This is a genomic window from Hymenobacter sp. HD11105, from assembly GCF_054051685.1.
Genome location: NZ_JBSWBR010000001.1, coordinates 1,087,535 through 1,202,877 on the forward strand (window position 1 = coordinate 1,087,535; position 115,343 = coordinate 1,202,877).

Genomic DNA, 115,343 nt, shown 5'->3' on the forward strand with positions numbered 1-115,343 from the left:
CAGACTAAGGGATACGGTTCTTCGCAGCCCATCGCCGACAACACCACAGAAGCTGGCAAGCAAGCCAACCGTCGCGTAGAAATTGCTATCTATGCCAACGAAAAGATGAAGAAAGCTGCTGAAGAAGGTCGCTTGTAAGTGCTACTTCACCGGTTTATCTCCGTTGAAAAGAGGGCCGTCCAATAGGGCGGCCTTTTTTTGTGCTTTGCAAAAAGCCAGATAGTCAGTTTGCAGTGTGGCAGCGCTTGTGGTAGGATTTTGCAATCAGTTTGGCTAACCTAGAAGTTGTGCTTGCCGTTTAAATCGCTGATTACACCGTTCTCATTCCCATCACTTAACGGAAAAGAATATGAAGAATCTGCGCTTATACTTTGCCATGGTTGCGGCCATGTTGTTTTTAGGAAGTAATGCTGCCTTTGCTCAGTCGGACACCGGAACAGAGAAAAAAGGCTGGAGCCGGAAAGGTAAAGGCGCTGCTATTGGCGCCGGCACAGGCGCGGCAGCTGGTGCCATCATTGCCGGCAAAGGCGACCGTGGCAAAGGGGCCGTCATCGGTGCTGGCGCCGGCGCCGTGAGCGGCGCCTTGATTGGTCGTAAACGGGATAAGAAAAAAGACCCCCAGCGCCACCGCGAGTATACCCGCAAAGATTAAATGTTAGCTCGGTAATTCGCTTACTAATAGAGGCCATCCCACTTAGGGGTGGCCTTTTTGCGTTTAGTAGGACAATGAGCAAAATCTTTACGGTTGAGTATAAAGCTGGTAAAAAATCACTTAGAGCTTCGTAAAGCTGTTTTTGCTTGAATACGCTGCCATGCGCAAGAGTTTGGCAAGGTGGTTGCCTTTCGGCATGGTACGGCAGCCATTCTGAATCAACACAGCCAACAAGCTGCCGCTAACAACTACCAAAACAAACCCCTCATTATGAAACTCTCTCGTTCGTACATCGCCTGCCTGCTGGCTCTACTGCTACTAGGTGGCAACTTCGCTCAGGCCCAAACGACTACCAAAAAGCCAATGACTAAAACCGCTAAAGGCGGCTTGATCGGTGCTGGTGCTGGTGCCGTAGCTGGTGGCGTATTAGGCCGCGTGCTTGGCGGCAAAAACAGCACCGCAGGTGGTGCCATCATTGGTGCTGCGGTAGGTGGTGGTGCTGGTGCCCTGATTGGCCGTCGTATGGATAAGCAAGCGGCCGAATTGCAGCGTGAAATGGCCGGCGCCAAAGTAGAGCGCGTAGGCGAAGGCATTAAAATCACCTTCGACTCAGGTATTCTCTTCGCAAAGAACTCTTCTAACTTGACTTCAGAAGCTCAAAGTAACATTGCTGAGCTGGCTGCGACCCTGAAAAAGTACGGCGACACGAACGTACTAGTAGAAGGCCACACCGATAACACGGGCAGTGATGCTATCAACGACCCATTGTCGCAGCGCCGGGCTCAGGCCGTAGCTAACTACGCCCAAGGCCAAGGAGTAGAAGCTTCCCGCTTCCAGACTCAGGGTTACGGTTCGCGTCAGCCCATTGCTGATAACGCAACGGAAGCTGGTCGTACTGCCAACCGTCGCGTAGAGGTGGCAATCTATGCTAACGAAAAGCTGAAGAAGGCTGCCGAGCGCGGCACCATCTAAGCTTGCGCACTTAGTTTAAAAAAGCCCCCCAGAAAAGTTCTGGGGGGCTTTTTTGTGCTCAGTCTTAGCTGCTCGGTGGCGAGCGTGCAACCTCGAGTAGGGCTGGTCGGTACAACTGGCTATGCCAACCACCTACGACTCGCCGGCTGCGGAAAAGACCCGCGAGAACCATCGGATTCTGAATGAGTTTTTCCCGCCGCTGACGCTGGAAACTTCCCGCCGCTCGCCCATGCGTGAGCTGATTTCCACCATTCTTTCACACCGTACTACTCACGCCGACGAGGAACTGGCTTATGATCGGATGCTGGAGGCATTTGGTGATTGGGAAGGCGTGATAGCTGCCCCAACCACGGAGCTGGCCCACGCCATCCGTACCACGCGCTGGCCCGATACTCAAGCCCCACGCATTCAGGAGGTGCTGCGCCGCATCAAGGCCGAGCACGGCACTATTACCTTGGATTTTCTCATGGACTGGCCCACCGAAAAGGGCTTGGCCTGGCTGATGGATATGCCCGGTATTGGCCTGAAAACGGCTTCGTTGGTGCTGCTTTTTAATTTTAAGAAGCCCGTACTGCCCGTCGATACGCACGTGCACCGCATTGCCCAGCGCGTAGGCATGATTCCGCCCAAAGCCTCCGCCGACAAAGCGCATCAATTGCTGCTCACTCAACTGCCGGCCGATGCGCTGGTACTGCTTAACTTCCATAAGCACAACTACTGGCACGGGCAAAAAATCTGTTTGTTTCTGAAGCCCGATTGCCCAAAATGCCCCCTAAAGGGCTTTTGCAACTACTATCTCGAGCATTATGGTCCGGCTACGCCCGAGGCGCTGGCCGCCACGCCCAAGCGTTGGGATGAAGCGTGGGGCAAGCTGCCGCATTAGTCGTCGGTCATAATGGGCTACCTTTGCCGCTATGCGCCTCGTTCGTCATCCGGTACTGTGTAATTACTACGTCACTTACCGGTGCAATGCGCGTTGTTCGTTCTGCGACATCTGGGAGAAACCTTCGCCCTACATTCAACTGGATGATGTAATCCAAAACCTGCACGATTTGCAGCGTTTGGGCGTGAATGTGGTGGATTTTACGGGCGGCGAGCCCCTGCTGCACCGCCAGATTCATGAGTTTGTAGGCGTAGCCCACGACATGGGTTTTATCACCACGCTCACCACCAATTGCCTGCTTTACCCCAAGTACGCCGAGCGTTTGCGGGGCAAAGTTGATATGTTGCACTTCTCCCTTGACTCATCAGAGAAGGAGGTACACGATAAAGGCCGCGGCGTGGCCTGCTACGATTTTGTGCTGGAGAGCATTCGCGTGGCCAAAGACTTAGGCGAGCGGCCAGATATTCTATTCACGGTGTTTCGCGAAAACCTAGCGCAACTAGAGGCCGTGTACCGCGATATTACCCAGCCCAACGGCTTGATATTGATCATCAATCCGGCTTTCGAATACAACAGCGTGGCTACGGGCGAGCAGCTTAGCAACGACGAACTAGATTATCTGTCAGCTTTCGGCCGCCGCAAGGGAGTGTATCTGAATGAGGCCTTTATTCAGCTGCGCAAAGATGGCGGCAATCACGTAGCCGCGCCGGTGTGCCGGGCGGCTAGTACCACGCTGGTCATATCGCCCAGCAATGAGCTGGTGCTGCCTTGCTATCATTTAGGTGAGAAAAGCTTTCCTATCAATGGTCAGCTCTATGAGCTGTACCGTTCAGCAGAGGTACAGCAACTGGCGGCGCTGGAAGGGCGTTTGCCGGCTTGCGAAGGCTGCACCATAAATTGCTATATGCAGCCCAGCTTTGCCGTCGAGACGAGCAAGTATTTCTGGCAGGCCTTGCCAAGTACCCTCAAGTACAACCTAGCGAAAGGCACTTGGCGGCGGATGTTGTAGCGCTGCTTGGCGTGAACTTCTGATTGCAAGTCAAATCTTTTCTTTCCATAAAGCAACGCATTATGCCTGCTCTGATTCTTCCCGTGAAGGGAATTGCCCCCCAGCTTGGCCCCGACTGCTTCGTGGCCGACAACGCTACCATTGTGGGTGATGTGGTGCTGGGAAACAACTGTACTGTATGGTTTAACGCGGTCATCCGTGGCGATGTGAACAGCATTCGCATCGGGGAACGAACCAACATTCAGGATGGCGCCGTCATTCATTGCACTTATCAGCGAGCCGCTACGACGATTGGGGCCCGGGTTAGCATTGGGCACCGGGCTATTGTGCACGGCTGCACCATAGAGGATGATGTGCTCATCGGTATGGGCGCCATCGTGATGGACCACGCCGTGGTAGGAGCGGGCTGCATAATAGCGGCCGGAGCGGTAGTGTTAGAAAACACGCAGTGTGAGTCGGGCTTTCTGTACGCTGGCATTCCCGCCCGCAAGATCAAGCCTGTAACAGAGGAGCAACGCGCTAACCTGGCACGCACGGCGGATAATTATGTGTTGTACGCCAGCTGGTTTGAATAACAGTGTAATTATTGCTTTAATAGATTGTAATATATGAATAATTGAGTTTTAATTACGTAAATACTTATTTACTTTGGGCACATCTTCTTCATTCATTTTTTCCTAATCTAGTAGTTATCTCAACATGAGAAAAATTTATTCCTACATCACACTAGCCTTATTGACTAGTGCTTCCCTGTCGTCGTGTAGCCGTACCGATTACGCTTTTAAACCCAATACCTCACCTTATCATGGGATACAGCAGAGTGTAAGCGTTGCACCGGCTCGCACTGCTGAAAATGCTGCTACAGAAGTTACTTCTAGCTCAACAGCAATTGCTGAGACTGCAGTAACACCTGTTAGCCCAGCAGCTATTGTAGCCCCGGTACGCAAAGCGAAATTGCACGCAAAGCCAACTGCAGCAGCTCCTAAGCTTACTTTAACTACAGTACCTAAGAAAGTCGTTGATAAATTGGTGCGCACTGTAGATAAGCAGTTAGATAAGCACCAGGATGCAGCAGCCGTAAATCAACCTGCTTCAAAAGCCGGTCGTGCTGCTATTGTAGGAGGTGTTGGTCTGCTATTGCTATTATTAGGAGGAGCTGCTGAAATAGGTATTATTGCTCTAATAGGCCTTATTGCATTCCTAGTAGGCGCCATCATGCTCGTTATAGCACTTATCAACGGTGATTAACTTGCTTCCCTAATTAGCTACCTTATAGCTAAAAAAAGCCCCCCAGACGAGTTCTAGGGGGCTTTTTCTATAGGCAAAAACTATACAGTCTACAGATTCAGTGCCTCGCCGGCCTCGGCTTCTCGCTCCTCGGGCGTAATCACGCGAAGCTGGACTAGCTCTACGGCACGGCGGGAGCGTTGGAGAACCCGGAACTCATAGTTATCGACAACAGCCACGTCGTTTACTTCCGGGATATTGCCGTAAATCATGTTGAGCAAACCGCCTACTGTTTCGTAGTCGTCGCCTTCGGGCAGGGGATAAGGAAGGTACTCGTTAGCGTCGGAAATGGCGGTAGAGGTATTCACCCGATACTCATCGGCCGATACTTTTTCTACCACGGGCACCTCGTTATCATACTCGTCCTGAATCTCACCTACTAGCTCCTCGATTATATCTTCGATGGTGACGATGCCCGATACGCCGCCAAACTCATCCGACACAATAGCAATGTGCATGTGCTTGCGTTGAAACTGACGCAGCAAGCGGTTGATTTTCTTGGTTTCGGGCACGAAGTAGGCGGGCCGCATGATCTTGGCTAGCTCCACCGACTCACTGCGCCGAATAAGCTGAAGCAAGTCTTTCACGTACAGCACCCCCACGATATTATCGATGGAGCCTTCGTACACCGGAATGCGAGAGTAGCCCTCGCTGTACACCGTTTCTAATACTTGATCCTGGGGGGCATTTACATCGATGGCAGCAATCTTAGTGCGAGGCACCATGATCTGCTTTACCATCCGGTCGTTGAACTGAAAGACGTTTTCAATCAGCTCGTGCTCCGAGTCCTGAATCTCACCGCTTTGCTTGCTTTGGTCGAGCAGCATGCGTAGCTCCTCGGCTGTATGCACCTCCGAGCCGTGAATGGGCGTAACCCCAATGAGTTTTAGGAAAAAATTGGAAAGCCCATTGAGCACCCAGATAAAGGGGCGGAAAATAAAGTAGAAGAACTGCATAGGCAGCGCCACAAACAAGCTAACCGACTCGGGGCGCTGTATCGCCAGCGACTTAGGCGCCAGCTCGCCGAAGACGATGTGCAGGACAGTAATGACGGCGAATGAGGTTGGCAGCGCGATGCGGTGTGCCAGCGCCGGATCGGCCTGGAAGCCGACAAGCTCCATGAGCGCAATGATAATCTGCGAAACGACGCCCTCGCCAATCCAGCCCAAGCCCAGTGAAGCCAAGGTGATACCTAGCTGAGTAGCAGACAAATACGCGTCCAGGTGGGCCAGAATGCCTTGCGTTACCTTCGCAAAGCGGTTGCCCTCTTGCGCCTTCAAGTCTATCTGAGAGGCACGCACCTTGACGATAGCAAATTCGGCAGCTACGAAAAACCCATTTGCTAACACCAGCAAAATGGTAAGAAGAATATTTAAAGCCATAATGTCGGAAACTTCGGCTCACGCGGCCAAGTCGCCTTTATAACTACAAAAGTACGAGATTCCGTCCAAGCGGTTCTAGCTAAGATAACAATGCGGGGCTAGGGGGGTAAATTGGCAGTAATACAAGCCCCGAGCAACCCTGGTCACGCAAGTGTGACACTTCCTGACGAACTTTGTTTGCCTTGGAACTGATTATCACCTTATGCTGCCCTCTCGAATTTTATTTTCCCTGCTGTTGCTGTTGCTCGCCGGCGCGAGTGCCTGGGCGCAGGTGCTCACCCCTACCAAGCTCTCCACCACTATCAGCCAGCCAACGGCTAAGGTAGGCGACGAAATTGAGCTGATCGTGAACGCCCGTATGAGCGACACTTGGCATCTTTACGCCACCGATTTCGACCCCGATCTTGGTCCAACAGTTTTTGCGTTCACATTTCCAAAAAGCGACGCCTACGCAGTAGTGGGCAAGCCGAAGTCGATAGGAGCCAAAAAGAAGTATGACGACGTATTTGGAGGCGACATAACTTATTTCGACAAGACCGGCCAGATTCGCCAGCGTATTAAGCTATTGCAGCCCGGCGCACTCACCATCAAAGCCGACGTAGAATACCAGACTTGCACGGATGTTGACGGTCGCTGTATTCCTGGTGAGGAAACGCTCACCTTCGGCCCTATCGAAGTAGCGGCTGGCCCAGCTGGAACTGGTGCCGTAGCGCCACCAGCTACTACACAAGCCAATACAGCTACAACTGCAACTCCCACTCCCGGTAAAGCTGCGTCGTCTTCTCTAACCGCCGAAACAGCACCTTCAGAACCGACTGCCACTACAGCAGCTACGACAACCCAAGCGGCAGCCGCCGCGCCCGCCGTTACGGTGGCGCCCGCTACAGCTGCAACAGCCGGCGGCTCTGGCACGGGAAGCCTGTGGGGGTTTGGCGTGCTGGCCTTCTTCTCTGGTTTGGCCGCCCTGATCACGCCCTGCGTGTTTCCTATGGTGCCCATGACGGTTTCTTTCTTCACCGGCGGCACCGACAGCCGGGCGCGGGGCATCTTGAAGGCCCTAGTCTACGGACTGTCGATTATCCTGATTTACACGATCATCGGTGTCATCGTAGCGCGCCTGCTGGGGGAAGATGGGCCTAATTTTATGGCAACTCATTGGCTGCCCAACCTGATATTCTTCGCCGTGTTCGTAGTGTTTGGCCTGTCGTTCTTGGGGCTATTTGAAATCACGCTGCCTAATTCGCTGGTGAATAAAGCCGATGCGCAGGCCGATAAGGGCGGTTGGCTGGGCGTGTTTTTCATGGCTTTCACGCTGGTTTTGGTGTCATTTTCCTGCACTGGTCCTATCGTGGCTACGGTGCTGGGGCTGGCCGCTCGCGGCGAAACGATTATGCCGGTAGTAGGCATGTTTGGATTTTCATTGGCTTTCGCCTTGCCGTTTACACTGTTTGCTGTCTTTCCTTCCTGGCTCAAAAGCCTGCCTCGCTCTGGTGGCTGGCTGAACACCGTGAAAGTGGTGCTAGGCTTTGTGGAGCTGATGCTGGCTCTGAAATTCCTGAGCATGGCCGATTTGGCCTACCACTGGGGCTTGCTCAACCGCGACGTGTACTTAGTGCTCTGGATTGTGCTGTCGGCTTTGCTAGGGCTATATCTGCTGGGCAAATTCAAGCTTTCCCACGATAGCGAACTCACACACCTAAGTGTGCCGCGTCTGTTGCTGGCGGTGCTGGCCTTCAGCTTTATGACTTATCTGGTGCCCGGCTTGTTTGGTGCGCCCTTGCCGCTGCTAGCTGGGTATTTGCCTCCCCAATCCAACCGCGACTTCACGTTGGCCGCACCGGGGGGCGTTTCAGGGGTGCCAGCTACTACAGTCGCTAATCAATTATGTGAGCCGCCACGTCATGCGGGGTTTTTGGAGTTGCCGCACGGCCTACAAGGCTATTTCGATCTGGAGCAAGCGAAGCGGTGCGCCATTGCCCAGAAAAAGCCCATTTTCATCGACTTCACTGGCCATGCCTGCGTGAATTGTCGCAAAATGGAAGCTACGGTGTGGAGCGATCCGCAGGTGCTTAAGCGCCTGCGCGAAGATTATATCGTAGTAGCGCTGTACGTAGACGACAAGCAGGAACTGCCCCAAAGCGAATGGTACACCTCCAAACGTGACAACAAACAAAAAACCACGTTAGGTAAGCAAAACGCCGATTTTCAAATAGTAGAATATGGCGTAAATGCCCAGCCCTACTACGTATTGCTCAATGCCGAAGTCGGCAACCAGCCGCTGGTACCGCCTATTGCCTACGAGCCGGATGTCACGAGCTTCGTTCAGTTTTTGGATGCTGGCCTAGCCCAGTATCGTCGGCAGGCGCAGCCCATGGCCGCTCGATAAAGATGAGCGTAGGCCGAACTTGTGTGTCGTAAAGAATTTGCGCACTAAAAAAGCCCCCCAGGTAATTCCTGGGGGGCTTTTTTAGTATTTAGGTTTTAGAAAAGTTGGCTGGACGAAAAATAAAGAAGGCTGCACCCACCCAGATGCAGCCTCTCAATTAAGAACGTACCCACCCAGATACGTTCCGGTACTTCCCTTCCCACTTATATTCCCCAATCAGCTGTAGAAGGAGGGCTCGAACCTCCACAGAGTAGTTAGCCGGCCGCCGGACCAGTTTTTCCCGAATCTCTACCCCCGAGAGAGGAGGGCATGTCTACCAATTCCATCATCCTACAAGATGCTCAACCACCTTTCGTGTTTGATTATGACAAATGTAGTAGAAGCTTCCGAAAAGTAAAAATATGGTAAGCTTTTGCAATAAAATTTACACTATTTTTAATAAATAAGTATTTTTGTTGCAATGTACTAAATGAAAGACCCCAAAAATGGCTCGTGATTACGAACTTGACGATGTAGACCGCAAGATTCTCGCTCTACTCATCGCTGACGCGAAAATGCCCTACACCGAAATTGCCCGCAAGGTGCATGTGTCTGGCGGTACGGTGCACGTACGCATGGCCCGCATGGAGGAGCTGGGTATTGTGCTAGGCTCTACCTTACGCGTTGACTATCAGAAGTTAGGCTATGGAGTCAGCGCCTTCCTAGGAATCTATTTGACCAAAAGCTCGGTCTCGGATAGCGTAGCTAAGCTGCTCAGTAAGATTCCTGAGGTCATCAGCATTCACTACACTACCGGCAACTACGGCTTCTTCGCCCGCATTGTGTGCCGCGATACCCAGCACCTGCGCGACGTGCTCCACGATCAAATTCAGCTTATCGAAGGCATCGAGCGCACCGAAACGCTTATCTCGTTGGAGGAAAACCTGAACCGGTCTATCCAGTTACTTTAGGCTTGATAAGGAGCCAGCTACACAACGTATAGGAGACTTGAGAATTGGATTGATCCTTGCGCAATGACACGTAGTAGCTATATTTAGCAGGTACGTTTTTCACTTCGCCGTTCTCCGTGCGTATGAAAGCATTTTTATTTACTGTGTTGTTAGCCGGGTGCCTTTCGCTACCCGAAAGTGGCTGGGCACAAACACTGCCAGCCGTTTATTTGAATGCCCAAGACGAGGAAACGGTGCCCGACAGCGCCACGCATTATCGGGTCGTTGACCTGATCAGCGACACCGAATTCGGCGTCCGTGAATATTCTTTGGTAGGCACTCTGTTGCTGCGCGGCACGCTCACTGCCATTGAGCCGCCAGTGCGCAATGGCTTATTTACCTGGCTGTACCCCACAGGCGCTAAAGCCAGCCAAGTGCATTTTCGCGACAATAAGGCGCAGGGGCTTTTTGTGGCCTGGTACGAAGATGGGCGCGTACGCAGCCGCGGTGAGTACGAGCTGGGCCGGCGTGTGGGGCCTTGGCTGACTGTGCACCGCAACGGGCAAAAGCGCTCCGAAGGGCGCTACCAAAAAGGCCAGCCCCACGGCGAGTGGCGCTACTACTACGATACGGGCCAGCTTAGCGCCATCGAGCGCCTGTACGCGGGCCGCACACTTAGCCTCACGTACTACCTCCCTGATGGAGCCGCGCTAACCGGTACATCGCGAAAACGGCAACCGCCGGAGTTTCCGGGTGGCGACGCAGCATTATTGCGCCACCTCGACCAAACGACGGTATACCCGAAGGAAGCACGTCGCCGCAATCTGACCGGACAGGTGTTTGTGAATTACACTGTGGGTGAAGATGGGCGGGTAAGCGACGTACGCGTGGTGCGAGGCCTGTCACCCGAGCTCGACAATGAAGCTCGGCGTGTAGTAACCAATCTGCCTGCTTTCCGGCCGGGCCGAGAGTATAACTTACCCACCGCCATGACCTTCACGGTGGCTATCAACTTCACGCCTAGCTTTACGCTCTTTGGCAACTCACTCCCGCCCCAGGCTCCGCCCACGGAAGCGCGAGCCAGCAACCCCGACGCAAACTTCTAGCTGCTTTACCAGAAAGAATTTCAATAAAAAAGCCCCCCAGACCTAGTCTGGGGGGCTTTTTTATATAAAAATATGCTTAAGCTACAGTTACTTGAGCGTCTAGCTTTTGGGCCAACACATGCTTCGGCACGGCACCTACTTGCTTATCCACGATCTGGCCATTTTTAAACACGAGCAGCGTCGGGATGCTGCGAATGCCAAACTTGGCGGATGTTTGCGGGTTAGAATCAACGTCAACTTTGCCGATAATAACACGGCCTTCGTACTCGCCGGCCAGTTCCTCCACTACGGGGCCTACCATGCGGCACGGACCACACCACTCGGCCCAGAAATCCACGAGCACGGGCTTATCGGAGTTGATTATTTCTTCAAAATTAGAATCGGTGATTTCAATTGCTTTGTGTCCCATGATAGTAGGGGTTGAATGGTGTAGTTATCTGAGTGCTTACGAGCAAACGGGCCGCAAGGTAGCAGATTGGAGTTCAACAAGCCGCACGCCGGAAAGTTCAGTTTAGGCGATGGGCTATATTCTAGAATCTGCTTCGAGCATTTTTGAGGCTATTAAATCAGCTGACAAGCTTCAATCTCCATTTCCCGCATCTTCCGAATAAATTCCTTGGGCTCGATGCGGTAGCGGCGGGAATACGTATCAACCACCAGATGCTCGTGGGGCTCCGCGAATTTGATTTCGAGCTTTTTGGAGCCTGCGCAGCCTTCCACTGCCTCCATAAAGCGGTCCATAAAGGGTTCGGTGATGGTGCGCAGGTCGAGCTGCACGCGCACGCCGTTAGAGAGCTTCTCGGCCACGTTGAACAGGGGCTCCATGGTCAGAACCTTGAATTCGAACTGGTCGGAGTCGCGGAAACGTTGCTGGTACTTGCCCCGGATATACATGGGCGGCACCTGCTCTTTGTCGTAGTTGCGGGGGTTAATTAGGCCCGAGAACTTGCTGTAGTCGTCGCGGAACAGAGCCAAATTGAGCGTCGATTCGTAGTCTTCTATGTTGAAGCTGACGAAGGGCTGCCCGGTTTTGGTGGTCTTGAACAACACGTTAGAAATCAGACCAGCTACGGTGATGTCGCGGTTTTTGTAGCTCTCAATCTTATCCAGTCCGCAGGTGCAATAAGAATCGATTTCGAGCTTGAAGTCGTCGAGCGGGTGGCCGGAGAGGTAGAAGCCTACCACTTCCTTTTCGCGGCGCAGCTTCTCGGTGGGGCTCCAGGGCTCCAGGTCCTGAATCTTGGGCATGGGAATAGACATCATGTCACCGCCCCCGCCAAACAGGCTCTGCTGGGCCGATTCCTTAGCGGCTTGATGCTGCTGGCCCACTTTCATTGCCTTCTCGATTAGATTTTGGTCACCAGAAGGCGCTTCAATGAACTGGCGACGGTGGTAGCGCTCAAACGAGTCGAAAGCGCCGGCCTGGGCCATGCTTTCGAAAGTTTTCTTGTTCACGGCCCGCAGATTTACCCGGCGCGAGAAGTCGAAAATGTCTTGGTAAGGTCCCGCTTTTTCGCGCTCCCGCACGATTTCCTCTACGGCTGCTTCACCCGCGCCTTTCACGGCCGCCATGCCAAAGCGAATCTGACCCTTGTTGTTCACGTTGAACTTCAAGATGGATTCATTTACGTCGGGGCCCAGTACGGCTACGCCTTGCTTGCGGGCTTCTTCGATAAAGAAGGTTACTTTCTTGATGTCACCCATGTTGTTGGTGAGCACGGCAGCCATGTACTCGGCTGGGTAATGGGCCTTGAGGTAGCCGGTCTGGTAGGCCACCACCGAGTAGGCGGCGGAGTGGGAGCGGTTGAAGCCGTAGGCCGCAAATTTCTCCATCACGTCGAACACCTCGTTGGCTTTTTTTGCCACGATGCCATGCAGCTTTTTGGCGCCTTCGCAGAATTTCTCCCGCTCCATGGCCATCTTCTTCATGTCCTTCTTACCCATGGCCCGGCGCAGCAAGTCGGCGCCGCCTAGGGAGTATCCGGCCAGAATCTGGGCCGTCTGCATGATCTGCTCCTGGTACACCATGATGCCCTGGGAGTAGTTCAGAATGGGCTCCAGCAACTCGTGGGGGTAGTCAACCGTTTCGCGCCCGTGCTTACGGTTGATGAAGTTCGGGATGAACTGCATCGGGCCCGGCCGATAGAGGGCGTTCATGGCAATCAGGTCCTCAATGTTGGTGGGCTTGAGGTCCTTGAGGTACATGCGCATACCTTCCGACTCGAACTGGAACGTGCCGATGGTGTCGCCGCGCTGGTAGAGCTCGTAGGTTTTCTGATCGTCGATCGGAATCTCGTCGATGTCGATCTTGACGCCGTGGTTGCGCTCAATTAGGTTGATGGCGTCCACGATAATCGTGAGCGTTTTCAGGCCCAAGAAGTCCATCTTGAGCATACCGGCACTCTCAATCACCTTGCCGTCGAACTGCGTTACGAGCAGGTCGGAGTCTTTGGAGGTAGAGACCGGAATGTACTTGGTGATGTCGTCTGGGGCGATGATGACGCCGGCGGCGTGAATGCCAGTATTGCGCACGGAGCCTTCCAGACGCTCGGCTAGGCGCAGGATCTGTCCGCGCAGGTTGTCGGGCGCCTCGTCGCGGCGGATCATGTCCAGCTCCTGGTTTTCGGCAAAGGCCTTGGCCAGGGTGGTACCGACTTGCTCGGGGACCATTTTTGCCAGATCGTTGGTCTGGGGCAGGGGCAGTTCCATGGCTCGGGCCACGTCCTTGATACTGGACTTGGCGGCCATGGTACCGAAGGTGATAATCTGGGCCACCTGGTTCTTGCCGTACTTATCTACCACATAGTCAATGACTTTCTGACGGTTCACGTCGTCGAAGTCAATGTCAATATCGGGCATCGACACACGCTCTGGGTTCAGGAAGCGCTCGAACAGCAGAGAATACTTAATCGGGTCGATGTTGGTGATGCCGATGCAGTACGCCACGGCCGAGCCCGCTGCCGAGCCCCGGCCCGGACCTACGGCTACGCCAATGTTGCGGCCGTGGTTGATAAAGTCCTGGGTAATAAGGAAGTAACCCGCAAAGCCCATGGTTTCAATCACGCGCAGCTCATAATCAAGGCGTTCCTCGATTTCGGCTGTCCGTACGGAGTAGCGCGGCTTAGGACCCTCAAAAGCGCCTTTAAACGTGAGGAAGCGCAGGAAGGCGTCGGCGGTAGGGTGCTCGGGGGGGAGCGGAAAGTTGGGCAGCAGAATGTCGCGTTGGAGCTTTGGCGGCGTGATCTTGTCAACGATTTCGTTCGTGTTATCCAAGGACTCCGGCACGTCGTGAAACAGCGCGGCCATTTCGGCCTGGGTCTTGAAGTAGAAATTATCGTTGGGGAAGCCGAAGCGGGAGCGGGGCTTGGGCAGCTGCATCTCTTCGTCGATACGCATAAGCTGGCGGCGCACATGGTCGTCGCTGCTGGCTAGCGGTCTAAGCTGATCGAGGTGGTTGTAATGCACCTTATTGTCCTGCGAGATCAGCCGGAAGTACTTGGTCTGGAAATCGCCAACCGGAATGCTGTGCTCCTCGCCGGTGTTCACGCATAGCAGCAGGTCGTGGGGGGCAAAATCTTGCTGATCTACGTAGTGGGAATCGTTGGTGCAGATAACCTTGACGTTATACTTCAGCGCCCAGCGCAGCAAGATCTGGTTTAGGTCTTCCTGACTTTTGCCCGTGTTATCAATGTTCTCAATGCCGTGGCGCTGAATCTCGATGTAGTAGTCGTCGCCGAACACATCGAGCCACCATTTCAGCTTTTCTTCGGCCTCCGACTCGGTTTTCCAGAGCAGGGTTTGGGGAATTTCGGCGCCAATGCAGCAGCTCGTCGCAATCAGGCCCTCGTGGTATTGCAGCAGCAGCTCCTTATCGATGCGGGGGTACTTGGAATACACGCCCTCAATAAAGCTCATGGAGCAGAGCTTGGCTAGGTTGTGGTAGCCGGCCTGGTCCTTGGCCAGCAGCAGCTGGTGGTGGCGCACGTCGCGCTCGCCTTTTTCCCGGCTGAAGCTCTTTTTGTGGCGGTCTTCTACTAAGTAAAATTCGCAGCCTACGATGGGCTTCACGTTGTATTTATTGGCCTCGGCCACGAAGTTGAAGGCGCCGAACATATTGCCGTGGTCGGTGAGGGCGACGGCGGGCATGCCGTCTTCCTGCGCCTTTTTCATGAGCTTCGCAATGCTGGCCTGCCCGTCGAGCAGAGAGTATTGGGTGTGGCAGTGAAGGTGGGAAAACGTAGGCATGGCAAGTATTTTAAGCGAACAAGAATCTAGTAAAGATACCCAAGCCCGCCCGGAGTTGGAAGATAAAAGAGCCCTTCGGCTGATAATCAGCTAGATAAAAATGCCCCCCAGCCAACCCCACCATGACCCCCTAGCGTATAGATTCTAACTAAAGAGACGTTAAGCATGTTGGCATAGCTAACTTGCCCCCTCGGGACCTTACAACCCGGACTTCCTTTGGACGCCTGACACCTACTAAAGTATATGAAAGCTTTACCCGCCGTCCTTACCGACCCGGTTTATCAAAAACCTGCTGCCTACTCCTGGCTGGAAACTCAGCTCCTGAAGGTGTGCCAGGATGAGCGCGATTTGCCCTTCGCCCGCCTTCTGTTCAACATCACGCTTACGCTCATCCCACTGGCTATTCTGCTTTACATCCCTGGCCTGCCCAACGGGCTGTGGTGGGCGGCAGCCGTGCTGTATCATTTTCTAAACAACGTCACTTTCAAAGGTCCTTTTGGTCTGATGCTGCATTGCGTATGCCACCGGCCCCTGTTCAAGAAACAGCACGACTGGCTGAATATGTGCATTCCGTGGGTGATTGGGCCGTTCTTCGGGCAGACACCAGAGACGTATTATACCCACCACATGGGTATGCACCACGCCGAAAACAACATGCCCGAAGACACTAGCTCCACCATGAGCTACCAGCGTGATTCGTTTTTTGGGTTTTTGCAGTACCTGGGTGACTTCGTCACCGTTGGTATTTTCCGTTTGCTTTCTTACTTCGACCGCAAAAAGAAAAAGAAGTTTTATTTCAAATCGATTCGGGGCGAGGTGGCGTTTTTTGCCTGGTGCATTGGCATGAGCTTCGTGAATTTCCCTGCTACGTTCGCGGTGTTTATTCTGCCCTTCATCATCTCGCGGGTGGTAATGATGCTCGGCAACTGGACTCAGCATGCCTTTGTGAACCCCATCGACCCGGCCAATGCCTATCATAACAGCGTAACGTGCCTGAACACCAAGTACAACCACAAGTGCTGGAACGACGGCTACCACACTAGCCACCATGTACGGCCTGCCCTGCACTGGACCGAGCACCCCAACCATTTCCTGAAAACGTTGCCCAAATACGTGCAAAACGACGCTATCGTGTTTGAGGGCATCCATTGGCTCCACCTCTTTGCTTGGCTCATGACCAAGCGCTACGACCTGATGGCTAAGCACTTCGTGAACGTAGGCGACCGGTATAAGAATGATGATGAGATTGTTGAAATGCTGAAATCGCGGACGGCTCGCTTTTCTGAAGAAGCTACATTAGCGTACAACTAAGCACAGCTTTGCTCTTATTTAAAAACCAAAAAGGACGGCGCTAAGCCGTCCTTTTTGGTTAAAATCGTTTCTGCGAAAAGCTACTTCGCGGCCCGAATTGTCAGGACTTCGCCGGGCCGTACGTTGAAATCAGGCTTATTATTCCATTCCATAATCTGCTTGATGGTAACGCCGTACTTGCGCGAAATAGCGTACATCGACTCGCCCGCCGCGACGATGTGCTGCACTGGGCTGTTCACTGCGGGCGTGGTAGCTGCAGGTTTGGCAGCGGCCGGCGCCGGCTTTGGCGTCGTTGGAAGCGTGGCTGGAGCGGTTGGCTTTGGACTTGCAGCCGCTGCTGCGGTCGGTGGGGTCACGCGGAGTACCTGGCCCAGATCAAGCGCAGCGCTGGGGGACAAATTATTCCAGGCTGCTAAGTCGGCGGGGCGTACGCCGTAGCGCCGGGCTACGCTGTACAGCGACTCACTTTTTTGCACTACGTGCTGACCACTGGCAGGCACGGATTCTACGGCAGTAGAAGCAGGGACCGGTGTAGGGGCGGGAGTGACGCGCACCGGCGCAGGCGTGGCAGCTGTCGGGGCCGAAGCTGGCTGGGCCGGTGCCGTTTTGGCGGGGGCTACTTTAGACGAAGCAGGCAAATCACGCAATACAACCTGACCAGGATTTTTCACCACCAGGTCAGCGTTATCAGTTTCAGGGGTGTCAGTGGCAGCCCGGCGAGAGGTGTCCTGCGGTTCAGCTGCCGTCGTAGATTGAGTGTCTTGTGGGGATGATTGATCTATAGTTGAGACAGCCGGCTTGGTAAGCGCTGGTTTCGATGCCTGCGCTTTCTTAACTGTATCAGGGGCAGCCGTGGGGGGCAAATCTTCCTCAGCTGGTTGAGCAGCCGGCGCTGGAGTAGGCGTGGCTGCCACTATAGCTGGAGTATCCTCTATCGTTTCTTCCTCTTCCTCCGTTACGGGGCTTGGCACCGGCTGGCTGCTAGCGGGCTCGGCAGGTGCTTTCTTACCCGGCAAAAGGATGCGGCGCTGAGTAGGAGCAGGCTGTGAAGTAGACGTTGATGCCGTTGGAGCCGTACCACCGCTGCTCACTGGGCGCTCGAAAGCGGCCATAGCCCGGCTGTCCTGGCTGTCCACGTATTCCACGGCCACTTCGCGCGGGCGGGTAAATTGTAGCCAAAGCATGCGTCCGGGTCGAAGCTCTTCGTTGCGGCGCATACGGTTTTTGGCCAGAATAGCCTGAGTGCGTACGCCGTATTTCTGCCCTACCGTGGTTACTGTTTCGCCCGGCTGAGCTATGTGGTACTGCACCGAGGACTTATCACGCTTTTTCTGCACGAAATAAGGCTGGCCGACCACAATGTTGTCGAAGGCATACAAATCATTGTACTGCATGAAGCGGCGCATCTTCAAATTAGCGCGGCGTGCCAGACTTTCCTTGGTATCGCCGGGCAGGGCTACAATGGCGCGCAAGCCGTTGATACGCACGAAATCAGCGTTTTCGGGGTCGATTTCGGGCTGGGTGAGGAGCTGGCCAGCCGTGGCCGTGCGCTGCTGAGCGAGCAAAGCGGTGCGCTGTAGCTCATCAGTAATGGGCACCAGCACCGTGTAGGCTTTGCCCGCCGGCACGGTGCTGCCAGGCAGCAGCCAGTGGTTGTGGCGAGCCAGTTCGGCGGGGTCCGTTTGCAGCGTTTCAGCTAGCGAAGCTAACTGCTGACCGGGCTGCACTGGAAACTCCTGCAGCAGCATGGGCGGCTGCGGATTTTGGCCCACGGCGGGCTCGTAGGCTACTTTGTGCGCCAGAAAGGTGAGAATATATGGGTGGGTTTTTTCGGAAATCTCCATTTCCGTCGCGTCCACATCGGTGGGCAGCGTGTAGGGCTTGGTGCCCGTCAGGCCGAGGTTGTAGCTGAGCAGGGTATTTACCCAATTGCGAAACGTGGCATTGTTGCGCTTGAAATAAGCCGCCGCCCCGCGCGAGGAAGCCACAATGTGCTTGCGCTCGTCCACAATTCCGTCTACCTGCACGCCCAGTTCCGTCGCCGACTCGCGCTTAAACTGCCAATAGCCCACCGCGTCGTGAATAGATTGAGCTTCGCCCTGCAAACCACTTTCCTGCAACGCCAGGTATCGAAAATCGAGCGGAATTCCCTCGGCCTGAAACGTGCGGTCAATCAGTGGAAAATACGCGTCAGCTAAGTCGACGCGGGCCTGAAATGAAGGCTGGTAGCGACGCAGGGCATCCACTTTTTGCTGCACTGCCTGTCGGCCACCATTTGTCAGGCGAAGGCGCATGCCTCCAAAAGCAAGCTCGGAAGGCACCGTTACGCTTTGAGCACCCGCCAGCAGGGGCAGGACCCATAAGAGTAGCAGAAGTATTCTTTTGTTCATCAGATAAGTAGATAACACGATCAGTAACGCTCGGCTACGGAGTTTATCTTACAAAGAAGGCAAATCTGTGGCGAAAATATGTCGTTGCCTTCTCTCAGTAGCCCTTCGCAACCCGGCTGGAAGACACGAAAAAGCCCCCAACAGCCATCGGCCAATGGGGGTTTTTCGTTGTTGACTAAGGTTTAGCGTGGAGAACCTGCATCGCCGGCCGGACCGCGGCGTTCCGGCCGCTCGCCGGCGCCACCAGTGTTGCCAGTGCCGCTCCGTAGGTTGTAGGTAAACATCACCATGAAGTAGCGCCGCAGAATATCCGTGCGGGTGTCCTCGATGAAGGCTTCCGTCACGTTGCGCTGAATGCTGCGGTTCTGACCTAGTATATCGAAGGCATACAGGCGAATCTCACCGCGCTGCTTTTCAAATATTTTCTTGCCTATGCTGGCATTCCAGAGAGCGTATTGCTGGTTGAAACCCTGCGCTAGGCCGCCATTATAGCGGTGGGTGAGGTCGGTTTGCAGCGTAAAGCCATTTCCCACAATCCAGTTGAAGCGCAGTTGGCTATTCTGGGTAAAGTAGTTGGTATTCAGTTGGGTGCGGGCGGTGTTGCGGGCTCGGCTAAAGTTAGAGTTGGACGACACCGTAAAGTCCAGCCGCTCGCTGATGTTGCTGCTCACTACCGCGCCCAAGCCCAAAGTAGGTGTCTGCGAGTAGTTGACTACATCGTTGATCAGGCCGGGTGTGCGGCTGTAGCCGGCCGTGGCGTTTAGGTTTATATTGGATTTGATAAAGCCCACCGGCAAGCCATAGCTGAGCACACCACGAAAATTGTACTGCTGCCCCAGGTTGATGGGGCGCGTTAATTGCCCCCCAGCGGGTAAGCGCACCACGCCACCATTCAGCTCCAACTCTCTGTCTTCGGTGGCAATAAGGGTGCTGTTGGTGATGTAGTTATCGGTGAAGTTACCGAGCAGGAGCGCAAAAAACGTAGTCGATTTTTCGGGCTTGGCCGCTGAGTAGCGGATAGTAGCCGAGTGCTGGGTTTGCTGTTCCAAGGCCGGGTTGCCGGTGGTGAGCTGTAAGGGGTTGGCGTTGTTCACGACTTCCTGCAACTGCCCGATGGAGGGCGGCGGCGTGCTGGAACGGTAGAAAAAGCGCAGATTCTTCTCCTTGGAGAAGTTGTAGCGCACCATGGCGTTGGGCAGGAAGTTGTAAAACGAGCGGTTTAGGCTGGTAGTCAGCGGAAACTCCTGGTCGCTACTCAAATCAGCTTTTTGACCCGTCGCACCGACCATTACCTGCAAGTCTTTCGTTTGGTGGCGAAAGCTCACGCCCAAGCCTTGGGTCAGGTAGGTATTGGTGAATACGTTGCTCAGCGCAGGGTTTAGCTCGGCATACTCCCCGATGTCATCCACGAAATCGAAGGTGCGCTTGTCGGAGTCGTTGGGGGCGTAGGCCAGCGTGTAGTTGAACTGCAACAAGTCTTGCTTGCTCAGCGGCTCGGTGTATTCTAGGCGCGTGCCCAGGTTCCAGCCACTCTGATCCAGGGCCGAGAACTGATTAAGCGAATCGGATTCGGATAGAGTGCGCAGGTTGTGATCGCCCTCGCGCTGATTGTAGTTGACGTTTGCATTGACAGACATTGTGCGGCCGCGCTTGCTGAAACGGTGGCGGTAGAGCAGGTCGTTGCTGGAGTTGAGGCCCGTGAGGCCGGAGCGGTAGGCGCTGAGCACATTGCTGCTCCCCAGGCCATCGGCGGCGGTAAAGCCGTTCAGATTGTTGTTGCCTCTGTTTTGCTGCAAAGACAGGCGCGGCCGAAATAAGATCGAATTAGCCGAATCGATTTGGTGCTCCAGACGCAGATTGAAGCGGTGGTTGATATTGCGGCTGGTCGTTCGGGCATTTTCGGTATAAGTTTGATTTGCCGCCCCATCCGAAAGCGCAAACTGCCGAAATAGGTTGGTATTGGCCTGATTCTCTGACAAATTGAAGAAATAGCTGCCCGTCACCTGGGTTTTTTTCTTCCACACATCCGAGTAGTTAAGGCCGATGGCGTGGGTAGTCGAGATGCCACCGCTGGGGCTCACCAGGAAGTCGCCGGTGTTGTTGCCGCCTCCGCCGGGGCCACCGCCACCAGGACGACCCCCGCCGCCGGGCCGGCCACCACCTCCGCGGTTGCCGCCGCCACCCCCGCCGCCCGAGCTACTAGTTACGCCCAGCAGGTCGTCGGTGGCAAAGTTTTGCTCGTTTATGTTGTTAGACTGGGCGACTACCGAAAAGCGCCGGTCGCCTTCGAAGGAGTTGTAGTTACCGCTCACGCGGTAGCGCTCGTCGCCCGCGCCGGCCACAAAGCGCCCAAATTGCCCCGTCCGAAAGGCGGGCTTGGTCACGATGTTGATGGTTTTTTCGGTGTTGCCGTCGTTGAAGCCCGAGAACTGCGATTGCTCGCTCTGCCGGTCCAGCACCTGAATCTTGTCAATCATCTCAGCCGGAATGTTCTTCAGCACTGCATCCGGGTCGTCGCCGAAGAAGGGCTTACCGTCGACGAGTACGCGCTGCACATTTTCGCCTTGGGCCTGCACCCGACCATCCTGCACCGTTACGCCGGGCATTTTGGTGATGAGGTCCTGGGCATTGGCGTCGGGGTTAGTTTTGTAAGCGCGGGCATTGAACTCGGCCGTGTCGCCCTTCTGTACAGCGGCGGCAGCGCGGCCGGTTACCTCCACTTCTCGCAGTTTTATCTGGCTAGAGCCTAGTAAAATGGCCCCCAGCGCTACTGGCGCCGATGCTACCGTAAAGGGTCGGCGCTGGGTTTGGTAGCTGACAAAGGAAACGGTGAGCAGGTAGCGGCCAGGTGCCACTTCAGCAAACGCGAAATTGCCCCCCGCATCGGTAGCTACGCCTTGCTTCACGGAGTCGGGGAGACGGATGAGCAGCACGTTGGCGCCCGGCAGCCCAGACTGGTCGGTGGCGTCCAGCACGCGGCCGCTTACAGGTTGGTTTTGGGCGAAGGCCGAAGTGGCAGCAAAGGTCAGGCAGAAGCCAAACAGCAGGCGTAGCGCCTTTTTCATACACGAAAGATCAGGGTACTGTGGGCGTAGACGCCTGGTTTTCGGCAGGGTTTAATCTGGCGTGCCAAGGAAAGTGAATCTTTTTGGCTTTGTTGCGGTTTACTGTCGCCTATTATGGATCAAAAAAGCCCCCCAGCGTAAGGTTGGGGGGCTTTTTTGATGCCTTATAAAATATTGTCAAATCTTGCGTAGCAGCAGCAAACCATCGCGCAGGGGCAAAAAAACGTTTTCTACCCGCGAGTCAGCCTGAATCTTGGCGTTAAAGGCCCGGACGGCTTGCGTGTCTTTATCGGCGGACTTTATGGGGTAGGAGGGCAGAGCTTTATCACCCCAAAGCACATTGTCGATCAATAAAAAGCCTCCTGGCCGCACCTGATTAATGACAAGCTCGAAGTACACGTCGTTATTAATCTTATCGGCGTCAATAAACACCAAGTCCCAAGTTTCGGTGAGGGAGGGGAGCACCTGGCGGGCATCACCAATATGCAGGTGAATTCGGTCAGTAAGGCCGGCGGCGGCCACGTAGCGCCGGATTCGGCTTTCCAACTCGGGGTTAAATTCAATGGTGTGTAGCTCGCCGTCGGGCAGTAATCCTTCGGCTAGGGATAAGGCCGAGTAGCCCGTGAAAGTGCCGATTTCGAGCACGCGCCGGGGCCGCACCATGTGGCTGATCATGCTCAGCAGGCGCCCCTGCAAATGGCCAGACAGCATACGCGGCGCCAGCACCTGCACGTGGGTTTCGCGATTCAACTGCCGCAATAGTTCCGGCTCGGGCGTGGTGTGGGCCTCGGCGTAGGCGTGGCGTTCGTTGTCGGGGGTCACAGCTGAGGCTACTTGTGGGCGAGGTTGTGAGCAATTTCGCGCTTAAGGGCGCGGGCGGCTTTGGCTTGCTCGGAGGGTTGAAAATAGCGCCGCATGATAAGCGCCGTAATTAATTGTGCTAAGCAGAATGCGCTAATGCCCGTCACGATGAGGGTAATAATAACTCCCCGCCAAAATGTTTCCTGTATGAGTACGAAAGCTAGCCAGAGCACGAACGTGAGGATACCATTCATAGTCCAGAATAGGCGCCGGATCTTGCCGGTGGCTTTCACTAAGCGGGGCTGCGCGGGCAGCTTCCACACAAACCAGGCAATGGCTGCTAAGCCAATAACGGAGGAAATATATTGCAGCCAGCGGTAAAGAGTTAACGGGCCCACGCGCAATTTTAACAGCTCAAGGTCTACTGTAATGAGGCTGTCGTTGTGCGTAAACGCATCCCAGAAGATATGCGATAAGCTGCCCACCAAAATGCCCAGCACAAGCCGGGAGCTCCAGAGGTTACGCATAGGCCAAGATTCCTCGGCTAGCCGGCCCAGCCGGGCGCGTAAAAATAACGGCAGACAGCGCACTAAAGGTCGTTTTACTACCCCATGAAACAGGCCTGCAATGAGCAGACAAATAGGCAGATCGAACCAGAATAGTCCCGCCCACGTGTGCCCGTAGTGGCCATAAGCCCGTAAGCGCAGAAAATACTCAATATCGGGGGCCATGCTGCCAAGCACTAAACCCGTCATAGATAGCCACCGACGGGTTCGAAATAGAAAAGGCAGCACGATAGCTGGATGCGAAAGAGTAAAGGGCATAAAGAAGATACGCTAATAATAAGTCGCTAGTATAGAAGTACCTACTTAGTTAGGTGCGATGAAGTTGGGCTTCGAGGTAGCTTCTCCAGCCGAAATCGCCAGACTTGGTGGCCCGATTTGCCCGTTTCCTGCCAATAGCTTGTAATGCGATAAAGGCCATCGTAACGAAAAAAATGCCCCCCAGCCTCCGCAACGCGGCGCGTTACACGCACAGGCAACTGCTCGGTATAGCTGCGGACCAACTCTAGGTTGGCGCCCGTCAGGGTTTGATCCGCTACCTGCTCGCCCGAGGCACCGCTGCGCCCACCTTGGCCCGTGTAGACAATAACGTGGCCGTGGTCTTCGTCGTCCTCATACATCCCAGACAGCACGATGGACTCGGCGCCTACGCCACTCCGGGCTCCTATGCCCGCCCGCGTCGGCCGGTGAACCCCAGCAGCACTTAGCTCTAACCGATTTAAAAACTCGTGACCTTCCCGAATACCAGGAAGGTCACCAAATACGCTAGTCTGCTTTGCCATTCTTGCTGCTATTCCGGCACGTATTGCAGCACGCTTAGGTTGTCGTCGTGCAGCACATCATTCGCCAGCTCGCACAATTCGGTAGCAGTAATGCGGCGAATACGGTCGAAAATCTCGGTGAGGGGCTCTACGCGGCCTAGGTCGAGGGTGCTTTTGCCCAATAGCTGCATCAGGCCGCTGTTGCTTTCTTCCGACATGGCTAGCTGGCCCATAAGCTGCTCTTTGGCCGTGTGTAGCTGCAAGGAGCCCAGCGGCTTTTCGCGCAGGGTCTTTAGCTCTTTCTGCACCAACGCCACCGTGCGTTTCACTTGCTTTTTCTCGGTGCCGAAATAAATGCCGAACAAGCCCGTGTCGGTATAGGGAGAATACGTGGCATCGATGGTGTACACGAGGCCATATTTCTCCCGCACACCTAGGTTGAGGCGCGAGTTCATGCCGGGGCCGCCAAGTATATTGGTCAACATGAAAAACGGGATGCGGCGCGGATCCTCGATAGGGTAGGCCGGCCCGCCGATAAGGCAGTGAGCCTGGGTTATCGGCTTGCGCTCCAGTTGATCGACGCGCTGATAAGAGGAAAACGGCGTGCGGGGCCGCGGGCCTAAACGAGCGGGTAGCGGGGCCAAGTACTTCTCGGCCAAGCGCTTAACTTCCGTAAACGGCAGATTGCTCACCGAGCTAAACACCAGCCGGTCGGTGCGGATGTTGTCGGCCAGAAACTGCCGAAAATCCTGCTGCTGAAAGCTCGATACGCTCTGGCGGGTACCCAGAATATTGTGGCCCAAGGCATGATTGCCGAAGATAACGGCGTCGAAATCATCGATGATAGCATCTTCGGGCGCATCGTGGTACATGGCCATTTCTTCCAGAATCACGCCGCGCTCCTTCTCAATTTCACGCTCCGGGAATACAGAATGAAAGGTCAGATCGGTGAGCAGCTCGAAGGCACGCTCAAAGTGCGTGCTGAGCAGGGAAGCGTAGAAGCAGATTTTCTCCTTGGTGGTATAGGCATTCAATTCGCCCCCCACGGTTTCGAGGCGGTTGAGAATATGGAAGGAACGGCGTTTTTCCGTGCCTTTAAAAGCCATGTGCTCCCAGAAGTGAGCCAGGCCTAGTTGATGTTGGTCTTCATCGCGCGAGCCAATGTCGAGCAGAAAGCCACAATGCGCGATTTTGGTGTGTAGTACTTGTTTATGTAACACGCGAATGCCGTTGGGCAGCTCGTGCAAATCGTAATCGGCCATGTAGAAGGACTTGGAGTCGTAAGAACGGACGGGAAACAGGTGGCTGCGGCAGGCAGTCATCGGGTTTCCCTGCGGTTAATAACCAGCTTTTGTCCTGACTGGTTTCCGGCTTTGGTGCTGGTGGTGGAAAGAGCGCAAAGGTACAAAAAAAGCCCCCCACAACCGGCCGCCGTTCCGGCGCTAGTGTTGTGCGGCCGCCCAATCTTCAGCCTCCGTCAAGGCGTCGATCAATTGCTGAGTACGAATACCGTGGGCACAGTAAAAATGGCCTAGGGGGCATTTTCGGTAACCATGCAGGCCACAAGGCTGGCACGGCAGCTCTTCCTCTATCTGCACTACCCGTGAAAAAGGGCTCAGCGGCCCAAACCCAAAGAATGGCACTGTAGAGCAGAAAATGGCGCAGGTAGGCGCGCCCACCGACGAGCACAAGTGCATGGGCGCCGAGTCGTTGACGTAGTTAAGCACCGCTCCGCGCATAAGGGCCGCCGAAGCCAACAACGACAGCTCCCCAGCCAGATTCACGACGCCAGCCCGGCCACTAGTCTGGCGTAGCCGCTCACAGGTGGCGCGGTCAGGGGGCGCACCGAGCAGGTATACCTGGTAATGAGCAGGCAGAGCGTTTAACAGCTTTATCCATTGCTCCTCTGGAAACTGCTTGGTGAACCACACCGACGTAGGTGCGATGCACAAATAAGGCCCCTGCGCTGTGTATTGAGCCACCGCAGCTTCGTCGGCGGGGGTAGGAAAGAGGCGGGGCGGCGTGAGGGGCGCCTCGGCCCTAGGATTGAGCAGGTGCAGGTTGCGAGTTACCTCATGAACACCCTGACCCATGACGTGGGGCGTAACTTGGGTAAACGCAAAGGAAAAGGGGTTTTTATCAAAGCCAATCCGCTCCGGCGCCCCCGAAAAGGCAGTCAGCAGGCCCGTAGAAGCAAAACGCTGCAAGGTGATGACCCGGGCATAGTCGCCAGCCCGGATGATGCCCAGCAGGCGCCATAAGTCGCGGTACTTGTGACCTTTTTTGTCCCACACCAGCACGTCGCGCACATGAGGATGCTGCTCTATTAAGGCCTCGTTGCCCTTGCGCACCAAAAAATCGACGGGTGTATTAGGCTCAGTTTGCCGCAGGCGCTCCAGCAAAGCGGTGGCCAGGATGACATCGCCAATAAAAGCGGTTTGGATCAGCAGAACGGCGCGGCGCGGCAGCGGCTGGGGCGGCATCAGAAGCGTTAGAGGCGAAAAGAGCGGGGGGCGAAAATAGCCAACCTGCCTTTGGATACAAGATAAACAAGCCCAGCGGGGGGCATATTTTTGGTTTTAGAGTAATAACACTAAGCAGCCTGCATAAAGTGCAGTCAAAACAGACAGCATCTATTACACAAAGCTGCTACTCAGAAATCGGTAAAACGAAGCAGTGCAAAAGGCTTGGCTCACGTGCTGCTCTGCCTCAATTTGGTGGCTGCACCTAGTGAAAGCTAGGTGAATTACGTTACCACGGGCAGCACATTTTAGCGTCGGTCTTATCCTCATTCTCCTAACTTGCAACCGCGCCCTTCCGCGTCATTCTTTCCTCCCCACCTAGTCCATTCCATGCGTTACGGCCCTATCGACCCCCAGCTTTTCATTCAAAATCGCCGCAATTTCGTCCAGCACTTGCTGCCGGCATCCATGGCTATCTTTCACGCCAACGATATCATGCCTACCAATGCGGATGGCACCATGGCGTTTCGGCAAAACAGCGACCTGTTTTACCTGTCTGGGGTAGATCAGGAAGAATCTATTCTGCTTCTATTCCCCGACGCTACGCTCCCTCAGCACCGCGAAATCCTCTTTTTGAAGGAAACAAGCGAGCTTATTTTGATTTGGGAAGGCTATAAACTCACTAAAGACGAGGCCCGCGCCAACTCCGGCACCCCCACTATTCTGTGGCTCAATAGCTTCCCACAGGTACTGCACGCCCTCATGAACGAGGCTGAGAATATCTACCTCAATACCAATGAGCACATTCGGGCGGTGGTGGAAGTGGAAACTCGCGACGCCCGCTTCATCAAAGACATAAAAGCGAAGTACCCCCTGCACCAGTACCGCCGGGCTGCGCCCATTATGCACCAGCTGCGGGCCATCAAGGGCAAGGAAGAAATCCGGCTGATGCGCGAGGCCGCGACAATCACGGAAAAGGCTTTCCGACGTTTGCTGGGCTTCGTGCGGCCGGGTGTGTGGGAGTACGAGATTGAAGCTGAGATTCTGCACGAGTTTGTGCGCAATCGCTCGCGCGGGCCGGCTTACGGCAGCATCATCGCCTCGGGCGCTAGTGCTTGCATTCTGCACTACGTGAGCAACGACCGTCAGTGCCAGGATGGGGAGGTATTGCTGCTTGACTTTGGGGCCGAGTTCGGTAACTACGCCGCCGACCTTTCGCGCAGCCTGCCAGTGAATGGTACCTTCACCAAGCGGCAGCGCAACGTGTATGAGGCCGTGCTGGCCGTCATGAAGTTTGCTACTTCTCACCTAGTAGCGGGCAATAATATTGAAGAATACCACGCAGCTGTGGGTCGGCAGATGGAGCAGGAGCTGATAAAGCTGGACTTGCTCAACGAAGCCGACGTGCGCAATCAGGATCCGGCCGCGCCGCTTTACAAGAAATACTTCATGCACGGCACCTCCCATTATCTGGGCCTCGACGTGCACGATGTGGGGGCCAAATACCGCACGTTTGAGCCCGGTATGGTGTACACGTGTGAGCCCGGAATCTACATTCCGGAGGAAGGGCTGGGTATCCGGCTCGAAAACGATATTCTCATCACGCGCAGCCAGCCCGAAGATTTGATGGAGTCTATTCCGCTGGAAGTGGAAGACATTGAACGTCTCATGCGCGGCTAAGCTCGCGGGTGGCGTAACAGCAAGCTGCTAGTAATTCAGAAAAAGGGGCGTTCCATCTGGGAGCGTCCCTTTTTTGGGGTTTAAAAGATATGTAAACAGTTTTTTTGAAAATTAAAAAAGATAAATATTCCTTTGCAGCCCCAAACGCAACCCTGAAAATCAGGCGCAAACGCTGTTTCGGGAGAAAAAAGTTCAGGAAAATGCGGTCTAATTGAACCTTAGGCAACAACCTTATTCGTAATGGAAAGTATAGGCAGTCAGTTATGGCTCTTATTCAATCCAGATTAAGCCGCTAAAACCAAAGAAAATGTTTTCACCAAACCTGTATGCTATGAGACACCTTCTAGCAAAATCTGCGGTCTTAGGCCTAGCGCTACTAGCAGCGGCTCCCGAGGGGCACGCGCAGAGCGCGGACCGCAAGACCGGCATTAGCCTTTACGGCAGCACCCTGCAATACCACGGCGACTTAGGCTCGGAGTGGTTCAAGTCCAACAAGATCGAGTACGGCGGGGGCATCACCCTGGCTCGCTACCTGACGCCGGGCATCGACATCGGCTTGTCGGCCAACTACGGGGACATGAAGTTCTCGACCAAGACGCTCAAAGCCATTGATAACCTGCCCGCCGCTATCCGCCGCTTCGACGCGAACGTGACCACGATCGGGGTGCCGGTCAAGTTCAAGCTCAACAACGGCTGGGCCCTGAAAGAGGACGCCGTGTTTGCTCCTTACTTGAGCCTGACGCCAGGTTTGATGATTGCTTCTTCTGACAAGTTCAGCAACGTAGGCGCAGGTGAGCAGTTTCTGGGCAACAAAGACCACTACGCCGCTTACCTGCAAGGCGCGGCCGGTATTGCCCTGAACTTTTCGCCCTCTTTCGGCATCTTCGTGCAGACAGGCCAGATCTATGCCCTGACTAACACGATTGACAACGTCGACGCTGGCGATCTGAATGACCGCTACTTGCAGCACTCGGCCGGTATCACCTACAACTTTGGCAAGCCCAAGGATGAGGACATGGACGGTGTGCCTGACCGCAAAGACAAGTGCCCTGGCACCCCGGCTGGTGTAGCCGTAGATGAAGCTGGTTGCCCACTCGACGGTGACGGTGACGGTGTTCCGGATTACCAAGATAAGTGCCCCACCGAGAAAGGCTTGGCTAACTTAGAAGGCTGCCCCGACCGTGACGGTGATGGTGTACGTGACTCAGAAGATGAGTGCCCAGACCAAGCTGGTACTGCTGCCCTGCGTGGCTGCCCAGATGCTGACGGCGACGGTGTAGCTGACAAGAACGATACTTGCCCAGATACTCCTGCTGGTACTCAAGTTGATGCTACGGGCTGCCCTGTAGTTCTCGATGCCGACGGTGACGGTGTAAATGACGACGTAGACAAGTGCCCCGGCACTCCAGCTGGCGCCACTGTTGACGCTAACGGTTGCCGCGTGATTGACCCTGCCTTGATGGACAAAGTTCGTCCTGTACAGTTCGAAACTAACAGCACGGTTATCCGTCGTCAATCGTATGGTACGCTCGACAACATGATCAAAATCCTTGATCAGTATCCTGAGTACAGCTTGCGCATCGCTGGTCACGCTGATAGCCGTGGTACCAACGAGTACAACCAAGCTCTGTCGGAGCGTCGTGCGGCTTCTGCCAAGCGTTACTTCACCGGCAAGAAAGTTGATCCAAACCGTGTAACTACGGTAGGCTTCGGCGAAGATCAGCCTGCTGCTCCGAACACTTCGGCTGCTGGTATGGCTAAGAACCGCCGCGTAGAATTCACCTTCGAGTTCTACATCCCAAGCCAGCCTCAGCCTTAATTGCTGATTGGCTTTAGCCCCAAAAAGCGGCGGACCTACCCGGTCCGCCGCTTTTTTTGTAGCTGGGTTTTACAGTTAATTCTAAGTTGGGTTTAAAGTCAAATCCAAAAAGCCCCCCAGAACAAGCAAGTCTGTTCTGAGGGGCTTTTCTCTATAGGTAAGAAATCTACTGATAGCCAAGGTGACTGATATGCTAGCCGCAATGCCACTACTGATTATATACAGTAAGTGGCAAATAGCACACTGAACGAGAAGTATCAGAACTGGTAATAACCTAGCCGACCGGCATTAAGAAACGAAAACGGGCGATACCGCAATCCTTGCTACTATTGACTAAGCATGATGGCGCTTGTTAGCAAAGCCTAGCAAGCCAAGTGGATTTGCAAACCTGTGTCAGATAACCAAGTAAGGGTTAAGCCGATATAGAGGTAGCAGAGCAGTAGCTAGTGGGTTCGGTAGTATCTTATTGCGCAAACAAAGAAAAGGCCTCTCAACTGCTGAGAGGCCTTTTCTTTAAACGTTTGATGGAAGTCTTATTGCGATAATTGCGACAACTCGCCAATTGCGCCAGGTAAAAACTTAACAAGTTGATCGACCTGAGCATGGGTAAAATTGCCAGAGATAGCTACCAAGGCAAAGGACTCGGGAACGGCCTCTACATTGCCAGTAGCTACCAACTCCTGCACCTTGTCGCCTTGCTGGCGGACAGCGTAGCGGTTAATAGTAGTGCTAGCCGAATCGGTGGATACGGGCAAAGGCGTGTACCGCTCACTGGCCAGCAGCCCATCGACTTCACGGTTGAGGCCCGCCGCCACGAGGCGCTGAGCACGGTCGGTGGTAGGCGTGAAGGTGAGCATACGAATCTCCCGCACTGAAGTAAGCGCCTGCGCCAAGTCATTGTTGCCGCCCATCTTGCCCAAGCGCGCCAGTAGCAAGCGGGTAGTGAAGCCCGCCGATAATGTGGTGGCCTTGAAACCAGAGCGGTTCTCGTATTTGCGAAAAAACTCCGCAACAGTGCGCGCTGGGCTTTCGGGGCCACTGGTACGGCAGCTGACGGTAAAGGTGAGGGCTAGCACGGCCAGCAGGGAGAGCAAACGGAGCTTAATAGGCATAGGGAAGAGCAGTAAGTTGGCTCCGCATACGTAGCTAAGCGTTGGCCCGTTCGGGTGGGGGTGCTAGGTTATTGGTCAAAAGAAACAACGTTGATAAAAAAGACGTCGCGGTCAGGGCCGTGTTGGCTGCGCACGTGCTGATAGCCATAAGCCAAAAAGCGGCTTCCATACCAAGCAAGCAAGCCGCTCTGATCCGTGCTGCTCAGTTTTTCCTTCGCATCAGCACGAGCAGGCTGCAGCGGAACCTCTAAATCGTTGGGGGAGGCTACCGCCCGATCAATAATTTTATAGCGAATAGTTTCTTCGTTCAGATAAGTCATTACGAGGCGCTGCCCGTCAGGGAGGGGACGGAGCCGCACTGTTTCTGCTAGCTCATACGACTCCACATTTTTCAGCACAAAGGTGTTATCCCAGAGCAAGTTTCCCCGCCGGTCGAAGCCGCACACGATGGCGTGCGTGGAATGGTAGCCATCAAACTGGCGGCGGTACTGGCTGCCTATCCAGGCAAAACCATAGCTATCGTTGCGGTAGCGAGGGTAGTAGATTTCTGCTACTAACACATAGCCCCCCTGAAAAGGTACAAGGTCGTGTACCAGTAGGCGGTAGCGCAAGGGTAGCTCCCGGTTGGAGGCGCGGCGCAGCTCGCTGCGCTGACGAATGCGGGCGGCCCTGGCGGGCTTCAGGTAATCGAAAAAGTGCTTAAGCCGCGTGAAATCGTAGAATCGCAGCGACTGTCGCACGCCAGTAGGGGTGGTGCCGGCTGTAAGGTCAGCAGAAAAAATGCCCTGCGAGTAGCGCGTATCGCGCAGCGTGTAGGTGCCTGCCAGCATACGGTCGGCGCTGTCGCCCAGACTGACTTGGGCCGTAATAAGACTGCGGGCGCTTTCTGTTTGAACAAACTCAGAGTTTAGCAATGTGCCTTCCGCCGAGAGCTGCTTAAGCTGCAAGCGCGATTTAAATCCGTTCGACTGGCGCATAATTACCTCTGCTCGCTTGGTGGCCGAGTCGGTAAGGAAAGTGAGCTCCGTGGTAAGTGGCTCGTACACCGAGGGCAGAATCTGATGTTTGCCTGTAGCCAGGTCCAGCAGTACCACGGTCATGTGCTGCTGGACGAGCACCGTCACGAACAGATTGCCGGCCAGGGCTTTCAGGTCCAGCACATCGCGGGTAACCCGGGTGTCAAACTTAACGAGGCGGATATCGCCGGAGCGGCCATCTAGGGCTGCTACCATCAGGCGTTCGGGCGCGTAGCGCGACTGGAAAAGCGCATAAACAGCCGTCGCCTCCGCGCTCATTCGCTCAAACTCATACTCAATTGGTATATCCAGCTTGCGCGAACCGAGCGATTGTAGCCGGTGGTCAAGTTTCTGAAACTTATAGCTGGTGCGCGACGAGCCAAAGTTGTCTTCTTCCACCAGCATCACTACACTGCTGTCTTCGGGAATAGCCAGTAGATGCACGTCGCTGTTGTACTGCGAAAAAGGGAACTCCAGGCGGTAAGGCTGGGCCGGCACGATAGGCGTTGGTTCGGGCGCCTGGGCATGTGTTGTATGGCCTGCCAGTAGCAGCAGCACCAGACCCAACCATCCGAATAAAGCTTGTTTCATAGCTCAATGCAGCCACCGTGTGTAGTGGCCTTTAGTAAGATACGGCGAAGCCCGCGTAAAGTCACGCGTTGAGCTAGCCCTGGGGGGCATTTTGTAAAGATTCTGCTTACGAATGTACTTATAGCCCCCCAAAAAGCCCCCCAGATTGCCAAAAACAGAGAAGGCCCGCTAAGCCGTAGCCAGCAGGCCTTGCAAAACCTGGCTGCGCGCGAATACTCAACTGCCGAGCTCCAGCACGGCGTCGAACTCTTCGCTGCGCAGCGGCATCACCGACAAGCGCGACTGGCGTAGCAGGCCTATCTGGCTCAGGCGCACATCCTGCTTGATTTGAGACAGGGAAACGGGCTGGGGCAAGGGCTGCTGAGGTCGTAAAGCCACGGCTACCCAGCCGCTATCGGGTGGGGCGGTAGTATCGGGAGCCGCGTGGGCAGCTACTTCGGCTATGCCCACTACGGTTTTGTCGGTTACGCTGTGGTAGAAAAGCACCAAGTCGCCGGGCTGCATTTGCTGCAAATAGTTGCGCGCCTGAAAGTTGCGGACACCCGTCCAGGCTGTGCTGCCGTCGCGCACAAAATCAGTCCAGGAATAAGCCGCAGGTTCGGATTTGACGAGCCAATATTTCAAGTAGAGAAGCGTAAAAGTGAAAAGGTAAAAGCAAAAGCGGCTGCGAATGTTATCGCTGCGAAGCCTCAAACTTCTACACTTTTTCTCGCTTCCCCTACCGCTTCCCTCTGTGCGCTACCAACACGTACGCTTCCACGGCCACAATATGGGTTTGCACATCCTATAATAAGGAAGTTAAGGCAGGCGCACCACCAGCAGCTTATCGTTCTCGACGCTTAGCACGCGCAGACGAAAGGGCGGCTGACGCTCGGTGTTATCGAGCGTAATCAACAGCGTGTTTTTATCATTCGTCACGGCTTGCCAATGTCCGAGGAAGGTTTCGGGCGCATCGGCTGGTCCGAAGGTGTAGAGCATAAACTGCCCATCCTCATCGAAGCGAAATCCGTCCAGAAATATAGGGCCATAACGGGGCGTAGATGGCGGTACCAAGTATCCCTGGGGACGAAAAATGACCGTGTCGCCGGAGTGTGACTCTTGGGAGTTATACCAAGACCGCCCGTAAAGCGGACCGGCTGGCCCCAGAGGCTGTAGCGTAAATAAGTCACCCACATTTTCGGTACAAGCACCAAGCAACGCCGTCACGACTATGACCACGAGCATAAGGGTAGCAATGCGCATATTTATAGCAAAGTAATTTTAATAGCATGAGCCCGTGGGTCACCCAAAGGTTGCACGACTGCTAAGGTATGCGAAGATTTTGTCCTATTATTTATTGTTTAATAAAAATAATATAGAGCAATGAATATCTACGGTTTCATTAAGCCAAAACACGCTTTCTAAAAGCTTAAATGCCCTTAGAAAGCGTGTTTTGCCAATATGGATATGCTTGTATAGCAACAATTTGTTGTTGCCTTTGGCGGAAGCTAATTACTCAGTCCGTAAATTTTTGATGGGGTTAGCGGTGGCGGCTTTTACGGCTTGATAGCTTACGGTAAGAAAAGCAACGGTGGCGGCGAGCAGGCCGGCAGCTAAAAAGGCCCACAGTGGAATATCAATGCGGTAAGCGAAGTCCTGCAGCCAGCGGTTCATTGCCAGCCAAGCGGCCGGAAAAGCAATAACAGCCGCCACTACTACCAGCAGCATAAACTCTTTCGAAAGCAAGCCCACGATAGTCGATACATCGGCTCCTAGCACCTTCCGAATACCAATTTCCTTTTTGCGGCGCTCGGCAGCGTAGGCAGCTAGCCCGTACAGCCCTAAGCAGGCCACAAAAATGGCCACGCCGGTAAATGCCCACAGCAGCGTCTGAAGTTTGTCTTCGGACTTGTACATCTGGTCGAAGTTTTCGTCCAGGAAGCGGTACTCAATGGGGCTGTCAGGGCTGAACTTGGACCATACCTGTTTCACTCCATCCACCGAGCTGCCGATGCTCTCTCCCTTCATCTTCACGGCTACCTTCCAGTAAGCACTGGGGAAGATTTGCAGCACAGCGGGCTCCAGCTGGTCATACAAGCTCTTAAAGTGAAAGTCTTTTACCACGCCGATAATTTTGCCCACTTTCAACGAGTCAGGGTTGCTGTCATTCCATATGGGCCATTTCACGGTTTGTCCAAGGGCCTGCTGAGGCGTGCCAAAGCCGAAGTCCTTCACAGCCGTTTCGTTGATGATGAAGGCCTGGTCCTTATCAGTGCCTAGCTCTTTCGAAAAGTCGCGCCCCGCAACCAGTTGCAGCCCCAAGGTTTTAATGTAATCATAGTCTACCATTAGCTGCGTGGCCGAATGCTCTTTCATTTCGCCGTTCTTGGGCACAATAAGGCCATCACCGGCCACTTGGTCGCCGGGGAAGCCGTAGCCGATGCTAGTCGACACCACGCCGGGCACTTGCTGCAATTCGTTTTTGAAGGTTTCGTACTGCTTGGTCATGTTTTCGCCGCGCATGGGAAAGAACATGATTTGGTCGCGGTTGAAGCCCAAGTCCTTGTTGTGCAGGTACGACACCTGCTTGAATACCACAAAGGCGCAGACAATCAGGAATACCGACAAGGCAAACTGTATCACAATCAGCCCGTGACGCAGCCACTGCACCCGGCCAAAGATGCCCTCAGTGACCACCGTGCTTTTCAGCACCTTCACCGGCTGAAAGCTGGACAACACCAGCGCCGGATAGAAACCTGCCACGAGGCCTATCACCACGGTCAGTAACGCCAGCAGGCCCAGCAGGGCGGGGTTGCGGAGCAAGTCAAACGTCATGCTTTTATCTGTAAAAGCATTCAGTGAAGGCAGTAATAACGCCGTGATTATGGTAGCCAGCACCACGCTCACCAGCGTGAGAAGCACCGTTTCGCTCAGAAACTGCAGCATTAGCTGCTGCTGACTGGCACCAATTGTTTTGCGGATGCCCACTTCCTTGGCTCGTTGCATAGACTTGGCCGTGGCCAGGTTTACAAAGTTGAAACCGGCAATCAGGAGAATGAACGCAGCGATGAAGCCCAAGGCCTTTACGTAGGTGATATTGCCTTTCACCCCCGGGTCGTACTTAAAGCTGGAAGAATATAAGTGAGTCTCGAATAAAGGCTGCAAAAATGGCACGAACGTAAGCTTGTCATTTTCGCTGAGCGTGGGCTGCACCTTCTGCACGAGGTAGTCCTGAAGCTTAGCTTGCGTTTGGTTGGCATCAGCACCGGGCCGCAGCTTCACGTAGGTATAAAACTGCTGCCAGCCCCATTTTTCCATGCGCTGCTTGGGCAGCTGATACGCGGCCAGCGGGATGATGTAATTCACTTTTAAGTGAAACTTGGATAGGTTGTTTTGCAGCACGCCCGTTACCATAAAGGTCGATTTGCTAATCTTCAGCTCTTTGCCGACCGGGTTGGCATTGCCAAAAAACCTTCTGGCCACGTCCTCGGCTAATATCACCGATTGAGGCTTGTCTAGCGCGCCCGCCGCCGAGCCGTATTTGAAGGGCAATTGGAAAACTCCAAAGAAGGTAGAGTCTGCTACGAGCCCGTTTTCTACGTAAATTTTCTTCTCTCCAACTTCTAGCAAGCTGAGGCTAGTACCAGTCATCAGTATGCGCATACTTTGCTCTACCTCAGGAAACTCCTGCTTTAGGGTAGTAGCAAACATGGGTGACACAGAGCTATGCCTATCGGGCGCGTTGCTTCCCGTTTGCTGGGTGTAGACGCGGTAAATCCGGTTGCCGTCGGGCACGAACTTGTCGAATTGCAGTTCATCGTACACGAAGAGGCTGATTAGCAGGCAAGCTGTGATGCCCAAGGCCAGGCCAGCAATATTGAGAAACGAAAAGCCCTTGTGCCGGATGAGGTTGCGGTAGGCAACTTTCAAGTAATTGGTAAACATACAGGGGGGCAATTTGAGAGTGCAGAAATGCGTGACTGAAAACGTGGGGGGCTATTTTGCTGGCTAAATGCTGTGCTAGCAAGGGCTAACGCGTGAACTGCTGCTGCACATTCTCCAGCACCACCTGCCCATCGAGCAAGCGAATGACGCGGTGGGCGTAGCGGGCATCGTGCTCGGAGTGAGTCACCATCACGATGGTAGTGCCGGCCTCGTTGAGGTCCGTGAGCAGCTCCATTACCTCGTTGCCGTTGCTGGAATCGAGATTACCAGTAGGTTCATCGGCCAGGATCAGGCGGGGGGCATTTACGACGGCACGGGCCACGGCTACGCGCTGCTGCTGGCCCCCAGAGAGCTGCTGGGGAAAATGGTTGCGGCGGTGCATGATCTGCATTTTCTCCAGCACCCGATCCACTTTTTCCTTACGCTCCGCCGCACTCACTCCCAGATAAATCAGCGGCAGCTCCACGTTTTCGGCCACGGTCAGCTCATCAATCAGGTTAAAGCTCTGAAACACGAACCCGATGTGCTTCTTGCGCAGGGCGGCGCGCTGCCGCTCGCTGATGTTGCTGGCTTCAGTGCCCGCAAACTGGAAGCTGCCGCCGTCGGGCTCATCAAGCAGGCCGATGATGTTGAGCAGCGTGGACTTGCCACACCCCGACGGGCCCATGATGGCCACAAACTCGCCTTCGTTGACCGCCAGCGACACATCATTGAGCGCCTTGGTTTGCACTTCTTCGGTGCGGTAAATCTTGTCGAGGTGTTCGATCTTAAGCATCGTAGTAGGGGTTGTTTTGCGGGTTGAGAATAAGTTGGGGAAACGTGGTAGGCGCTGGGGGGCAAATAGTTGGCTTAAGAAAAAGACCGTCACACGGAGCGAAGCTGAAGGCCCGAGGCAGTGGAGTTGCAGCTCTATTGCCTCGCTGAATGCCTCCTCATCTCTTGTTGCTTCAGACGTGCCAGCCGCCAGGCAGCTCGCCCATTGCCCCAGCTTGGAAGCCCCGCGTGACGGCTTTTTCGGATTATCTAACTCGTGACTGGCCGTGGAGAGAAGTTATTCTTGCTTGTCCTGGAGCAGCAGCTCGCCCATGGTGTCGTAGCCCTCGTAGCTGGAAGTCACCACTTTATCGCCGGGCTTGAGGCCTTCCAGCACTTCGAAATACTCCGGGTTCTGGCGGCCCAGGCGGATATCGGTGCGGTAGGCTTTAGTGCCGCTTTCGTTCACTTTAAAAATCCAGTTGCCGCCGGTTTTCTGGTTGAAGCCACCCCGGGGCACGCGCACGGCCTCGGTTTGGTCGCTCAGCGCCAGGCGTACAGGTAGGGTTTGGCCGCGCCGAATATCGGGCGGGGTGGCGCCGGTGAACTCTAAGTCTACTTGCAGGCCGCTGGTTACTTGGGGGAAGATTTTGGTTACTTTCAGCTCGTAGCGCTTGTCGTTCAGCGTTACTTCGGCCTTCTGACCAGGAAAAATCCGCGAGATATAGTACTGATCCAGGGTAGCGCGCACTTTCAAGCCCGTGAGCATATCGAGCTGCCCGATGCGCTGCCCGCGGGTTTTTAGCTCACCGATTTCGGCATTCAGAGAAGTCAGACGACCAGCGGCTGGGGCCTTAATGGTCAGATCATCCAGCTTGTGGCGCATCAGGGCCAGGTTGCTTTGCATCCGATTCACCGATTGCTGCATCTGGCCGATCTGCTGGCCCATCGTCAGCGAATCTTGGCGCAACGACTGGCGCGTGAGCTGCTGCCGCCGCTGCTGGTAGCGGTAGTTGTTCTGGCTTTGAATAAACTCCTGCTGGGCAATTACTTTCTGCTCGTAAAGCGAGCGGTTCAACTCGTAGAGGCGCTTGGCTTCCCGCAGCTGAAACTCGATGTCGGCCAGCTGATTGAGCTGCTGAATCCGGTTTTGCTGAAGCAGGTTGCGCGTGTTTTGCAGGTTGTTCATCAGATCGAACACGGCCGTTTCGCGGTTCACCATTTCCAGCTGTAAATCGGTGTTGGCCAGCTGAATAATAGGTTGACCAGGCGTGAGCGTGGCGCCATCTTCTACCAGAATGCGCTGCACGCTGCCTCCTTCTGGGGCGTCGAGGTAGATGGTTTTGACGGGCATCACGGCCCCATCCACTGGTACAAATTCCTGAAAAGCCCCCCGAGTCACCTGGCTGATGGTGAGGCGCTCTGGGTCTACGTTCAGCTTGGCTGGCCCCGCCGTCGACATTAGGCTGGCCACCACCCAACCTATCACTAGCACCGCAATACCGAGGAGTAGTAAGCGGGCGCGGGTCCAGGTCTTCTTTTGAATAGGTACGTCCATGGTTTTGTTACCGCTTCTACTACGTTTAGAAAGACGGTCGATAAAAGCATAGGAAGAAAGATGCCACTTTTATAAAACGCTTATTGTCAATTATTTAGAAACCAAAGTATGCTACAAAGCCGTCAAACTGTTCGATTTTGATACACTTCAGCGTCCGCTTGTGATACACTACTGCGTTGAAGCACCGGCAAAAGCTGCTTTTTACCGGCCCGAAGCGGCTTTTGAGAAATTAGTATAATTTATGGTGGGTAATTCGGTGCTTTGCCTCCGGGTGCAAAGCCCGCTCCTCCTTGATTACTTCCCTTAGATCATGATTCTGAAAAAAGCGCGCGTTTTGGTGGTTGACGATGACACGGACGTGTTGTTCGCCATGCGCATGCTGCTCAAAACGGAGGTCCAGGAAGTAGTAACGGAGAAAAATCCAGAGCTGCTACTGTCCCTGCTTAGCCGGCAGCGCTTCGACGTTATTTTCCTGGACATGAACTACAAAAGCACCCTGGGCAGCGGCAACGAAGGCCTGTTCTGGCTAGGGCGCATCCGGGAAAAAGACCCCACGGCCACCGTAATTATGATTACGGCTCACGGGGAAATCAGCACGGCCGTGCGCTCTTTGAAAGCGGGCGCTACTGATTTTCTGGTGAAGCCCTGGCGCAACGACCAGCTACTGGAAACCCTGGAAGCGGCGCTACAACATCGCGCCAACCCCGAAAAAAGCTCTCCAGCCAGTGCCGCGCCGCGCCGCGCCGCTTCCTTCGCCGAGTTCGATTTGCTGGGCCAGTCAGAGGCTATGCAGGAGGTGTTTCACCGCATTGAGAAGGTAGCGCCGACGGAGGCTAATATTCTGCTGCTCGGGGAGAACGGGACGGGCAAAGAGCTGGTCGCCAAAGCCTTGCACCAACGGTCATTTCGGGTGGCCAAGCCATTTATCACGGCCGATCTGGCGGCCATGAGTGAGGGCATTTTTGAAAGCGAATTGTTTGGCCACAAGAAAGGCTCCTTCACCGATGCCCGCGAGGATCGAATGGGACGGTTTGAGGCAGCGGCGGGTGGCACATTGTTTTTGGATGAAATCGGTAACATCTCGCTGCCCCAGCAGGCCAAGCTGCTCACCGCTCTGCAAAACCGCCAGGTGATTCCCCTGGGCAGCAATGTGCCAATCCCCGTTGATATTCGACTCATTTCGGCTACCAACGCCCCCCTCTACGAGCTGGCCACTCGCAATGAGTTTCGCAAGGACCTAATATACCGACTCAATACTGTAGAGATAACGCTGCCCCCACTGCGGGAGCGCGGCGATGATGTGCTGCTGCTGGCCCGCCACTTCGCGGGCTTGTACGCTACCCGCAACCGTAAGCCCACGCCCACCTTCGAAGCGGCCACCTTGCAAAAACTCAAGCAGCACAGCTGGCCCGGCAACGTGCGCGAGCTGCAGCACGCCGTGGAGCGAGCCATTATTCTGGCCGAAGGCGATGAGCTCCGCCCCCAGGATTTCCGGTTTTCTGCTATGGAAATGCCCCCCAAAGCCGCACAGCTCTCACTACCCGACGGCCCTTTGCAGCTCAATGAGATTGAAAAGACCACCATCCTACGCGTGATTGAGCGCCACAACGGCAACATCACCAAAGCGGCCAAAGAACTGGGCCTGACCCGTACCGCCCTCTACCGCCGCCTCGAAAAACATGACCTCTAAGCGGCTGGAACTGGGTATTGGGTTGCGGCTGCTGGGGCTGCTTGGCTTGCTAGGCGCCGGCTTGTATGCCCAGCAACATCGGCGCTACGCGCTGGTGCTCGGGGCTGGCGTGTTCCTACTATTCGGGGTGTGGGAGCTGGCCCGGTACGTGACGCGCAACAATCGGGCACTCGCCGATTTTCTGCTGGCTGTGAAATACCGTGACTTTACCCAACATTACAACGAAGCGCACTCCGACGGCTCGCTGCGGCCGTTGTACGCGGCTTTCAATCAAATCAATACCACGTTCCGGCAGCTCAGCGCCGAGCGCCAAGCCCAATTTACCTACCTGCAAACTGTACTTCACCTCATCGAGACCGGCATTATTTCCTACGACTCAACGGGCCAGGTGGAATGGGTGAATGAGGCCTTCAAGGAGACGCTGGAGCTGCCGTATTTGAAGAGCATTCAAGCTTTGCAGAAGCGCCTGCCGGTGCTTCACGAGGCAATAAATCAGCTGCAGCCTGGTACGCCCACGGTGGTAAAGCTTACGGTGGGCCAAAAGACTATGCAGCTACTGCTGTCGGCCACCACATTCAAGTTGCAGGATCGGCAGTTTACCCTAGTGGCGTTCAAAAATATCAGCCACGCCCTCGACGAGTCCGAAACGGCGGCCTGGCAAAAGCTGCTGCGTGTAATGACCCACGAAATCATGAACTCGGTGGCGCCAATTGCGTCGCTGGCCGATTCGTTGCGTCGCCCCCTGCGTCGAGCTCTGGAGCAGGTAACGGTAGAATCTGCTTCGGAACGGGCGCTGCTCGACGATGTTGTAGAGGGCATAGGTATTATTCAGCACCGTAGCGAAGGCCTGCTCCGCTTTGCCCAAGTGTACCGCGACTTAAGCAACATCAGCACGCCAGTACTGGCCACGGTGTACTTGCGGGAGCTTTTTGGTAGCATTCAAGGACTGATGAACCCGCAGCTGAAAGAGGAAGGAATAGAGTTGCTGACGGCCGTGGAGCCCCCCGACTTACGCATGCAAGCCGACAGCCAGCTCATGGAGCAAGTGCTGATCAACCTTGTACTCAATGCCGCCTATGCCGTGCGCGAAGCGGCGCAGCCGCGCATTCAGTTGCGTGCCTCCCAGGCTGACTCGGGCCGCGTACTAATTGAAGTAATCGACAATGGCCGGGGCATACCAGCCGAAGTGCTCGATAACATCTTCATTCCCTTCTTCACAACCCGGAAAAACGGCACCGGCATCGGGCTGAGCCTAGCCAAGCAGATTATGCACCTGCATCACGGCAGCATCAAAGTGCAGTCCGTGCCGGGGCAGGGTACTGTTTTTCGCTTGGAGATTTAGTTTCTAGAGTCCTGCTGCTGTTGGCTTGATTGGATACTTGTGCTCTCGAAAAATGCCCCCCATAAGAGGCTATTCACTAACCACTACTGCCAGTTTATTATTGGCCGGATTGACTGCTAGGCGACTAGCTTTTTTGAGTGTGGGCGCTACGTCCGCCATTTGTACAGGCTGCCAGCCTTGCCCACTGCCGGGCCGGCAGGCATAAATTTGGTTTCCGTTGCTCATCAGCATCAGCCCGTTGCTGGTCCAGGCTACGTCTTCGGAGTTTTCCAGCGCCGGCGCTATGGTGGTAATAGCCATAGTGCGCGTATCGAAGCGCTTAATCAGCCAGGTGCCCTGCGGCGTTTTTTCCATAAAACTGAGGGCTGCCTGCTTGGGTATTTGCTTGAGGGAGCGGCCGATATTGCGGGCAATGATGGTGTCGCGGTGCGTGGCCAAGTTGTGGTAGTGCAGCTCGTTGGCGGGCGTGGCCAGCACGTACACCAGTAAGCGCGTGCGGTCAATCCAGGCGTGGTAGCCTACTTTGAGTGTGTCGAGCAGGATGGTGGGCGGGCCGCCAGCCAGTGGGTATTTGCCTAAGTCCTGCTGCCCGTTGGCCCGCTGAATAATGCAGGAAAGAAACTGCTGATCCACGGTGAGGGTCGGCGAGTATTCCCGCTCGGGCGTAGTGGTAAGCTGCTGGGTTTGGGCGGTTTGGTAGTTATAAGACTTCAGGTCGGTGCGGCCACTGTCCGCGGCCGAGGCGAAGTAGAGCAGGGGCTGGCTTGGGTGAAAATAGGGCTGATTATCATAGCCTCGGTGCGGCGTAATGTTGCGCGGCTTGCTAAGCACGACGGTGTTCTTCTTCACTACCATATCTAGGAGCATGATATCTGTATCCACCTGCGCCCAAGTAAGACCAGGAAAAAGACAGCACAAGAGAATCGCTATTCGCTTTATCACGATATTCATTAGGCTAGGTAAGAGGGATGGTGGGGCAGAATAATGGCCTCCAGATCTATTCGGAAGCTTTGCTGGGCTCCTGAAAGTGATACAAAAACGTAATGATGCCCGTGTAAGCCGGCTTTTTCACGTCTTCGATTTCCAAGGTTACTTGCAGGCGAGCCTTAGCAATGCCGCGCAGATTGGCCACAGAAAGCAGATTAGCGCGCAGCCGCACCCGGCTATTTACTGTCACGGCTTGGTTGAAGCGCAACTGCTCAATCTCATAGTTGACCTGCATTTTCAGGTTCTCGATGGCGGCAATCTGCTGCCAGAGATACGGCAGTAGGGACACGGTGAGGTAGCCGTGGGCAATGGTAGCTTTAAACGGCGACTCCGCCTGGGCCCGCTCGGCATCCACATGAATCCACTGGTGGTCGAGGGTGGCGGCGGCAAATTGATTGATTTGCTCCTGAGTGACGGTGTGGTAGGCCGAAACGCCCATTTCTTGGCCCACAAGGCTTTCCAGCTCAGCTAGGCTGCTAATTGTTCGAATAGTAGGTATCATGGGTTTAGAAAGGGGCGGTGAGAGGAGGCGCAAACATACACCGCAGTTTACTTTTAGCTGCGGAGGCTGGCAAAACCCCATCCAGGGCCCAGGCCGTTGACTAACGCACTTGCTGGGGACATTTTAAGCAGTACAACTTGTACTTCGCTTCACCTAAGCCAACACCGCATCGGTAACCCGGCTGATATCTCCGCTCACTTTTTGAATAAATTCCAGCTGCTCGAGCAGCTGACGGTCGTCGTCGGTCATGGGGGGCTTTTTGGCAAGATTGGGCTCCGGCGCAGGTGGGAGCGTGGGCAAAGGGTTAGCGGACTCCGCAGCCGGATTGAGCTTTTTCAGGCTAGTTGAAAGGGCCGAAAGCGCGCGTTTTACGGCCCGTAGCCCATCGGGAGAAGGTGAGGGCCGGGTTTGGGCTTGCAGGGTGGCGCTGAGGGTGGCGATGTTGGAAGACAAAATATGATTGAGAACCACAAACTGATGCACGTCTTCGCTGTGCTGCTGTTTGCTTTTCGGCTCCGAGAGCATGCGCTGGAAAGCCGCTGCCAGGTTAGCGGAGCTAACGTACACGTCCTTTCGGGCAACGCGGTAGAGAATGAAGTCGAGGGGCCGGCCGGCCAGGCTTTCCGCTAGTTGTTGCAGATAGCTTCGGTTGGCTTTCAGCACCTGACTCATAAAGTCGCGGAGCTGCTCGGATTCCCAGCGGGGAAAAAGCAGATAGCCCGCCGAAACGGCAATTACGCAACCAATAATAGTGTCCAGAACACGCTCTTTGGCTACAGCCAAGTAACTGCCCCCCAAAAAGCTCAGCATGATGACCACAAAGGGCGTCATGAAAATGACGTAGCTCAGGTAATGGCGGCGCTGAAAACTAAAGGCCAGGATCATGAACGCCAGCAGAAAAACGAAGCGAAGCGGCTGGTTGGTGACACTGATCAGTAGAAGTACGCCCAAAATGCCCCCCAGCAGCGTGCCGATAATGCGCTCATAATTGCGCTGCTTAGTAAGGCTGAACGCGGGCTTGAGCATGTAGACCGTCGTCATGACAATCCAATAGCTGTGGCTGCCGGCAAAGACCAGCTTCGCAACCACAAAGGCCACGCCGCTGGCCAACAGCATACGCACGGAGTGCCGAAAAATGGCGGAACTGAACGTCAGATTATTGCGCAAAACGCTCAGGCTGAAGTCCTGATGAGAAACGAACCGACCATACTCTGCTTCGGTTGAGCGACGGGGCAGCACTGGTGCTTTGGTATCGAAATACCCGATTATATCTTCGAGCCGCTGGGACAGGTTGCGCAGATTGATCAGGAGCTTTTTGAGCACGAGCGTGCGCACTTCCGGGTTCTGCTCCCCTACGGCCTCAATGCGGGCCTGCAACCGCTCGAGCTGCTGACTGTAGTTGGTGTGGGCGTGGAAAGCGCGGTTGGCCTGCATCGCCAGACTGATAGCGTCAAGCTCATCGGCCAATTGCTCAATCATTTGACCTACCTCTTCCAGTACGCCCGTGTTGCCAAACTGCGCCCGCAGCGCCTCATAGTTGTAGTACGTGGTAGTAATGTGCTCGTACAAATCCACCACATCCACGAAGGTGAGCAACAGTCGGCGGCTGTCTGGGGTAGATTCGCGTACGATTTGCCGGGTTTTGAACAGTAGCTCCCGCACGGCTTCCTGCTTTTCGCTTACTACCACCTGTTGAGCTACTAGCTGGCGGTAACTTTTGGTAAGGTCGGTGTGGGCGTGGTAGAAGCTGGCTTTAATCTTTAGAAATTCGGCAATGGCGTGCATGCATTCGCCAATAGCCTGCTGAGCCGGTCGGTAGGGCCATACCCGAGAAACTAATAGGGCTAGCGCCATATACCATATGCCCCCCAGCAGCGTCAGGAAGCTGTGCGTGAGCACCTGCGGGGGAGTAAGCGGCCGGTCCATGCTCAGAATCATAATCAGCAGCGCGGCCGAACCCAGCGACGCGGCCCGGTTGCCGTACACGTTGAGCATGGTGAAGCCAAAGCTGAGCACCAGCACTTCCAGCCCCAGAGTCCAGTCATTGAGCCGGGCAAAGCCGGTGAGCAGCGACACCAAAAAAATAGCCAGGGTGCCATACAGCATGCCATTGCGCTTGTGCGTCACCGGCCCCGGCGAATCGATGATGCTAATACACAAAGCGCCAATGGAGAGCGAAATACCCGTTTCGAGGAGGCCAAACTGTCCAAAGAGCAAGGCCGGCGCCAGAGCCGCTAGGGTGATGCGCAGCCCGTCGGAGAAATCCTGACTGAAAAAGAAGTACTGAACTTGGCGAGTCGCGTTATTCATCGGGCTAGGGCGCGGCCGGGGGGCATTTTAGAACGATTGCAAGTCGAATAACGGGCTATTTAGCTAGTCGAGCGCTTGTACGCAGGAGACGGGGAATAAATTACGCAGCTCAGGCTCGGGGTGGGCTTCGGTAGGCCGTTGCTGAACAGGAAAACCGCTTCGTCAATCTCACTGCTTGCTCTAACTTCGGCATCTGCTCATCTTTCCTGCAAATGGTGGCGTAAAAGCTCCGCGCTAACTGTTGATTTAAGACCTGGTTGCGTAAATGAAGCCGCGTAAATCGCTGGGGGGCAAAAACAAAGTTCAGCCCGTCCGTTTGTCGGCTGCTTGCCCCGGCCGTTGCGCTTAGCTTATATTTTCCTTTCTGCTGCCCTTCTTATTTATGGATACCCTAGCCAAGATCGAAGACTTAGAACACCCGCGCGTCGTGATTGTGGGGGGCGGTTTTGCGGGCTTGGAGTTAGCCCGCGCCCTGCGCGATGCCCCGGTGCAGGTCGTGCTGATCGACAAGCAAAACTACCACGCCTTTCAACCTCTGCTCTATCAGGTAGCTACGTCGGGTCTGGCAGCCGATTCTATTATCTCGCCTTTTCGAAAAATTCTGGAGGGGCAGGAAAACTTTTACTTCCGGATGGCCGAGGTGCAGGCCGTGAATACCGAGAAGCAGCTGCTCGAAACGACCATTGGCTTGCTGCGCTACGATTATCTGGTGCTGGCTACCGGCGCTACTTCCAACTTCTTCGGTGATGAGCAGATGCAGAAGCACGCCATCACGCTCAAGAGCGTAACCGATGCCATTGAGCTGCGCAATACGGTGCTTTCCAACTTCGAGCAGGCCCTCCAGCTTGGCGACATGGAGCAAGTAAATAGCCTGCTGGACTTCGTCATTGTTGGCGGCGGTCCTACTGGGGTGGAGATTGCCGGCGCCCTGAGCGAGCTGCGCGCCCATGTCTTTCCAGGCGATTATAAGGAGTTAGACTTCAAGGAGATGGATATTCACCTAATTCAAAGCGGACCTGCCCTGCTCAAAGGCATGTCGGAAGAAGCGTCCCAAAAGTCGTTGGAGTATCTAAAAAGCTTCGGGGTACAAGTGTGGCTTGACCGGCGCGTGAAATCTTACGACGGCTACACCGTTACGCTCAACACCGGCGAGCAGCTCATTACCCGCACCCTGATTTGGGCAGCGGGAGTTACGGGCTGCCCCATCCGCGGCTTACGCCCCGAGTGCCTCTTGTCCGGCAACCGCTACGACGTCAACGCCTACAACCAGATAAGTGGCTACGACAACATCTTTGCCCTGGGCGATATTGCCGCCATGCGCAGCGAAGAGTACCCTCAGGGGCATCCGATGGTGGCTCAGCCGGCTCTGCAGCAAGGCCGCCTCCTGGGGCAAAATCTGCAGCGCTTGCTCGCGGGCCAAGCCCTGCAGCCCTTTCACTACGACGACAAAGGCAGCATGGCCACTATCGGCCGCAACCATGCCGTGGCCGATATTAACTTTTTTGGCCGCAATCTGCGTCTGGGGGGCTTTTTGGCTTGGTTGGCTTGGAGCTTCGTGCACGTTATCTCGCTTGTGAGCTTCCGCAACCGTCTGATTGTGCTACTGAACTGGAGTTACAGCTATTTCAGCTACGACAAAGGCCTGCGCTACATTATCGGCCCCAGAAAGGCGCCGTTGCTGGAGCAAGAGCCCCAGGAAAAAGCCACCACTATGTAGCCGACTGCTCGCCTGGGGCTAAGAAGACGGCTGCCGTTTGTCTTTAAAATAAAAGTAAAAAGGCAGCCCGGTCAGCATCAGGCCCAGCCCCGTCAGTGACTGCTGGGGCTGCATAACGATGGTATTGACTACTAGGGACAAGGCAAAAATCAGGATGATAAGTTGAATGATCGGGTAGCCCGTGACTGGGATAGTGATGCGGCCTTGGTATTTCATTTTCAGCACCGCGGCGGCCATTAGGCCATAGAAGAGAAAGTTGGCGAAAATGACCATATCGGTCAGCCGCTCAAAAGTGCCCGATATGACCAGCAGGCAGCTCCAGGTAAAGGTATACAGTAGTGCGCAGTGGGGCGTGCGGTAGCGCGGGTGCACCACCCCAGCTTGGCGAAAGAAAAAACGCTCTTGGGCCATGCGGAAATAAATGCGGCTGTGGGAAAGCAGCACCGTATTCAACGACCCAAACACGCTCACCATGATCAACACCAATACGCCCGTTTCGCCCAGCTTTCCTAGTAGAGTTTCGGCCACCACGGCGGCCCCAATTGCATTTGGGCTCACCGCTGCCAGCGCGGACAGGGGCAGCACTTGCAGGTAGGCATAATTCACGAGCACATACAATCCCATAGCAATAGACACCCCAAACAGAATGGCCAAGGGCACATTGCGCGCCGGGTTTTTTACTTCGCCCGTCACAAATGAGAGGTCGAGCCAGCCATCGTAGGCCCAAAAAACGCTGAGCAGAGCAGCAAAAAAAGCATTTACAAACGGGGTGGTTGAGGATATAGTGGCACCCGAACTAGGCTGGACAACCAGCGGCTGATCAGGGGCAGTTAAAAACAGGCCTAGCACAATCAGCAGCAGAATACCCAAGATTTTGGCTACCGTAAATACATTGCTCAGGTAGCCGCTGGTGACTACTCCGCGGTAGTTTACCCAGGTAAGCGTGGCAATGGTGCCGATAGCCAGGATTTTGATACCTGAATCGGCAAAGGGATAAATAAGCGAGCCGATTGACACGTGCGCCAGGGCCTGCAGCGGGTTGGGCAGCGGTACTAGCGTGTTAATCGTTTGGGCAAAAATGAAGGAAAGGGCGGCAACGGAAGCCGTACCGATGATGGTGAAGTCGGTCCACCCAAATAGGAAGGAGGCGAAATTGCCGAACGAGAGGCGCAAATATTCATACACTCCCCCCGATTCTTCCGTGAGCGAGGCCAAACCAGCCAGATTCAGGGCCCCGCACATAGTAATAAGGCCGGCCACCACCCACGCAGCTAGAATCCACGTTTCGCTCAAGCCCGACTGAGCCAAGGGCACAATCTTCTTGAATACACCGGAGCCAATCACAACGCCGGCAACTAGAAAAGTGCCCGTAAATAGTCCCACTGCGCGGACCAAGGTCACTGGAGGGGTGGCCGTGGGCCTAGCTGGGTTCTTCATGTGCTTAAGATAAGCACTCCCGCGAGACGGGCAGCAGGCTCAACACTTAGCTGCAACTTCCGGCTAGCAAAGCCCGCATTTCTGAGCAGCTCAAATAGTAAGTTATGCAAGGAATCAACGGACTGCTTATAGCTGCTTACTGTTGCAATGTGCTCTGTTTTGCCCCCCAAAGCAGTAGCGGGCTCGGCCCGACGACTGCGTTATCCAGCAAGGCGGCGGCGCATGATGTAGTACGACACGCTCTCGTTGTCCTCAACCAGCACGTAGGCGTTGACAAACTCCCAGCCTTGCTCATTAAGCCAGTTCAGCGCGTCAATCACAGAGTTGAACTCAACTGCCTGGCCCGTGGCGTCGCGGAATATGTTGCGTGAAACCAGCTTGCGTTGCTGCCCATAATCGATGGAAACCACGTAGCGCCCATTAAGCTTGGGCATGGCCCGCAGCTGACAGTATTCTTCCGTCCGCTTCACCGTGGCCGGAGCAGCCGATCGTGCTTGAGCCTGGGCCATGGATACAAAAGCAGCCAAAAACACCAAAACGAGGAGCAGAAGTCGCTTCATGAGTGAAAGTGCAAATGGTGGAGAGGAGGGGAGAGGCAGATAACGAATAGCAAAGGCCAACAAGCTTGTGCTCAATGTGCACAGCCCACTGGCTTTCTACACTAATATACTTCTCCTTTTCGCCGCCCCAACTTTGCCTTGGCTATTTTCAGCAACGCCGCTAACAATGCTCATTCAATGATATTTAAATGGCTGGGGGGCAAATCTTTCTTCTCCTTTATCGTGTCGGCCGGCCAGCTTATGCTCCTCGGCTCGGTTGAGAAATTTGAGTAGGAAGGCCAACAAAAAAGCCCACTCGGCTAACCGAGCGGGCTTTCATAACTGATTAGCGTAAAGCTTACAAGCTTAGTTTAGCTTTCAGGTTCGTGTCTAGCGCTTCCAGGAATTCCTCGGTGTAGAGGTAGTCGCGGCCGTGCTCTACTTTGTTGCCATGAATACAAACGGCTAAGTCTTTAGTCATCTTGCCGCTTTCTACTGTTTCGATGCAGACGGTTTCCAGCGCTTTGCAGAAGTCGATCAGCTCTTGGTTGCCGTCGAGGATACCGCGGAATTCCAAGCCACGAGTCCAGGCGAAAATAGAGGCGATAGGGTTCGTAGACGTTGGCTTGCCTTTCTGATGATCGCGGTAGTGGCGAGTTACAGTGCCGTGGGCTGCCTCGGCCTCCATGGTTTTGCCGTCGGGCGTTACCAGCGTAGAGGTCATTAGGCCCAGCGAGCCGAAGCCCTGTGCTACCGTGTCGCTCTGTACGTCACCATCGTAATTTTTGCATGCCCACACAAAGTTGCCGTTCCACTTCAGCGCCGAAGCCACCATGTCATCGATCAGGCGATGCTCGTAGGTAATGCCTGCCTCCTGGAATTTGGCAGTGTAGTCCTGCTCATATATCTCCTGGAAGATGTCCTTAAAGCGGCCATCGTATTTTTTCAGGATGGTATTTTTGGTGGAGAGGTAAAGTGGCCAGCCTTTCATCAACGCCTGGTTAAAACAAGCGTGAGCGAATCCACGGATAGATTCGTCGGTATTGTACATGGCCAGCGCTACGCCGTCGCTTTTGAAGTTATACACTTCAAACGATTGTGTTTCGCCGCCGTCTTCAGGCGTGAAGGTGATGGTAAGCTTGCCCTTGCCCTTGGTCACAAAATCGGTAGCCCGGTACTGGTCGCCGAAGGCGTGGCGGCCGATGCAAATAGGCGCAGTCCAGTTGGGCACGAGGCGGGGCACATTGCTCATCACGATAGGCTCGCGGAAAACGGTGCCGTCCAGGATGTTGCGGATGGTGCCGTTGGGCGACTTCCACATCTGCTGCAAGTTGAACTCCTTCACCCGCTCCTCGTCGGGTGTGATGGTGGCGCACTTGATACCTACGCCGTATTGCTTGATGGCATTAGCGGCATCGATAGTTACCTGGTCGCCGGTTTCGTCGCGGTACTCAATCCCTAAATCGTAGTACTTAATATCTAATTCCAGGTACGGCAGAATTAGTTTGTCTTTGATAAACTTCCAGATGATGCGCGTCATTTCGTCGCCATCGAGCTCCACGACGGGATTCGCTACCTTGATTTTTGTCATTTGTGCTAGGGGTATGTGGTTGCTGTTGTATTTCGCCACTTGCGTGGTCCAATGATACGGGTTTTAGCTATTGTTGACTAGCGTGCGTGGGTTTGAGTTGCGCACAATTCTGTCGGGAGCAAGCGCTAATTACTGTCCAAAAGAGCGTTAGCGCCTAAGAATCAGGCGTAGCAGCGTTGTTAACCTTTAGCGGCTAAAGCTACTGTGGCAAACGACGAACTTTCAGCATGTCTTTGTTCAGCGACACTATTTCGAGCTTGTAAGGTGGCTCGTCTGTCTCGTCGAGGGTGATACGCAGTACGGTTTCGCTTTCGGCCTTCCACTGGCCTTTTCGATCTTCTAGGCCGTCGGTGGGGGCAATATCGTATTGCGTAAACAGACCGTTGTGCTCGAAGGTAAAGCCGGTGCGCCCGCGCGAAGGGCCAAAAGAATACGTATTGGGCCGATACACTTCAATATCATCCTGGTCTTCCTCGTGGGCGTGCAGCCAGGTGCCTTCCAAGTAGCGTAGCTGGGGCGACTCACGCAAATCGGTTTTACAGGTTACGGCCAACAGCAACACGCTCAGACAGCAAAGCAAAGTGAAAAGGCGCATGGCGTACAAGGTTAGGGTTGCTGAGGAATGGTAAATTAAGGACTTCCCGTTTACATTTAATAAGTAAAGGTTAAACGTAATCCGTTTACGTAAGGCATAACACGTAGAACTTGTCAGTGCCAAGCGCTGTACCTTTACTTTTCTTCTCCACTGCCCCTGGGGGCAAATTTTGCTTCTGTTTTGGACAATCGCGCCCTGATTCGCGCCTTCCGCCTCGCGGCTTCGCTGCTGGAATTGCACGACGAAAATCCATTTAAAATCCGCGCTTACGAAGGCTCTGCCGCCGCCCTAGAGCGCCTAGAGTTTCCGGTAGAGGAGGTAGAGCGCACCGGACTGCCCGACCGCACTGGCCTGAGCAAAACCGCCGCCGCCCGCGTGGCCGAAATGCTCGACACCGGCACCTTCGAAGAGCTGACCCGCCTGCTCAGCATCACGCCCCCCGGCGTGGTGGAGATGCTGAAAATCAAAGGTATTGGCCCCAAAAAGATTAGGGCGCTGTGGCGGGAGCTAGGCGTGGAAAGCTCCGATGCTCTGCGCGCCGCCGCCGAGCGCGATGAAGTAAGTAAGCTGAAAGGATTCGGCAAAAAGACCCAAGATGCCATTCTGCAAGCCCTCGAATTTAGTGACCAAAGCCGGGGCAAGCTACTCTACCCGCAAGCCGAGGAGCTGGCCAATGACTTGGTAGCGCGCTTGCAGGAAGCCTTGTTTACCGAATCCGTGGCGGTAGCAGGGGAAGTGCGGCGGCGCCTGGAAATTGTAGAAACTATAGTACTAGTAGCAGCTACGGCCCAGCCGGAAAAGGCACACAAGCTGCTAAATTCGCTGGAGGGGCTTACCGCTGAGCCCATGCGTTCCGGGCCGTTTGCCTGGCGCGGCACCGCTACTGCGTCGGGAGTGAAGGTGGAAGTAGTATTAGTGGCAAAAGATGACTTCACCAATCAACTCTTTCTGCGGACGGGAACTGAGGCTCATGTAAGCGAAATATTTGCCCCCCAGGCCATGCCCGGCCAGCCCGCTACCTTGCGCCAGTTGCTGAAAAAGGAGCGCTTCTACCAAGAAACGGCCATTTACGAAAAAGCCGGTCTGCAATACGTGGAGCCAGAGCTGCGCGAAGGCCTAGGTGAGTTGGCACTGGCCAAAGAGCATAAGTTGCCTAAGCTGCTGGAGGATGCCGACCTGCGTGGCAGCGTGCATAACCACAGCACTTACTCCGACGGCGCCCACTCCCTGCGCCAAATGGCCGAGTTCCTGCGCGATGGCGGTTACGAATACCTTGGCATCTGCGACCACTCCCAGGCCGCGCATTATGCAAACGGCCTAAGCCCGGAGCGCGTGCGCCAGCAGCACCGCGAGATAGACGAGCTGAATAAAGAGTTGGCACCCTTCCGCATCTTCAAAGGCATTGAAAGCGACATTCTTGGCGACGGCGCCCTAGATTATCAGCCCACGGTGCTGGCCTCATTTGACTTTGTGGTCGCCTCGGTGCACAGCAACCTCAAAATGGACGAAGCCCGCGCGACCACCCGCTTGCTCCGGGCCATCGAAAACCCGTATTGCACCATGTTGGGCCATCCCACGGGCCGCCTCTTGCTGCGCCGCGAAGGATATCCCATCGATTACAAGGCTGTTATCGATGCCTGCGCCCAGCATCAGGTGATTATTGAGATAAACGCTAACCCCTGGCGCCTAGACCTCGATTGGCGCTGGGTGCGCTATGCCCTCGACCAGGGCGTGAAGCTCAGCATCAACCCCGATGCCCACCACACCAACGGCTACGCCGATATGCGCTACGGCGTGTTTATGGGCCGTAAAGGAGGCTTGACTAAGGAAATGACGTTCAATGCCTTATCCCGCGACGAAGTGGCCGCGTATTTTGCTGAGCGCAAAACCAAGATCAAGCCCGCCGAAGAATTCAAAACAACCTTGTTCTAGCAACGGAAGCCTGCTGAGTATCTCACGCAATTAATTAGGTAGTGAGGCGCTTATCGAATGACTTATGAAGATTCTTATTCTGCGCTTTTCCTCTATCGGCGACATTGTGCTGACTACGCCTGTGGTACGGGCTTTGAAGCAGCAGGTGGCGGGTGCGCGGGTGCATTTTTGTACGAAGCCAGCCTACCGCAGCATCATCGAGCCCAACCCCTACGTGGACAAGGCGCACTATCTGACCGGCTCGCTCACGGAGTTGGTGGCAGAATTACAGGCCGAGCGGTTCGATTACATCGTCGATCTGCATAATAACCTGCGTACCCGCATCCTCAAGCTGCGCCTGGGCGTGCCGGCTTCCAGCTTCGATAAGCTGAATCTGCGCAAGTGGCTGCTGGTAAACCTGAAGGTGAACACTATGCCCCAGCAGCACATCGTGGACCGCTACCTTGCGGCGGCGGCGGCCTTGGGCGTCCGCAACGACGGGCAGGGTCTCGATTATTTTATTCCGGCTCAGGATGAAGTAAACCTAAATTCGCTGCCCGCCGGCTTTCAGCGCGGGTACGTGGCCTTCGCTATCGGAGCCCAGCACGCGACCAAACGATTGCCCGTGGAGCGCATTATTGAACTATGTGGCTTGCTACGGCGGCCCGTGGTGTTGCTGGGCGGCCCCGAAGACGAAACCACAGGCCACGTGGTGGAACTGGCTTTCGAGAAGCAAGCCGCCAACTCGCCGCCCGCCCCAGCCAAGGTACCCGATAGCCCATATTACTTCCCGTCGGAGCCCCCAAATTCCGCCGCGCAACAGACTATCATCTATAACGCCTGTGGCCATTTTTCGCTGAACCAATCGGCCTCTTTAGTTAAGCAGGCGCAACTAGTGGTAAGTCACGACACCGGCTTGATGCACATCGCGGCCGCGTTTAAAAAAGAGATTTTCAGCGTGTGGGGCAATACGGTGCCGGAGTTCGGGATGTACCCGTACCGCACGGAATTTCGCATTCTGGAAAGGCCGGGCTTATCGTGCCGGCCTTGCTCGAAGATTGGCTACGAAAAGTGCCCCCAGGGTCACTTCAAATGTATGCGTGAAATTCAATTCGACTTGGATTTGCCGCCCACACGCGATGGACGTTAGATAAACAGTTGGCTAGCAAGTAGGGGTAGTTAATACAATTGCATATTGCTCAAAAGCAGTGTTTAAAGTCTCTGGCAAAGAAGGGTAGATAAAAAGAGTTAGATATTAGAATATTTTGGTTTAAAAGTTGCGCATGAGTCATTACTTTGCCGATAAAACTATATTCTAATCTTCCCCTTTCCCCCTCCTTTTATGCGTCTTTTCACTCTTGGGGCTTGGGCCCTGAACCTAGCTATGGTGCTACTGCTCACGGCATGTGGCCCCAACATTTATTTGGCTAACGACTTTCGCTCTTATGCTCCTAAGCACAAGACTGTCGCTATTCTGCCAGCTTCCGTAACCATGCAGTTACGCCCCAACCAAGCACGCAACACGACTGTTGAGCAGATGCGTGATATGGAGTACAGGAGTGGCATTGATTTTCAAGAAAAAATTTATGCGTGGCTGCTGCGCCGCAGTCAGCAGCGGGGCTATACGGTGCAGTTTCAGGACGTAACCCAAACCAACGCGAAGCTGCGCGAATTGCAGATTCCCTACGGAGAACTGCGTACCCACTCCGCGCAGGAGTTGGCCAAAGCATTGGGCGTAGATGCAGTATTGACCACCAGCGTACGTACCTCCAAGCCAATGTCGGAAGGTGCTGCTCTAGCCGTGGGCGCAGCCTCCGTGCTGCTAGGTGGCGGCTATTTCGGCTCTACCAACGAGGCCAACATAACCGTCAATATACACGAGTCGGATGCCGGTAAGCTGCTCTGGAAGTACGATTACGTAGCGGCTGGCTCGGTGGGCAGCTCAACGGAAGGCATGGTAAACGTGCTGATGCGCAATGCTTCCAAGAAGTTTCCTTATACACCTAAGTCCTAATACATTATCCAATCTGACTTACAGATTATAGTAAAGCGGGCTGCTTCTGCCATAAGGCTGGGGCAGCCCGCTTTTATGACGTGTAGTGACCTTTAACAGGGATTAGAAAACTCGAAAAGAAATTGAGTACATTATTGCTCTGCTAAACTATATCCTTCTGACATGGATAATGCTGCCGACAAAGTAGTGCTCGTGAAAGTGGGTGCTGATACCTTGCTGGCCGACGTGCGGGCCGGCCGCCACACCTTCATGCTCGATGAGCCGCTGGATGCTGGTGGTCAAGACCGCGGCCCCACGCCCTACGACCTGCTGCTCGCGGCCCTGGGTGCCTGCACCGCTATCACCTTGCGCCTTTACGCCGATCAGAAAAAATGGCCGCTACAGGCCATCGAAGTGCGCCTACGCCACCAGCGCGTACACCGCTCCGACTGCGAGCAGTGTGAGCAATCGGGTCAGATGCTGGAAGAAATCGAAAAAGAACTGATGCTCCTGGGCCCGCTTACGCCCGAGCAACGGCAGCGCCTAGAGCTGATTTCGCAAAAATGTCCTGTGCAGAAAACGCTAGCGGCTGGCTTGCGCATCAACACGCACCTAGTGGCTGCCGACGAACAATCTGTCGCTTAATCGTAACTAATATGGCGTCTCCATCTCTTTGCTCTCACCTCAGTAGCCTGGGTCAACTGCTACAAGATGAACAATACATCTGCCCCGAGTGCGTCGCCCAAGGCGACCAGTGGGTACACCTTCGCGTGTGTCAGACCTGCGGCCACGTAGGCTGCTGCGACAACTCTAAGAACAAGCATGCTACTCGTCACTTTCACGCTACCAGTCATCCGGTTATCACCTCCGCCGAGCCCGGCGAGCGATGGGCTTGGTGTTACGTGGACAGCGCGTTTGCTGAGTATTAACCTTTTATTCTGCTTATTAGAATTTCCACTTGACACAAAAAAGCCCCCCAGACTATCTCTGGGGGGCTTTTTCATGACAGGTCGCCGATCTATCCTAACTGAGCTTATTTCAGAAGCCAGCTAGGATAGAGACTTAGTGAATTGTATCAAATCCGCAGTAGCTGTGCAGTGCTTCGGGGAGACGAATGCCATCCTCGGTTTGGTTGTTTTCCAGTAGCGCCGCCACAATGCGGGGCAAGGCCAGCGCTGAGCCGTTGAGCGTATGTAATAGCTGTGTTTTGCCGCCCTCGGCGCGGTAGCGCAGCTTCAGCCGGTTGGCTTGATAGGCTTCGAAGTTACTGGCCGAGCTTACTTCCAGCCAGCGGCCCTGGGCCGCGCTCCAAACCTCCAGGTCGTAGGTGAGAGCCGAAGTGAAGCTCATGTCGCCGCCGCAGAGGCGCAATACGCGGTAGGGCAGCTCCAGCTTTTGCAGTAAGCCTTCGATGTGGGCCCGCATTTCTTCCAGGATACCGTAGCTCTGCTCGGGCAAGGCAATCTGCACGACTTCTACTTTGTCGAACTGGTGCAGGCGATTGAGGCCGCGTACATCGGCGCCCCAAGAGCCAGCCTCTCGCCGGAAGCAGGGCGTGTAGCCCGCATTGCGGATCGGCAGCTTATCAGTGGCAATAATCTCGTCGCGGTAGAGGTTAGTAATAGGCACTTCGGCCGTCGGAATCAGATAGAGGTTGTCTTGGGCATCGTGGTACATCTGGCCATCCTTGTCAGGGAGCTGGCCGGTACCGTAGCCCGAGGCTTCGTTCACTAGAATGGGGGGCTGTATTTCTAGGTAGCCAGCGGCACGGGCTTCATCGAGGAAAAAGTTGATGAGCGCACGTTGGAGGCGCGCACCTTGACCCTTGTACACCGGGAAGCCGGCGCCACTGATCTTATTGCCCAGTTCAAAGTCGATGATGTCGTACTTCTTAATTAATTCCCAGTGGGGGAGGGCGGTGGGGGGCAAATCTGGCTTAGCACCATGTTCTAGTACCACCTCGTTATCCTGAGCCGTGCGACCTTCGGGTACGCTGCTGTGTGGCAGGTTGGGCAGCTTCAGTAATACCTGCTGTAAGGCTATCTCAACCTGACCTAGCTCGTCGGCGTGGGTTTTTATTTCTGATTTGAGCGTGGCGGTACGCGTCTTCAGTTCTTCAGCTCCAGCTTTGTCGCCGCTTTTCATGAGGCCGCCAATTTGCCGGGCCAGCTCGTTGGCTTCAGCCTGGGCCGAGTCGTGGGTCGTTTGCAGCTGGCGGCGGCGCTGATCGAGGTTGAGAATAGCCGTTACGTCGGTTTCGGCGGTGGCGTAGTGCTTTTTGGCTAAGCCGGCCAGCACCAGGTCGGTTTGTTCTTTTAGGACGGAAACTTGCAGCATGGGGCAAAAGTAGGGAAGTAGTAGAGCTTTTGTACGGCAGACCAGCGTAATTATAAAGTCTTTCCAGAAGTCAATTAGAAGCGGAATAGGGTAGCGCGAACGAATACTTGTGCAAAAATGTCCATAGTATCAGAGCAAATAGCTTAAAAAAAGCGTATCTGATTTGGCAGTTTAGCCGTATTAGTCTAACATTGCGCCTACAAGCCGGCGGCTGATGCCGGGTCCGCAGTTCTTCTTTACTTGCGTACGGCCCGCTTTTATTTCCAGCGCCTCCCCCGAGTACCCCCAATTTCGCTACGTATCCTGTGCTTCGCGCCGCGCTGCGGTTGCCCATTATCGCCCAGTTTGGCCTGTGTTGCTCCCTATCCTGTTTGGCACTCCACCCCCTGCCCGTTTTTCCCCTAGTTTAGTTTATGTACAATATTGAAGAGTTGAAGGACCGCTTGCTTTCCGAGCTAAAAGAAATTGCGGAACAGCTGAAGGTCGGTAACTTCAAAAAGCTTAGCAAGCAGGATCTTATCTATAAGATTCTAGATCAACAGGCCATAACGCCCGCCGATCAGCTTCCACCCAAGACCAAGACTGCCGCCAGTCCTAAAAATGGCACCGAGCAGCCCTTCTCCGATGTAGCCGTAGCGGAAAGCGTGCCTGCTGAAGCCATTGCGCCTGCTGCACCTGCAGCCCGCCCGGCCCCCAGCCGAGCACGTGCTACCCGTGGTGCCGCAGCCCCCGTCCGGGCCGCTGCTGCCCCCGAAGTAGTGGCACCCGTAGCAGTTGCGCCGGAGCCAGCTATTGTAGAGGCTCCGGTTGCAGAGGTTGCCCCGGCTGTAATTGCTACACCTGCACCTGTAGAAGTAGAAGCTGAGGCACCGACCGAGGCGGAACCCGTTCGACCCATAAAATTATATCAACGCCCGGAGCGCCGTCAGCGCAATGGCGTTGACCGCCCCCGCAACGCTGACGTAGCAGCCGATGGAATTGGTACCGTAACTGCTGACGCACCCGTTTCCCTCACTCCAGAGGGTGCAGTGGAGGCAGCAGCTGAAGCGCACTCCGAAACGGTTGCTACCCCCACATCTTTTGCCCCGAGCGTAGCCCCCCGCGAGCCACGTACCGACCAGCCCGTCGCGCCAACGCGTGAACCCCGCGAGCGGGAATACCGAGATGGCCGCGAACCGCGAACCGATTCTCCCCGCGAGCCTCGCGAATATCGTAATGATGCCCCACGCGAACCTCGTGAATTGCGGGAAAACCGCGAACCACGTGAGAACCGTGATAACCGCGAGCCCCGCCCTCTGCGCGATGCACCCCGCGAGAATCGGGAACCCCGTGAATTGCGCGAGCCGCGTGAAAACCGGGAGCCTCGGGAAATGCGCGAACCCCGCGAGAATCGGGATAACCGGGAGCCCCGCGAAGGCCGCGACCAGCAGCGTCGCGAAGACCGCTTCGCCGCTCGCGACCAGCAGCGTGCGCCCCGCCCAGTAGCCGATGGACAACAGCCCGTCGGCCAGCAGCAGCGTCCCCGCAACGATTTTGATATAGTAGTAGACGGCGAAGGCACCCTGGAGCTAATGCCTGACGGTGGCTACGGCTTCCTCCGCTCGCCTTTTTATAACTACCTCGCCTCGCCCGACGACATTTATGTGGCGCCGCAGCAGGTAAAGCAGTTTGGCTTGAAAGCCGGCGACACCGTAAAATGCACGATTCGTCCGCCCCGTGAAGGTGAAAAGTACTTCGCGCTGGTAGGAGTAGAAGGCATCAATGGCCGCACGGTAGAAGAAGCCCGCGACCGGATTCCCTTCAACAATCTCACTCCGTTGTTTGCCGAGGAGCGCCTGAAGCTGACCACCAAGTCTAGCCTGCTCAGCACCCGTATTCTAGATCTGTTTGCCCCCATTGGTAAAGGCCAGCGGGGTCTGATTGTGGCCCAGCCCAAAACCGGTAAGACGGTGTTGTTGCAGGAAATCGCCAACGCTATTTCCGAGAATCACCCCGAGGTTTATCTCATTATCCTGCTCATTGATGAGCGCCCGGAAGAAGTGACTGACATGGCCCGCTCGGTGAAAGCCGAAGTACTAAGCTCAACCTTCGACGAAACCGCCGACCGTCACGTGAAGATTGCCAGCATTGCTCTCGACAAAGCCAAGCGCTTGGTAGAATGCGGCCACGATGTGGTGATTCTGCTCGACTCTATCACCCGTTTGGCTCGCGCTTACAACACGGTGCAGCCGGCTTCGGGCAAAATCTTGTCGGGTGGTGTGGATGCCAACGCCCTACACAAGCCTAAGCGCTTCTTCGGTGCGGCCCGTAACGTGGAAAATGGCGGCTCACTAACTATCATCGCTACCGCCTTGATTGAAACCGGCTCCAAGATGGACGAGGTTATCTTCGAGGAATTCAAAGGTACCGGCAACATGGAATTGCAGCTGGACCGCAAGCTGGCCAACAAACGCATCTTCCCCGCCATTGATGTACCGGCCTCCGGCACCCGCCGCGAAGACCTGCTCATGGGCAAGGAAGAACTCAGCCGCATCTGGGTGCTGCGCAAGTTCATGTCCGACATGACGGCCGTAGAAGCCATGGAGTTCCTGAAAGACCGCATCAAAGACACCAAGAACAACAACGAGTTCTTGATGTCGATGAACGGCTAACAGTTATCGTATTAAAAGCAAAAAAGCCCCCCAGAAAATTTCTGGGGGGCTTTTTTGTGGGTTGCATTCGCCTGGAGCTACGGGGCGAGCTTGGCAGGCTGAGACTAAGTTGGATAGCGCAGGGGCTACAACTCCCATTTTGCCCGGCTGAGAAGTGAGACCGATAGCGACTGTAGTAGCTCCGGAAGCTGCTGACGTTGCCATTCGCGTAGCTGCGCGGCCATATCCTTTTTGGCGGAAGAGAGTTGCACAGCTTCAGCCGCGGCTTTTACAGCATAGGTCGCGGCGTGCCGGGCATGGCCAGGAACATGGGCCGTGCCCGCAGCTTGTCCGGCCGCCCGCGCAGCAGCACGGGCCGCCGGGATTTGGGCTTCGCAAGCCGCCGCGTGCGCCCCGAAGGCGAATATGCGCACTTGGGTCATAGGCAATTCTCCGCGCGCCCAGGCCCGGCAGGCTTCCAGCGCTTGGCGGGGTCGCTCATCCTGGGGGCGCTCGGTTTCAAAATGGTGCAACACGTGCTCAGCGCAGGCGGTTGCCCATTGGGCTAAGGCCTGATGAGACGCCAGGTCGAGCTTCGTAATGGTCTCTGCTTTCATAGTATGAGCGTCTTGCTGCTACGAAGAAATACTATAAGCGTAGATATTCCTCGGCCGTACAGGCGGGAAAATTCGCCGAGTGGGGCCTATACGTTGGCAAACTTGCGTCAGCAAGGCAGTATCACCAAGAGACAACTTAGAGTGCATTTTGCCTACGCACCCTGCGGTAAGTACTTGCGCCTTGCCTGCGCAAGCCGGACCTTTGGACCATGGAAAACACGCCCGACCTCCCCGAACTGCTCTATATTTTCGATCCGCTTTGTGGCTGGTGCTACGGCATGACGCCCGTGGTGCAGCGCGTGCGCACCGACATGGTGGGTCAACTGCAAGTATCCGTGCTCAGTGGTGGCATGGTGACCGGCGAGCGGGTGGCCCCGCTGGGCGCTAAGTGGAACTACATTAAAAATGCTTTCCAGGACGTGGAAAGAGCTGCGGGCGTGCAGTTTGGCGACGCCTACCTGCAACTTGGCGAGGAAGGCACCAACATTCAGAATTCGGAGCCGCCGTGCCGCGCGCTTACCGTTTTTCGTCAACTGAATACCGACCCCAGCCGCACCATCGACTTCGCCCACGACATTCAGCAGGCACACTATTTCCACGGTCAAGACCTGAATGATCTAACTATCTACACTAAGCTTATTGCCCCTTATGGCTTAGACGATACTGAGTTTCAGCGCCGCCTGGCTTTGCCCGAAACGGTTACGGCTACCCGCCAGGAATTTGCTGCCGTGGAGCGCATCGGCGTGCAGGGTTTTCCCACTACCATATTGCGCGTAGGCCAACAGGGCTACGTACTAGCCCGAGGTTTTCAACCTTACGAGGCATTTAGCAAAGCAGTACGGCAGGCGTTGCAGCAGGCCACGGAAGAGCAGTAGCTGAAAGCTTAATCAGCCGCCGAAGCTACCCACGCGCACTACTTCCTTCTTGAGCGGCGCCCACACAATGCGGCGGCCGTCTTCTTTGCCCACGGTGTACTGAAAGCTGATGGCATCGGGGCGGCGGCGCAGGTCTTCCCAGGTAGCGCGGTCGAGGAGGTCGGGCTGGTGGGTGTCTTTGTCTGTAATGGCGGGCGTGCGGAAGTTTTTATCGGCAAAAAACTCGTCCATGCGGCGGCGCACGAAGGCTTCGCGCTCGGCTTGGGTGGCTGTTTTATTTTTCATCTCATACACCATCGTGGCCTCCAGGTCGGCGGCCGATAGTACTTCGCGAAAAATCGTTTCGCCCCTCGAGTCGGTGATGGTGAAGGTGACCTCGCCGGCCAGCATGGAAGGGCCGCGTAGCACCAACTTAAACTCGTCCTCGGTGGAAGGCGAAGAGAAGCGGTGCTGCTTCCGCACCACTTTCAGCGTGTCCGACTGAACATTGACGGCCGGCGCGCGAGTGGTGTCCATGGGCTCTGCTGTTACGGTAGTCGCGCCCGTTTCGGTGGCCTCGGTGCGGGTGGAGTCGGAGCCAGAGCAGGCGCCAAGGGCGAGGGGAAGCAGCAATACGGAAACGAAGGCGTAGCGCATAAGTAAGCGGGCAAGTAGAAAACCTGATGTTGCAATACGCAGCTAGCCGGCTGACTGTTCTGGGGGGCTTTTTGGCTTAACTTGCCTTATAAGCCGTTAAGCGCTAAACCAATGCCGTAGCACCAGCATGAGCACAAATGCGGCGCTTAAGCACAAGGAAGATACCTGATTCATGCGCATAGTCCGCTCGAAGCTAGCGGCCGACGCATCGGACCAGGCTAGAAAAGCCCAGCGCCCAAACAAGGCTACCACGGGTCCGGTAGCCACCAGAAAGATAACGAGGTTGGAAAGCTCATTGCGCAGCCAATACGCGACTCCCAGCAGCACCGCCCCAAACAGCAGGCCCACCGCCGCAAACACAAACGTACCCCGAATACCGAGCACGAGGCTTAGGGTTTGGTCGCCGCGCTGCCGGTCTTCCTGGTGCTGGTACACCTGCGTGAGCGGGTAAGAGCCGCACAAAAACAGCGTGCTCACTAATGCCAGCAGCAAGTTGTCGGGCACTAAAATCTCCTCAGAATTGCCCCCCACGCCCACCTGCGTCATCAGGAAAGTAAACGCGCCCTGAAACACGACGACCACCAGCGTGCTAAGAAAAGGATACTTTTTGAGCCGAATCCCCTCGTAGCTGTAGGCTTTAGAAATAAGGAGATACACAGCCACCAACCCCGCAAACACGGGACTAAGCAGCCAGGCGCCCACTACGGCCAACGCATCGAAGAGCCACACCAGATGCAGCAGCTCCTCCGATACCTTGGGGGGCTTTTTGAGGCCACCGATGCTGCCCTCGTCGCGGTCGTAGTAGGAGTTGTAGCCGTTGGAGGCCGGATACGCCAGCACGTGCAGCACCACAAACACGCCCACTGCCCGCCACGGGCTAAACGGCTCGCGCAAAGCACTCAGCCCAAACCAGAATACCGGCATCAGGTACACGGAGAAGGGAATGCGCAGCAGTGGCACAGCCCGGCGATAGGCGAGGAGCATGAAAAGCAGAAATGGTAGAAGCGTGCAAGGTAATAGTAGTAGGGCGGAGTTGTCCTACGACTTTGGAGTGGTAGGATCACGCCTGGTAAAGCTAGTTCACGCCTGCTTCGGCCAACCCACCAGATACGTAACCTGCGAGCCGGACCAGTGCTTCACCTTGCCGGCCCCCCACTCAAATTTGCCCCCCGGATCGGCTTTACGGGCCAAGTCAAGCAATCGATCCGTCGGGTACATGCGTATGATGGATACGGTCCCGTCCCAAATGGTGCACAGCGGAATTAGGGGAATGATAAATGTGAAAAACAGGCGGCTCAGACGAAATGGCGGCATAAATGGGGTTGCCAACACTTGCATGACGGGCAAAATCGTCCAGGCCAGCAGGATTTCGTGCCAGTGCTTACCGGCGCCCTCAAACACACCGATACCCGCGCCCTGCCGCACAGCATCGGCCAGGATGGCCTCGGCCGCAGCGGGCGTAAAATGATGAAACGCGGAGAAGATGGTGCGAAACCCGGTGAGGTGAGCGGGCACAGCCGTAGCATCAACAGGCGCTGTTTCGTAGCCAATTTGCCCCCCAGAGCTTTCCTTAATGCCCTGCCAGGCGTCCGGCTGCGGATATAGATCGGTGAGAGTAACACGTAAGTCAGTCAAGCCCGGTAGCTGGTGCAAGGCCCGCGCCACACCGTCGGTGCCGCCGCCCGCGCCGGCTCCGAGTTCAAGCAAGTGAAGCTGTCCGGTTTTCATCAGCGCCTCTTGTAGCACCGGCACCAGTGGCTGATAAATGCCTAGGTTCGTGGTCATGAAGCGCAAATAGTCCATCATCCCGGCCCGGATAATATCCGGGAACCAAGGCTGGTCTTCAAACTCGAATAGGTGGAGGCGAAGTTTCAAGGGTTGATAGAGTTAAATGGCTTCGCTAGCAGGTGGCTACAGACAAAGTTGTTATACTTTATGTCTGTACGAAGTCAATGTAAATGGTTGCCCAAACTCGATATATCTGCTGTAGAGGCGCGTATTCGCATCTAATCATCGTAGCTTATGTACCAGTCGCAGCCTATGTACCAGTTGATAGCTTAGGTAGTATTGATCAGAGGCAGTACCTATTCAGGGTCAACTTGAGCCATAGCGCGTTTTATACATATGAACTTGATTCGTCACAAAGTGTAATTATTAGAGGGGAGGGTTGCGAATCAGGTTTCTAATCGCCAGCTTTGCAAAACAAAGTGCTTTTCACTACTATGAATCCAGCCGTCGATCCGCTCGCCCAGCTTACTGAGATTCGCGCCATCATGGAGCGCTCGTCGCGTTACTTGTCACTGAGCGGCCTGTCGGGCATTGCGGCGGGTGTGGTGGCACTAGCGGGCGTGAGCGTCGGCTACTGGTATTTGGGCCAGGAGTACGGCAGCACCCAGGAGTTTGTGCGCGTAATGCAGAACTCCGAACAGGAGCGGCTACGTGCGCTGCCGTTTCTGCTGGGGCTTGCGGGGGGCATTATTCTGTTGGCGTTGCTGGTGGCCTTCTATTTTACTCGCCGCCGAGCCCAGCAAGATAAGGTGCAACTGTGGAGCGCCCTCGGGCGGCGGCTCGCGCTCAGCCTAGCCATTCCGCTGGTGGCTGGGGGGCTTTTTTGCTTGGCAATTTACCTGCAAGGCGCCGCCGGACTGGTGGTACCGGGTATGTTGCTGTTTTATGGCCTAGCTTTGCTCAATGCCAGCAAGTACACATTGGAAGAAATTCGGTGGCTGGGCCTCACCGAAATCGGACTGGGACTGGTGGCGGTGTTGTTCCCTGGCTATGGCCTAGTATTTTTCGCCTTAGGCTTTGGCCTGAGTCACATTATCTACGGTCTGCTCATGTACAACCGTTACGAACGGACCCCGCGCGCCCTGTGAAGCACAACATCCACATTCTCAATAAAGCCTTCGACCACCGCGTGCGCCTGGGCGTGATGGCCGTGCTTCTGGGCCAGAGCGACCCAGTAAGCTTCAACGACCTAAAAGAAGCCCTCGACCTCACCGATGGCAACTTAGCCAGTCACGTAGCCGCCCTCGAAAAGGCGGGCTACGTGGAAGTGAGCAAGCAGTTTATTGGCAAAAAACCCAATACAACGTACACGCCCTCCAAAGAAGGCAAACTGGCGTTTCAGGAGCATCTGAACGCGTTGGAAAAATTGCTGCGGGGGTAAGCGCTCTTTTTTTTGTCTGTATACTTTGTAATACAAAGTTCTTTTGAATTACTAATCCAAGTTTAATTAATTGCTGAATTATGGAAATATCCACTCATCTCCCAGGCTCGCGTTTTGGCGCAACGGCGGCGGCGGCTCCGCGTCTTGCCCTCACCACCTTGCAGAAGGTGGCAATCCCAGTCGGGGCAATCTGGTTCTACCTCCTGTTCTGGGAAGAGCGCGCGGCTCTGAACGTGTTTCTCTACACGCTATTCGTGCTAGGAGCGGGGCTGGCTGGCCTTCCGCGCCACGCTGCGCAATGGCGTTCCAACGGGTTTCGGCTGACGCTGGCCGGCACAATACTGAGTGCCGCAATGGTAGCCTGGTACGGTTCAGGAGCCGCACTCCTGGCTTGGCTGGCCTCGGCAGCTATGTGGCTCGGCTACCTCAATCAGCCCCACCTGAAGCTAGTGGCGTACGCGCTCCTGACGGCCATGAGCAGCGCCATCCAAACAGTGCCAAGGCTGGCGCAACTGCTGCTTTTGCCGCCTAAGCTAGACGGCCGCGTAGAGCGGGCCTGGTTCTACGGGCGACTGTTGGTGCTGCCGTTTGTAGCCCTGCTGGTGTTTCACATTCTGTTTGCTATCGCCAACCCCGTTTATAGTGAGCTAGTGGGTCGATTACTGGATGTGATTGGAACGTGGGTAGAGACCTTTTTCGAAGTGCTGTCCGTCCCGAGTATTCTATTTTTCTTGTTTGGTCTGGCCCTTACTGGGGTTGCGCTTGTGTTCGTGCCGGTCCATTACTTTGCCGATAAAGAGTCCCGCTTCGGCGAATTCATTCTGCGCGAGCGCGACCGGGTAGCTTCCTTCGCCGTGCGCCGCCCCGACTTCCGCGCCAAAAGCTTTCGAGCCCTCGACCTGCGCAAAGAATACCTCGTGGCGCTCAGCATGCTGGTTTTGGTGAATGTGTTGCTGCTCGTTGTCAATAGCATCGACATCAACTGGATCTGGTTTGGCTTTACTCCCGAGCCTGGTTTCGACCTCACCCAGTTTGTGCATGAAGGCACCTACGTGCTCATTCTGAGCATCCTGGTGGCAATGGGCATTGTGCTGTGGTTTTTTCGCCGCAACCTAAATTTCTATGAGCGAGGCTTGCCGGCGCTGCGCTGGCTGGCGACGGTGTGGGTACTGCAAAACGCGGTATTGGCCGTGTCGGTGGGGCTGCGCAACTACTATTACATTCTCTACACGGGCCTCGCTTACAAGCGAATTGGGGTGTACTTCTTTCTACTGCTTACCTTCTTTGGCTTGGCTACCATCTTGCTTAAAATCTGGCAGCGGCGCTCGACTTATTCATTGGTGCGCATGAATGGGTTGGCAGCCTATGTGCTGATGGTAGGGCTGGCCTGCGGCAACTGGGAAATTTGGATAGCGCGCTACAACCTGCGCCCCGAACTGCCCACGCTCGACTACGGCTTCCTGCTCGACATGCCCGACCGTGTGCTGCCCGTGTTGGCGGCTCACCCCGAAGTGCTCACCCAGCGCCAGCTCGTGCACAAATCTTACCGTAGCTGGACCACGCTCAGTCCGGAGGCAGCTAATCAGCGCCTCCAGCACCGCCTTGCCAGATTTAGGTCAGCTCAGGAAGCCCGCAACTGGCCCAGCTACACCTTCGCCGACTGGCAGGCCTACCAGCAACTAGCCAGCGCCGACCGACACGCCAAAATCGGAATCAGCAAATAGGAATTTACCCCAACTAGCAAGACCATGACTTTCCACGATTGGGCCGCCTATTTTCGCGCCAACCAAGACCACCTCGACAATCTGAGCTGGGACGATACCTACCGCCTCACCGCCCGCGAGCTGCGCGTTATTCGTCATTCTCTGCCCCAGTTTCAGCAAGGCGAGCATTCCGAGGGCAAGCACCTTTACCAGAAAGCCAAAGCCCTCGGCGACCCTGATTATGTGGCGGCTATTCGGCTGTTCATTAAGGAGGAGCAAGGCCACGCCATGGTGTTGGGGCAGTACATGGCCCTCCACCAGATTCCGCGCCTGACCAAGTCCAGTATGCTGGAAAAAGTGTTTCGTTGGCTGCGGCAGTGGGCGTCGCTGGAGCACACGCTGCGGGTGCTGCTCACGGCCGAAATTATTGCTGCCGTATATTATCAGGCGCTTTATCAGGCTACCTTTTCGGGCTTACTCCAGCAAATCTGCCGGCGTATTCTTCGTGATGAGGAAATGCACCTGAATTTTCAGTGCTTTACTCTGCATCAAATTACGCGCACCCACGGCGGACTACGTCGTTGGGCTACGCGCCAGGTATATCGTGGGCTGATGGTGGGCACTACATTGGTAGTATGGTTTACGTATCATCGCACGCTGCGAGCTGGGGGCTTTGGGCTGCTGGCTTTTGCCGAAGCCGTGAGCGTTGAGTTTGGAAGGGTAGAGGAGATGCTGACCACGCCGGGGGGCATTTCTATTCGTGGGCAGCAGGCGGCACCCGTTGTTAAACCAGCCGTCAGTGTGCCTTGTGCGCCTGTAAGGCTGGCGTTTCGGGCGCTGTGGGCAGGGGAGTAAGGTGCAAGTAAATTGAACCCGAGCACCTATCGCTGCGGTTTGGTTGGGAAATCTGGCTACGGGGCCGCGCCTAGTTGGTATATTTGCGTATCCGTCGTCGGTGCCTCCTGCTATGAGTGGCCCCTCGGCCGCCACGTGTTCTGTTCTACATGTCCGCTCCCGAATCGCCAAAGTCAGTAAAAAAGCCCCGTCGGCGCTGGCCCAATATCCTGTCGCGCATGGCGTGGGGGGCATTTATCGTAGGGTTGGGCGTGTTCCTGCTCTATCCGATTTTGGTCAGCACCAACTTCATGTTCCTCTTCGGTAAGTCGCCGGGACTAGAGGAACTGGAGAACCCCAAGGTGGAAAAAGCCTCCGAACTCTACACCTCCGATGGCGTCCTGATCGGCACGTATTTCCGCGAAAATCGCTCACCCATACCGTTCAAAAAGATTTCGCCCTTATTGGTGAAGGCTCTTATTGCCACTGAGGATGCCCGTTTTTACGAACATGCTGGTATCGATCCGCAAGCTATGGCCGGAGCCGTGTGGGCTGTGGTCCGGGGTGAAAAGCGTGGTGGCAGCACCATTACACAGCAGTTGGCCAAAAACCTATATAAAACCCGCCGCGGCGAAACCGGCGGCGCTTTTGGCCATATTCCAGTCGTCAATACGCTCGTTAGCAAAACTAAAGAATGGCTGACGGCCGTGGAGCTGGAGCGGCGCTATACCAAGGAAGAAATTCTGCGCATGTACTTCAATACGGTGGAGTACGGTTCGCAAGCCTTCGGTATTAAAGTGGCGGCCAAAACCTTCTTCAGCACCTCGCCTGACAGCCTCAAGCCCGAAGAAGCCGCCATGCTAGTCGGCGTGCTCAACAACCCCACCGCTTACAACCCTAAGTTTCACCCCGAAGCCGCCCTCAAGCGCCGCAACCTAGTACTGACGCGCATGGGGCAAGCGGGCCACCTAAGCGCCCGCGCCGTTGATTCTTTGCAAAAAAGTCCCCTGGCGTTGCGCTATCAGGTAGATAAGCACTTCGACGGCCCTGAAGCTTATTTCCGCGGAGCGGTAAGTCAGACCGTGAATCAGTGGTGCGAGAAGAACGGCTACGACATGTACCGCGACGGCCTCAAAATTTATACTACCATCGACTCGCGCATGCAGGCTCATGCTGAAGTATCGGTGCTTGAGCGCATGAAAGTATTGCAGCGGCAGTTCGATAGTTTCTGGCGCAACAGAGGGGGCAACCCGTGGGTGGATGATAAGGGCAAGGAAATTCCCGGTTTCATTGAAACCCAGATGAAGCGCACCGAGCAGTACAAAATGCTGGCCGAGCGCTACAAAGGCCAACCCGCTCGTCTAGACTCGGCTCTGAATGCTAAGCGCCCGATGAAAGTGTTCACTTGGAAAGGCGACGGCGACACGACGCTTGTTATGTCACCATTGGATTCGCTGGCGTACTACAAAAAATTCCTGCACGCGGGCATGATGACTATGGATCCCTACACGGGCCACATCAAAGCCTGGGTGGGTGGCCTGAATTACCGCTTTTTCCAGTACGACCACGTGAAGCAGGGCCGCCGTCAGCCTGGCTCTACGTTCAAGCCCTTCGTGTACCTCACTGCCCTCGACAATGGCTACACGCCTTGCGACCGTATTCGCGACCAGCGTGTGACCATTCGCTACGTGGAAAACGGCAAGGACATGGAGTGGAAGCCCAACAACGTAACCCGCGAATACTCCGGCTCCAACATGACTCTGCGCCACGCCATGGCGCGCTCCATAAACTCCGTGACGGCCCAGCTCACGGAGCTAGTAGGCTGGGAAAACGTAGCCAAATACGCCCATAAAGTCGGTATTCGGAGCAAGCTGCTTGGCGTGCCCAGCATCGGCCTAGGCTCGGGAGGCGACGTGAGTGTGTACGAGATGGTGAATGCTTACAGCACATTTGTCAACAACGGCTTTCGCACTGAGCCCTTGCTCGTAACCCGTATTGAAGACCGCAATGGCAATGTCATCAAGCAGTTTGACCCCAAGCAAACGCGCGCTATTTCGGCCGAAACGGCTTGGCTCATGCTCCATATGCTGAAAGGCGGTATGGAGGAGCCCGGCGGCACTTCCCAGGCTTTGTGGGAATACGATCTTTGGAAGAAAGGCAACGAGATAGGCGGCAAAACTGGCACCACCTCCAATTACTCCGACGGCTGGTATATGGGCGTCACCAAAGATTTAGTCTCTGGCGTGTGGGTAGGCGGCGAAGACCGCAGCATTCACTTCTTCCGCTCCCAGCAGGGCGAAGGTAGCCGCATGGCCTTACCTGTGTACGGCACCTACATGGAAAAGCTCTACCGGGATAAAAACCTGGGCATCGAGTATGGTCCCTTCCCCAAGCCTACGGTTAAGATTACGAAGAAGTATAACTGCCTAACACCTGCCCCGCGTCGTATTGTGGAGCCAATGGACTCCCTCGTAGCCGATAATCTGTTGGAAAGGTTGAACTCAGTGGGCGGAGCACGGCTGGGCGTGCCAGATAGTTTGTAAAAGCAAACCACAGGCTTTTACATAGAGCCAGTATTACCCCTTATCAAAATATTGTTTCGGTCATAAACCAAAACCTCAATCCAGCCAAGTGGGCGGGCTGTAGCTTCAATAGAATCGATGCTGCTGCTTGGAACAGATGATACACAATTTAGCTGCAGATAGTCGGGATAGCAGGGTACCTGCTCAGCATATAGCTGCCTTATATAAGCCATATTAATATCGGCTACGTACTGTCGGCGCTCACCAGTAAGTTCACCGCAGGCATACCTTATAGCCGATTCGCAAGAGCTTATTATTGTTAAGAAAAACAACAAGCTAATAGCAGTAACAAGTCTTGGTGGCGTAGATGCAGTTCTACTCCTCAGCCGCATAAAACGACTCCAGCGCTGCCTTCAGGTTGGGGTATTCAAACGTAAAGCCCTGGTTCAAAATCTTATCGGCGCTTACCCGCTGCGAAGCCAGCACTATTTCGCTCATTTCCCCCATCATAAGAGTGAGAGCAAATGCCGGAACTTTGGGTAATACTAGTGGCCGATGCATGACGTCGGCTAGTGCTTGCGTAAAGGCTTGATTGGTAACCGGATTGGGCGACACGGCATTATAGGTGCCTTGCCACTGCGGCTCATCCAGCATCTGAATCAGCAAACGACACAGGTCATCGAGGTGAATCCAGGACATGAACTGCTTACCTGTGCCTAGCGGGGCGCCGGCCATCAGTTTCACGGGGCGTGCCATTTGTGGCAGCGCACCGCCGTGGGTGCTGAGCACAATACCAATGCGTACGATAACAGTACGAATCCCAAGTGCCTGTACTTGTTGGGCAGCTTGTTCCCACTTGCGCGATACCTCGGCCAGAAAATCGTCCTGGGGAGCTCCGGGGGGCGTTTCTTCATTTACCAGTTTGTCGCCACTGTCGCCGTAAATCCCGATAGCCGAGGCTGATATGAAAGCGCGCACGTGGTGTTCACCTTTAGCTAGCTCCTTGGCAAGCAATGTGGTACCATCCAGGCGGCTCTCCATAATCTCGCGCTTGCGCTCTTCAGTCCACTTGCCATCCGATACACTCGATCCCGCCAGATTGATAATGTAATCGGCGTAGCGAATGGCAGCAGGGTCCAGCGTGCCATGGTGCGGATCCCAGCGAAAAGTTTGATAATGGCTGGAGCCAGCTTGGCGGCTGAGCAGGGCCACTTCATAGCCCGCATCAATGAGCAGCTCGGCGAGGCGGGTGCCTATCATGCCTGTGCCACCGGTGATTAGAACTTTCTGGGACATACGGTTGGAGTGTTGCCTATTTGCAGTTTGGCACTTACGTGTTTAGCTGACAAATGGTGTTGAACAGGTGAGGCTAGATCGAAAGGGTATGCAAGCTAGCAGGCAGCCGACAACTCACAACAAGAAATTTATTTCCCGATTAAACGCAGAAACTCAGTTCGCAGGGCTATGTCGCGGTCGAAGGCGCCGCCGTACTCGGCCGTGAGCGTGCTACTACTCGTATCGTTCACGCCGCGGCTCATCACGCATAAGTGGTCAGCTTCAATTAACACCGCGACATCGTTGGTGTGCAGGGTGCTTTTCAGCTCTTCCGCAATTTGCCGGGTCAGGCGCTCCTGTACTTGGGGGCGGCGGGCATAATATTGTACCACCCGGTTTAGCTTAGACAAGCCAACCACATGCTCACCAGGCAGGTAAGCCACGTGCGCCTTGCCGATAATGGGCACAAAGTGGTGCTCGCAGCAGGAAAAAAGCGTGATGTCGCGCTCTACCAGCATCTGATGATATTGGTAGCGGTTATCAAAAAGCTTTACATCGGGCTGATAAACGGGGTTGAGGCCACGAAACCACTCCTGCACGTACATTTTAGCTACGCGTTGGGGCGTACCGTTCAAGCTATCATCGTCTAGATCAAGGCCCAGCAGGGTCATGATTTCGCGAAAATGCTCAGCGATGCCCGCTATCTTTTGCTCTTCGCTGAGGGCAAAGGCATCAGGACGGAGCGGCGTGCGTAGATCAGCCGGCAAATGCGCGTCGGTGGGGACGGGTTGGTCCGTGGCGGCAGCCGCGGGCACGGAATTATCCATGGTATTCAACAAAGTTGCGTTCGGTCTCATACAGCGTGACCGATAAAAGTAAATGGGACTCCAGATGAGCCCGTAGCTTTTGCCAGATCACCACAGCGATATTCTCGGCCGTAGGGTTGAGATGGCGAAACTCCTCCGTATCCAAGTTGAGGTTACGATGATCAAAGGTATCCAGAATCTCGCGCTTAATCAGGTCGCTTAAGCGCTTAAGATCATACACGTATCCAGTTTCGGGGTCGATGGGGCCCGTGAGGCGCACAATCAACTCGTAATTGTGACCATGATAGTTCGGGTTATTACACTTATCAAACACCTGCTGATTGCGCGCCGCATCCCAAGCGGGGTTGAAGAGGCGATGAGCAGCGTTAAAGTGTTCCTTTCGGCAGACGGTGACTTGCATAGTCCTTGCTGAACCACCCCCACAGCATTTTGTTCACTTTGCTTCGAGTAAGTCTATTTATTGGCTAGTATATAGAAGTTTGCCAATGATATAAGTAACTCAATAGGGTTTTGTGAATCAGCTTGAAGCGGCGTGGTGGTAGTTAAATTATATAGGTTATGACTTATTAAACAAAAGTATGGTTTCTTGAAAAAAAACAACTCGTGGGGTAGGCAGCAAAGGACAGTCTGGTATAGATTTGGCGTAGTGAGATTCTAGATAACAACCAGCTTTTACTCTGACAATAACTTTTCCTTCAACCCTTTTCATTCACATATGAAACAAGGTGTACTCCTTTCCCTGCTCCTGAGCTTCATGCTGACGGTATCTGCCTATGCTCAGAAGGCACCCGTTGATGAAACGGACATGTCCATCAAAGGTATTCCTCGCAAGGGACAACGAATTTCCCTGCAGCTGGAAAGCAAGCGAGTGGAAGATTCTTGGGCCAAAAACTTGACTACTAAATACGGTAACAAGTTGAAAAACGATAAAGGTATCTATTCGATGGAAGGCGTTACCATCGACGAAATATCCAAAACTCCGATTCGCGTTATCAGCAAAGTTGATGCTACTCCTACGGGCACTACTATCTGGTGGTCTATTGACTTGGGCAATGCTTACTTGGACAAAGCTGCTACTCCTGTACAGTGGAGCGCTGCGGAGAAATATTTAAAAGAGTTCGCCCGTCTGCTTTACCGCGAAGACTTGGCCGTACAGGTTGCAGAAGCCGAAAAGTCACTGGTAATATCGCAAAACAACCACATGGCCGTTATTGCCAAGGCTGATTTGGTTAGAAAAGACATTGAGAAGAATAAAGCCCGCAAGGCAGAAATTCAGCAGGAATTGGCTAAGAATGCCGCCGAACTGCTGCAGTTTAACAACGTGGTGGACATGAACCTGAAAGAGCAGGAAGCCGCCCGTGCCGACATTGTGAACATGCGTGTGGCTTTGGAAGCCGTAAAAGAGCGCATGAACAAGATTGAATAGCTTTCTTACCGCTAATAAAAAAGCCCCCCAGAAGTTCTCTGGGGGGCTTTTTTATTCTATACGAATGACGCTTGGTTCTTAGCGCATCACGTCGCGCACGTGCTGAATAGCCGTCTGCTCGTCTTTCCAGCCCATGATGCGTACCGCACCTGGGTTGTCGCTATGCTGAAACCACAGCCGTAGTATTTGCTGGGCAGCCGGATAACCCTGCGTAAAATCGTCCCAAGTAGTAACGTGAGGCAGAATACGTTGGCTCGGACGGGCGGGCACCGCTAGTACCACCCGCTCCAGCACGCCCGCTTTATCGAGCACTACTAAGCCAATAGGTAGCACTTCCAGCACCGTACCCGCAGGCTGACTTTCAGCTAGCACTAGTATGGCCAATGCATTGCCCGAAGCTGTACTGGTGCTGGGTACAAAACCATAGTTGCCGGGATAAGGCAGAAACTCTAGCATCCGATCCTTACCCGCGCGTTGCTGAGGGGCAAATTTGTTGTTGGCCGGGTCGTAGCGCTGCTCATAATTGGTGCCCGCTGATACCTCAATTACGGCTTGCATCAGCTTGCGCTCCGGGGAAAACGTGGGTAGCTCGGCGTAGTCGGTTTGGCAACCGGCTACGCCGAGGCTAAGCAGAAGGCTCACTAAAAATCCGGTGGCACCACGCATCAACAAGATGGGTTATTTGGCTAATTGAGCATCGAGCAGGCGGAAAGGGCTAAGTTGGTCAAGCCGCAGCACAAAGCGAATTCGGTCGGTGAAATCTTTGCGGCTGCTAGGCAAACCATTCTCATATTGCGAACCAGCTACGGGCAAGTAGAATTGGAAAACGTTTTTAATAATGGGCACCACCAAGCCCGCATCGTAGAAGAAATTTTGCCCCCCACGGCTGCTGGAAAGCACAGTTTCTTCTTTCATCACGCCAAAATCAGTAAATACGCCTAGCCCTGTAACAGGTAAATCGGCCTGTAGATTAAGGGTGCTAAGCCACCGCTGGCTGAATACGGGCACATAGCCTTTAAAGGCGCCATCACGGTCATCCGTTTGATGTATCTGTGCGGTATAAACATCCGAGATCTGCTGACGATCTAAGAAGGCAGTTTGACGACGGTAGTCAGGACTGCCGCTTAAGCCAATAACGAAGGGTGCTTCATTAGCTTTTTGCAAAAAACGCCCCCCAAACAAACGTGCCTGCACTTGCTTCTTCGGAGAATAGAACCGACTGTAGGTAGCGGAAGCGCGAAGCAAGGTGGCTTGCACTGAGGAATTCTCCACCGATAAGTCAGGAGTGAGGCGGTTCAGCTCCACATTGGCCGACCAGCTTTGCAGGGCGTCGCCACCGCGCACTTGGTACGATAAGGTTTGAATGCTGGTAGTCGCGTCCAGGTCTTGGTCGCGCACGGAGGTATTCGCAAGTTGTATCGTATGCTGAGGGCCACTGAAGGCCGACTTGGGCAAAGTCAAGGTCAAGCTAGGCTCCACTTTGAGGTAACGCTCGAAGCGCTGCACCGTGATGCTGGTGACAAGCTGACGGACGGTTTCTTTGGGTAGAATGTTTACGTTAAGCGTGCCAATGCCATTCAGCTCATTGCGGTTGAAGCTATACATAGGCATGGCCAAGTAGCTCAGACGCTTAATAACTAACGGGCTGCTGTAGAAAGCGGCCCCCAGCATCAGCTTGTCCGAAGTGTTAGCGCCAATGACCGGCAGCCAGTTGATGGCGGCCCGATCCCAGCGCTCAACCGATGCCAGCGCCTTGAAACGAATTGGCTCCAAGCGAGGAAAGGTGCCTGTGAGCTTTACATGATCGTCGCGGCGGTTAAGCTGAGGCGTGAGGTAAGCAGGATCAATGGCGACGGCAGCCACACCTTCGCGGCGGAAGTCGAGTTGGGTTTCTTCATTTTCGCCGGCGCCAAATACGGGCGTCCACTGCGTTTCCAGTACTTTGCCCTGGGCATCGAGCGTAGCTACCGGCACGGCAAACGGCGAGGGTGAATCATTACGAATAAGCACTTTCACTTGATCGTTGGTTACCTGCAAGTCGCCCACGGCCGCGTTGTAGCGGGTAGTCGATTGGAGCATGTCCTGAAAAAACCAGCTCAAGGACTCGCCTGTGCTTTCTTCAAACGAAGCCTGCATATCCGCCGGGTCGGGGTGCTTGAACTGCCAACGCTGATAGTAGGCGTGCATAGCGGCATCAAACTTCTCCTGCCCCAAATAGCCTGCTAGGTATTTCAGCAAGGAAGCCGTCTTAGTATATACGATGATACCATAGTTAAGCTTGCCATATTCAGCCGAACTAGGCCCACTCACGGCCTGGTCGAGGCCACGGCTGGCTGCGGCTTGGTATGGCACCTGGTTTAGCGCTGTAGCATCTAAGCCCTCAATTCCAAGCGCCTGCGATACCTTTCCCGATTTCAGCACCGACTCGAACATACCCGCATTGGGGTTGTCGCGCTCGGCTACCCGGTTTTCTATATAAGAGTTTACGCCCTCATCTAGCCACGGATAAACCCGCTCATTGGAGCCCAGAATACCATAAAACCAGTTGTGGCCTACCTCATGCACGATGGCCTCGGGCATCGTAACCGTTACCATCGGGTATTCCATACCCGAACCGGCGCTGAGCGCTCCATCGACGGCCGTAGCAGCCGAGTAGGGATACTCGCCTACCCACTGCGAGTAGTAAGTAACAGCGTCGTTAACGTCCTGTAGCCCTTTGATCCACTTGTCTACGTCTTTGTTAACAAACATTACCCACGTGTCTACCTGCCGGCCCGAGTGTAGCGTTACAGCGCTCTTCAGCACATTAAAGCGCTTATCAGCAAACCAAGCGAAGTCGTGCACGCGGTCTTGCACATAGCGTAGGGTTTTAGTTTCTGAGGCGGATGCCGGGAAGGTTAAGTCTTTGCCGTAGTCTTCAGCTTTCTTGGCAGCAGCGGCCGTAGCTAGCTGCGCCAGTCGGGCTTGCTCTGTGGGGTTTTGCAGTACGCCCGTCGCACCCACGGTGTAATTGGCTGGTAAGGTAATGCGTACATCGAACGAGCCGAACTCAGAATAGAACTCGCCTTGGTCAAGGTAGGGCATAGGGTGCCAGCCCCGGCTGTCGTACACGGCTGGCTTCGGGTACCACTGCGTTATCTGATACGACTGCTCCACGTGGCCAAAGCGTGAAAACGAGTTCGGTATTTTCACCCGGAATGGGGTCGTAATCGTAATTTTGCCCCCCGCGGCCAAGGGTTGAGGTAGCATGAGCTTGGCCATATCTGGGTGCTCGGCGTCGAAGGTGAGCGTGGCAGCTTGGCCATTTACCTTGAAATCCAGCTGGTCGATGAAGCCACGCTGGTCTTGGGGGGCAAATTGAAACTTGCGGCTTCCGTTGCGCAGCTGCTGTTTGGCGAAAGCCGTGGTGTTGTCGCGGTAGGCGTTGGGCCAGAGATGAAACCAGATGAAGGTCAGCTGGTCGGGGGAGTTATTTGTGTATTGGATTTCCTCTTGAGCCGTAAGCATGTGCTGGCGGTCATCCAGAGCTACATCAATGGAGTAGTTGACTTCCTGCTGCCAATAGGCGCCAGATAGAGTGGCCTGCGCGAACACAGCCAAAGGAAGAAAAGCAAGCCAGAAACTGGCCAGTAACTTTTTCATGCGGAGAAATAATAGAACGAGCGACTAAATGCGAGGCGAAAGTACGTTCTACGCCCCAAAAGGCCGTCTCACAACCTTTCTTCCTGTCGACCCGTTTTCCCCAACAGAGTATTCACCATCTGCCCCTGCGGATTAACACCTCCCCACTATGTCTTTCAACAAAATTCCTAAAGACGATACCCAGCACCAAAATCACTTGGATGGGGCCATCAATAACTTAAATAACGATTTACAGGAAGAGGCTTCCCGTGCCGGCTTCGATAACGTGCTTCAGCGCTGGATTGAGGACGTGAAGGATGTAAACAATCCAGAGCTACATCAAATAGTAGTTGATTTGCAGGCGCTAAAGGCCCATTTCAACGGCGGCACTATCGATCATAAGCTAGTTGGGCAATTGTTGGGCCGCCTAGGAGAAAACACGATCAAGTCGGCTGTTTTCGCTGTTAACCCCAATACGGCGCAGCGTGTCACGAGCTTAGGAGAAGCGCTACTGAAGGCTGCCAAGCAAGTTCAAGGCAAGAATGATAATACCAGTCCTGAGCAGGATTTGAAGAACAATAACAACTCGTAGCAGCAGCCTAAACCGTCCCCGCTAGGACAAAACAAAAAAAGCCGGCCCCTGAGAAGGGGCCGGCTTTTTTGTGTTCAAAAGAGCAAAGCTTAGTTGCGCTTCTCCTTGATTTTGGCTGCTTTGCCCGATAGGCCACGCAGATAAAACAAACGGGCACGACGCACTTTACCACGACGAATCAGCTCAATCTTGTCGATATTAGGCGACAGCAGTGGGAAGATACGCTCGGTACCGATCTGGTTGGAAATCTTACGAACGGTGAAAGTCTCGCCGTTTGAGTTTGGGTTCTTACGCTGAATCACAACGCCTTGGAACTGCTGGATGCGCTCCTTATTGCCTTCACGAATCTTTACGTGAACATTGACGGTATCGCCGGCGGCGAAAGCGGGGAAGCTGGCGCGGCGCTCCTGGGATTCCTGCTGGATAAAATCGAGTAGTACGCTCATGGCTGGGAAAAACTAAAAATAGGACGGCGCCGCCGTCCGAGTGGTTTCGGGTAAAAGAGGCGCAAATATAGCGTTCTGTTTTGACGAAGGCAAACTTATTACAAGGTTAAATGTCTAAATAGCTAAAGGTTGGCCTCAGGCGCATTAGTTGAGCCAGCAACTATTAAATAATTAGGTCATCTACTCTTACTCATCGAGCAAATCGGGGCGGCGCAGTCGTGTGCGCTCCAAGGCCTGCTCATGCCGCCAAATGTCAACTTGGGGGGTGTTGCCCGAAAGTAGAATGTCTGGAACCGTCTGGCCACGCCACTCTGCAGGGCGTGTATAAACCGGCGGAGCTAACAGGTTATCCTGAAATGAGTCGCTCAAAGCCGACTCTTCATTACCAAGCACGCCGGGCAACAAGCGCACAACAGCATCGGTAAGAATGGCTGCGCCTAATTCGCCACCGCTGAGCACATAGTCACCTACACTAATTTCATGAGTAATATAAGCCTGGCGAATACGCTCGTCGATGCCTTTGTAATGCCCACACAAAATGATGAGGTTATCCATCAAAGACAGACGGTTCACCAGCGGCTGCCGCAGGGTCTCACCGTCCGGCGTCATATAAATGACGGCGTCATAGGGGCGCTCAGCTAACAGGCCGTCTATACAGGCCGCAATGGGCTCCACGCGTAGCACCATACCCGCACCCCCGCCAAATACATAGTCGTCTATCTGCCCGTGCTTGTTGATAGCAAAGCGGCGCAAATCATGAACGTGTATTTCAGCTAGGCCTTTCTCCTGTGCCCGTTTCACAATGGAATGGGCAAAGGGGCTGACCAATAAATCGGGCTGACAGGTGATAATATCGAGACGCATAGGAGCATCGCTCAGCAGGCAGCGGAGCTAGTTTCTGAATGTAAGCTTGTTAAAGTGAGGTTGGGGGCTTTTTACTCGCTCGCCAGCCCACTATGGCTCAAGGAATTCGTCGGGCTCGTCGCGCTCCCGGGAAGCGGGCTTGAGGTACACGTCTAGTAACCCTTCGGGCAAACGTACGTGCAGCTTACGCTCAGCCTCATCGGCGTGCAGTACCAACTCGTCTACTACTGGTATCAGCACTTCTTTGCCTTGGTAGCTCATGCCCATCAAATCTTGCTGAGGCATTTCGTAGAACGTCTCCACTGTGCCCAGCTCACCCAGTTCTTCATCCACTACTGTGTAGCCGATAACGTCATGAAAGTAGAACTGGTCGTCCTCAAGCTCTGGCAACTCTTCGAGCGCCTTGTATAGCTTGGCATTTCGCAACGGCTCGGCTGCTTCCACTGTGTCAATGCCTTGTAGCTTTAACAAGACCCGATCAGAAGTTTGAGGCTGTACCCGCTCCACTGTGAAAGCGGTAAGCTTACCGGGCGTGGGGGGCAATTCCAGCCAAACCGACTTCATTTTGCGGTAGGCCTCAACGTCGTCCACGTCCAGGAAAGCCACAACGAAGCCCTTGAGGCCATGTGTCTTTCCAATGCCGCCAAGTTGATAGCATTCGTCAATAGTCATAGGACAAAGATTCTAATGAGTGAAAAGAAAGGCGCAACAAAGACAGCTTTTTTGTAAAAAAGTTGAGAGTTTAGAAGAAGCTGCTCCGGCATAAGCCGCAAGACAACAACTTCTAAACTCTCAATCCTTTAAACTCTTAAGCGATGCTTAAGCGCCGGCTTCGTCCGTAGTTTCGGCTGGAGCAGCAGCTTCAGTCGTTTCGCCTTCGGCTTCAGCAGCAGGCTCAGCAACTGGAGTTTGCTTCTTGCGGATTGCCTCAGCACGAGCTTCTTTTACTTTGGTCTCAGCAGCCAGCTGCTGCTTACGAGTTTCCTCTTTGGCAGTGCCCAAGCTAGTACGCTTACCTTCGATCTTCGCATCTTTCTGCTCTTTCCAAGCAGTGAAGCGCTCGTCAGCTACGTCCTGAGCGATAGCACCTTTGAGAACACCTAATTGCAGGTGCTTGCGGTACAATACGCCACGGTAAGAAAGCATAGCACGAACCGTATCGGTTGGCTCAGCACCCTTCATGATCCAATCGAAAGCTTTGTCGCCGTCGAAGTTGATAGTAGCAGGGTTGGTGTTAGGGTTGTAGGTACCGATCTTCTCGATGAAACGACCATCGCGGGGGGCGCGGGCGTCGGCTACTACGATGTCAAATTGCGCGGCTTTCTTGCGGCCGCGGCGGGCGAGGCGGATTTTAACTGCCATAAACCTTGGTTGGTTAAGCGACGGAACCCGTCCGTCTGGTTGAAAGTGAGGCGCAAAGGTACGCACATAGTTGCTGGATTGAAAGCAATTATATTATTCAATCTATTCACTAGCGCTCTAGCCTATCCAATCATAAAAAGAAAGGCTGTCTCGGAAACGAGACAGCCTTTCTTTTTAGGTTAGTTAAACTATGCTGCAACGCGCACAGGAGCGTTTTGCTTGCGCTTAATTTTAATGACTCCCATTTTGTCCATGCCCCATATAAACATATAAGTAGGGTCAAATTCCCACCACTTCACACCGAAGTTGACGCGCAAAGGAAGCTTATGGTGGTTGTTCTGAAACAATTCACCAAAGGCCAAAAAATCAAGAGCCAAGGTATTTTTAGACTTATCGTGGTTATCAAAGTTCTGATAACCATACTTATGGCCGCCCCAGTTCACGATAGCTCCGTGCAATGGTCCCATCAAGAAGTGAACCGGCAACAGCAAGTACATCCACCATGCGGTAGCAAAGTTGATATAGAACAGTACATAAGCAGTGCCCCAACCTAAGCGAGAGTACCACTGGCTACCAAAGTTCTCAACTGCTTCCCACACTGGATAATCGCCTTCGAAGCGCTCAGGGGCTTCTACATTATGCTTAAGCAAGTCAGTGTAAATGACCTTAGTCTTCCACATCATCGCAAAAGGGTTAGATGAGAAGTGAGGAGAGTGCGGGTCCATCTCTGTGTCAGAGTAAGCGTGGTGCATCCGGTGCAGGATAGCATAGGCCCGCGGCGATAGGAAAGAGGAGCCCTGACAAGCGTAAGTGAAGAGATAAAAGAATTTCTCCCAAAACTTGTTCATCGTGAACATCTTATGCGCCGCATAGCGATGCAAATAAAACGTTTGGGTAAACAGCGACAAGTAGTAATGCGCTACGAAGAAGATAAGTATGGGCATGAGACAAGGGTATTGGAAAGCAGAGGTAGAGAAGCAAGCGTAGTCTGCAAAAGACTACGCAGTCGAGTTTAGTTCAGATTTTGAGTGCAAACCTACGGCCAGACCAACGTAGGGTCAATAAAATAGCTGAAAAGGCCAAAATATTATTCAGTTGCTATTTCAAGCCAATATGCAACAAGAGTGATGGCCAAAGATGCCACTTCCTTAATATTTGCGCGAGTAACAGCTACTTCAACTATAACCTGAAAGTAGACAAAAGGTTGAGAAAGTGAAACGCCTGACACTTAGTAGTATGCGCGGGCTGCTTCCCAGTGGGCAATAGAGGGCAGCGGTGCCTCAAATGTCATGAGCTCTTTGCTGACGGGGTGCGCCAACTCGAGGCGTCGGGCATGTAAGGCGATGCTTACATCGGGTAGGGGCGCCAGAAAACCATATTTCACGTCGCCGACGATAGGAGTGCCTAAGCCGGTAGCCAACTGTACCCGAATTTGATGTGGCCGGCCAGTGATAGGGTTCACCTGAATCAGGTAGCGGGAGCCAGCTTGGCCGAGCACTTCATAGTTAAGTTCGGAGCGTTGGCCTTGAGGGTGAGCCGTGGTGTAGGCTTTGGTAACGTTGCGAATCGGGTCTTTGACGAGCCAGTGCACCAAGTTGCCGCTGTCTGATTCCGGCCGTTTGCCAACCAGCGCCCAATAAGTTTTGTGCACGGTATTATCGCGGAACATTTCATTGAGCCGGCTTAGCGCCTTAGAAGTTTTGGCTAAGGCCACCACACCGCTCACGGGTCGGTCCAAGCGGTGGGCTACACCTATAAAGGCGGCACCAGGCTTTTTGTATTTGAACCGTAGATACTCAGCCGCCTTCACTGATAAGGGTTCGTCGCCAGTAGCGTCACCCTGCACAAGCAGCCCAGCAGGTTTGTTAATGATGAGCAGATGATTGTCTTCAAACAGAATCTCTTTCTGTTCCGACCATAAATTCGGACGAGTCACGCGGTAATACTTAATAAAGTAATAAGAAAATATTAAAAAAGCCCCCCATAGTTAGCTGGAAGCGTGTAAAGTCTATATGGCAATAGCGGGAGACTTAATGAAAATTAGTAAGCTTCCTCAGTTGAAGGGAAGTCGCGCGTTTTTACATCCTGAATGTAGCGTTGCACAGCGTCGTGCATTAAGTCGCCAAGCTCAGCGTAGCGGCGCAGAAAACGGGGTTTAAACTCTTTAGTGATACCTAACATATCATGTACTACCAGCACCTGTCCATCTACATCGGGGCCAGCCCCGATACCAATAACCGGAATAGTGAGGGTGTCAGCTACTTGCTTTGCCAGGGCAGAGGGGATTTTCTCCAGCACCAGCGCAAAGCAACCGAGCTCTTGTAGTAGTTGCGCGTCCTCCAGCAATTTTTGGGCCTCAGATTCTTCCTTGGCTCGCACCGTGTAGGTGCCGAATTTATAAATACTTTGGGGAGTCAGCCCTAAGTGGCCCATGACAGGGATGCCGGCCGTGAGAATGCGCGTAATTGACTCCCGGATTTCGGCGCCACCTTCCAGCTTCACGCCATGCCCACCCGATTCTTTCATGATGCGAATGGCGGAGCGTAGTGCCTCGGAGGAGTTGCCTTGGTACGAGCCAAAGGGCATATCTACGACTACAAATGCACGCTTCACGGCTCGCACCACGCTAGAAGCGTGATAAATCATTTGGTCGAGGGTGATGGGCAGGGTGGTTTCGTGGCCGGCCATTACGTTGGAAGCCGAGTCGCCCACGAGTAGCACGTCGATGCCGGCGCCGTCGAGCAGAGTAGCCATAGAAAAGTCGTAGGCCGTGAGCATGGAAATTTTTTCACCCCTCCGCTTCATTGCGAGCAGTTGGTGAGTGGTCACAAGCTTAACTTCTTTGTGCTGGGACATAAGAGCGGAGGAAATGGGGAATAAAAGGTGGTCCGAAATTGCGAGTTTTTCGGTTAACTCCACAGATTTGCCCCCCAGCGCTATCGATTCTGGAAGGTGCGGTTGCGGTTCAGCTTGAGGTCTTGCAGTAAGCTCGACTTTGCGGCAATAGTCACGTTGTAGCCTTGGCGGATGCCGAAAGGAAACCAACTGCCACTAATTTGCCAGCAGTGCAAATCACGATAAAAATCCAGGGAAGTGAATGTAACCTGCTCATTCACAAAGTCATATCCACTTTTATAGCCAAGGCGTAGGTTCTTAGTAAGCTTGACAGAGCCACTTACGTCGAGAGAGGCTGCCGTGAGGGAGTTGGGTCGCGGGCGGCCTGGACGGCTCGGTAATGCCCCGGGATCGGTATAGTTGGCGCCGAAAGAAGTGCTTAATTCCCATGGAATATCAAAGTCCACATAGTCTTCGTAGGGATCAATCCGCTGGGGGTTACCAAGCACGGGGTCATTGGTGGGCGCAACTTCGCGTTGCACCGTCGACTTTTTAGTGCCAGCTGCTGGGTTAAACTGGTAGCTGAGATTTAAAGTAGCTTGAGAAAGTTGAGCCAGTCGACGCTTAGGCTGGTCGAAAAGAAATTTGTTGATGAGGCGACCAGTAGAATCGCGCTGATAAAAGACAAAACCAGCGTTCATTATAATGTTTAATTTCTTCGCTACCTGTGTCCGAAATGATGCTGATAATGGAAGCAGATGTAGCGAATCGCCAGGAGCAGCAAAATTGTAGCCGGTGTTAAAATCAAGGCCGTCGATGAGGCTTACCTTTTGGAACGGAGTAGTACCCGTCGTATCGTTTTTGGAGCGAACTTTCATCTCCACCTGGTTCTGCAGGCTGAAGGTAATAGCGCTGGAAAGCTGTCCACCCGGCACGCCCGACGCAATACCATTGAATCGGTTGAAGGAGATTGGGTTGTCTATCGTGCGCGTACCTTGATTGAATTGGTTGTACAACCGACCCTGCGCATCACGCAGGCTACCTAAGTTGAGGTCTGGTTCATAGAAATTTCGGTTACGCGAGAAGTCGGGTACAAAGTTGTAACCAACGGACGGGGTAATTTTGTGGCGAATTGCCTCAATCTTAGCGCCTTTTATCGGCAAGATGCCATAGATGTTCGTCGAGAGACTGGCGCCGCCTGAGTAATTATATACCCGATTGAATCCGGCCACCGTGTCAACGCGTAAAGCTTGAGCCGCGGGCTCAAACGTATAATCCAAGCGCTTGAAATACCACGACTCTCCGTAGCTGATCGTTGGGTTGAAGTTGATATGCTTCAGGATGGGGTAGCTGCCGAGCGTAATGCCGAACTGATGCTGAATGCTGGTGCGAGCGTTGTTGAGCAGAGGCGAAAGGTTGGAGAAATCGAAGGGAATGGTACGCCCTTCGCGGGTACCGCCAATGACGGGAATAACGCCGCCATTCACGAGTCGTGGCTCTTCCAAGTTGCTAATCTCATTGCGCCCCACCAAGGTATAAGTCAGGGCGAACTGCTCGTAGACCTTTCCTAATGCGCCCCCAGCACCCGGCTCGATGCCCAGCCACTGGTATGGGTATTGCCGGGCCACACCCACCGTAACATCGGGCAGCACAAAGTTCATGGAGCCCGTCCGGGTATTCTGGTTCTGGCTGAGCTGAAGAGAATAGTTAATGGGCGAATTACGGATCTGCTTCTGGTAGCTGATGGTCGAGTTGAACGAAGGCGTGAGGTAGCGCCGCGTATCAAAGGAGTTCTGCTGGTTGTAGTCGTTGCTGCCAGCCTGCACGCTAGCCGAAAAACGCCCCCCACCGGGCCGGGGAGTAGGCGTGTGGCTCCAGTTTATCCAGACGGTCTTGGGGCTGCGTGGGCGCCGGAACTCGGGGTTGGTGTTTACTGCGTCGGAGGGCAGAATCAGATTAGCTGGACGCTGGGTGTAGTCAATGCTAAGCAGACCGTTATAGTTATAGCGCTTGATGTACTGCATTTCGCCCCGGAGGGCAAAGCCACCAAAAGCTTCGGCGTTGCCACCGTATACATCGCCGGTCAGGCGCAGACCGATATACTCGTTGGGCGCAAAATAGTAGCCTCCATTGCGCAGGAAAAAGCCCCGGTCGGCCGACTGCCCGAAGGTGGGGAAGATCAAGCCCGATGCCCGGTTTTTGCCCGGCGTCGGGAAGTAGCCGAACAGAAAGCCCAGCGGCGTCGGAATATCGTTAAGCACCAGATTAAAAGGTCCGGTCACGACTTTCTCGCCCGGAATCACCTTCATTTTGGTGGCATTAATATGAAAGTGCGGATGCTCCAGGTTACAGGTCGTGTACTGACCGTTGCGCCCAAAAATCTCGTTCAGCTCATTCTTTTTCACCACGCCGGCGTGCACGTAGCCTTCACCCTGCTGGGTGATGGCATCAGCAATTTTGCCCTTGCGGGTTTTAAAATTGTAGTTGATGGCTCCGGCTTGATACAGGCCGCCCGCGTCTTTAAATACGGGCTTGCCTTGCACTTTGCCGGTTGAGTCGGGGGCTCCAATAGCGTTCAGCAAGTTTTTGCCGTAGTCAACGGTGATTACGGCTGCTTTCAACGACAAATCCCCGTAGTCGACGTTGGCCTTATCGTAGAGGTAAGCTACTTTTTGCTGAACGTCGAAGCGGATAGAATCCTGCGCCGAATACTTTACTGTCGTCTTGATGTCGCCCTTTACCTCGGCGCCCACGCGAAGGGAGTCGCCAATGGCGCTGGTATCAACTGCGGTTACCAAACGCCCCCCACGGGCCGTGCGGCTCGTATCAGGTAATACATTGGTTGTCTGGCGGCCATCGGAGTTGACGCGCGGCACTATGGCGGGGGCGGGCGTAGCCGGACGGCGCTGCTGAGCCCAGACACTGCTGTTACTCAGCGCCAGCAGCATAACCACGAGCAGCGGCAACAGCCGTGTCGGAGAGAAAAGGATGCAAGAATAAATCAAGCGAAACGGCGAGGGCACTGCCACGTAGTTTTTATCGTTTATTTTGTGGCGATTTGCAAAGGTAGCGGGTAGCTACTCCAACTAACGAACTCTGTGCGGAATATTGTAGCTGTTTGTCTGGCGAGTCTCTTGTTTCTTTCCGGCTCGTCGGTAGCGGTGGCTCCTGGGTCGGCAGTTTTGCCCCCCAAGAAGTACCAATTGCGCACCGTGGTGCTTGATGCTGGCCACGGAGGAAAGGACAGAGGCTGCGCTGGCGTGGAGGCCCGCGAAGCGGCGGTTTCCTTAAAAATAATTCTCGAGTTGGGGCGGCTTATCGAGGCCAACCAACCCGACGTGAAGGTAGTTTACACCCGCAAGACTGACGTGTTTGTGGAGTTGGCCGACCGTGCCGGCATTGCTAATAAGCATAACGCGGATTTATTTATCAGTGTACACTGCAATGCCGGGCCTTCTGCTGCCTATGGCACGGAGGTTTGGACGATGGGTACGGCCAAAACCGAGGCAAACCTAGCCGTAGCAAAGCGTGAAAACTCCGTTATTCTGCAAGAAGATAACTATAAAGCGCGTTACGGCGGCTTTGATCCAAATTCGCCCCAAAGCCATATCCTATTTTCCTTATTTCAGAGCGCCCACGTTGACAACAGCCTGCGCTTTGCGCAAAAGGTTGATTATCAATTTAGAACTCAGGTAGGGCGGAAGTCGCGGGGCGTGAAGCAGGCCGGTTTTCTAGTGCTTTGGAAATCAACTATGCCCTCTTCCCTGATTGAAGTAGGGTTTCTGACCAACCGCAACGAGGAACGCTACCTGAACGATAAATCGGGGCAGTCGTATATGGCCTCGGGTATATACCGGGCGTTCCGGGACTATAAGAACGAGTTAGAAGAAATGAACGGAGATTAAAGCCCTTCAGCTATCGTTGACTCGTCATCTACCTGCCTCTCACTCTTTTCAACTGCTGACCCAACGTGTCAAAAGAAATCAAAGTAGCCCTGCTCGCTATCGTAGCTCTCGTGGCTCTGTACTTTGGCTTTACCTTTCTAAAGGGAAGCAATCTGTTCACTTCTAGTCGGACGTTTCATGCCAAGTATGATAACGTAGACGGACTTGCCCTGGGCAACCCAGTTATTCTGAACGGGGTGAAGGTGGGCCAGGTGCGCGAGATGCATCTGGTACCGGAAGAAGGCAACCGGGTCCGGGTGCAATTTGAGCTGGAAAAAGGCATTGTGGTGGGTGACTCCACTGTGGCTAGTCTGTCGGGCACGCTGCTGGGTAGCAAGACTATCACCCTGTTTATGGGCCGCAACTCGAAAATATATGATGGTGGAGAGGAGCTAAAATCCTATACCGTAGCCAGCATCACGGATGCATTTCAGGCCAAAGCGCTACCAGTACTGGGCACCGTCGATTCGACGCTAATCAAGGTGAACAGCTTCTTAACCAAAGAAGCGCGTATCAGCCTGCAAGCCACACTGCTGAATGCCCAAGGCTCGACGGAGGCGTTGAAGAATATATTGATTATGAATCAACGCAATATCAATCAGATTACGGCCAATATGGCCGAGCTGACCCGCGCCCTCAACGTGACCGAACGTAAATTTGACCGCTTGGCTACCAATTTGGCCCAAATCACGGACACGCTTAAAAATGCCCCCTTGAGTGAAACGGTGCGTAAAATGAATGCCACGGTAACCGAAGCGCAAGCCACGATGACTTCGCTCAATCAGTCCTTGACTTCTACCAAAGGCTCATTGGGTAGACTCATCAATGACGATTCGCTCTACACCAATTTAAACGCCTCTGCTGCCAGCACTGATGCGCTACTTGTCGACTTTAAGGCCAACCCGAAACGCTACGTCAACTTCTCACTGATTTCGTTTGGCGGTAAGGACAAGGCCAAGAAAGAAGTAACTAAGAAGCCAAACGGTGAGGTAGAAGTCGAGCAGAAGATAAAAACTACCGGTCCACAAACCTTGGTGCCAACCGATTCGGTTACCACGCCCGTGAAATAAGGCGTCTGCCAATTTTAAGTACCTTTGAAATCCGCCTCCGGGCGGATTTTTTTGTGTCGAAACCACCCAATTTGCCCCCCAACACCCAATTCCCAGCCGCATGAATCTGGAGTTCAACAAAAACGAAGATCAAGTAAAGCAGCTCATTTTTCAACTCGGCCAGCGCCATAAGAAGGTCGCTCTGGGCGGCGGCGAGAAGCGCATCGCGGCCCACAAGGCCAAAGGTAAGCTCACCGCCCGCGAGCGAATCGACTATCTGCTGGATAAAGGCGCCGAAACCCTGGAAATCGGGGCCTTCGCCGGCGAGGGTATGTATCAGGCCGAAGGCGGCTGCCCCTCGGGTGGCGTGGTCGTGGTGGTTGGGTATGTGCAGGGGCGGCAGTGCGTGGTCGTCGCCAATGATGCCACCGTGAAAGCAGGCGCCTGGTTCCCGATTACGGCTAAAAAGAACCTGCGGGCCCAGGAAATCAGCATCGAAAATAAGCTGCCCATCATCTACCTCGTCGATTCGGCGGGCGTGTACCTGCCCATGCAGGACGAGATTTTTCCGGACAAGGAGCACTTCGGCCGCATCTTCCGCAACAACGCCGTGATGAGCAGCATGGGTATCGTGCAGCTGGCCGCCATTATGGGGCCGTGCGTGGCTGGGGGGGCTTATTTGCCCATTATGAGCGATGAGGCCATGATTGTAGACGGTACGGGCTCGGTATTTCTGGCCGGTTCTTACCTGGTGAAGTCGGCCATTGGCGAAAGCATTGACAACGAGACGCTGGGCGGCGCTAGTACGCACTCCGAAATTTCGGGCGTTACGGATTATAAGTTTAAAAACGACGAGGAGTGCCTCGACCACATCCGCAACATCTTCGATAAGATGGGCGGACAGCCTTCCGCTGGCTTCCACCGCGCCGCGCCCGCCGCGCCCGCCGAGAAGCCCGAGGAAATCTACGGCCTGCTGCCCGCCGACCGCGCCAAGCCCTACGATATGATGGACATTATCCGCCGCCTGGTGGATAACTCGGAGTTTGAGCCCTATAAAGACCTCTACGGCCAAACGCTAATCTGCGGCCTGGCGCGCATCGATGGCTGGGCAGTTGGTATTGTGGCCAACCAGCGCAAAATCGTGAAGTCGAAGAAGACGGGGATGCAGATGGGCGGCGTCATCTACTCCGATTCGGCCGACAAAGCCGCGCGCTTTATCATGAACTGCAACCAGAAGCGCATTCCGCTGGTGTTTCTGCACGATGTGTCGGGCTTTATGGTGGGCTCGCAGAGTGAGCACGGCGGCATCATCAAAGACGGCGCGAAGATGGTAAGCGCCATGAGTAACTCCGTGGTGCCCAAGTTCACGGTTATCGTGGGCAACAGCTACGGGGCCGGCAACTACGCCATGTGCGGCAAAGCCTACGACCCGCGCCTCATCGTGGCATGGCCCACGGCCCAGCTCGCCGTAATGAGTGGCGCCGCCGCCGCCAATACGCTCCTGCAAATCCAAGTAGCCAGCCTGAAAGCCAAAGGCGAGGAAATCACGCCCGAAGCCGAAAAGGAGCTGCTCGACCGCATCAAGAGTCGCTACGAGGAGCAACTTTCGCCGTATTATGCGGCGGCTCGTCTGTGGGTAGATGCGGTAATTGACCCGCTTGAAACGCGTAAGGTAATTTCAATGGGCATTGATGCAGCTAATCATGCGCCGATTGAGAAGGCGTTTAATGTGGGCGTTATTCAGGTGTGATTAAATAAAATTATCCACTTGTGTTATGAATGAAATATCACGAAACATCGCCTTGGGAATTGAAATTGGTAACTCAATCAAATTCTTAAGAAGTGGATTATCTGAAATTCAAAAAATATATCCAGGTAATGACTTTTATGATCCTATACTATTATTCTTGTCAAGTGGGTTAGAAAGGTTGTTTAAATCTATGATATGTTTGAATTTTAAAGAATTAAACGGTAGGCTCCCAAATTATAATGAACTCATAGGTAAAAATAATGGTCACGATATCGAGTCTCTGAAAAAAAGAGTTGAATTATTTTGTATTCCAGTAAATAGGCCTTTCGCTGCAATGGACTACGATATAATAACCAAAGACGTGTTTGCAAATGATGCTTGCAAAATATTATCGGCATATGCGCGAAAGGCCAGGTACTTCAATTTAGATGCAGTACTAGGCATAGAGCAGGAACTTGATGCTAAAAACGAATGGCAAGGATTAGAGTCATCTTTGTTAATTGAGTATTATGGCTTCGATAACTATTGGTCAATGATATTAGATGGAAAACAGATTGATCAATTATATAAAAAGTCAAATGAGTTAATAGTTAGTAGGTTTGAGCTGTTCTTTAGAGCGATTTGCAGGCAATTTCTATTTGGTAATTTTTCAAGTGAGTCTAAAAGATTTCTTTTTGAAATAGAGACTTTTCAGCATATCAATGACGAGGATATAGGTAAGACGGCGTACTATAAATTCAGGATAGGTGAAAGAATTAAGAAGTGAATTTCGCTAGCACCCCTTAACTGGCGCGAGCTTGTAGCTCGTGTCAAGCTCTGAAGTGGAAGTTGTACCTCCACTGCCGCTCCAGCGGCAAATTGTGACTGCGCCGCCTGGAATATCCGGGCGGCGTTGTCGTTCTGGCGGGGGAGGCGCAGCCTTCCGGCATGGCTGGTCAATAGTTACGTTGCGCTAAACTCGCGCCAGTGGTAAGTTGAAAACCAGTTCGCGGAGGTACTTTATTTGAACATTCTGCTCCATTCTACGTGTTGATTCTGGGCAACCGACGGAGGCAAAACCGTGTCGGTTGCTTTTATTTGCTACTTCGTGCTATTCGGAGCCCCTGCAAACGCCCCGACCATCCGTTCTATGACCAATAAAGAAATCAAAGCCCTTATATCCCTGCTTGATGACCCGGAAATTGCCCCCCAGATTGAGGAGCGGATTCAGGGCTTGGGCGAAACCATTATTCCTTTCCTGGAAGAATCGTGGGAGGAGAGCCTCGACCCGCGGCAGCAGCAGCGTCTGGAGGATCTGATTCATGACTTGCAGTTTGATGGCTTAAAACAGCGCCTGCGCACCTGGCGCGACTCGGGCGGCGAGAACCTGCTCGAAGGCATGTGGCTGCTCAACTCCTACCAGTACCCCGATGCTGATTTGCAGGCGCTAAACCGAGCCATTGAGCAGCTGCGTTTCGAGGCGTGGACCTTAATGCGCCCCAACATGCACCCCGCCGACCAGGTGCAGGTGCTCAACCACGTATTGTTTAAAGCCCATAAGCTGGGCGCCAATACGCAGAACTTCCATTCGCCCGCCAACTCCATGCTGCACTTGGTATTGGAAACCAAGCGCGGTAATCCACTTACGCTCTGCGTGATTTATATGCTGGTGGCACAGCGGCTGAATCTGCCCATTTACGGCGTGAATCTGCCCAATCTGTTTGTGCTCACGTACCAGTCGCAGAGCCAGATTGGTGAGCCGTTTTATATCAATTGCTACAACCGCGGGCTTATTCTATCCCGCACTGATATTGAGCACTACGTGGCGCAATTGAACCTGTCGCCCAACGATATTTTCTACTCTCCCTGCTCACATCTGGATATCGTGCGCCGGGCCCTTCGGAATCTGGTGTTTAGCTTCGAGAAGATGCAAGAACCTGCTAAAGCGCTGGAAGTTGGTAAGCTGCTGGCCATCCTGACCGATGAAATTGCCCCCCAGACGGACGTAGATCCTACGGGAGAATAAAGGGTCCTGTGTGGTGCTACGAAACCCGTTGGGTAACTCGTATAATCACAAAAAAGCCCCCCAGACTCAGTTTGGGGGGCTTTTTTGTGGCTATAATTTCTCCAAGCTTACATTCTCTTAATCAAGCAGCCAGCGGCGCGCTTGTCGGTGACGCCGGCGGGGCGGCCGGCCAGCACGTTATCGAGGGCGCGGGCCAAGTAGGCTTCTTTCACGTAGGCTTCTACCTGCGGATTATCGTCGATGGCGCCTTTGTAGCGTACCACAAAGCCGGTGCCGGCTGGCTGGAGCAGGACTACTTCCGGGGTTTTGGTAGCGCCCAGCTGATTCGTTACCTGCTGGCCTTCGTCGGTGAGGTAAGGCAGGTCGGGCGTGTCGCCGGTGGCTTTGATTTTCAGCTTATCGGCATCCAAAGCGTCGGCGGTGGCTTCCAGGTTGATAGGGGCGTTGACGAACAAAAACTGCACGCCTTGGGCGCTATACGTAGCATTCAGGGCCGTGAGGCGAGCCAGATACAAGCGCGAAAAGGCACAATTGGGATTCACGAACACTACTACGACGGCCTTGCGGTCGGCGTAGCTGCTGAGCTTTACGGCGCCACTGGCAGTACTTTGCAGGCTAAAGTCATCTACGGTGCGGCCCGATTGGGCGCGGGCCACACTCACCGCCATGGTGCAAAAAAGCAGGGCCGCAGCCGCGACGATAGAAATTCGGCGAAAAAGCATGGGAGGGAAGTTAAGTGGTAATGCTAAGGTGCTGATTAAACTTGGAATTGATGAGGTTGCTCGGCGCTCATCAGTCAGTTAATCCCCACCACGCAGCGAGCTGGCATCTTCCACGCAATAAGTAAGTACGTAGTCGGATGCCAGGCGCTGGTAGCAAATTCGGTGTTGGCTGCGGAAGTTTTCGAGCAGCAGGTGCCCCGTCAAAACACCTGCCTCCCGCAGCTCAAACGGGTTGAGCAACAATTGCTCTTTAAACACCACGCCCCGGCGACTATGCAGCTTGTACAGCGTCTCTTTGGCACTCCAATAGAGACTATATTTAGCCGTTTCATCGCCGGCGTCAGCTTGTTCGGTCTCAGCTAGAAACCTGACTGCCAACTGTTGCGCTTTGGGTCTTATTAACTCAACATCTGTGCCAACGCGTCCGTTCACGGCTACAATTCCGGCCACCCATTGCCCGGAATGAGACAACGAAACCGCAAAATCAGGCAACTGCGCGAAGTAGGGACGGCCGTTGGCGTCGTTGTGCAACTGGGCAGGAGCGGGGGTAAGCTCGCTTAGTAACGTATGAGTAAGGGCGCGGCCGGCCAGCCACTGAGCCTGACGAGTAGGGTCTCGCACGGCGGGCTGCTGGGCGGCATAATGATCAGCGTGGGGCACCAGAGAAAGCAGATTGGGGGGCGTTTCGGTGAGGTGCCACAACCCCAGCAAAGCGTGCTCGGAAATCGGCGTAAGTGAGTGTAAGGGCATGGGTTTGTTGTAAACCAGACGCTCTACTTGAACACCTGATTGTTTGTTTCTGCTGAGTTGAAGCTTAGGCGGCTGAAATGGCCCACGGCGACAGCTAGGCAAAACCGCCGTAATTTCGCATCAAAATACCACCTAGCTTATGCCGCTGCTTTCTCGTCCGCAGGTAGAAAAACTGGCCACCCTCAGCGGCCACCGCGACTGCGTATACGCGCTGGCCGGCGCCCCCGATGAGGACCGCTTCTTCTCGGCTGGCGCCGATGGCATGGTGGCCGTATGGAGCCTGAATGACTTAGCCCGCGACGGCGAGCTGGTGGCCCGCGTAGAAAACTCCGTGTACGCGCTGCGCTACGTACCCGAACGCGAACTGCTGGTGCTAGGGCATAATTTTCAGGGCGTACAGGCCATAGCGTTGGCCGAAAGAAAGCTGCTCCATAGCACGGCATTACCTCCGGCTGCCATCTTCGATCTGGTGTACTCCAGTAAGCGGCAGCGCCTGTATGTTGCTCTTGGTAACGGCGTACTGGCAGTGCTACGGGCGGCTGATTTTAGCTTAGAGAAGCTGCTGCCACTCAGCGACAAAAGTCTGCGCTGCCTGGCGCTGCACGAAGAGCGCGGCGAGTTAGCCGTAGGCAGCAGCGACGCGCTGGTGCGCATTCTGGATGTCGATTCATTGACAGTGAAACAGACGCTAACCGGCCACACCAACTCCGTCTTTACCGCCGCTTATTCGCCCGACGGCGGCCGGCTGTTAACGGCTGGCCGCGACGCTCACTTGCGCACCTGGTCTGTGGGGGGCAATTATGCCGAGGAAAGCAGCATCGTGGCTCATATGTTTACCATCAACCACGTACTGTTCAGCCCCGATGGGCAGCTACTGGCCACGTGCAGCATGGACAAATCTATTAAGCTGTGGGAGGCCGAAACGGGGCGCCTGCTGCGGGTAGTGGATAAGGCCCGGCACGCGGGCCACGGCACCTCCGTAAACAAGTTATTTTGGTCGGGGAAGCAGAATCGGCTAGTTTCGTGTAGTGACGACCGCAGCCTGGCGGTGTGGCAAGTGTCATTCAATAGTTAGCATTTAGCGATAAACAGTAGCAAGCCTCCATATGCTTGCCTTGTTAAACGTTGAATACTAAATGTGAAGTGATGCCTGTTAAATATTAAATGTTACCTGTCAAATGAAAATAACCGCCCTCGACATCCGGCAGAAAACCTTTGAGAAATCCTTTCGGGGCATTGATAAGGACGAAGTACAAGCCTTTTTGGTCACGCTTTCTCAGCAGTGGGAGCGCATGGGCGACGAAAACCGGGAATTGCGCTTGAAGCTAGAGCACGCCACCCATGATGTGCAAAAGATGCGCGAAGTGGAAACTAGCCTCTACCGCACGCTCAAGACGGCCGAAGACACTGGCAACAGCATCATGGAGCAGTCGCAGCGCGATGCGGACTTGCGCATCCGAGAAGCTCAACTCAAAGCCGATCAGATTCTGAGTGAGGCCAAGCAAGAGGCGCGGCGGCTAGTAGAAGATGCTACCCGCGAAGCCGAGAAAAGCGTAGGCGCCATGCGGACGGAGGTAAATAGTCTGAGCCAGGAGTGTCATCGGTTGGAAAACCAGATGGAAAACCTTGTGCGCGATTTGCAGCACCTGGCCTCCGATGCCATGGAGAAGGTAGCCAAAGCCAAAGCTCGACCGAAAACCGATGCCGCAGCCATCCTTTCGCGGGCCGAGAGCGTACAGGTAAGCAGACCTGAACCTTCTCCTGAAAAAGAATCTGCCATGCGTGTATCTTCTGCATCTACTACATCAGCCGCTGCGGTAGCTGGCGCTTCTAGCGCCGCTATGGGGGGCATTTCGGTTGCCGAAGCGCGCCCTATTGGCCCTCAGCCCGGTAACTATAACCCCAAGCCCGGTCAGCAGCCCGACCCCGGTGCCCCTGCCCAAACGCCTGGCCCCGACATTCGCCCCGATTCACCCGATGAGAACCCCGGCAAAGCTGATCCTTCGCGCATTTATCAGCCTGAGCCTTCCCGCGTGCCGAATCCCGGCGCTCCTGATATTGAGCGGCCAATGCCTGATATTCAGCCCGTAGGTCCCAGCCACCCCGAAATTACGCCGCCTTCGCCCGCCACGCACCCCGGAATGGCCACGGCAGCAACGGCTGAAAAGTCCTTCTTCGACGAAATCTAACCTACATATTTCGCCCCAGCTAAAAGGCCCGCAATCGTTGCGGGCCTTTTAGTTTTAGTAAGTTTCGGCTGTAAAGCTGAAGGGTATAACTACATCACATAGCTACACATCACAACTCACCATGGGACAAATTGCGCTGGAAGGAATGGAGTTTTTCGCTTTCCACGGCTACTACGACGAGGAGCAGAAAATCGGAAATAAGTACGGCGTGGATCTGTACATCCAAACCGATCTGCACGCGGCTGGCACCTCTGACAAGCTGCAGGAAACCGTTAACTACGAGGTGCTCTACCGGCTGGTAGCCGACGAAATGCTGGCTCCTGCGCGCCTGCTGGAGCACCTTGGTCACCGGGTCATGGACCGGATATTGGCGCAATTCCCCCATGTGCGGGCCGTAAGAGTTTGCGTTTCCAAATTCAATCCGCCGCTGGGGGGCATTTGTCGGCGTGCCCGCATTACTCTAAAGCGCAAGCGCAAGGAAATTGCCCCCCAGTCGCTTACAGGTTAGCTCACAGTTTTAAATCAGACACAAAAAAGGCGACCGTAACTGGTCGCCTTTTTTGTGTCTGATTTAAAACTGTGAGCTAAACAAGCTTACACGTTTCTATTCGGATTGTTGAAGTCGTTCGTGTTATTCGTGTTGGTAGTATTCGTAGTCGAGTCGTTGATCTGTTCGATATCAACTTCCGTCTTGCGCACCGTGTCACGTATGGTTTCTTCGCGCTCAGTTACTTCCTTACCGAGGCTGATTTCCTCTACTACGCGGGCTTCTTTGCCTACTACAGCGCGCTCAGCGCTTTCGGTGATTTCAATTTCACCTTCTTTAAAGGCATTGAAATCAGCTTCAGTAGCTGGGCGGTTTACTGCATGACGCTCAACACGTACATGCTCTTCGCGTAAGCGCAGATGCTCTTCTACTGGACGCTCCACGATGCGGCTGCGTACGCGCACACCACCCGTTTGCTCCACTCGCTTACCTACCTGCAGGTTTTCTTCCATCACCTTCACCGAGCCAGTTTCGCCGGTTTGGGTAGTGTCGGTTTGAGCACCAGTTGTACCAGCATACGCATTGCCGGTGTTGCTGGAGCCATATTGAGAAGCCATTTCATCTACGTCTACTGCGCCATACTCATCAAGCAGGTCGCGGGCACGCTCGGCTTCTGAAGCAGATTGAGCGTGTACCGTCACCAGCGATTTGCCGCTGCGAACCACGTTCGAGTAATTGTGAGCTGTGTTATCGTCGTCGCCACCAAAGAGGTTGCTGAAGAAATTACCGATGCTATCACCAGCATTATCCACGGCTGCTTCGGCGCGGGTTCCGGTTGTATTTGTACTGGTGTTGGTGCTGCCGTAGCTGCTGCCACCTGCGGCGCCACCTTCATATGGGGCTACATCAACGTAGTCACGCTGAAAACCATTGCTCTCTAGTTGCTGTACGGCGCGCTGAGCGTCAGCAGCGGTGTTGAATACTCCTATTACGGTATGTGCCATTTTTTTACTGTTTTAAGGTTGTGGGTGTGGAAGGATGAAATAATAAAGGGTAAAGAATTAAAAGCTAAGTTGTTGGCTGATTTGGGTTCTCTGGATTGGGCGATACGCGCTGCAGGTGGATTTCCTCCTTGCGAAGCGTCACCTGCTGGGGAGTGCGCGTTTCAGTCTGTGTTTTCGTGATGCGAACTTCCTCGACTAACAGCAGCCTCTTCTCCACCACGAGTACTTCCTGCAGAATGGGCATAATCATCGTGTCGCCTTCGTAGCGCACGGCTGGTGGAGTAGCTACGTACTGATTAATCGGAATACGCTCTACGTGCACTTCCTCCTGAATCGTGGGCACGTCAACAATGCGCTGCTCTTCATGAACCGACTTCGACACGCGGATTCGGCCCGTTTCGACCACATCCTTATTAATCTGCACCTGCTCTTCTACCACAGGGATGGTTACCTGGGGATTAGGCACTTGATAGGGTGGCTGATTTTCGAAATGATTATTGGAAGGCTGCATAATAGAACATGCTGATAGCCGTAGGGTTACGGGTTATGCTGAGTCTCCCAATAGTACGCGGTGCTATCCCTGAGGTTGAAGACTTGACTAAAAAATGTTCTTAAATTTTTTATGAAGCTCGACCGTTAATTGATGAAGTAATTTATATAAATAAAGATATGAATAATAAAGATTTAATAGTTATAACAAGTTGATATATAAGAGTATGTAGTCAAGCCGTTAGTTAAATTTTCAACCTTAGTTGATGTACGTCGCTTCGCGGATAAATCTAAAATCAATGCTCAGCTATTTGGAGAGCTCACGGTGCGATGTGTTCATCAGAATGATCCTTCATGGATAAATTGAGTCTCCAGAATAGATTTCAATCTGCTGAGCGAGTATAAGTCTAGAGCGGCCTACTCAATCCAAATTATGTGCTTGAAGATGAGTGAATAACAATGAGATTCCACTGCATCCTGTAATTCATACGAAAGAATTCGTAGATAAAATTTGGTAGTACGATAGATTTCGTATATGTTTGACATACGAATCATTTCGTATCAATCTAACGCCCGGATTTTATGAGTAAGCCACCCCTCCCCAAGCCAACCGAATCGGAGCTAGAGATTCTGCAGGTGCTCTGGCAGCATGGTCCTGCTACCGTCCGCTTTGTAAATGATGAGCTGAACCAAAAGCGTGAGGTGGGCTATACCACTACCCTCAAACTGCTTCAGCTGATGCTCGACAAGGGCCTTGTACTGCGCGACGATGACAGTCGGACGCATGTGTACCGCGCTAGTGTGCGCGAAGAGGAAACCCAGGGCCTACTCATCGACCGGCTATTAGATGCGGCCTTCGGCGGCTCAGCCTTAAAGTTGGTGGTACAGGCACTTGGTCATAAGCGCACCTCCCAGGAGGAGCTAGACCAAATCCGCGAATTGCTTAACGAGATGGAACAACAAAAAGGCACAACTGAGAAAGGAGGGACCGATGAACTGGCTTGAGCAGCTTTTATCACCAGCCGTAGTCCGGGCCCTTGGCTGGACGCTGGTGCACTCCCTGTGGCAAGGTGCCATGGTAGCCCTGGCTTTAGCCACTTTGCTGCTGCTACTGCGTCAGCATACGGCCCGCATCCGCTACCGCGTGGCTGGCGTGGCATTGATTACGCTGCTGGGCCTTTCGGCGGTTACGTTTGGTCGCTACTATATGGCCGCCGAGCCAGAAGCAGTGGTGTCGCCGGCTGCTATGGCAATTCCTAGTGTCACCACCTCAAACCTAAGTCTGGGGGGCAATTTGCCGGTGATTACTGCCTTCGCGAAACAAGCAGCGCCTTCGGTAGCGCCGGCCCCCGCCGCAGCCCAGTACGCCGGTGTACCTAGCGCCCGCGCCGCTTGGCTGCCTTATTTCGATCAGCATTTGCCTTTGTTGGTTACGGCCTGGCTGCTGGGCCTGCTGGCCATGACCCTGCGCTTTTTGGGGGGGCTAGCTTACCTCGACCGCCTGCGCCATTACCGTGTGCGGCAGTTACCGGCCGAGTGGCAGCGCCGCCTAACTGCGCTAAGTAATCGCGCCGGTTTGACCCGGCCTATCACCTTATTGGAGTCGGCGCTGGTGAAAGCGCCGCTGGTAGCCGGTCATCTTCGCCCCGTGATATTGTTGCCGCTGGGGACCATTTCGGGCCTAAGCCAAGCGCATCTGGAGGCCATTCTGGCGCACGAGCTAGCCCACATCATTCGGCGCGATTACCTGATGAATATTCTTCAGTCCATCACCGAAATTTTGTTCTTTTATCATCCTGGGGTATGGTTTGTAAATGCCTGCCTGCGCACAGAGCGCGAAAACTGCTGCGATGACATGGCTACGGCTTTGTGTGGCAGCCCCCTTACGGTAGCTCAGGCCCTGACTAACTTAGCTGAGCTAGGCCACGACCGTGCGGCAATTCCACGGCTGGCAGTGGCAGCCGTTGGCCCCGATGGTTCCCTACTGAGCCGGGTTCGGCGGCTGGTGCATCGGCGGACGGCGCCTAGCTTTTCCGAAGGCTTTATGGCGGCCCTAGTGGTGTTGGGTGGCGTAGTGCTGTTGGGCGTGAGTACTGCCTTCTCTATGGCCGATCTGCACCCGCGAGCTGACCGTCATAAGACGTTGGTAATGGGCAATGCGTGGCGCGCCGACTTGCTGCCAGGCCTCACAACGCTGCCTCTGCCTAAGTTGGCTCCCTTAGGACCTATTCGCACCGAGCTGGGCAGCGCCACCGACGATGACAAGGATAAAGACAAGGACAAAAACAAAAAGCGCCGTCGGAAGGATGACAACCGGGTTGTGATCATGCAGGATGAAGGACGGGGTCGCCGCGACGCGGGCACCGTTGTGCTGGAGCGAGACAAAAAGGGCCGCCTGACGGAAGTGTACGTCGACGGTAACCGCATTGACGCTAAAGAGCTAGATGAAGCTCGGAAGAAAGACAAGGACGGTAGCACCCAAGTAATCCGGCTCAATTCGGATCGTACAGTGCGAGCCATCGGTCGCTCCAACAACCGCTTCGATTTTGATAACTCAGGGCTTTCAGAAAAAGAACAGGCTAATCTGCGCCGTTCCATGCAAGCCTTCCGGATGGATAGCGAAAAGATGAAGCGCGCCATGGCCCAGGGCAATTATACCATTGCGCAGGCAGGAGATGATTTAAAGATTCGTAGTCAAGCCCTACGCTCCGCCGAGCAAACCCTGCGAGCCGCCGAGCAGCGCGCCGACAGCGGTGCCGACAAAGAGAAAATCCGACAGAAAATAGAAACACTACGGCAGGAGCAGGAGCAACTGCGCGAGCGGCAGCAAACCGTACGTGAGCAGCAGCAGTTGGAGCGCGAACGGCAGCAAGTAGAGCGCGAGCGCCTGCAGGCAGAGCGGGAAAAAGCGCGCGCCGAGCGGGACAAAGCACGGGCCGAGCGCGAGGCTCAAGTGCTTAAAGCAGAGGACGCTATTATCGATGAGCTGGTGAAAGATGGCTTGATCAAGGATAAGAGCCACTTCAAATTTGTGCTCACAGCCAATGATCTTCACGTGAATGAGCAAAAGCAGCCCCAGGCCGTTTTTGCCAAATACCTGAAGATGTATGAGCAGGGAGTGGGCCGCACCATCGGCGCCACGGGTACCGTCACGCTCAGCTACAATGGGGGCAATATCAACCGGATCTACATGAGCCGCTCGAGCAACGATAGCAATATGCCGCCGCCGCCGCCGCCACCCGCCGCCCCTGATGCTCCTGCAGCTCCTAGTATGCCTGCGCTCCCAGCAGTGCCATCCCCTGCGGCAGCTCCAGCTCCGCCTCGCGCGCCGGCTCCGCCACGTGCCCCCCGTGCTCCACGCCCCGCTATGGTGAACTCAGTGGATCTGGGCAGCCACTTACGTGAGGATGGTTTGATCGGGGCAAATGAAAAAAAGTACCGGTTCCAGCTAGATTCGTCAGGCCTTGTCGTGAACGGCAAGCGCCAACCCGATGAACTGGCCGCTAAATACCGTCAACTCGTTGGGCACAATGATGGTAAAAAACATAGCATAAACATTGAAATTGAGGAATAGCCCACTCGAAGTTGGAAGGTTGTTCCGGCCTACCTTCTAATAGCTACAGGATTAACGAAACCGGCTTTCATTCCAATGGAAGCCGGTTTTATATTTTATAAACACGCCGCGGCAACTCTAAGGGTGCCTGTTGCATCTATTGTCCTGTCGGTCGCCGTCCGGTTTTTCTACTTTATCTATATGCTGCGAATTTTAATTTGTTGGTGTTTCATTTCCCTGACGTATGTGGCTGGGGGGCAAATTTTGCCCCCCGCCGCAACAGCCAACACTGCTCCCAAGCGGCAACTACAAGCCGTGCGTATTACGGAGGCTATTAAGCTGGATGGGGTGCTGGATGAAGCTGTGTGGCAGCAAGCACCCGCCGCCACCGACTTCATCGAAAACCAGCCCACGCCCGGCCGCCTCGAAAAGCACCGCACCGAGGTGCGCATTCTCTACGACGACCAGAACCTTTACATCGGCGCCATCATGCACGATGTGTCGCCTGACTCGATTCTGCGAGAGCTGAGCCAGCGCGACGATATTAACAATTCTGATTGGTTTGGGGTGTTCCTGGATACCTACCGCGACAAGCAGAATGGCTATGGATTCATCGTCACGTCGGGCGGTGTACAGTTGGATGCGCGCTACTCGCCCGCCAATGGCGAAGACAATAACTGGAATGCCGTGTGGGATTCACGCACAGCCCTGCGTGGCACTGATTGGATAGCCGAACTGCGCATTCCGTATTCCGCTATTCGTTTTGCGCCCACCACAGGCGGCCAAACAACTATTTGGGGCATGAACTTCGGGCGCCAGCGTCAAAGCAGCCGTCAGAAGTATTTCTGGAATGAGCTTAAGCCCGAAGTAGATGGTTTCGTGAACCAATGGGGCGAACTCACTGGCCTGAGCGACATACAACCCCCGCTGCGTCTGTCGCTGACGCCCTACGTGTCGACCTACGTGAACCACAACCCGCTGAACGCGGAAGGCACGCGCCGCACCACGACCAGCTTCAACGGAGGCGCGGATCTGAAGTGGGGCATCAACGAAAGCTTTACCCTGGACGCCACGCTCGTACCCGACTTCGGCCAGGTGCAGAGCGACAACCAGGTCTTGAACCTCTCGCCCTTTGAGGTGCAGTTCAACGAGAACCGCCAGTTTTTCACCGAAGGCACCGAGCTCTTTAACAAGGGCAACTTGTTCTACTCCCGTCGGGTAGGAGCCACGCCTATTGGCTTTTACGATGTAGCCACGGGCGACAACGAGAAGATTGTGCGTAACCCGTCGGAAACGCGCCTACTCAATGCTACTAAAGTTTCGGGCCGCACCAGTAAGGGCTTGGGTATTGGCGTCTTCAATGCCTTGTCCAATGACGTGTACGCCACGGTGCGCGATACCGAAACGGGGGAGGAGCGGGAGGTGCAGACCCAGCCCTTCAGCAATTACAGCATTGCTGTGCTGGACCAAAGCCTGAAGAACAACTCCTACGTGAGCCTGATCAACACCAACGTTACGCGCTGGGGCCAAACCTACGATGCGAACGTGACTGGGGGGCTTTTTCGCTTTGCCAACAAAAAGAACACGCACGCACTAAGAGGACAAGTAAACTACTCACGGCGGCGGGGGAAAGTGTTTGGTACAGAAGACGAAATCAGCGACCAGAATGGGTATAAATACGCCTTGGACTACGGAAAAATCAGCGGCAACTTCACCTGGAATGTCAGTCACGGCATTGAGTCGGACAAGTACAATCCTAATGATTTAGGTATCCTGTTCGGCAACAATAATATCCGCCAAGGGATAGATATAGGCTTCAACATTTATAAGCCCTTCTGGAAGGTAAACCGCCTTAATACATTCGCTGGTATAGAGCATTCCTTGCTGTACCAGCCTACGCGCTACCAGCGGGTAAATCTGTACGGTGGGGCCAACACCACTTTCACCAAGAACTTTCTAAGCGCCGGGTTTAACGTGAATTTTGACCCCGCCAACCACGACTACTTTGAGCCCCGCGTGAACCCCTTAGGTGATTACTACGTGCGGATACCTACTAGCCTTAATATTGGCAGCTATATCTCCAGCGACTACCGCAAAAAGCTGGCTTTAGACATAAATGCCGGCATCCGGGGCTATGTAGAAGATGACCGGTTGCCGCGTCCGCGCCGGATGGGCTACGGCGTAAATATTTCGCCACGCTACCGAGTCAACAATCAGCTGAACTTCCGCTACGAACTAGATTGGAATCTGCGCCACAACCAGGTCGGCTACGTAAATCCATCATCGGGCGATAGTCGCAGCATGAGTGACAAATACCCCGAGGACGCGACTATAATGACACAATTTCCCAGTGCCGTTTTGCTCGGCCGCCGCAATGTCACAACCATTTCTAACATCGTCTCGGTGGCCTACACGTTCACTAACCGTATGTCCCTGACCGTGCGCACGCGCCACTACACGAGCAACGTGCGCTACGCTGACTTTGCCGCCCTGCTGCCCGGCGGAGAAGAGGAGCTGGTCGACTACCGCCGCAACCGCGACAACACCTACAATGCCTTCAACGTGGATGCGGTCTACTCCTGGTGGTTTGCCCCCGGCTCGCAGATCAGCGTGGTGTGGAAGAATGCGGGTACCTCCTTTCTACAAGCCAACGAGGCCACGCCCCTGTACTTCGACAACCTGAGCAACACCATCAACACCCCCCACAACAACTCCGTCTCCATCAAAATCCTCTACTTCCTCGATTACCTGATGCTGAAAAAGCGCGGGTAAGCTAGATAATTATCTGAGTTGAGATTTGCCCCCAGCGCCTATTTATATACCAGTAATACCATGCAACAGCGCATCGCTGCCCTAACTCTGCTCGTCAAAGACTACGACGAGGCCATTGCCTTTTACACCCAACAGTTAGGCTTTCAACTTCTGGAGGATACAGATTTGGGCAACAGTAAACGCTGGGTGCTGGTCGCCCCAACCGGTAATCTGTCTGGGTGCAGCTTGCTACTGGCTCAGGCCCACACGGAGGCTGAGCGCAACGGTGTAGGCAATCAGGCTGGGGGCAGAGTTTTGCTGTTTCTCTATACCGACAACTTCCAGCGCGACTACACGCAGTTTCGGGAGCGTGGCGTGTGCTTTCTGGAAGAGCCTCGCCACGAAAGCTACGGCAGTGTGGCCGTATTTGAAGATTGCTACGGCAACAAATGGGATTTGCTGGAACAGCGCACCACGGTTTAGCTCTGGAGCGCTAACAGCTCGGCAGCCGCTCCAAACGGCGATTTTTTGCCCCCCATCACCTGCTCTTGCACTTGAGCAAGTCGTTGTTGCACCTCGGGATGGGCATAAAACCGATCTTCCAGCTCCTGCCGAATGGCTTCGTGCAGCCAGTGCAAATTCTGCTCCTGCCGGCGCTGCTGAAAGTAGCCGCTGGCCTGCATTTGTTGTTGATATTGCTCAATAACTTCCCATACTTCGGCCACGCCTGCGCCAGTCAGCGCCGAGCTAGTCGTCACGACGGGGCTCCAACCGGAGGCGGCTTTGGGAAAGAGATGGAGGGCGTTCTGGTATTCGCGGCGGGCGCGGCGGGCAGCTAGTTCGTTGCCGGCGTCAGCCTTGGTGATGGTCACAGCGTCGGCCATCTCCATAATGCCTTTTTTAATGCCTTGCAGTTCGTCGCCGGCCCCGGCCAGCATCAACAGCAGGAAAAAGTCGACCATGCTGTGCACGGCGGTTTCGCTTTGGCCCACACCTACGGTTTCCACAAAAATCACGTCGTGGCCGGCTGCTTCGCATAGTAGCATGGCCGCGCGGGTGCTACGCGTAACGCCGCCCAGGGAGCGTCCGGCCGGCGAAGGCCGAATATAAGCGGCTGTGTGGGCAGCCAGCTCGCTCATGCGGGTTTTGTCGCCCAGAATGCTGCCGCCACTGCGCTGGCTGGTCGGGTCTACGGCCAGCACCGCTAGCTTTTTGCCCAGCTTGTTTACCAAGAATAGCCCTAGCGCCTCAATAAACGTGCTTTTACCCACGCCTGGCACGCCCGTAATACCCACCCGCACCGAGCGGCCCGCCAGGGGCATCACCGCATCAAGCACCCGCTGCGCTAAAACTTGATCGGTGGGTAAAGTGCTTTCTACTAGTGTAATGGCCCGACTCAATACGACGCGGTTGCCGGCACGAATGCCGGCCACATACTCGTCAAGGGTAAAGCGTTTGGCCATATGAAGAAGAATTAGCGGGACTGTGGGTATAGGAGCACGTGGCACGTCCCTCTCGTTGTTTACTTAACCCTCCCCGAGGCTAGATAAGTAAACAACAGTGGGCGCGTGCGAGGAACTCTTACTGCACCACAAAATTGGGCAACCCAAACTTACTACGTTTGCCCCCCAGGCTCAGGCCATCATCTTCGTATTTGCAGGCAAGACCCGCCGCATTAGGGTTCTGGATAATGCCTAGGAAGGGATTATCCTCGCGGGCTAAGTAAATCTTGCCATCAGGCCCACGCTGCAGGGCCCCGATCTTCCGGTTTTTTGAGTCGCCAATTTTAGTGGCTTTATCGGTTTTCAAATCGAACTGCCAGATCTGGGCTGCGCCACCGCCAGTGCCATTGTTCGTACCATAGAGCTTGGTGCCGTCGGGCGAAAACTCTACGCCGTATGCCTCCTCGTAGGGGCCAAATTGACGCGGCTTGCTTACCAGACCCGTAGTACGGTCGAAGTCGAAAACCTCAAACTTGTTGCTCTCACGCCAGATAGCAGCAGCTAGCTTAGTGCCATCGGGCGAGAACTTCATGCAGCCAATAGCGTTGCGGCCGGGGCCGGCGTGCATAGTGCCCACGTTGCTCAGAATGGGCTTAGTTTGGACTCCGTCGGCTGTCACCAAATAAGCCACGAAGGCGTTGGAGTTCCAGCGGTGACCCACTACCCACACATCACGGCCGTTCTTATGCCGCACGGCGGCTAGCTTCTCTGCTACGGGCGAGATAAGCAGGATATTAGCCCGTGGCACGTCGCCGAGGCCATTATCGCGGGTCATGTCTACCACGGAGTAGCGCATGCCGCCAGGGCGACCCTGAAAATCGGTGGTGAAGACGTAAAAAATGTTACCGCTGCCTGGGTCGGGCACAATGAGCACTCCCTGCGTAGCTTCCTGACCGCCCATTAGTTTGCGGCCGTTGGGCATTGGGGTGTGTTGACGGTTGAAAATGGTGCCGCCGTTGGTATAAAACAGCAGTTGCCCACTCTTATTTGTGGCGACGGCGCAGTTCTCGTAGCTCACCATCTTGCTATCAAGCAACGGTGTGGGTTTGCCTTGGGCGAAGCTCAGCCCCGCCATGTTACCAAAATACCAGATAGACTGCTCGGCCTGAGCCAGGGCTTGCAAGCTGGCAAACAGACTAACGAGGAGAAGTAAGAAAGGAAGTTTTTTCATGAAAAGTCGGGTGCCAGCCAAGGTGTGGTAGCTAGCGCGTGCAGCGTAGAAAACGGAATTTTGTGCCAAGATAATATAGTGTCCAGCGTCAGATGCTCGCGAAATTTCCCGGTGAACAGCAACAGACCGGCCGGTATTGGAGTTGAAATACAAGCTGGGGGGCTTTTTTGCAGCAGCTCAGAAGTATAGACTAAACCTCATCACTGCTCAAAAAGCCCCCCAGCCAGCCGCAGTTTGGTTAAGCAAGCTGCGTGTTGTGTCCTATTACTTTTTCTGTTCCAGATGCTACGATCCCTTGTTCTTGTATTGATGGCTAGTGGGTTAGCGCTTAATTGTTTAGCGCAAGCGAATCGTACCGAGGTCTCGCTGCCTGAGCGTATTAAGGCCCAACGGTGGCAGAAGCGCATAGTTATACTCTGTGCTCCAACCGCCGAAACTCCCGCCCTGACTCAGCAAAAAGCCAGCATGAGAGCCGCCGAAGCGCAAGTCAAAACGCGTGATATGCTAGTGCTGGAGGCTATAGAAACAGAGCTGACTACCGCCGAAAAGCAGTATGTGCGCCAAACGCTGGGTATAACGCCCGGCAGCTTCGCAGTGGTTCTGATCGGTAAAGACGGCGGCGTGAAGCGCAAAGACAGCAAGCCCATCGACCCGAAGGTGTTATTCGAGACAATTGATACCATGCCAATGCGCAGGCAGGAAATGCGCGCCAACAACAAGTAGTGGTTAGCCAATACTTCTGACAACGCCGCCATCTACGCGCACCGACGCTCCATTAGTGGCCGATGCCAGTGGGCTTGCTAAATACACAACCATGTGCGCCACTTCCTCGGGCGTAGCAAAACGCTGTAGCAAGGACGAAGGCCGGGCATTTTGAAAAAAATCACGTTCGGCTTCCTCCTTCGATTTACCTTCAGCCGACAACTTTTTGATAAAATCCTCAACGCCTTCCGAAGCCGTGGGGCCGGGCAGCACCGAGTTGACGGTGACATTCGTGCCCTTCGTAAGCTCGGCCAGACCGCGCGCCACACCAAGCTGCGCCGTCTTCGTGGTACCGTAATGGATCATCTCCTGCGGAATCTGCAATCCCGATTCGCTGGATATGAATAGAATGCGCCCCCAGTTTTGGGCTAGCATCAGCGGGAAATACTGTCGCGACAAGCGTACGCCGCTCATCACATTTACCATGAAAAATCGCATCCAGTCTTCATCGGTGATGTCGGTGAATTCCTGGGGGGCAAATATGCCAATGTTGTTTACCAGAATGTCGACCGTGGGCACTTCACGCAGTAAGCGCTGGACTTGATCAGCGTGGCCAAAATCGACGGCCACACCGTGTACCTGAGCCGTTGGAGTTTGCTTTAAAATAGCGGCGGTAGCGGCTTGGATTCTAGCCTCAGTGCGACCGGTAATGATGACATGAGTGCCTTCAGCGGCTAGCTGTTGGGCAATGGCTAAGCCAATGCCTGCGGTTGAGCCCGTTACAAGCGCGAGTTTATTGGTGAGTTGCAGATCCATAGTTGAGGGTATGAATAAAGTAATACGCTTTTAAACCAGCAGGCGTCTGATTTGTATGTTTACCATTACGGTTCCTAAGCGGTAGCCCAACTAGCTACGACCAAACTGGTTTTGCTACCGTATGAATCGCATACTTTTCCTCAACCCTCACACACTGCTCATGTCCTTCACCTCTTCTCGCCCCGAAGATCTATTGTTTGATGCTGCCCGTCGGGGCGATGTTGCCTACTTGAAAGAATTGCTTGCCTCCAACATCGACGTAAATATTCAAAATGGGAAAGGCTTTACGCCCCTAATTGTGGCTGCCTACGACGACCAATTGGAGGCCGCTAGACTGCTAATAGAAGCTGGGGCCGACGTAGATGTGCAAGACGCAGGTGGTAATAATGCCCTAATGGGTGTTTGCTTTAAGGGTCATGCCGAGGTAGCTCACTTGCTCATTGAGCACGGTGCCAACTTGGACTTGCAGAATGGCAATGGCGGCACCGCCCTAATGTTTGCCACCTTGTTTGGCCGCAATAAGCTCATTCCTATACTGCTCGAAGCGGGCGCCGATGCCACTATTCAGGATGTTCGCGGCCTTACTGCTCTTGACTTGGCCGTGCAGCAAGGCAACCAAGAAGCCTTGCAACTGCTGCAATAATAGTTGAGGCACCTTACGAGCTTGTTGTCGTATACTCCGACATTACTATCGCGGTAGGTTGAAAAGCAGTAACCATTTTCGCCAAATTCAAGCTTTAATATGGAAAGTCTAGCCCGATTTGCTCCCTACATTTATGCTTTGATGCGCATAGTGGTAGGAGTACTTTTTGCGATGCACGGTAGCCAAAAACTACTCGGTTTTCCCGGCGATAAACCGCCAGTAGAAATAGCCTCCTTAATGGGCCTCGCGGGGATAATAGAACTAGTAGGTGGACTGCTAATTGCCTTCGGTTTCCTGACTCGCATAGCTGCTTTTGTGGCCAGTGGTACCATGGCCGTAGCTTATTTTATGGCACACGCACCACAAGGAGCCTTTCCCATCCTTAATCAAGGGGAACTGGCCGTATTGTATTGCTTTGTATTCCTGTACATTGCTGCTCAAGGCGCCGGACCTTGGAGCGTAGATAATATGCTTAGAAAAACCCGACGTGACGTGTTAGCTCGTTGACAGTTCCAGCAACTGTTGGATAAAAAACGGCTTCTCACTCACCTACCGATTGGCAGGTGAGTGAGAAGCCGTTTTTGTGTGGGCTATTGTGGATATTAATGAGTAGGCTTAGTAAGCAAGTAGAAGGCATAACGCCGTCCTAGCTTTACCTCCTGCTCTATTTCAAGGGTAACCAACTGAGGTTCAAAACCACTCTTAATCGCATTTTCCCAAAACTCCTCAATGCGGTAGGTTACCATGTGGGGCAAGTTTTGAGCATATCCCCAACGGTGCGGCTGACTTACGGGAGTATTATCAGCGTACCGGATTTGAATAAAGGCTTGCCCACCCGGTGCTAACAGCTTGTAAGCAATGTCTAGCACCCGACTGCCATACGCTTTCGTCGGGAATATCTCGAACACATAAGTCGAGAAGAATAAGTCGCAAGGCTCCGTGATGGCGTCCAGAACTGTTTCTGGTGAGCCAGCCTCAAATTCTACAGGAACAAAATCATGAAAGCCTTCACGCGCTAGTTGCTTTTCACACTCGCGCACGCTAGCAGAAGTAATATCAACACCATAGTAACAAGTGGAGCCAGGTGCAAAATGCACAGCATTAGCCCCACCACCACAGCCCCAGTCTACAATGCGAGCCGGATAATGGTCAGGTGCAGCTATCCCGGCCATTTTGCGGTACATATCTAGGTTATGGCGACCCATTTTCAGCCAACGCTCATCATCGTTAGTGAAAATTCCCTTACCCCGCCAGTGCGCATTACCAGGTATATAGTCGCGATCAATGCGCTCCCAATACTGCTGAGAATCAGCAATTAGCTTATCATCTGAGTCGTAGAGGTGGAGTCCTTCGCGTACCACTCGCTCACTAGACCGGTAAATCCGAGCTAAAGTATTTCGTAGTTGTGTTTTCATTATAACCGATGAGGTTGGGCAGACTTATTTAGTGCAAGGTACTCGTTAACTAAATTTTAATCCAATAAAAGTACAGGATCATAATATTAAAGGCCAATTAACATAATAAATTACATAAATTAAAGCTCCTCAGTTGCACTTTGCTGAGTAATAAAATTTATACAAAGAATAAGTTTAATAAAGGGTAATTCAAATCAGAAATCACTAAGCCACTTTTTGTATAGGCATCAATCAACTTAGAAATAAATTCAAATACAAGCTATTCCAGCTTGTGAGGGCTGAGTACGAATTAACTAAGCAATCTGTTCCTTTAATTTTTGCAGTATCTCCTGAGCCGCCACTGCAATAACTGTTCCGGGGCCGTACACGCCGGCCACACCTGCCTCGAAGAGAAACTCGTAGTCCTGGGCTGGAATGACGCCACCGGCAATAACCAGGATATCGGCGCGATCAAGTTTCTTTAGCTCCGCGATGAGTTGCGGAATAAGAGTTTTGTGGCCTGCAGCTAGGCTGCTTACACCCACGACGTGCACATCGTTTTCGGTGGCTTGGCGCGCTACTTCGGCTGGCGTTTGGAATAGGGGACCGATATCCACGTCGAAGCCAACATCGGCGAAGCTGGTGGCAATGATTTTGGAACCTCGGTCGTGGCCATCTTGTCCCATTTTGGCCACCAGAATGCGCGGCCGGCGTCCTTCCAGCTTGGCGTATTCATCGGCCATTTCGCGAGTGCGCTGAAATTCGGCGTCATAGTCTAGCTCAGCGGAGTACACGCCCGAAATAGCGCGAATGGTCGCTTGGTGGCGGCCGTACACCTTTTCTAGGGCGTCGGAAATTTCGCCTAAGGTGGCGCGTACACGAGCCGCTTGCACGGCTAGCTCCAGTAAGTTGTCTTGGCCACTGCGAGCCGCCTCTGTTAGCGCATCTAGCGACTTGGCTACTGCAGTTGTGTCACGCTCAGCTTTTATGGTTGCTAAGCGAGCTAACTGCGCCTCGCGCACAGCCGCGTTATCAATGTCGAGTACATCGATTTTCTGCTCTTCAGCAGGGCGGTATTTATTTACACCAACAATAATTTCTTTGCCTGAGTCGATGCGCGCCTGCTTGCGGGCCGCTGCCTCCTCAATGCGCATTTTGGGCAAGCCGGTTTCAATGGCTTTGGCCATTCCGCCTAACTCCTCCACTTCCTGAATCAAGGCCCAGGCTTTGTCGGCCAACTGATGGGTGAGGCTTTCTACATAATAGGAGCCGCCCCACGGATCCACGACGCGTGTGATGTCAGTTTCGTGCTGCAGATAGAGTTGAGTGTTGCGGGCAATACGGGCCGAAAAATCAGTGGGCAAGGCGATAGCCTCATCAAGCGCATTGGTGTGCAGACTTTGCGTGCCGCCCAAAGCCGCCGCCATTGCTTCGATGCAGGTGCGCGCTACATTATTGAAAGGGTCCTGCTCAGTAAGCGAATAGCCTGAAGTCTGGCAATGCGTGCGCAGAGCCAGCGACTTGGGGTTCTGGGGGGCAAATTGCTTCATGAGCTTGGCCCAGAGCAAGCGGCCAGCGCGCAGCTTGGCTATCTCCATGAAGTGGTTCATGCCAATAGCCCAGAAAAACGACAGTCGGGGGGCAAATTGGTCGACGCTCATGCCCACGGCCAAACCCGCGCGCACGTATTCGAGCCCATCGGCGAGGGTATAGGCTAGCTCAAGGTCAGCGGTGGCCCCAGCTTCCTGCATGTGGTAGCCACTGATACTGATGGAGTTGAAGCGCGGCATGTGCTTGGCCGTATAGGCAAAGATGTCGGCGATGATGCGCATACTCGGCGCAGGCGGATAGATGTAGGTGTTGCGCACCATAAACTCCTTCAGAATATCATTCTGAATGGTGCCTGCCAACTTCTCCGGGCTCACGCCCTGCTCCTCGGCCGCCACGATGTAAAAGGCCATAATGGGCAGTACGGCCCCATTCATGGTCATCGATACCGACATCTGATCCAGCGGAATCTGGTCGAAGAGAATCTTCATGTCCTCTACCGAGTCGATGGCGACGCCGGCCTTACCCACGTCGCCCTCCACACGTGGGTGGTCCGAGTCGTAGCCGCGATGAGTAGCCAGATCGAAGGCTACTGATAAGCCTTTTTGCCCCCCAGCCAAGTTGCGACGGTAAAAAGCGTTGCTTTCCTCGGCCGTCGAAAACCCCGCGTACTGACGAATAGTCCACGGATTCTGCACGTACATGGTGGGGTAAGGCCCGCGCAAATAGGGAGCAACACCAGCCCCAAAACCCAGGTGGTCGAAGCTAGCTACGTCTTGAGCGGTGTAGTAGCTATGGAGCGGAATCTGCTCGGGCGTCTGGGTTTCGGTGGGTGCGGAAGGCGCAGGCGGCAAAGGCGCTGCATCGTAGGCAATCCGAGAAAAATCAGGCTTCATGATGGGGTGGTAAGGGAGACTTCTTGGCTAGGCTATTGGGTTACGATAGAGGCTCAATTAAGCTCCGCATGTAATTATGATTTTCCCTGTAAACGAGCTAGAATATCGTCAGTATTGTAGCCGTTTACGGTAAACTCCTGAAAGCCGAACCGTTGGACCGCTGCCTGCATCGTTGCCAAATCAGCCGCTACCATGGTGGGTAAATGCACAGAAAGGTCAGCGGAATCGGGCGCGGCTACCTCCCTTACAAACGCTCGGAACTGCTCCGCTGTAATGTACATCAGCGTCACGGTTTCGGGTGTGGAATAAAGTACTAGCAGCGAGTCAGCAGCGAACTCCGGGAGAGGGAGCGTGGTACGCTCCTCAGCGGGCAGCGTTCGAAGGAAAGAATCCAGAATAGTATGGTTGGCGTCCTGCCCGAGGAGCACTACGGCTGCCCGCTGCTTTTTCTGGAGCTGCCGCCGGAAGTGTAAGGCCGTCACCAATCGAAGCACTTCGGTAGGGTACGAAGCACGGGTGGTGTCGAAGGAGCGGCTGCGTAACAGCTTTTTAGGATCAAACTCGAACTCCTCCTGGGACTGGGTGAAGCGGTTGCTACCCACTATTACCTGCTCACCGGTGGCAATGCGGTGAAACGTCTGACGGCTGACCGCCCGTAACTCTTCGAGGATGCTACCCCAGTGTTTCGGTACGCCACCCTTGTCTTCGGTGGCCTGAAACAGGGCCCAGGCTTCGCGGGCTAGGGTATCGGTCAGCGTTTCTACGTAATAAGAGCCGGCCGCCGGATCGGCCACGCGCCCAAGTTGGGACTCTTCGCGCAAGATGATAGACAGGTTGCGCGCCAGCCGCTCCGAGAACTCGCCCGGCTCGCGGTACAAACTATCGAATGGTGCTACCGTGAGCGAAGTAGCTCCGCCAAGTACCGCTGCCATTGCCTCGGTGGTGAAGCGTAAAAGATTGGTATGCGGATCGAGGGTAGTTTGCAGCCACGTGGAGGTGCTAGTGTGCAGACGCAGCCCCGCCGCAATGCTGGGGGGCAAATCGTAGGCGTGCAGCAGGGTAGCCCACAGGCGACGCAAGGCCCGGAGTTTCGCAATCTCTAGAAAGTAGCTGGTGCCCACCGCCACGTGCAACTGCATGGCGGTAGCTACATCAGTTAGGCTTAACTCGGCAGTAGGAAGCTCGTGCAGATAAGCGGCAGCTACGTTCAGCGCATACCCAATCTGCTGGATATTAGTACCGCCGCGGTTCCCAAAAAAGCTGGCGTCGATGGTCAGTGCCCGGAAATCTGGCATCTCCCGGGTAAGCTCCAGAACTGCCCGCAGCTCAGGTAAGTGGCTACCAAGTTCTCCGACACGGTGAACAAGCGGATCAAATACCAAAAAGCCCCCCAGCGTTTGGCTAGTTGCTACTAAGCGGCGTACTAGCCCCGCCGGATGATGTGGAACAGAGTAGCCAATGAAAGTGCTGTCGAGTGGTAGCAGGCTGTGCAAATAGTCGACATCAAAAGCGCTGGCGTCGTCGGCAAATACAAAGTGGATTCCGTCGGCGCCGCGCTCTATTGCTGTCTGCGCGTGGTCTACTGCCTCGTGGCCGCTATGCTGCGCAGGCACGTGCACCACAGGGATATTAAGCCAGGTGCGGTCGGAGGCAGCGGGCTCGGAAAGGAGGGGAGCCGGCAAATTGCCAAGTGCCTCCAAGGCCTCGCGGTGATAGAAAGGCTGCACCGTAAAGCCCTCGGCCGGTTGCCATTGCAGCATAGCGGGGTCAACTCCTTTCAAGTCACGGCGGATGCGTTCCTGCCAAGCTTCAGTGCTGATAGGTTGAAATTCGGGAAAAGAAACGTGCGCCGGGCGCGGGGTATCGGCCATACGGGGGGAGAGTAAAAAGCCTGTGGGTCCGGGTAGGAATGCGGGTTAAAGATACCGCATAGAGCTAATACTGGCGAATAAGGCTTGCTGTTTGTACGGCGGCGCTTTGCGAGTAGCTTCATCTCCCTAAAAAATTTGCGCAACGCACTTCCAATTTATGATTTAAAGCACCACCATAAATAATCCCTTTAAATTGTAATTGGCACTTCACCATACTAAGCGTAGGATACTGATGGGGACTTAAACAACTTAGGAAGGGGTGATT

Annotated in this window: 97 protein-coding genes (1 of these 97 cut by a window edge); 45 read left to right on the forward strand and 52 right to left on the reverse strand. The window is 54.2% G+C overall.

Annotated elements, in window-relative coordinates:
• From ACW9KT_RS04830 to ACW9KT_RS04860, 7 genes are all read left to right on the forward strand, one after another.
• Positions 1–138: the 3' portion of an OmpA family protein gene (locus ACW9KT_RS04830; protein ID WP_457078233.1), read on the forward strand. 609 nt of this gene lie to the left of the window's left edge; 138 of the gene's 747 nt are visible here — the last part of the coding sequence; its start codon lies off the left edge, out of view; it ends in the stop codon at positions 136–138.
• Between the two features lie 211 nt (positions 139–349).
• On the forward strand, positions 350–652 hold the full coding sequence (locus tag ACW9KT_RS04835) for a YMGG-like glycine zipper-containing protein (RefSeq protein ID WP_457078234.1): 303 nt from the start codon (positions 350–352) through the stop codon (positions 650–652).
• A 270-nt stretch (positions 653–922) separates the two neighbouring features.
• Entirely contained in the window at positions 923–1,624 is a 702-nt protein-coding gene (locus tag ACW9KT_RS04840) for an OmpA family protein (protein ID WP_457078235.1), read from the forward strand.
• 121 nt (positions 1,625–1,745) lie between these two features.
• Positions 1,746–2,507: an endonuclease III domain-containing protein gene (locus ACW9KT_RS04845; RefSeq protein WP_457078236.1), complete on the forward strand. Its 762-nt coding sequence runs from the start codon at positions 1,746–1,748 to the stop codon at positions 2,505–2,507.
• Between the two features lie 31 nt (positions 2,508–2,538).
• Positions 2,539–3,516 (forward strand): radical SAM protein, encoded by a 978-nt coding sequence (locus ACW9KT_RS04850; RefSeq protein ID WP_457078237.1) that lies wholly within the window; start codon positions 2,539–2,541, stop codon positions 3,514–3,516.
• Between the two features lie 62 nt (positions 3,517–3,578).
• Complete coding sequence (locus ACW9KT_RS04855) at positions 3,579–4,091, forward strand: gamma carbonic anhydrase family protein (RefSeq protein WP_457078238.1); 513 nt, start codon at positions 3,579–3,581, stop codon at positions 4,089–4,091.
• A 124-nt stretch (positions 4,092–4,215) separates the two neighbouring features.
• The gene (locus tag ACW9KT_RS04860) at positions 4,216–4,764 is read left to right on the forward strand and encodes a hypothetical protein (RefSeq protein WP_457078239.1); all 549 of its coding nucleotides are present in this window, start codon (positions 4,216–4,218) and stop codon (positions 4,762–4,764) included.
• 89 nt (positions 4,765–4,853) lie between these two features.
• Here ACW9KT_RS04860 and ACW9KT_RS04865 read toward each other — a convergent pair whose 3' ends face one another.
• Complete coding sequence (locus tag ACW9KT_RS04865; RefSeq protein WP_457078240.1) at positions 4,854–6,185, reverse strand: hemolysin family protein; 1,332 nt, start codon at positions 6,183–6,185, stop codon at positions 4,854–4,856.
• 202 nt (positions 6,186–6,387) lie between these two features.
• Here ACW9KT_RS04865 and ACW9KT_RS04870 point away from each other — a divergent pair, with 202 nt between their 5' ends.
• The 3 genes from ACW9KT_RS04870 (at position 6,388) to ACW9KT_RS04880 (ending at position 10,606) form a co-directional block, all read left to right on the forward strand.
• Positions 6,388–8,571: a cytochrome c biogenesis protein CcdA gene (locus ACW9KT_RS04870; RefSeq protein ID WP_457078241.1), complete on the forward strand. Its 2,184-nt coding sequence runs from the start codon at positions 6,388–6,390 to the stop codon at positions 8,569–8,571.
• Between the two features lie 485 nt (positions 8,572–9,056).
• Positions 9,057–9,521: an Lrp/AsnC ligand binding domain-containing protein gene (locus ACW9KT_RS04875; RefSeq protein WP_133271814.1), complete on the forward strand. Its 465-nt coding sequence runs from the start codon at positions 9,057–9,059 to the stop codon at positions 9,519–9,521.
• Positions 9,522–9,643: 122 nt separating this feature from the next.
• On the forward strand, positions 9,644–10,606 hold the full coding sequence (locus tag ACW9KT_RS04880; RefSeq protein ID WP_457078242.1) for a TonB family protein: 963 nt from the start codon (positions 9,644–9,646) through the stop codon (positions 10,604–10,606).
• A gap of 76 nt (positions 10,607–10,682) precedes the next feature.
• Here ACW9KT_RS04880 and trxA read toward each other — a convergent pair whose 3' ends face one another.
• Together trxA and dnaE are read right to left on the reverse strand one after the other, a co-directional pair.
• Positions 10,683–11,015 carry a thioredoxin gene (gene trxA / locus ACW9KT_RS04885; protein WP_084446370.1) on the reverse strand — a complete coding sequence of 111 codons (333 nt, stop codon included), beginning with the start codon at positions 11,013–11,015 and terminating at the stop codon, positions 10,683–10,685.
• 152 nt (positions 11,016–11,167) lie between these two features.
• On the reverse strand, positions 11,168–14,851 hold the full coding sequence (gene dnaE, locus ACW9KT_RS04890) for a DNA polymerase III subunit alpha (RefSeq protein WP_457078243.1): 3,684 nt from the start codon (positions 14,849–14,851) through the stop codon (positions 11,168–11,170).
• Between the two features lie 243 nt (positions 14,852–15,094).
• Here dnaE and ACW9KT_RS04895 point away from each other — a divergent pair, with 243 nt between their 5' ends.
• On the forward strand, positions 15,095–16,162 hold the full coding sequence (locus ACW9KT_RS04895) for a fatty acid desaturase family protein (protein WP_457078244.1): 1,068 nt from the start codon (positions 15,095–15,097) through the stop codon (positions 16,160–16,162).
• A gap of 80 nt (positions 16,163–16,242) precedes the next feature.
• Here the strand turns inward: ACW9KT_RS04895 and ACW9KT_RS04900 are convergent, their stop codons facing one another.
• The 7 genes from ACW9KT_RS04900 to ACW9KT_RS04930 all read right to left on the reverse strand — a co-directional run bounded on the left by ACW9KT_RS04900 (position 16,243) and on the right by ACW9KT_RS04930 (position 26,225).
• Positions 16,243–18,552 (reverse strand): LysM peptidoglycan-binding domain-containing protein, encoded by a 2,310-nt coding sequence (locus tag ACW9KT_RS04900; RefSeq protein ID WP_457078245.1) that lies wholly within the window; start codon positions 18,550–18,552, stop codon positions 16,243–16,245.
• Between the two features lie 182 nt (positions 18,553–18,734).
• Positions 18,735–21,617 carry a TonB-dependent receptor gene (locus ACW9KT_RS04905; protein ID WP_457078246.1) on the reverse strand — a complete coding sequence of 961 codons (2,883 nt, stop codon included), beginning with the start codon at positions 21,615–21,617 and terminating at the stop codon, positions 18,735–18,737.
• Positions 21,618–21,794: 177 nt separating this feature from the next.
• Positions 21,795–22,439 carry an O-methyltransferase gene (locus ACW9KT_RS04910; protein WP_457078247.1) on the reverse strand — a complete coding sequence of 215 codons (645 nt, stop codon included), beginning with the start codon at positions 22,437–22,439 and terminating at the stop codon, positions 21,795–21,797.
• 8 nt (positions 22,440–22,447) lie between these two features.
• Positions 22,448–23,242 (reverse strand): DUF4184 family protein, encoded by a 795-nt coding sequence (locus ACW9KT_RS04915; RefSeq protein WP_457078248.1) that lies wholly within the window; start codon positions 23,240–23,242, stop codon positions 22,448–22,450.
• Positions 23,243–23,283: 41 nt separating this feature from the next.
• Entirely contained in the window at positions 23,284–23,763 is a 480-nt protein-coding gene (locus ACW9KT_RS04920) for a YDG/SRA domain-containing protein (RefSeq protein WP_457078249.1), read from the reverse strand.
• Positions 23,764–23,771: 8 nt separating this feature from the next.
• Entirely contained in the window at positions 23,772–25,004 is a 1,233-nt protein-coding gene (locus ACW9KT_RS04925) for a M16 family metallopeptidase (protein WP_457078567.1), read from the reverse strand.
• A 180-nt stretch (positions 25,005–25,184) separates the two neighbouring features.
• Positions 25,185–26,225 (reverse strand): glycosyltransferase family 9 protein, encoded by a 1,041-nt coding sequence (locus ACW9KT_RS04930; RefSeq protein ID WP_457078250.1) that lies wholly within the window; start codon positions 26,223–26,225, stop codon positions 25,185–25,187.
• Between the two features lie 369 nt (positions 26,226–26,594).
• Here ACW9KT_RS04930 and ACW9KT_RS04935 point away from each other — a divergent pair, with 369 nt between their 5' ends.
• A complete protein-coding gene (locus tag ACW9KT_RS04935; protein WP_457078251.1) occupies positions 26,595–27,884 on the forward strand; it encodes an aminopeptidase P N-terminal domain-containing protein in 1,290 nt (429 codons plus the stop codon).
• 331 nt (positions 27,885–28,215) lie between these two features.
• Positions 28,216–29,703: an OmpA family protein gene (locus tag ACW9KT_RS04940; protein ID WP_457078252.1), complete on the forward strand. Its 1,488-nt coding sequence runs from the start codon at positions 28,216–28,218 to the stop codon at positions 29,701–29,703.
• Positions 29,704–30,236: 533 nt separating this feature from the next.
• On the opposite strand, the gene ACW9KT_RS04945 is transcribed toward ACW9KT_RS04940, so the two are convergent.
• From ACW9KT_RS04945 to ACW9KT_RS04975, 7 genes are all read right to left on the reverse strand, one after another.
• Positions 30,237–30,815, reverse strand: a complete 579-nt coding sequence (locus ACW9KT_RS04945; RefSeq protein WP_457078253.1) for a DUF4252 domain-containing protein — start codon at positions 30,813–30,815, stop codon at positions 30,237–30,239.
• Positions 30,816–30,883: 68 nt separating this feature from the next.
• Positions 30,884–32,422, reverse strand: a complete 1,539-nt coding sequence (locus ACW9KT_RS04950) for a hypothetical protein (protein WP_457078254.1) — start codon at positions 32,420–32,422, stop codon at positions 30,884–30,886.
• Positions 32,423–32,638: 216 nt separating this feature from the next.
• The gene (locus ACW9KT_RS04955) at positions 32,639–33,046 is read right to left on the reverse strand and encodes an EVE domain-containing protein (RefSeq protein WP_457078255.1); all 408 of its coding nucleotides are present in this window, start codon (positions 33,044–33,046) and stop codon (positions 32,639–32,641) included.
• 174 nt (positions 33,047–33,220) lie between these two features.
• Positions 33,221–33,664 carry a hypothetical protein gene (locus ACW9KT_RS04960; protein WP_457078256.1) on the reverse strand — a complete coding sequence of 148 codons (444 nt, stop codon included), beginning with the start codon at positions 33,662–33,664 and terminating at the stop codon, positions 33,221–33,223.
• A gap of 249 nt (positions 33,665–33,913) precedes the next feature.
• Complete coding sequence (locus ACW9KT_RS04965; RefSeq protein WP_457078257.1) at positions 33,914–36,346, reverse strand: ABC transporter permease; 2,433 nt, start codon at positions 36,344–36,346, stop codon at positions 33,914–33,916.
• Positions 36,347–36,431: 85 nt separating this feature from the next.
• A complete protein-coding gene (locus ACW9KT_RS04970; protein ID WP_457078258.1) occupies positions 36,432–37,121 on the reverse strand; it encodes an ABC transporter ATP-binding protein in 690 nt (229 codons plus the stop codon).
• Between the two features lie 276 nt (positions 37,122–37,397).
• Complete coding sequence (locus ACW9KT_RS04975; protein ID WP_457078259.1) at positions 37,398–38,657, reverse strand: efflux RND transporter periplasmic adaptor subunit; 1,260 nt, start codon at positions 38,655–38,657, stop codon at positions 37,398–37,400.
• Between the two features lie 310 nt (positions 38,658–38,967).
• On the opposite strand from ACW9KT_RS04975, the gene ACW9KT_RS04980 reads away from it, so the two are divergent.
• Positions 38,968–40,347: a sigma-54-dependent transcriptional regulator gene (locus ACW9KT_RS04980; RefSeq protein WP_457078260.1), complete on the forward strand. Its 1,380-nt coding sequence runs from the start codon at positions 38,968–38,970 to the stop codon at positions 40,345–40,347.
• Complete coding sequence (locus ACW9KT_RS04985) at positions 40,337–41,689, forward strand: sensor histidine kinase (RefSeq protein ID WP_457078261.1); 1,353 nt, start codon at positions 40,337–40,339, stop codon at positions 41,687–41,689. Before ACW9KT_RS04980 ends, ACW9KT_RS04985 begins: the two co-directional genes overlap by 11 nt.
• Positions 41,690–41,758: 69 nt before the next feature.
• Here the strand turns inward: ACW9KT_RS04985 and ACW9KT_RS04990 are convergent, their stop codons facing one another.
• The 3 genes from ACW9KT_RS04990 to ACW9KT_RS05000 all read right to left on the reverse strand — a co-directional run bounded on the left by ACW9KT_RS04990 (position 41,759) and on the right by ACW9KT_RS05000 (position 45,488).
• Positions 41,759–42,571, reverse strand: a complete 813-nt coding sequence (locus tag ACW9KT_RS04990) for a TolB family protein (protein WP_457078262.1) — start codon at positions 42,569–42,571, stop codon at positions 41,759–41,761.
• Positions 42,572–42,686: 115 nt separating this feature from the next.
• On the reverse strand, positions 42,687–43,178 hold the full coding sequence (locus tag ACW9KT_RS04995; RefSeq protein WP_457078263.1) for a MaoC family dehydratase: 492 nt from the start codon (positions 43,176–43,178) through the stop codon (positions 42,687–42,689).
• A gap of 153 nt (positions 43,179–43,331) precedes the next feature.
• Positions 43,332–45,488, reverse strand: coding sequence for an FUSC family membrane protein (locus tag ACW9KT_RS05000; RefSeq protein WP_457078264.1), 2,157 nt, complete (start codon positions 45,486–45,488; stop codon positions 43,332–43,334).
• A 382-nt stretch (positions 45,489–45,870) separates the two neighbouring features.
• Between ACW9KT_RS05000 and ACW9KT_RS05005 the strand changes: the two genes are divergently transcribed.
• Positions 45,871–47,205 (forward strand): NAD(P)/FAD-dependent oxidoreductase, encoded by a 1,335-nt coding sequence (locus tag ACW9KT_RS05005; protein WP_457078265.1) that lies wholly within the window; start codon positions 45,871–45,873, stop codon positions 47,203–47,205.
• 18 nt (positions 47,206–47,223) lie between these two features.
• Here ACW9KT_RS05005 and ACW9KT_RS05010 read toward each other — a convergent pair whose 3' ends face one another.
• The 4 genes from ACW9KT_RS05010 to ACW9KT_RS05025 all read right to left on the reverse strand — a co-directional run bounded on the left by ACW9KT_RS05010 (position 47,224) and on the right by ACW9KT_RS05025 (position 51,367).
• Positions 47,224–48,642, reverse strand: coding sequence for an APC family permease (locus ACW9KT_RS05010; RefSeq protein WP_457078266.1), 1,419 nt, complete (start codon positions 48,640–48,642; stop codon positions 47,224–47,226).
• Positions 48,643–48,842: 200 nt separating this feature from the next.
• Positions 48,843–49,202, reverse strand: a complete 360-nt coding sequence (locus ACW9KT_RS05015) for a hypothetical protein (protein ID WP_457078267.1) — start codon at positions 49,200–49,202, stop codon at positions 48,843–48,845.
• A 337-nt stretch (positions 49,203–49,539) separates the two neighbouring features.
• Positions 49,540–50,772 carry an isocitrate dehydrogenase (NADP(+)) gene (locus ACW9KT_RS05020; protein ID WP_457078268.1) on the reverse strand — a complete coding sequence of 411 codons (1,233 nt, stop codon included), beginning with the start codon at positions 50,770–50,772 and terminating at the stop codon, positions 49,540–49,542.
• Between the two features lie 199 nt (positions 50,773–50,971).
• Positions 50,972–51,367 (reverse strand): hypothetical protein, encoded by a 396-nt coding sequence (locus ACW9KT_RS05025; RefSeq protein ID WP_457078269.1) that lies wholly within the window; start codon positions 51,365–51,367, stop codon positions 50,972–50,974.
• Between the two features lie 180 nt (positions 51,368–51,547).
• Between ACW9KT_RS05025 and polX the strand changes: the two genes are divergently transcribed.
• The 5 genes from polX to ACW9KT_RS05050 all read left to right on the forward strand — a co-directional run bounded on the left by polX (position 51,548) and on the right by ACW9KT_RS05050 (position 56,200).
• Positions 51,548–53,299, forward strand: a complete 1,752-nt coding sequence (gene polX / locus ACW9KT_RS05030) for a DNA polymerase/3'-5' exonuclease PolX (protein ID WP_457078270.1) — start codon at positions 51,548–51,550, stop codon at positions 53,297–53,299.
• Between the two features lie 64 nt (positions 53,300–53,363).
• Positions 53,364–54,428, forward strand: a complete 1,065-nt coding sequence (locus ACW9KT_RS05035; RefSeq protein ID WP_457078271.1) for a glycosyltransferase family 9 protein — start codon at positions 53,364–53,366, stop codon at positions 54,426–54,428.
• 192 nt (positions 54,429–54,620) lie between these two features.
• A complete protein-coding gene (locus ACW9KT_RS05040; RefSeq protein ID WP_457078272.1) occupies positions 54,621–55,292 on the forward strand; it encodes a hypothetical protein in 672 nt (223 codons plus the stop codon).
• Positions 55,293–55,454: 162 nt separating this feature from the next.
• Positions 55,455–55,916 carry an OsmC family protein gene (locus ACW9KT_RS05045; protein WP_457078273.1) on the forward strand — a complete coding sequence of 154 codons (462 nt, stop codon included), beginning with the start codon at positions 55,455–55,457 and terminating at the stop codon, positions 55,914–55,916.
• 11 nt (positions 55,917–55,927) lie between these two features.
• On the forward strand, positions 55,928–56,200 hold the full coding sequence (locus ACW9KT_RS05050; RefSeq protein WP_457078274.1) for a UBP-type zinc finger domain-containing protein: 273 nt from the start codon (positions 55,928–55,930) through the stop codon (positions 56,198–56,200).
• Between the two features lie 133 nt (positions 56,201–56,333).
• On the opposite strand, the gene serS is transcribed toward ACW9KT_RS05050, so the two are convergent.
• On the reverse strand, positions 56,334–57,608 hold the full coding sequence (gene serS, locus ACW9KT_RS05055; protein WP_457078275.1) for a serine--tRNA ligase: 1,275 nt from the start codon (positions 57,606–57,608) through the stop codon (positions 56,334–56,336).
• 413 nt (positions 57,609–58,021) lie between these two features.
• Between serS and rho the strand changes: the two genes are divergently transcribed.
• Positions 58,022–60,259: a transcription termination factor Rho gene (rho, locus tag ACW9KT_RS05060; protein WP_457078276.1), complete on the forward strand. Its 2,238-nt coding sequence runs from the start codon at positions 58,022–58,024 to the stop codon at positions 60,257–60,259.
• Positions 60,260–60,384: 125 nt separating this feature from the next.
• On the opposite strand, the gene ACW9KT_RS05065 is transcribed toward rho, so the two are convergent.
• Positions 60,385–60,855 carry a putative immunity protein gene (locus ACW9KT_RS05065; protein ID WP_457078277.1) on the reverse strand — a complete coding sequence of 157 codons (471 nt, stop codon included), beginning with the start codon at positions 60,853–60,855 and terminating at the stop codon, positions 60,385–60,387.
• Between the two features lie 209 nt (positions 60,856–61,064).
• Between ACW9KT_RS05065 and ACW9KT_RS05070 the strand changes: the two genes are divergently transcribed.
• Entirely contained in the window at positions 61,065–61,730 is a 666-nt protein-coding gene (locus ACW9KT_RS05070; RefSeq protein ID WP_457078278.1) for a DsbA family protein, read from the forward strand.
• A gap of 12 nt (positions 61,731–61,742) precedes the next feature.
• Here ACW9KT_RS05070 and ACW9KT_RS05075 read toward each other — a convergent pair whose 3' ends face one another.
• The 3 genes from ACW9KT_RS05075 to ACW9KT_RS05085 form a co-directional block, all read right to left on the reverse strand.
• On the reverse strand, positions 61,743–62,366 hold the full coding sequence (locus ACW9KT_RS05075) for a hypothetical protein (RefSeq protein WP_457078279.1): 624 nt from the start codon (positions 62,364–62,366) through the stop codon (positions 61,743–61,745).
• Between the two features lie 96 nt (positions 62,367–62,462).
• Positions 62,463–63,350, reverse strand: coding sequence for a UbiA family prenyltransferase (locus ACW9KT_RS05080; RefSeq protein WP_457078280.1), 888 nt, complete (start codon positions 63,348–63,350; stop codon positions 62,463–62,465).
• A 96-nt stretch (positions 63,351–63,446) separates the two neighbouring features.
• Positions 63,447–64,241: a class I SAM-dependent methyltransferase gene (locus ACW9KT_RS05085; protein WP_457078281.1), complete on the reverse strand. Its 795-nt coding sequence runs from the start codon at positions 64,239–64,241 to the stop codon at positions 63,447–63,449.
• Positions 64,242–64,588: 347 nt separating this feature from the next.
• Here ACW9KT_RS05085 and ACW9KT_RS05090 point away from each other — a divergent pair, with 347 nt between their 5' ends.
• The 5 genes from ACW9KT_RS05090 (at position 64,589) to ACW9KT_RS05110 (ending at position 70,615) form a co-directional block, all read left to right on the forward strand.
• Entirely contained in the window at positions 64,589–65,242 is a 654-nt protein-coding gene (locus ACW9KT_RS05090) for a hypothetical protein (RefSeq protein ID WP_457078282.1), read from the forward strand.
• Complete coding sequence (locus ACW9KT_RS05095) at positions 65,239–65,535, forward strand: winged helix-turn-helix domain-containing protein (protein WP_457078283.1); 297 nt, start codon at positions 65,239–65,241, stop codon at positions 65,533–65,535. Before ACW9KT_RS05090 ends, ACW9KT_RS05095 begins: the two co-directional genes overlap by 4 nt.
• Before the next feature lie 80 nt (positions 65,536–65,615).
• Complete coding sequence (locus tag ACW9KT_RS05100) at positions 65,616–67,259, forward strand: DUF4153 domain-containing protein (protein WP_457078284.1); 1,644 nt, start codon at positions 65,616–65,618, stop codon at positions 67,257–67,259.
• Between the two features lie 24 nt (positions 67,260–67,283).
• Positions 67,284–68,093, forward strand: coding sequence for a ferritin-like domain-containing protein (locus ACW9KT_RS05105; protein ID WP_457078285.1), 810 nt, complete (start codon positions 67,284–67,286; stop codon positions 68,091–68,093).
• Positions 68,094–68,242: 149 nt separating this feature from the next.
• Complete coding sequence (locus tag ACW9KT_RS05110; RefSeq protein WP_457078286.1) at positions 68,243–70,615, forward strand: transglycosylase domain-containing protein; 2,373 nt, start codon at positions 68,243–68,245, stop codon at positions 70,613–70,615.
• 354 nt (positions 70,616–70,969) lie between these two features.
• Here the strand turns inward: ACW9KT_RS05110 and ACW9KT_RS05115 are convergent, their stop codons facing one another.
• From ACW9KT_RS05115 to ACW9KT_RS05125, 3 genes are all read right to left on the reverse strand, one after another.
• Positions 70,970–71,890: a TIGR01777 family oxidoreductase gene (locus tag ACW9KT_RS05115; RefSeq protein ID WP_457078287.1), complete on the reverse strand. Its 921-nt coding sequence runs from the start codon at positions 71,888–71,890 to the stop codon at positions 70,970–70,972.
• Positions 71,891–72,018: 128 nt separating this feature from the next.
• Positions 72,019–72,696 (reverse strand): GTP cyclohydrolase I FolE, encoded by a 678-nt coding sequence (folE, locus tag ACW9KT_RS05120; protein WP_457078288.1) that lies wholly within the window; start codon positions 72,694–72,696, stop codon positions 72,019–72,021.
• On the reverse strand, positions 72,689–73,096 hold the full coding sequence (locus tag ACW9KT_RS05125) for a 6-pyruvoyl trahydropterin synthase family protein (RefSeq protein WP_457078289.1): 408 nt from the start codon (positions 73,094–73,096) through the stop codon (positions 72,689–72,691). Before ACW9KT_RS05125 ends, folE begins: the two co-directional genes overlap by 8 nt.
• Before the next feature lie 315 nt (positions 73,097–73,411).
• On the opposite strand from ACW9KT_RS05125, the gene ACW9KT_RS05130 reads away from it, so the two are divergent.
• The gene (locus ACW9KT_RS05130) at positions 73,412–74,122 is read left to right on the forward strand and encodes a DNA repair ATPase (RefSeq protein WP_457078290.1); all 711 of its coding nucleotides are present in this window, start codon (positions 73,412–73,414) and stop codon (positions 74,120–74,122) included.
• Positions 74,123–74,200: 78 nt separating this feature from the next.
• On the opposite strand, the gene ACW9KT_RS05135 is transcribed toward ACW9KT_RS05130, so the two are convergent.
• Complete coding sequence (locus tag ACW9KT_RS05135; protein ID WP_457078291.1) at positions 74,201–74,788, reverse strand: inorganic diphosphatase; 588 nt, start codon at positions 74,786–74,788, stop codon at positions 74,201–74,203.
• Positions 74,789–74,800: 12 nt separating this feature from the next.
• On the reverse strand, positions 74,801–77,764 hold the full coding sequence (locus ACW9KT_RS05140; protein WP_457078292.1) for a M1 family metallopeptidase: 2,964 nt from the start codon (positions 77,762–77,764) through the stop codon (positions 74,801–74,803).
• Between the two features lie 148 nt (positions 77,765–77,912).
• Here ACW9KT_RS05140 and ACW9KT_RS05145 point away from each other — a divergent pair, with 148 nt between their 5' ends.
• The gene (locus tag ACW9KT_RS05145) at positions 77,913–78,335 is read left to right on the forward strand and encodes a hypothetical protein (RefSeq protein WP_457078293.1); all 423 of its coding nucleotides are present in this window, start codon (positions 77,913–77,915) and stop codon (positions 78,333–78,335) included.
• An 89-nt stretch (positions 78,336–78,424) separates the two neighbouring features.
• On the opposite strand, the gene rplS is transcribed toward ACW9KT_RS05145, so the two are convergent.
• The 8 genes from rplS to ACW9KT_RS05185 all read right to left on the reverse strand — a co-directional run bounded on the left by rplS (position 78,425) and on the right by ACW9KT_RS05185 (position 86,808).
• Positions 78,425–78,781 carry a 50S ribosomal protein L19 gene (rplS, locus tag ACW9KT_RS05150; RefSeq protein ID WP_457078294.1) on the reverse strand — a complete coding sequence of 119 codons (357 nt, stop codon included), beginning with the start codon at positions 78,779–78,781 and terminating at the stop codon, positions 78,425–78,427.
• Positions 78,782–78,967: 186 nt separating this feature from the next.
• Entirely contained in the window at positions 78,968–79,645 is a 678-nt protein-coding gene (trmD, locus tag ACW9KT_RS05155; protein WP_457078295.1) for a tRNA (guanosine(37)-N1)-methyltransferase TrmD, read from the reverse strand.
• A gap of 90 nt (positions 79,646–79,735) precedes the next feature.
• On the reverse strand, positions 79,736–80,317 hold the full coding sequence (gene rimM / locus ACW9KT_RS05160) for a ribosome maturation factor RimM (protein ID WP_457078296.1): 582 nt from the start codon (positions 80,315–80,317) through the stop codon (positions 79,736–79,738).
• Between the two features lie 147 nt (positions 80,318–80,464).
• Positions 80,465–81,007 carry a 30S ribosomal protein S16 gene (locus tag ACW9KT_RS05165; protein ID WP_457078297.1) on the reverse strand — a complete coding sequence of 181 codons (543 nt, stop codon included), beginning with the start codon at positions 81,005–81,007 and terminating at the stop codon, positions 80,465–80,467.
• Positions 81,008–81,195: 188 nt separating this feature from the next.
• Complete coding sequence (locus ACW9KT_RS05170) at positions 81,196–81,951, reverse strand: acyl-CoA desaturase (protein ID WP_457078298.1); 756 nt, start codon at positions 81,949–81,951, stop codon at positions 81,196–81,198.
• A gap of 284 nt (positions 81,952–82,235) precedes the next feature.
• Complete coding sequence (locus tag ACW9KT_RS05175) at positions 82,236–82,943, reverse strand: RluA family pseudouridine synthase (RefSeq protein ID WP_457078299.1); 708 nt, start codon at positions 82,941–82,943, stop codon at positions 82,236–82,238.
• A 104-nt stretch (positions 82,944–83,047) separates the two neighbouring features.
• Complete coding sequence (panB, locus tag ACW9KT_RS05180; protein WP_457078300.1) at positions 83,048–83,863, reverse strand: 3-methyl-2-oxobutanoate hydroxymethyltransferase; 816 nt, start codon at positions 83,861–83,863, stop codon at positions 83,048–83,050.
• Between the two features lie 80 nt (positions 83,864–83,943).
• Positions 83,944–86,808 (reverse strand): putative LPS assembly protein LptD, encoded by a 2,865-nt coding sequence (locus ACW9KT_RS05185; protein ID WP_457078301.1) that lies wholly within the window; start codon positions 86,806–86,808, stop codon positions 83,944–83,946.
• A gap of 132 nt (positions 86,809–86,940) precedes the next feature.
• On the opposite strand from ACW9KT_RS05185, the gene ACW9KT_RS05190 reads away from it, so the two are divergent.
• The 5 genes from ACW9KT_RS05190 (at position 86,941) to ACW9KT_RS05210 (ending at position 92,590) form a co-directional block, all read left to right on the forward strand.
• Positions 86,941–87,747, forward strand: coding sequence for an N-acetylmuramoyl-L-alanine amidase family protein (locus ACW9KT_RS05190; protein ID WP_457078302.1), 807 nt, complete (start codon positions 86,941–86,943; stop codon positions 87,745–87,747).
• Positions 87,748–87,812: 65 nt separating this feature from the next.
• On the forward strand, positions 87,813–88,856 hold the full coding sequence (locus ACW9KT_RS05195; protein WP_457078303.1) for an MlaD family protein: 1,044 nt from the start codon (positions 87,813–87,815) through the stop codon (positions 88,854–88,856).
• Positions 88,857–88,956: 100 nt separating this feature from the next.
• Positions 88,957–90,585, forward strand: coding sequence for an acyl-CoA carboxylase subunit beta (locus ACW9KT_RS05200; protein ID WP_457078304.1), 1,629 nt, complete (start codon positions 88,957–88,959; stop codon positions 90,583–90,585).
• Between the two features lie 25 nt (positions 90,586–90,610).
• Entirely contained in the window at positions 90,611–91,351 is a 741-nt protein-coding gene (locus ACW9KT_RS05205; protein ID WP_457078305.1) for a hypothetical protein, read from the forward strand.
• 363 nt (positions 91,352–91,714) lie between these two features.
• Positions 91,715–92,590, forward strand: coding sequence for a transglutaminase-like domain-containing protein (locus ACW9KT_RS05210; protein ID WP_457078306.1), 876 nt, complete (start codon positions 91,715–91,717; stop codon positions 92,588–92,590).
• A 107-nt stretch (positions 92,591–92,697) separates the two neighbouring features.
• Here the strand turns inward: ACW9KT_RS05210 and ACW9KT_RS05215 are convergent, their stop codons facing one another.
• Entirely contained in the window at positions 92,698–93,312 is a 615-nt protein-coding gene (locus tag ACW9KT_RS05215; protein ID WP_457078307.1) for a redoxin domain-containing protein, read from the reverse strand.
• Between the two features lie 78 nt (positions 93,313–93,390).
• Positions 93,391–94,062: a 4'-phosphopantetheinyl transferase superfamily protein gene (locus ACW9KT_RS05220; protein ID WP_457078308.1), complete on the reverse strand. Its 672-nt coding sequence runs from the start codon at positions 94,060–94,062 to the stop codon at positions 93,391–93,393.
• A gap of 139 nt (positions 94,063–94,201) precedes the next feature.
• On the opposite strand from ACW9KT_RS05220, the gene ACW9KT_RS05225 reads away from it, so the two are divergent.
• The 3 genes from ACW9KT_RS05225 to folB all read left to right on the forward strand — a co-directional run bounded on the left by ACW9KT_RS05225 (position 94,202) and on the right by folB (position 96,759).
• The gene (locus ACW9KT_RS05225; protein WP_457078309.1) at positions 94,202–95,137 is read left to right on the forward strand and encodes a WD40 repeat domain-containing protein; all 936 of its coding nucleotides are present in this window, start codon (positions 94,202–94,204) and stop codon (positions 95,135–95,137) included.
• A 103-nt stretch (positions 95,138–95,240) separates the two neighbouring features.
• On the forward strand, positions 95,241–96,251 hold the full coding sequence (locus ACW9KT_RS05230) for a DivIVA domain-containing protein (RefSeq protein WP_457078310.1): 1,011 nt from the start codon (positions 95,241–95,243) through the stop codon (positions 96,249–96,251).
• A gap of 121 nt (positions 96,252–96,372) precedes the next feature.
• Positions 96,373–96,759: a dihydroneopterin aldolase gene (gene folB / locus ACW9KT_RS05235; RefSeq protein ID WP_457078311.1), complete on the forward strand. Its 387-nt coding sequence runs from the start codon at positions 96,373–96,375 to the stop codon at positions 96,757–96,759.
• An 86-nt stretch (positions 96,760–96,845) separates the two neighbouring features.
• Here the strand turns inward: folB and ACW9KT_RS05240 are convergent, their stop codons facing one another.
• Positions 96,846–97,742, reverse strand: coding sequence for a YsnF/AvaK domain-containing protein (locus ACW9KT_RS05240; RefSeq protein ID WP_457078312.1), 897 nt, complete (start codon positions 97,740–97,742; stop codon positions 96,846–96,848).
• A 64-nt stretch (positions 97,743–97,806) separates the two neighbouring features.
• Positions 97,807–98,253: a YsnF/AvaK domain-containing protein gene (locus ACW9KT_RS05245; protein WP_457078313.1), complete on the reverse strand. Its 447-nt coding sequence runs from the start codon at positions 98,251–98,253 to the stop codon at positions 97,807–97,809.
• Between the two features lie 560 nt (positions 98,254–98,813).
• On the opposite strand from ACW9KT_RS05245, the gene ACW9KT_RS05250 reads away from it, so the two are divergent.
• The 4 genes from ACW9KT_RS05250 to ACW9KT_RS05265 all read left to right on the forward strand — a co-directional run bounded on the left by ACW9KT_RS05250 (position 98,814) and on the right by ACW9KT_RS05265 (position 105,018).
• Entirely contained in the window at positions 98,814–99,236 is a 423-nt protein-coding gene (locus tag ACW9KT_RS05250; protein WP_457078314.1) for a BlaI/MecI/CopY family transcriptional regulator, read from the forward strand.
• Positions 99,223–101,805 (forward strand): M56 family metallopeptidase, encoded by a 2,583-nt coding sequence (locus tag ACW9KT_RS05255; protein WP_457078315.1) that lies wholly within the window; start codon positions 99,223–99,225, stop codon positions 101,803–101,805. The genes ACW9KT_RS05250 and ACW9KT_RS05255 overlap by 14 nt, the downstream gene beginning before the upstream one ends.
• A gap of 180 nt (positions 101,806–101,985) precedes the next feature.
• Positions 101,986–104,556 carry a DUF5916 domain-containing protein gene (locus tag ACW9KT_RS05260; RefSeq protein ID WP_457078316.1) on the forward strand — a complete coding sequence of 857 codons (2,571 nt, stop codon included), beginning with the start codon at positions 101,986–101,988 and terminating at the stop codon, positions 104,554–104,556.
• A gap of 60 nt (positions 104,557–104,616) precedes the next feature.
• On the forward strand, positions 104,617–105,018 hold the full coding sequence (locus ACW9KT_RS05265; protein WP_457078317.1) for a VOC family protein: 402 nt from the start codon (positions 104,617–104,619) through the stop codon (positions 105,016–105,018).
• On the opposite strand, the gene meaB is transcribed toward ACW9KT_RS05265, so the two are convergent.
• Together meaB and ACW9KT_RS05275 are read right to left on the reverse strand one after the other, a co-directional pair.
• On the reverse strand, positions 105,015–105,998 hold the full coding sequence (gene meaB / locus ACW9KT_RS05270) for a methylmalonyl Co-A mutase-associated GTPase MeaB (protein ID WP_457078318.1): 984 nt from the start codon (positions 105,996–105,998) through the stop codon (positions 105,015–105,017). The two genes, ACW9KT_RS05265 and meaB, sit on opposite strands and share 4 nt — an antisense overlap.
• 118 nt (positions 105,999–106,116) lie before the next feature.
• Positions 106,117–107,208, reverse strand: coding sequence for a hypothetical protein (locus tag ACW9KT_RS05275; RefSeq protein WP_457078319.1), 1,092 nt, complete (start codon positions 107,206–107,208; stop codon positions 106,117–106,119).
• 282 nt (positions 107,209–107,490) lie between these two features.
• Between ACW9KT_RS05275 and ACW9KT_RS05280 the strand changes: the two genes are divergently transcribed.
• Positions 107,491–107,931, forward strand: coding sequence for a DUF4174 domain-containing protein (locus tag ACW9KT_RS05280; RefSeq protein WP_457078320.1), 441 nt, complete (start codon positions 107,491–107,493; stop codon positions 107,929–107,931).
• A 3-nt stretch (positions 107,932–107,934) separates the two neighbouring features.
• Here ACW9KT_RS05280 and ACW9KT_RS05285 read toward each other — a convergent pair whose 3' ends face one another.
• Complete coding sequence (locus ACW9KT_RS05285) at positions 107,935–108,726, reverse strand: SDR family NAD(P)-dependent oxidoreductase (protein WP_457078321.1); 792 nt, start codon at positions 108,724–108,726, stop codon at positions 107,935–107,937.
• Positions 108,727–108,886: 160 nt separating this feature from the next.
• Here ACW9KT_RS05285 and ACW9KT_RS05290 point away from each other — a divergent pair, with 160 nt between their 5' ends.
• Both ACW9KT_RS05290 and ACW9KT_RS05295 read left to right on the forward strand, forming a co-directional pair.
• Positions 108,887–109,369 (forward strand): ankyrin repeat domain-containing protein, encoded by a 483-nt coding sequence (locus ACW9KT_RS05290; protein ID WP_457078568.1) that lies wholly within the window; start codon positions 108,887–108,889, stop codon positions 109,367–109,369.
• Between the two features lie 99 nt (positions 109,370–109,468).
• Positions 109,469–109,876 (forward strand): DoxX family protein, encoded by a 408-nt coding sequence (locus tag ACW9KT_RS05295; RefSeq protein ID WP_457078322.1) that lies wholly within the window; start codon positions 109,469–109,471, stop codon positions 109,874–109,876.
• Between the two features lie 95 nt (positions 109,877–109,971).
• Here ACW9KT_RS05295 and ACW9KT_RS05300 read toward each other — a convergent pair whose 3' ends face one another.
• The 3 genes from ACW9KT_RS05300 to ACW9KT_RS05310 form a co-directional block, all read right to left on the reverse strand.
• Positions 109,972–110,784: a class I SAM-dependent methyltransferase gene (locus tag ACW9KT_RS05300; protein ID WP_457078323.1), complete on the reverse strand. Its 813-nt coding sequence runs from the start codon at positions 110,782–110,784 to the stop codon at positions 109,972–109,974.
• A gap of 293 nt (positions 110,785–111,077) precedes the next feature.
• Entirely contained in the window at positions 111,078–113,207 is a 2,130-nt protein-coding gene (gene scpA, locus ACW9KT_RS05305; RefSeq protein ID WP_457078324.1) for a methylmalonyl-CoA mutase, read from the reverse strand.
• A gap of 74 nt (positions 113,208–113,281) precedes the next feature.
• Positions 113,282–115,078 (reverse strand): methylmalonyl-CoA mutase family protein, encoded by a 1,797-nt coding sequence (locus ACW9KT_RS05310; protein WP_457078325.1) that lies wholly within the window; start codon positions 115,076–115,078, stop codon positions 113,282–113,284.
• Positions 115,079–115,343: the final 265 nt, after the last annotated feature.

What these genes read in the sequence shown, in the direction of transcription:
- ACW9KT_RS05295 (WP_457078322.1), top strand. Translation starts at nt 109,469, where the DNA reads ATGGAAAGTCTAGCCCGATTTGCTCCCTACATTTATGCTTTGATGCGC.
- ACW9KT_RS04950 (WP_457078254.1), bottom strand. Translation starts at nt 32,422, where the DNA reads ATGAAACAAGCTTTATTCGGATGGTTGGGTCTGGTGCTGCTGCTACTG.
- ACW9KT_RS05210 (WP_457078306.1), top strand. Translation starts at nt 91,715, where the DNA reads ATGACCAATAAAGAAATCAAAGCCCTTATATCCCTGCTTGATGACCCG.
- ACW9KT_RS04880 (WP_457078242.1), top strand. Translation starts at nt 9,644, where the DNA reads ATGAAAGCATTTTTATTTACTGTGTTGTTAGCCGGGTGCCTTTCGCTA.
- ACW9KT_RS05145 (WP_457078293.1), top strand. Translation starts at nt 77,913, where the DNA reads ATGTCTTTCAACAAAATTCCTAAAGACGATACCCAGCACCAAAATCAC.
- ACW9KT_RS04845 (WP_457078236.1), top strand. Translation starts at nt 1,746, where the DNA reads ATGCCAACCACCTACGACTCGCCGGCTGCGGAAAAGACCCGCGAGAAC.
- ACW9KT_RS04860 (WP_457078239.1), top strand. Translation starts at nt 4,216, where the DNA reads ATGAGAAAAATTTATTCCTACATCACACTAGCCTTATTGACTAGTGCT.
- ACW9KT_RS05280 (WP_457078320.1), top strand. Translation starts at nt 107,491, where the DNA reads ATGCTACGATCCCTTGTTCTTGTATTGATGGCTAGTGGGTTAGCGCTT.
- ACW9KT_RS05110 (WP_457078286.1), top strand. Translation starts at nt 68,243, where the DNA reads ATGTCCGCTCCCGAATCGCCAAAGTCAGTAAAAAAGCCCCGTCGGCGC.
- ACW9KT_RS05035 (WP_457078271.1), top strand. Translation starts at nt 53,364, where the DNA reads ATGAAGATTCTTATTCTGCGCTTTTCCTCTATCGGCGACATTGTGCTG.
- ACW9KT_RS05250 (WP_457078314.1), top strand. Translation starts at nt 98,814, where the DNA reads ATGAGTAAGCCACCCCTCCCCAAGCCAACCGAATCGGAGCTAGAGATT.
- ACW9KT_RS05115 (WP_457078287.1), bottom strand. Translation starts at nt 71,890, where the DNA reads ATGTCCCAGAAAGTTCTAATCACCGGTGGCACAGGCATGATAGGCACC.
- ACW9KT_RS05000 (WP_457078264.1), bottom strand. Translation starts at nt 45,488, where the DNA reads ATGAATAACGCGACTCGCCAAGTTCAGTACTTCTTTTTCAGTCAGGAT.
- ACW9KT_RS04840 (WP_457078235.1), top strand. Translation starts at nt 923, where the DNA reads ATGAAACTCTCTCGTTCGTACATCGCCTGCCTGCTGGCTCTACTGCTA.
- ACW9KT_RS04945 (WP_457078253.1), bottom strand. Translation starts at nt 30,815, where the DNA reads ATGCCTATTAAGCTCCGTTTGCTCTCCCTGCTGGCCGTGCTAGCCCTC.
- ACW9KT_RS05125 (WP_457078289.1), bottom strand. Translation starts at nt 73,096, where the DNA reads ATGCAAGTCACCGTCTGCCGAAAGGAACACTTTAACGCTGCTCATCGC.
- dnaE (WP_457078243.1), bottom strand. Translation starts at nt 14,851, where the DNA reads ATGCCTACGTTTTCCCACCTTCACTGCCACACCCAATACTCTCTGCTC.
- ACW9KT_RS05135 (WP_457078291.1), bottom strand. Translation starts at nt 74,788, where the DNA reads ATGCGTGGTGCCACCGGATTTTTAGTGAGCCTTCTGCTTAGCCTCGGC.
- ACW9KT_RS05220 (WP_457078308.1), bottom strand. Translation starts at nt 94,062, where the DNA reads ATGCCCTTACACTCACTTACGCCGATTTCCGAGCACGCTTTGCTGGGG.
- trxA (WP_084446370.1), bottom strand. Translation starts at nt 11,015, where the DNA reads ATGGGACACAAAGCAATTGAAATCACCGATTCTAATTTTGAAGAAATA.
- serS (WP_457078275.1), bottom strand. Translation starts at nt 57,608, where the DNA reads ATGCTGCAAGTTTCCGTCCTAAAAGAACAAACCGACCTGGTGCTGGCC.
- meaB (WP_457078318.1), bottom strand. Translation starts at nt 105,998, where the DNA reads ATGGCCAAACGCTTTACCCTTGACGAGTATGTGGCCGGCATTCGTGCC.
- ACW9KT_RS05245 (WP_457078313.1), bottom strand. Translation starts at nt 98,253, where the DNA reads ATGCAGCCTTCCAATAATCATTTCGAAAATCAGCCACCCTATCAAGTG.
- ACW9KT_RS04995 (WP_457078263.1), bottom strand. Translation starts at nt 43,178, where the DNA reads ATGATACCTACTATTCGAACAATTAGCAGCCTAGCTGAGCTGGAAAGC.
- ACW9KT_RS04980 (WP_457078260.1), top strand. Translation starts at nt 38,968, where the DNA reads ATGATTCTGAAAAAAGCGCGCGTTTTGGTGGTTGACGATGACACGGAC.
- ACW9KT_RS05265 (WP_457078317.1), top strand. Translation starts at nt 104,617, where the DNA reads ATGCAACAGCGCATCGCTGCCCTAACTCTGCTCGTCAAAGACTACGAC.
- ACW9KT_RS04935 (WP_457078251.1), top strand. Translation starts at nt 26,595, where the DNA reads ATGCGTTACGGCCCTATCGACCCCCAGCTTTTCATTCAAAATCGCCGC.
- ACW9KT_RS05020 (WP_457078268.1), bottom strand. Translation starts at nt 50,772, where the DNA reads ATGACAAAAATCAAGGTAGCGAATCCCGTCGTGGAGCTCGATGGCGAC.
- ACW9KT_RS05090 (WP_457078282.1), top strand. Translation starts at nt 64,589, where the DNA reads ATGAATCCAGCCGTCGATCCGCTCGCCCAGCTTACTGAGATTCGCGCC.
- ACW9KT_RS05310 (WP_457078325.1), bottom strand. Translation starts at nt 115,078, where the DNA reads ATGGCCGATACCCCGCGCCCGGCGCACGTTTCTTTTCCCGAATTTCAA.
- ACW9KT_RS05300 (WP_457078323.1), bottom strand. Translation starts at nt 110,784, where the DNA reads ATGAAAACACAACTACGAAATACTTTAGCTCGGATTTACCGGTCTAGT.
- ACW9KT_RS05260 (WP_457078316.1), top strand. Translation starts at nt 101,986, where the DNA reads ATGCTGCGAATTTTAATTTGTTGGTGTTTCATTTCCCTGACGTATGTG.
- ACW9KT_RS05255 (WP_457078315.1), top strand. Translation starts at nt 99,223, where the DNA reads ATGAACTGGCTTGAGCAGCTTTTATCACCAGCCGTAGTCCGGGCCCTT.
- ACW9KT_RS04905 (WP_457078246.1), bottom strand. Translation starts at nt 21,617, where the DNA reads ATGAAAAAGGCGCTACGCCTGCTGTTTGGCTTCTGCCTGACCTTTGCT.
- folB (WP_457078311.1), top strand. Translation starts at nt 96,373, where the DNA reads ATGGGACAAATTGCGCTGGAAGGAATGGAGTTTTTCGCTTTCCACGGC.
- folE (WP_457078288.1), bottom strand. Translation starts at nt 72,696, where the DNA reads ATGGATAATTCCGTGCCCGCGGCTGCCGCCACGGACCAACCCGTCCCC.
- ACW9KT_RS04925 (WP_457078567.1), bottom strand. Translation starts at nt 25,004, where the DNA reads ATGGCCGATTACGATTTGCACGAGCTGCCCAACGGCATTCGCGTGTTA.
- ACW9KT_RS04965 (WP_457078257.1), bottom strand. Translation starts at nt 36,346, where the DNA reads ATGTTTACCAATTACTTGAAAGTTGCCTACCGCAACCTCATCCGGCAC.
- ACW9KT_RS05165 (WP_457078297.1), bottom strand. Translation starts at nt 81,007, where the DNA reads ATGGCAGTTAAAATCCGCCTCGCCCGCCGCGGCCGCAAGAAAGCCGCG.
- trmD (WP_457078295.1), bottom strand. Translation starts at nt 79,645, where the DNA reads ATGCGTCTCGATATTATCACCTGTCAGCCCGATTTATTGGTCAGCCCC.
- ACW9KT_RS05130 (WP_457078290.1), top strand. Translation starts at nt 73,412, where the DNA reads ATGAAACAAGGTGTACTCCTTTCCCTGCTCCTGAGCTTCATGCTGACG.
- ACW9KT_RS05010 (WP_457078266.1), bottom strand. Translation starts at nt 48,642, where the DNA reads ATGAAGAACCCAGCTAGGCCCACGGCCACCCCTCCAGTGACCTTGGTC.
- ACW9KT_RS05275 (WP_457078319.1), bottom strand. Translation starts at nt 107,208, where the DNA reads ATGAAAAAACTTCCTTTCTTACTTCTCCTCGTTAGTCTGTTTGCCAGC.
- ACW9KT_RS04855 (WP_457078238.1), top strand. Translation starts at nt 3,579, where the DNA reads ATGCCTGCTCTGATTCTTCCCGTGAAGGGAATTGCCCCCCAGCTTGGC.
- ACW9KT_RS05015 (WP_457078267.1), bottom strand. Translation starts at nt 49,202, where the DNA reads ATGAAGCGACTTCTGCTCCTCGTTTTGGTGTTTTTGGCTGCTTTTGTA.
- ACW9KT_RS05215 (WP_457078307.1), bottom strand. Translation starts at nt 93,312, where the DNA reads ATGCTTTTTCGCCGAATTTCTATCGTCGCGGCTGCGGCCCTGCTTTTT.
- ACW9KT_RS04895 (WP_457078244.1), top strand. Translation starts at nt 15,095, where the DNA reads ATGAAAGCTTTACCCGCCGTCCTTACCGACCCGGTTTATCAAAAACCT.
- ACW9KT_RS05105 (WP_457078285.1), top strand. Translation starts at nt 67,284, where the DNA reads ATGACTTTCCACGATTGGGCCGCCTATTTTCGCGCCAACCAAGACCAC.
- rplS (WP_457078294.1), bottom strand. Translation starts at nt 78,781, where the DNA reads ATGAGCGTACTACTCGATTTTATCCAGCAGGAATCCCAGGAGCGCCGC.
- ACW9KT_RS04920 (WP_457078249.1), bottom strand. Translation starts at nt 23,763, where the DNA reads ATGGCAAAGCAGACTAGCGTATTTGGTGACCTTCCTGGTATTCGGGAA.
- ACW9KT_RS05205 (WP_457078305.1), top strand. Translation starts at nt 90,611, where the DNA reads ATGAATGAAATATCACGAAACATCGCCTTGGGAATTGAAATTGGTAAC.
- ACW9KT_RS04975 (WP_457078259.1), bottom strand. Translation starts at nt 38,657, where the DNA reads ATGGACGTACCTATTCAAAAGAAGACCTGGACCCGCGCCCGCTTACTA.
- ACW9KT_RS04970 (WP_457078258.1), bottom strand. Translation starts at nt 37,121, where the DNA reads ATGCTTAAGATCGAACACCTCGACAAGATTTACCGCACCGAAGAAGTG.
- ACW9KT_RS04940 (WP_457078252.1), top strand. Translation starts at nt 28,216, where the DNA reads ATGAGACACCTTCTAGCAAAATCTGCGGTCTTAGGCCTAGCGCTACTA.
- ACW9KT_RS05070 (WP_457078278.1), top strand. Translation starts at nt 61,065, where the DNA reads ATGGAAAACACGCCCGACCTCCCCGAACTGCTCTATATTTTCGATCCG.
- ACW9KT_RS04835 (WP_457078234.1), top strand. Translation starts at nt 350, where the DNA reads ATGAAGAATCTGCGCTTATACTTTGCCATGGTTGCGGCCATGTTGTTT.
- ACW9KT_RS05005 (WP_457078265.1), top strand. Translation starts at nt 45,871, where the DNA reads ATGGATACCCTAGCCAAGATCGAAGACTTAGAACACCCGCGCGTCGTG.
- rimM (WP_457078296.1), bottom strand. Translation starts at nt 80,317, where the DNA reads ATGACTATTGACGAATGCTATCAACTTGGCGGCATTGGAAAGACACAT.
- ACW9KT_RS04960 (WP_457078256.1), bottom strand. Translation starts at nt 33,664, where the DNA reads ATGCGCATTGCTACCCTTATGCTCGTGGTCATAGTCGTGACGGCGTTG.
- ACW9KT_RS04985 (WP_457078261.1), top strand. Translation starts at nt 40,337, where the DNA reads ATGACCTCTAAGCGGCTGGAACTGGGTATTGGGTTGCGGCTGCTGGGG.
- ACW9KT_RS05080 (WP_457078280.1), bottom strand. Translation starts at nt 63,350, where the DNA reads ATGCTCCTCGCCTATCGCCGGGCTGTGCCACTGCTGCGCATTCCCTTC.
- ACW9KT_RS04865 (WP_457078240.1), bottom strand. Translation starts at nt 6,185, where the DNA reads ATGGCTTTAAATATTCTTCTTACCATTTTGCTGGTGTTAGCAAATGGG.
- ACW9KT_RS04870 (WP_457078241.1), top strand. Translation starts at nt 6,388, where the DNA reads ATGCTGCCCTCTCGAATTTTATTTTCCCTGCTGTTGCTGTTGCTCGCC.
- ACW9KT_RS05050 (WP_457078274.1), top strand. Translation starts at nt 55,928, where the DNA reads ATGGCGTCTCCATCTCTTTGCTCTCACCTCAGTAGCCTGGGTCAACTG.
- ACW9KT_RS05025 (WP_457078269.1), bottom strand. Translation starts at nt 51,367, where the DNA reads ATGCGCCTTTTCACTTTGCTTTGCTGTCTGAGCGTGTTGCTGTTGGCC.
- ACW9KT_RS05045 (WP_457078273.1), top strand. Translation starts at nt 55,455, where the DNA reads ATGGATAATGCTGCCGACAAAGTAGTGCTCGTGAAAGTGGGTGCTGAT.
- ACW9KT_RS05290 (WP_457078568.1), top strand. Translation starts at nt 108,887, where the DNA reads ATGTCCTTCACCTCTTCTCGCCCCGAAGATCTATTGTTTGATGCTGCC.
- scpA (WP_457078324.1), bottom strand. Translation starts at nt 113,207, where the DNA reads ATGAAGCCTGATTTTTCTCGGATTGCCTACGATGCAGCGCCTTTGCCG.
- ACW9KT_RS04900 (WP_457078245.1), bottom strand. Translation starts at nt 18,552, where the DNA reads ATGAACAAAAGAATACTTCTGCTACTCTTATGGGTCCTGCCCCTGCTG.
- ACW9KT_RS04930 (WP_457078250.1), bottom strand. Translation starts at nt 26,225, where the DNA reads ATGCCGCCCCAGCCGCTGCCGCGCCGCGCCGTTCTGCTGATCCAAACC.
- ACW9KT_RS05285 (WP_457078321.1), bottom strand. Translation starts at nt 108,726, where the DNA reads ATGGATCTGCAACTCACCAATAAACTCGCGCTTGTAACGGGCTCAACC.
- ACW9KT_RS05230 (WP_457078310.1), top strand. Translation starts at nt 95,241, where the DNA reads ATGAAAATAACCGCCCTCGACATCCGGCAGAAAACCTTTGAGAAATCC.
- ACW9KT_RS05240 (WP_457078312.1), bottom strand. Translation starts at nt 97,742, where the DNA reads ATGGCACATACCGTAATAGGAGTATTCAACACCGCTGCTGACGCTCAG.
- ACW9KT_RS05100 (WP_457078284.1), top strand. Translation starts at nt 65,616, where the DNA reads ATGGAAATATCCACTCATCTCCCAGGCTCGCGTTTTGGCGCAACGGCG.
- ACW9KT_RS04915 (WP_457078248.1), bottom strand. Translation starts at nt 23,242, where the DNA reads ATGCCCTTTACTCTTTCGCATCCAGCTATCGTGCTGCCTTTTCTATTT.
- ACW9KT_RS05065 (WP_457078277.1), bottom strand. Translation starts at nt 60,855, where the DNA reads ATGAAAGCAGAGACCATTACGAAGCTCGACCTGGCGTCTCATCAGGCC.
- ACW9KT_RS04875 (WP_133271814.1), top strand. Translation starts at nt 9,057, where the DNA reads ATGGCTCGTGATTACGAACTTGACGATGTAGACCGCAAGATTCTCGCT.
- ACW9KT_RS05140 (WP_457078292.1), bottom strand. Translation starts at nt 77,764, where the DNA reads ATGAAAAAGTTACTGGCCAGTTTCTGGCTTGCTTTTCTTCCTTTGGCT.
- ACW9KT_RS05075 (WP_457078279.1), bottom strand. Translation starts at nt 62,366, where the DNA reads ATGCGCTACGCCTTCGTTTCCGTATTGCTGCTTCCCCTCGCCCTTGGC.
- ACW9KT_RS05225 (WP_457078309.1), top strand. Translation starts at nt 94,202, where the DNA reads ATGCCGCTGCTTTCTCGTCCGCAGGTAGAAAAACTGGCCACCCTCAGC.
- ACW9KT_RS04850 (WP_457078237.1), top strand. Translation starts at nt 2,539, where the DNA reads ATGCGCCTCGTTCGTCATCCGGTACTGTGTAATTACTACGTCACTTAC.
- ACW9KT_RS05170 (WP_457078298.1), bottom strand. Translation starts at nt 81,951, where the DNA reads ATGCCCATACTTATCTTCTTCGTAGCGCATTACTACTTGTCGCTGTTT.
- ACW9KT_RS05040 (WP_457078272.1), top strand. Translation starts at nt 54,621, where the DNA reads ATGCGTCTTTTCACTCTTGGGGCTTGGGCCCTGAACCTAGCTATGGTG.
- ACW9KT_RS05200 (WP_457078304.1), top strand. Translation starts at nt 88,957, where the DNA reads ATGAATCTGGAGTTCAACAAAAACGAAGATCAAGTAAAGCAGCTCATT.
- rho (WP_457078276.1), top strand. Translation starts at nt 58,022, where the DNA reads ATGTACAATATTGAAGAGTTGAAGGACCGCTTGCTTTCCGAGCTAAAA.
- panB (WP_457078300.1), bottom strand. Translation starts at nt 83,863, where the DNA reads ATGTCCCAGCACAAAGAAGTTAAGCTTGTGACCACTCACCAACTGCTC.